Here is a 115,343-nt window from a genome sequence, read left to right as displayed (position 1 = left end):
CAGCCAGAAGTGCCAGCCCACCATGCGCAGCGAGTAGAGACGTTCGCGATTCCACAGGCGCGGGGTCAGGTAATAGAGCGCGCCGAAAGTGACCATGCCGTTCCAGCCCAGCGCACCCGAGTGCACGTGACCGATCGTCCAGTCGGTATAGTGAGAGAGCGAGTTGACCGTCTTGATCGACATCATCGGGCCCTCGAACGTGCTCATGCCGTAGAACGCGAGGCTCATGACGAACATGCGCATGATCGGGTCGGTGCGCAGCTTGTCCCACGCGCCGTTGAGCGTCATCAGGCCGTTGATCATGCCACCCCAGCTCGGCATCCACAGCATGATCGAGAAGACCATGCCCAGCGTCTGCGCCCAGTCGGGCAGAGCGGTGTAGTGGAGATGGTGCGGACCTGCCCAGATGTAGAGGAAGATCAGAGCCCAGAAGTGGATGATCGACAGACGATAGGAATAGACCGGACGGTTGGCCTGCTTCGGCACGAAGTAGTACATCATGCCAAGGAAGCCTGCGGTCAGGAAGAAACCGACCGCGTTATGGCCGTACCACCACTGCACCAGCGCGCTCTGCACCCCGGCATAGACCGAGATCGACTTGCTTCCGAAGAAGCTGATCGGGATCGATGCGTTGTTGACGAGGTGGAGCATCGCCACCGTCAGGATGAACGACAGGTAGAACCAGTTCGCGACGTAGATGTGCGGTTCCGAACGCTTGAGGATCGTACCGACGAAAACTACGAGATAAGCGACCCAGACGATCGTCAGCCACAGGTCGACGTACCATTCCGGCTCGGCATATTCCTTGCCCTGGGTGATGCCCATCAGATAGCCGGTCGCGGCCAGAACGATGAACAACTGATACCCCCAGAACACGAAACGGGCGAGGCCGGGGAAGGCCAGCCTCGCCCGGCAAGTGCGCTGGACCACGTAATAGGACGTGGCGATCAGGGCATTGCCTCCGAAAGCGAAGATGACCGCCGAGGTGTGCAGCGGACGAAGACGGCCGAAATTGATGAATTCCAGACCAAGATTGAGCGCGGGAAACGCCAGTTCCAGAGCGATGTAAAGACCGGCAAGAAAACCGGCCATGCCCCAGAACACGGTGGCGATGACACCCCAGCGAATGGGTTCGTCATCGTATTTCCCCTGATCAGGCGAACGCAGAATGCCACGCGAGATGGCATCGATATCAGAGCCACGAAGCGTGGCGATCAAACCAAGACCGGCGGCCACAGCGCAAATCAGCATGTGGACACCAAATCCCCAGTCCACCGCCAATGCCCAGGCGACTACAGCTAGGACGAGCACGGCAAACCACGCGCCCGCCCGCAAAACTACCATTTCCATGGAGCCTTCCCTTCCATGCAACTTCTCACAATCAGCCCTGCGCCCAGACCGCGCGTACGACATTGACGGCGGTCAAAACGGGCAGGCGGGCTCCCCTCGCCCCATGCTAACACGATCCGGGCGATGATTGGACGCGTAATTGATATGGTTATCAAATTGAGCGAGCCGGTGTTGTCCCGCTGACGGATCACAAAACCTGACTCACGCGCGCGGGTTCTACTTATCCCGCAAACGCGATACTGACATATTTGCAACACCACCCGCCCGCGACTGCCGCATTTGTCACCCGGCCGCCAAATTTTTGCGCTTCGTCAATGCCGGCGATTCGACATTGGCCCATCAGGCTTTCCATGCCGCGGGCAGGAAAGAAGCCAGCGAGGGGCTGGCTCACCGTGGCGTGCAGGAAGTCGATTATGAAAAAGATCCTTGGCCGCGGCCGTCTGGCCCGCATCTTGGGCACCGCCGTTGCAGCCCCCGCTCTTCTCGCCGCGATGCCCGCTCATGCGGCCGATGCGCCTGAAGGCAAGTGGCAGGTCAAGCTGCTGGCAACCGGCGTTCTTGCCGACGGCAACATCGACACTGTTCGCTCGATCAATCCCGCCCTTGCATCGATGGGTGCGTTCAGCGCGCCGCAGACCACTGCCAGCAACAACGTGACCCCGACGCTGGCTCTGGAATACTTCGTCAAGCCGAACATCTCGATCGAAACGATCGCCGGTATCTCGGCTCACCACGTCACCGGCAGCGGCTCGCTTGAAGGCGCCAGCCTCGTCGATCACGTGCTGATCATTCCGGCCACGCTGACGGTCAAGTATCACCTGCCGCTCGGCCCCATCCGCCCCTATGTCGGCGCCGGTCCGGCGGTCTTCCTCGTCATGGGCGAACGCCCGGGTGCCACGGCTGCCGCTCTTGGCGTGACCCGCACCTCGCTGTCGAGCGACCTTGGCGTGGCGATCCAGTTCGGCTTCGACGTGCCGATCAAGAAGACCCCCTACAGCCTGACCTTCGACGCGAAGAAGTACTGGATGGACACCACCGCCCACTTCTACGTGGGTGACAACGAAGTGCTCCAGACCAAGCACAGCCTCGATCCGTGGCTGCTGAGCGCGGGTATCGCCTACCGCTTCTGATCACGACAGTTTTCGGGTCACACATACAGTAAGGCGCGCGCCTTGCTGGCCCGAAACCCCGGTGTCATCCCCGGGGACGGCGGGCGGAACGAGCCAGGGTCTGGGATCCCCTGGGGCTGTTCCGCCCGCCACTTTTTTGCCCTCTCCACATTCCCCTGCCCCCCACATTCCCTTGCCCCAGGTGCATCCGAACCCGCGCACACGCGAACAGAGCGCGCGCCAGCAAGGGACGCGCTACATCAACGCAAGGCATCGCCCCGAAATACGGGCAATCCCCATACAAACCGGCCATTTGGGAAAAGCGTTTTCCCGCCCCGGTCACACCGGGCGGGAATGGCGCAAAAGATCAGCCCGCAAGTGCGGAAAGCGCAGGGCGATTGAGAATTTCGACTTCGCGACGCGACGGCAGACCGATCACGCCATCCTGCTTCAGCTTGGTGAACTGACGGCTCACGGTCTCGATCGTCAAACCGAGCAGATCCGCCACCTGCTGTCGCGAAAACGGCAGAGTAAACAGCTTGGCCGGAGCACGGAACGTCGTGCACGCACTCACGTCGCCATAGCGATCCGACATGTCGAGCAGGAACGTCGCGATCTTTTCAGGCGCCGTCTTGCGACCGAGCAGCATCATCCACGACCGGGTGCGATCCAGTTCGGCAAGCGTGCGCTCAAGCAGCTTGTGCTCAAGCTCGGGATGCTCGCGCGCGAAACGGTCGAAATCGTTGCGGGCAAAAACGCAAACCCGCGCATCGGTCAAAGCCACGACCGTCGCGCGGCTGGTCTGCCCGAAAGGACGACCGATAAAGTCCGACGGATAGGCAACACCCACGATCTGCTCGCGCCCGTCCTCGGTCGAAGTGGTCAGCTTGAGCACGCCATCGATCACATTGGCGACGAGAAGAGAATCATCGTCTTCCCAGATCAACGGCTCTCCTGCAGCAACCGTCCGGCGACGCCCCATCGAACTGAGCGCCTGAATTTCGCCACCATCGAGGCTCGAGCAGATCGCCCGGTTTCGTACGGCGCATGTTTCGCAGGTCGACATGAGACCTCAATATCAAAAACATGCGTCCGCTACAATTATGCGGTTACACGAAATCCGCCCAAAAAATGAGGCGGCCGGGAACGCCGACCGCCTGAGTTGGGGAGAAATCGGCGAAAGGGAAAAAGATCGAGGGTGGTGATCGGTTCCCTTCCGTCGAAGAGACGTTTCCCAGAATCGAAGGTACGCGGCGTTGACCGAAGTCAAAAGCCCGCAGAAAAATGCAAAAATCCAAGAAAATCGCGCAAGACACCCCAAAGATCGATCTCGAATCGAAATCGATCTCCCGCAACAGCCATGCCTTCTCAATCACCCCCGGAATATCGGGGCCGGATACATCGAAGGCAGGAAGCGAATTTTGGAACTGTCGCCGATTTTAGGAAATTCCGGCATCCCGGAATTTCCGTTCGGCTGTCAGGCAGGCAGCTCTGCCAGATCGTGATACTGCCCGCGGAAGAACATCAGGGGCGTTCCCGCGTCGCGCTTACCCATCGCCTCGACCGCGCCGACCACCAGGTAGTGATCCCCGACCTCGGTCACGCGTTCGAGCGTACAATCGATCCAGGCGATGGCATTGTCGAGCAAGGGCTGCCCCGAGGGACTGTGATCGTGGGCAAGATCGGCGAACTTGTCCTCTGCACGCGCCGCGAATCGCTGGCACAAATCAAGCTGATCGGATCCCAGCACGTTGACGCAGAAGCGTCCGACCGGTGCGATCTTTGCCCACGAACTCGATCGCTTGTCCGGAAAGAAGCCGACGAGCGGCGGATCGAGCGAAATCGACGTGAACGAGCCGATGACAAGGCCATGGCGAACGCCGTCGGAACCGGCCGCGGTGATCACCACCACGCCGGTCGGATATGTGCCGAGGACACTGCGAAAGAGAGCGGGATCAATCATCGTGGCAATTCGTGTCGCGCCTGCTCGATCCGGTCAACCACTTATCTTCGCAAGCGCAGCAAGAACCGGTCCGGCATGCTCGCGACGACAGATCAGCAGATCGGGCATATAGGTATCGCGCTGGTTGTAAACGAGCGGCGAGCCGTCAGCCCGGCTGGCATGAAGCCCATGGGCAAGCGCGACCGCCGCCGGGGCGCAGCTGTCCCATTCGAACTGCCCGCCGGTGTGAAGATAGATGTCCGCCTCGCCCAGAATGACGGCCATGGCCTTGGCCCCGGCACTGCCCATCGGAACCAGTTCGGCCCCGAGCGCCTCGGCGACAGCCACGGCTTCCTTGGCCGGGCGAGTCCGGCTGACCACCATGCGCAGCCGCTCGGGCGCAGGCGGCACCACACGCGGCGCATCGCTGCGCAGGACGATCCCCCTGCCCTCGTCCGCGCCCGGCAGAGCCACAGCGCCCAGCGTCGGCACGCCATCGACGGCAAGGCCGACATGGACGGCCCAGTCGGCGCGTGCCTCGCCATATTCGCGCGTCCCGTCAACGGGATCGACGATCCATACGCGGCTGTGTTCCAGCCGTTCCGGATTGTCCTTTTCCTCTTCCGACAACAGGCCATCCCCGGCTCGCCTTTCACGCAAGGCGTGGCACAAAAAGGCATTGGCCGTGGCATCGCCTGCCTTGCCCAGGGCCTTGAGGCTGAGCACGCCGCTTTCGCGCACCGTGACGAGAAGACGCCCGGCAACTTCCGCCAGATGGGCGGCGAGTTCGGTATCGGTCGCGCTATCGGTCATGAAAGTCCCCATCAAATTACCGGCATCCAGTGCCCGAGAACGTGATCGACGATCCGCTCGGCCGCATCCTCTGCACTTTCGCGCAGAGTATCGACATGGATCTCGGCATGGTCGGGCGCTTCATAGGGGCTGTCGATCCCGGTGAAGTTCTTGAGCTTGCCTTCGCGCGCCTTGCGATAGAGCCCCTTCACGTCGCGCCGCTCGGCTTCCTCGAGCGGAGTGTCGATGAAGACCTCGACGAATTCGCCTTCAGGCAGCATCGCCCGCACCATTTCGCGCTCGGCCCGGAACGGGCTGATGAACGCGGTAATGACGATCAGGCCCGCATCGGTCATCAGCTTGGCTACTTCGCCGACGCGACGAATATTCTCGATGCGATCGGCCTCGGTAAAGCCCAGGTCCTTGTTCAACCCGTGACGGACGTTGTCACCGTCGAGCAGGAACGTGTGCTTGCCCAGGGCATGGAACTTCTTTTCGACGAGATTGGCGATCGTCGACTTGCCCGATCCGGACAGCCCCGTGAACCACAGCAGGCGCGGCTTCTGGTTCTTCATCTCCGCTCGCGCTTCACGCGTGACGTCGAGCGCCTGCCAATGCACGTTCTGGGCCCGGCGCAGCGAGAAATGCAGCATGCCGCAACCGACCGTCGCATTGGTCAGCTTGTCGATCAGGATGAACCCACCGAGCGTGCGGCTGTCCACATAAGGTTCGAACACCAGCGGACGATCGGTGGTCACTTCCGCAACACCGATGGCGTTGAGGTCGAGCGTCTTGGCCGCCATGTGTTCCATGGTGTTGACGTTGACCGTATACTTGGGCGCAGCCACCGTCGCCGAAACAGTCTGCGTCGCCAGCTTCAGCCAATAGCCGCGACCGGGGATCAGCGCCTCGTCGCTCATCCAGACCAGACTTGCCTCGAACTGATCGGCAACTTCGGCCGGAGCATCGGCGGCAACGATGACGTCACCGCGCGAACAGTCGATTTCGTCCGCGAAAGTCAGCGTGATCGACTGCCCGGCGACTGCTTCGGCGGGATCGCCTTCCAGCGTCACGATCCGCTCGACCGTGCTGGTCTTGCCCGACGGCAGAACGCGCACGGCATCGCCGGGATGGATCGAGCCGCTGGCGATCAGCCCCGCAAAGCCGCGGAAATCGAGATTGGGACGATTGACCCACTGCACCGGCATACGGAACGGGCGGGCCGCATCCCGCGCGGTATCGACCTCGACCGTTTCGAGATGCTCGATCAGCGCAGGCCCCGTATACCACGGCATCTGATCCGAGCCGGTCGTGATGTTGTCACCGCAGAAACCCGAAATCGGCATGGCGACGAAATCGGTGATCCCGATCGTCTGCGCGAAGCTCGCGTAGTCGGCAACGATCGCGTCGAAGACGCCCTTGTCATAGCCGACAAGATCCATCTTGTTCACGGCCAGCACGATATTGCGGATGCCGAGCAGGTGGCACAGGTAGGAATGGCGCCGCGTCTGCACCAGCACGCCCTTGCGCGCATCGACCAGGATGACTGCGAGGTCAGCGGTCGAGGCCCCCGTCACCATGTTGCGGGTATACTGTTCGTGACCCGGGCAGTCGGCGACGATGAACTTGCGCTTTTCCGTCGCGAAAAAGCGATAGGCGACGTCGATAGTGATGCCCTGCTCGCGCTCTGCGGCAAGACCGTCGACCAGCAGGGCAAAGTCGATCGCCTGCCCCTGCGTGCCCACTTTCTTCGAATCCTGCTCGAGCGCGGCGAGCTGATCCTCGAAGATCATCTTCGAATCATAGAGCAACCGCCCGATCAGCGTCGACTTGCCGTCGTCCACGCTGCCGCAGGTGATGAAGCGGAGCATGGTCTTGTGCTGATGCACCTTGAGATAGGCGTCGATGTCCTGCGCGATCAGATCGTCGACGACATAGACGGGCTCGTTGCCCGCAGAAGACTGGGTCGATGCCTGCTGGTTCAGGGTTTCCTGCTCGCCGCTCATCAGAAATACCCCTGCTGCTTTTTCACTTCCATGCCCGCGCCGCCCGCATCCTTGTCGATGGCGCGCCCCTGCCGCTCGCTGGTGGTAGTGAGCAGCGTTTCCTGAATGACGTCAGGCAAAGTCGCCGCCTTGCTCTCGACTGCCCCGGTAAGCGGATAGCAACCGAGTGTGCGGAAGCGGATCGAGCGCATGACCGGCGTCTCACCCGGACGAAGCGGGAAACGATCGTCATCGACCATCAGCAAGAGGCCGTCGCGCTCCACGGTCGGACGCTCGGCCGCGAAATAGAGCGGCACGATCGGCACGTTGTTGAGATGGATATATTGCCACACGTCAAGCTCGGTCCAGTTCGAGATCGGGAAGACCCGGATCGACTCGCCCTTGTTCTTGCGCGCGTTGTAGAGGTTCCACAGTTCCGGACGCTGGTTCTTGGGGTCCCAGCCGTGGCTTGCCGTGCGGAACGAGAAAATGCGTTCCTTGGCGCGGCTCTTTTCCTCGTCGCGACGCGCGCCACCGAAAGCGGCGTCGAAACCCCACTTGTCGAGAGCCTGCTTGAGCCCTTCGGTCTTCCACATGTCGGTGTGAAGCGGGCCGTGGTCGAATGGATTGATGCCGCGTTCAAGCGCTTCGGGATTCTGATAGACGAGCAGTTCCATGCCGCTTTCGCGCGCCATGCGATCGCGCAAGTCATACATCGCCTTGAATTTCCACGTCGTATCGACGTGAAGCAGCGGAAACGGCGGCGGCGCAGGATAGAACGCCTTGCGCGCAAGATGCAGCATGACCGCGCTGTCCTTGCCCACCGAATAGAGCATGACCGGGTTCTGGGCCTCGGCCACGACTTCACGCATGATATGAATCGCTTCAGCCTCGAGGCGGGCAAGGTGAGTTAGCTGTGTCGTCATGCGGCGTGCCCTAGCCTCCCTCGCGCACTTTGGGACAGCGTGAAAACATAAGTGCGACCAAAGCGCAGCTTTTTCCACTCGCCCCCGGACACCTTGCCAAACCCGCCCCACAGGATCATGGCCCGGTCATGGCAGAGCCCATGCACGACCATGATCGCCCCGAACGCACCGAGCTTGTCGACGAGGAAACCCTCGTCGAAGTGGTCGGGCGTTTCTATGCGCGCGTGCGCCGCGATCCCCTGCTCGGGCCGGTCTTCAACCATGCGATTTCCGACTGGAACCGCCATCTCCATCGGCTGGTCGCGTTCTGGTCCTCGGTCATCAACGGCAGCGGTCGTTATCGCGGCGATCCCATGGCCGCACACATCGCCCATGCCGACACGATCACGCCGGATATGTTCGAACGCTGGCTGGCCTTGTGGAAGGAAACGACCGAGGCCGTGCTGGAACCATCACTGGCAAGCCTGTTCCAGCAACGCGCCGAACGCATGGCAACCGCCATCACCCGCGCGATCCGCCCTTCCATCTAACGCTCCGTCATCCGGGGTGCCGTTTCCGGCATTCGTGCAATCACCGGCAAGGCGGCCAAGGCAACCAGCGCGATCATCGCCCCCGGCGTCCAGGCTGCGCCCGTCACGGCAACCAGCCTTTGCGCGCCCCATGGAGCTAGCCCCCCGAAAAATGCCGTTGCCGAAGTGACACCCAGCGCAAGGCCAGACAGCCGCGCCGCGCCGGTGAACTGCTCGGCCGTTGCAGCCGCAGCCACAGCACTCCATGCCCCGCCGATCATCGCCAGCACCACGGCTCCCGCCAAAGCAGGACCGCCACCCCGCGCCATCATCGGGAACAGCACCAGCGGCAGGACCGCACCCGTGAGCGCAATTCCCAGCAACATCGGGCGCCGCCCGAACCGGTCCGAGGCCAGCCCTGCCAGCGGCGTCACCACGATCACCACCAGCGCCGCCCCGGTCGACAGCCACAGGGCCGATGCCTCGCCCATCGCCCCGGTCACCACCAGAAAGGCGGGGACATAAGTGATCCCGACATAATACGTGATCGACCCCAGGGCCGAAATCGCGAAACCACGCAAGACCCCGGCCCTTTCCGCCCCGAGCGCACGCGACAAGGGATGGTCGTCGAGCCCCCCATGCACTTCGCGATCGGTAAATTCGGGCGATTCGGTCATGCCCGCCCGGCCAATCCAGATGGCCCCCGCCAGCACACCCCCGAACAGGAACGGCAAGCGCCAGCCCCATTGATCGAGCCCATCGGGAGGACAGAATGCCACGACCAGTGCGCAGACACCGGCCGCCATCAAGGCGCCGACTTCGCTCGCCGCCGAGGCAAGCGAAGCGACAAGCCCCCGGCGCATGGGAGGCGAACTTTCAACGAGATAGGCAACGACGCCGGTATATTCGCCACCCACGGCAAAGGCCATGACACAGCGCAGGACCAAGAGGAGCCATCCCGCCAGCGGTCCGGCCATGGCCCGCGTCGGCAGGCAGGCGGTTACCAGCATGGCAAGCGTCATGATCGCCATCGACGTCATCATGGCCCGGCGCCGTCCATGACGGTCGCCCAACAGCCCGAGAGCCAGCGCGCCCAGCGGACGCATCAGATAGGAAACCGCAAATCCGGCAAGCGCGGCCAGCAAGGAGCCCTGCCCCCCGCCATAAAAGACCCGGGCCAGAACCGTGACCAGATAGAGATAGAGCGTGAAATCGTACCATTCGACCACGGTCGAAACAGCGGCAATCGCCATCGAGGCGCGCGGGACCGTACTGGTGGCGATGGGCTTTCTCCCGCTGGCTTGAGGCCTCGGGAGAGAGGGTGCCCGGCTTTCCGGCAATGCGGAAGGGGGCCGGGCAATTAAGGTTGGGCGCGCACTGCCGAGCGCGGAACAACCGGAAAAGTCGGGGTTATTCCTCGCCCATCCTGAGCGCTGCAATGAAGGCTTCCTGCGGGATCTGCACGCTGCCGTATTCGCGCATCCGCTTCTTGCCTTCCTTCTGCTTTTCCAGAAGCTTCTTCTTGCGGGTGATGTCGCCGCCATAGCACTTGGCGGTAACGTCCTTGCGCAAGGCGGCGATGGTTTCGCGGGCGATCACCTTGGCACCGATCGCGGCCTGGATCGGGATCTTGAACAAGTGCCGGGGGATCAGGTCCTTAAGCCGCTCGCACAGCGCGCGCCCGCGCGCTTCGGCCTGGCTGCGGTGAACGATCATCGACAGCGCATCGACCGGCTCGTTGTTCACAAGGATGTTCATCTTCACCAGATCGCCTTCGCGCAGGCCGATCTGTTCATAGTCGAAGCTGGCATAGCCACGGCTGATCGACTTCAGGCGGTCATAGAAGTCGAAGACCACTTCGTTGAGCGGCAATTCGTAATTCACCTGCGCGCGGCCGCCGACATACGTAAGGCCGGTCTGGATGCCGCGGCGGTCCTGGCACAGCTTCAGGATCGAGCCGAGATATTCGTCAGGCGTGTAGATCGTCGCCTTGATCCACGGCTCTTCCATCGTCTCGATCTTCACGACATCGGGCATGTCCGCCGGATTGTGCAGTTCCTGCACCGAACCGTCGGTCATGGTCAGGCGATAGACGACCGAAGGCGCCGTGGTGATGAGGTCGAGATCGTATTCGCGGCTCAGGCGTTCCTGAATGATTTCAAGATGCAGCAGGCCGAGGAAACCGCAGCGGAAACCGAAGCCGAGTGCCGCGCTGGTTTCCATTTCGAACGAGAAGCTGGCGTCGTTGAGGCGCAGCTTGCCGATGGAATCGCGCAGCTTTTCGAAATCGGCCGCGTCCGTCGGGAACAGGCCGCAGAACACGACCGGCTGCACTTCCTTGAAGCCCGCCAGCGGTTCGACTGCACCGCCCTTGACCGTGGTGATGGTGTCGCCGACGCGCGCCTGCGCCACTTCCTTGATCTGGGCCGTGATGAAACCGACTTCGCCCGGCCCGAGTTCTGGCAACAGCTCGATCTTGGGACGCATGCAGCCAACGCGATCGATCAGGTGCTCGGTCCCGCCTGCCATGAAGCGGACCTGCTGCCCCTTGCGGATGACGCCGTCGACCACGCGGACCAGAATGACAACGCCGAGATAGGGGTCATACCAGGAATCGACGAGCATCGCCTTCAACGGCGCGTCGCGATCGCCCTGCGGCGGGGGAATGCGGGTGACAATGGCTTCGAGCACTTCCTCGATGCCGATGCCCGACTTCGCGCTGGTCATCACCGCCTCGCTGGCGTCAAGACCGATCACTTCCTCGATTTCCGCCTTCACCTTTTCCGGTTCGGCGGCGGGAAGATCGATCTTGTTGATGACCGGAACGATCTCGTGGTCGTGCTCGATCGACTGATAGACATTGGCCAGGGTCTGCGCCTCGACGCCTTGCGCCGCGTCGACCACCAGCAAGGCGCCTTCGCAGGCGGCCAAGCTGCGGCTGACTTCATAGGCGAAGTCGACGTGGCCGGGTGTGTCCATCAGGTTGAGTTCATAGGTCTTCCCGTCCTTGGCCGTGTAATCCAGCCGGACGGTCTGCGCCTTGATCGTGATCCCGCGCTCGCGCTCGATGTCCATGTTGTCGAGCACCTGCGCCTGCATCTCACGCTCGGCCAAGCCGCCCGTATATTGGATCAGGCGGTCGGCAAGCGTCGACTTGCCGTGGTCGATATGGGCAATGATGGAAAAATTGCGGATCAGCGCGAGGTCGGTCATGCTGGCCCGTTAGCAGCGCGCTGCGCCAGTGTCATCACGCTCTGTGGGGCGAGAAGCCCCCTTCCCGCGTGCTTTTCCCCCACTCGCGCCCTTTTTTCTATCCGGTGCGGCGCTGGGGCATGTCGACGGTGGCTCCGGCAGGGGTCGTCGGAGCCGGACGGGCGCGATTGCGCGCGGTGATTGCGGCAATCCGCCCCTCTTCGTCGAGTTCCAGCGGAATCGAGAATTCCATGCCGATCCGGTCGTCCTCGCACCACCGGGCCGTGGCATTCACGAGATGCCCGTCGGACAAGTGAACGCGAAAAATGGTCCCGGCCGGAACATTGCGCAGCCCTTCGATCAGCGCGCCGGTCCTGCTGATATTGCGCACGGTCGCTTCGTAGTTGTGCCCGCCGTGTTCGAGCACGACGCGCCGCAAAAGCGACAGGCGAACCGCGCGTGCCGCACGCGGCCCATGCGCGATCGCCACCAATCCGCTTTCCAGCCGCTTGGTCGCCGCCTCGGAGGACAGCGGACGCTCGTAGATGTACCCCTGCACATGGCTGCATCCCAGCAGGCGTACGAGATCGAGTTCGTCGTGAGTCTCGACCCCTTCGGCGGTGGTTTCCATGCCCAGCGCCTCGGCCAGACTGACGATCGAGGCGATGATGGCGCCGTTACGGCTCCCGGGCTGGGTCGCGCCGCGGACGAAGGACTGGTCGATCTTGATCTTGTCGAAGGGCGCTTTTTTCAGATAGCCGAGCGAGGAATAGCCTGTCCCGAAATCGTCAAGCGCCAGCCGCACGCCGATCGCCTTGAGCGCGCGGAACATCGCGTCGGTGCCTTCGCTGTCGTTGATGAAGACGCTTTCGGTGATTTCCAGTTCGAGCCGGTCGGCCTCGATGCCCGCGTGGGCAAGCGCGCTGGTGACGACCCCCGGCAACCCCGGATTGGCGAATTGCAGCGCCGAGACATTGACCGCGACCCGGACCGAAGCGGGCCACTGTGCCAGATCGTTGCACGCCTGACGCAAGGCCCATTCGCTGATCGGACCGATCAATCCGGTGTCTTCGGCGATCGGAATGAACTTGGCGGGCGAAATGAAGCCGTGGACCGGATGGTTCCAGCGCAGGAGCGCCTCGAACCCGGTGATCTTCTCGGTCGTGGTCTGCACCACCGGCTGATAATAGAGTTCGAGGCTGCCATGCGTCACCGCATCGCGCAGATCGTCTTCCAGACGACGGCGTTCCTCGGCATCGCTGTGCAGGTCGTGCGCATAGAAATGGTAACGCCCGCGCCCACCGTCCTTGGCCGCATAGAGCGCCAAATCGGCATTGCGGATCAGCGCCTCGCTCGTCACGCCGTCATCCGGGGCAATGGCGATCCCGATCGAGGCTCCGATCATCACGCGCCCGAGATCGAGCGTATAAGGCTGGGACAGGCTTTCGATGATATGGGCCGCAATCTGGGCCAGCATCGGCCGCTCGATCCGCCCGGCCAGAATGATCTCGAATTCATCACCGCCAAGTCGCCCGACGCGCCCGGCAGCCCCAACGCCGCGTTCAAGCCGCTGTGCCACCTGTTTCAGCAATTGGTCCCCTGCGGGATGGCCTAGCGTGTCGTTGACTTGCTTGAAGCGATCGAGGTCGATCAGGAACACCGCGCAGGCCCGTTGTTGGACTTGCGGCGCGACCAGGATCTTTTCCAGCGACTGCGACATGAAGAAACGGTTGGCGAGCCCGGTCAGCGAATCGAAATGGGCAAGCCGCGAGGCATGTTGCTGGGTCCGCCGACGTTCGGTCAGATCCGCGCCCGATCCGCGAAAGCCCTGAAAATTGTCGAACGTATCGTAGATCGGACGGCCGGTGATCGACCACCAGCGTTCTTCTTCGTTCGTGGCGGCCCGCACCACCAGATCGCTGAAGCTCGACCGGGCCGAGAGATGGAACGTCAAAGTCCGCTCGCCGTTGCCCGATTGATCGTCGAGATCGAACAGATCGATGAAACGGCGGCCAGTTACGTCCTCGACCTTGCGGCCAAGCAATTCAGCGACCGGAGCGGAAATGTAGAGCACATTGCCGCGACGGTCGGTTTCCCAGAACCAGCCTTGGCCTGTTTCCTCGAAATCGGCGAGAATCTCCTGCGCCCGGGTCTGCAGGCGGGCTTCCTCTTCGAGCCGGGAACATTCGACGAGATCGGATTCCTTTTGCCGCGCATAAGCGATGATCGCGATCGCGACGCCCATGATGGCCGACAAGATCCCCGCGATCGCCGAAACCACGCAGGTCACGCCGACCCAGATCCCGACTTGCGCTGCGAGCAATCCGGCCAGACGTCCCGACTGGATCGTGGTCGCGGCAAGCAGGATCGCTGCCAGCAGGCTTACCGCCTGCAGCCACGGCACGCTGCCGTGATGGGCCCAATGCGCGATGGCCCAACCGTATCCAAGCATCGGAGCCGCAATCGTCAGCGCCGCCATCGTCATGCGGTGCGCGGTCGCTTGCGACTGGCGCGTTGCGCGCGCCGCGAACCGCCCCGGCAATGTCAGAAGGGCCGAAAGCCCACCCACCCCCAGGGAGACGGTGTCGTCATAGGCATGGTTGACGACAGCGAGCAGTACGAGGCCAAGCCCCATCGGCACCACCATCTGCCACCATTCGCGAGCGACGAAGCTACCGTTGTGAGAGGTTCCGAACAGGAAAGCGGCACCCGCACGTCCGGAATCGCCTTCGTCCCGCGCCTGGCTTCTGCGCGTGCGGGCAAATGCCCTCATGCGCGTCCCCTGCGACAGTTCGGAATCTTGATCTCCGGATAAACCCATGCCGCCACCCATGCGCGCACCGGCTTGAAAAATCGGTTAAGCCCACCCTCGACGCGACCCGCCATTGTGTCCGCTTTGGGCGTCATTATTCGGAGTCGCGATGGGTTAATTCGTGCCGGAATGCCCGAACCGGAGCGCCACGGGCTGCGCCTGCCTCCATTCCGACACACTCGAACGGTTCTGCCCCCCGCTCCTGCCCCGCATCGGCCCTTGCGCTCTTTTGCAGTGCAGCAAAGAGTGCTACGCGCCTTCGTGTTCGCCGGTCGGTGAAATCCGCAAGGAAGCGACGGGACGCGTTTATCCCGGACCCATGATTGAGGCCCAGTACGAATGGACGTACGAATGGACGGCACGCACACGGCAAAAACCACGGCGAAGTGCGGCATGATCGGCGTCGCCGGTCGGCGCTTGCGTGTCGGGCAATGGCACGTCGGAGCGAGCGGCCGACCACTGATCATGCTCAACGGCATCGGCATGAACATCGAAATGCTCGAACCCGTCGCCCGCCGGATGAACGACCGCCGCGTGATCAGCCTCGACATGCCCGGCACCGGGCTCTCTCCCGACCCGATCTTCCCTTATACCATCCCGCAAATGGCGCTCACGCTGGCGGCCCTGCTCGACCGGCTTCATATCGATGAAGTCGATGTGCTGGGCATCAGCTGGGGCGGCGCCGTTGCCCAGCAATTCGCCTTTCAGCACCGGGCACGCACGCATCGCCTCGTCCTTGCCGCGACATCGGCGGGCAATGTCATGGTGCCGGGCAATTCCCCCGTGGTCGGCCACATGCTCGATCCCATGGAATTCTCGGTCGAAAAGGCCCTGCGCCGAAATCTGGCGATGCTTTACAACGGCGGCGGATCGGGCCGCGTCTCGCTCAATGCGGCCAAGGCACCCTCCCCGCTCGGCTGGTCCTGCCAGCTCGCCTCGTTCGCAAGCTGGACCAGCGCCGCGTTCCTGCCCTTGCTGGCAATGCCGGTCATGGTCATGGCCGACAGCGACGATCAGTTGATTCCTCCGGCCAATGCGCATTTCCTGCACAATTCCATCCCGGGCAGCCGCCTCGAAATCTTCGAAGGCGGCGGACATCTCTTCATGCTCTCGCACCCCGAGGAATTCTGTATCTCACTGCGCGCCTTTCTCGACGCCGACGCCTGAGCACCAACACTTTTCTTTTCCCCTCCACGCGCTAGCATGACGGCGAGCCTCGCCCGAGACGAGGCCGACCACCCCGATAGAGAGGGAAAGCGCGCATGCCCCACAGCCCCGCCCAAGCCAATGGCTCGAACCAGCAGACAGCCCCGGCTATCGCGATCGTCGGCTCGGGGCCTGCCGGGTATTACACGGCCGAAGCGGCGGTCAAACTCTGGGGCGATGCCGTCCGCATCGACATATTCGACCGACTGCCGGTCCCCTATGGCCTGATCCGCGCCGGGGTCGCCCCCGATCATCAGTCGATCAAGGCCGTCGCCCGCCGATACGAAACCACTGCCCTTGCCGGAAACGTCCGGTTCTGCGGCCACGTCGAAGTGGGCCGAGACGTCAGCGTCACTGAACTTTCCGATCTCTACGACGCCGTGATCCTCGCGACGGGGGCTCCCAGAGACCGCCCGCTGGACATTCCGGGCGAGCATTGCGGCAATGTCATGGGCAGCGCTGCCTTCGTCGGATGGTACAACGGCCACCCCGATTTCGCCGACCTTTCACCCGACCTTTCCGGGGGGACGGCTGTCGTCATCGGCATGGGCAATGTCGCACTCGATGTCGCGCGCATCCTGTCCAAGACCCGGGCCGAATTCGCGGGCAGCGACATTGTCGCCCATGCGCTGCGCCATCTTTCGACATCCTCGCTCGATCGCATCGTCGTGCTCGGGCGGCGCGGCCCCTTGCAGATCATGATGACGCCCAAGGAACTGGGTGAACTCGGCGACTTGTCCCGGGCCTTGCCACGCGTCGATCCGGCCGACCTCCCCTCGGTCGAAGAGGAACAGGCACTCGAACCGGGACTGCGCAAGTCGTTGGCACACTTGCGCGCCTATGCGGCCAATCACGAACGGGTCGACGAGGGAAGAGTTCCGGTCGATTTCATCTTCCACGCCGTGCCCCGCGCCTTCATTCCCGATGCAAACGGACAGGTTTGTGCGATCGAAGTCGAAGAAACCCGCGTCGAGGACGGTCGCGCGATCGGCACCGGAAACCGCTGGCAATTGCCAGCCCATCTCGTGGTGAGCTGCATCGGCTATCGCACCGCACCGATCCCGGAGGTCCCCTTCGACGAACGCGGCGGACGCTTTGCCAATACCGACGGCTTCATCCGCTCCGGCCTTTACTGCGTCGGCTGGGCGCGGAGAGGCCCCTCCGGAACCATCGGCACCAATCGTCCCGACGGTTACGCGGTGATCGACCGCATCGCCGCCGATCTGGCCGCAACAGCCCCCGCAACCGGGAAAGCGGGCCGCGACGGGTTCGATGCCTTGGCCACGGCGCGCGGGCTCGACGTCGTCAGCTTCTCCGACTGGAAACGCATCGAAGAAGCCGAAACCCGCCGCGCGCGCGACGATGCGCCGAGAGAGAAATTCGTCGCGATCACCGACATGATCGCGGTGAAGGACGAGACTGCAGGGGAACAGGCGGAATAACCACTGCCCCGTGCTCGCTGTCAGGCAACCTTGCGAACAGGAACAAGCGACATCGCCACGCGTGAGCGTTCCAGTTCGAACTGATTGACGAGACCCCGCATGTGCTCGGCCGCCGTTGCAAGATTGTGCGCGGCGGCGGACGTCTCCTCGACCAGCGCGGCATTCTGCTGCGTCATGGCATCGAGATTGCCGACCGTCTGGCGAACCGTTCCGATCTGCGCGGCCTGATCACGAGCCGATGTCGCCATCGAACTGGCAAGATCGGCAATTTCACCGACTTTCTCAACGATCCGGGCAAAGGATTCACCGGTCTGCCCGACCAGTTCGACGCCACGTTCCACCTGGACGGAACTGGCGCCGATCAGCTTCTTGATATCGCGCGCAGCATCGGCGGACCGCTGGGCGAGCCCGCGCACTTCGGTGGCGACCACCGCGAAACCGCGCCCGGCCTCTCCGGCGCGAGCCGCCTCGACACCGGCGTTGAGCGCGAGCAGATTGGTCTGAAAGGCAATGCCGTCGATGACCGAGATGATCTTGCCGATTTCCTGCGCCGAGGCATGAATGTCGTTCATCGCGACGACCGCCTCGTTCACGACGTGTCCCCCGCGCAAGGCATCGCCGTGGGCATCCTGAACCGACCGGTGCATGTGCCCGGCATCGGTTGCAGTCTGCTCGACGCTCGACGACAAGTGGCTCATCGACGAGGACGCTTCCTCGAGGCTGCTCGCCTGTTGTTCGGTCCGCTGCGCCAATTCGCTCGAAGCATCGCGGATTTCCCGCGCGCCGCCATCGACCTGATGCGCGGTCCCCGCAACCTGTCCCAAGGCCTCGCTCACCCGCGTCCGCATCGCTTCGAAATCGCGCTGCAACGCTTCGAAGCCGGAGGGAAGATCCTTGAGCGGCTCGGAAAAATCACCCCGTGTCATGGCATTGAGAGCATTACCCAGCGCATCGAGAGCCGACCGCCGACGCTCTTCCTCCACTTCGAAATAAGTCGAGAGCGCAATCTCCATGTCAAACAGCGCCATCTTCAACAGGCTGCCGAGCAAGGGCCCCACCCGCTTTCCGAACGGGCCGATCGCATCGGACACAATCGCCTGAACCACATCGTCGAGCACCGAGGCATAAGCCCCGATATACCATTTCGACGACAGGCCGATCTGTGCGTGGACATGCCCAATCTGGCGAGCGGAAGCGAGGTAGCGATCATCCGGCGCACCGGCGAACATGTGGGCCCAGTGTTCGATCTGCTTGGCACGGGCATGGTCCATGACCCGGCGCGAGGAAAACTGCCGGGCCGTTTCCGGCGTTGTGCCGATCTTGTCGTAAAGGCGGTCGAGGGCCTTTCCACCATGTTTTTGCATCATGCGCGCTATCCGGCCGAAGCGCGCAAAGTCGACCCCAGTCAGATTGAAAAACGCGAGGGTCGCGTGCCCAGACTTGTCATTCATCGAGGATGCCGTTCCACATCGAAAGGAATGGCAAAATCCTAACCAATTGGAGTGAAGACCGGATACGCGGCCACTACGCAGATACCCTGAGAAAGGTAGAACGAGGCCCACCATCGATGCAAAATGGCCTGCAACGAGCTATCTCATTGCAGGCCATCGAGAATTTTCACCACATCGGGCAACCGTCCATGAACGGCCGCCTTCCCGCGCGATCAGACGCGCATGGGCATCAGCACGTAAAGCGCGGGCGACTTGTCGTCCTTGCGGATCAGCGTCGGAGCGCTGGCATCGGCAAGATGCAGTTCGACAAGGTCGCCGTCGATCTGGCTGAGAATGTCTTTCAGGTAATTGGCGTTGAAACCGATCTCGAAACCGCTCGCCTGATAATCGGCGGGCAGTTCTTCGGCAGCGGTCCCGTTGTCCGGGCTCGTCACCGACAGTGTCACGCGATCGGTATCGAGCGCCATCTTGACCGCGCGGGTCTTTTCCGTCGCGATCGTCGCAACGCGGTCCACGCCTTCGAAGAAGGAACGCGGATCGAGGCGCAGCAGCTTGTCATTGCCGGTCGGAATGACGCGGCTGTAATCGGGGAACGTGCCGTCGATCAGCTTGCTGGTCAGCACCACGCCGAATTCGCCGCCGAGCGTGAAGCGCACCTTGCTGGCCGACAGATCGACCAGGACATTGGTGTCGAGCACGTCTTCGAGCAGCTTGCGCAGTTCGCCCACGCATTTGCGCGGGATGATCACGTCCGGCATGCCTTCGGCGCCTTCGGGGCGCGGCAGGGTGTAACGCGCAAGGCGGTGACCGTCGGTCGCCGCGGCTTTCAGCACTTCGTCCGAAACGTGGAAGAAGATCCCGTTGAGATAGTAGCGGGTTTCCTCGGTCGAGATCGCAAAGCGCGTGCGGTCGATCAGTTCGGCAAGCGTGCGCGCCGGGATCTCGAAGCTGGTCGGAAGATCGCCCTCGACGATGACCGGGAAATCGTCACGCGGCAGCGTCGGCAACTGGAACCGGCTGCGCCCGGCCTTGACGATCATGCGATTGTCGGCGGTTTCCAGGCTGACCTGCGAACCGTCGGGCAGCTTGCGCGCGATGTCGAACAGCAAGTGCGCCGACACAGTGATCGCGCCAGGCACTTCGACCGAAACGGCCGGCATCGATTCGATGATCTGGAGATCGAGGTCGGTCGCCATGAGCTTCACCGAACCGGTCGCTGCCGCGTCAATGAGGACGTTCGACAGGATCGGAATCGTGTTGCGGCGTTCAACCACCGATTGCACGTGGGACAGACAGCGCAGAAGAGTCGCGCGTTCGATGGTCGCCTTCATTCTCGTCTCGATCCCTCAATCTTTTCATCCGTTCCGGCCGACCCGGCTAGGCACCGAAAGGGACAGGCGGGACGGCGCCCCCACAGGCGGAATCGCCGGAAGGGTGCTGCGGTTTCGGACCACCTTCCATAACCGAGCGGAATGCCTTCGCAAGCCGCGAAGGCATGTCAACACGCGAAGCTGTGCATAAATTGCGCAAATTGCCGCCCTTTCGGGCCAAACGGCTCAATCGAGGTCGCGCAGGCCGTCAAACATGGTCGCGGTCGCAACAATCCACGCCGTGATCAGAGCCCATCCCCGGGGCGTCACCCGCGCCGGATCGTGCCCCGCCTTGCCCAAGGCCTCCGCGACGAGCCGCAGGTCGCCCTCGGTCACCTTCTCGGCCGGATTGTTGGCATTGCCCGGTCCGATGTCGAGCGCCTGATCGACGATCGCAGAAGGAATGCCTTCAGCAGTCAGACGCGTGTCGAGAACATCGCGCCCCATGCGGCCATAGACATAGGAAAAATAGGAATCGTGCTGATGCGGGGTCAGGAACTGATCGTCCGAACACCGATCGGTCAGGGCCCGCAAGTCGTCGAGCGCGGGTCGCCCGCGCGCGCGATCCTGGCTGAGGATCACGTCCGCGATCCGCGCGTCGAGACCGGCAGGCGCGGCCTGCAGCGCGCAGGCGAGCGCTTCAGGCGGGCGAGCCAATGCCTGCCCCCCGAAACCCGCCAGCGCGGCCGCCAAAGCGACTGGCGCCCACACGACTGCCGCCGGCAGCCTGCGTCCCATCGTCAAGTCCAGCCCCCCGATCCGCCTGTCCCGGTCCGTCAACCCCGATCGATCAGGCGAACATCGCCATGCCGCCGTTCACATGCAGAGTCTGGCCGGTGACATAGCCCGCCTCGCGGCTGGCGAGATAGGCAACCGCCGCGCCGACGTCCTCGCCCTCGCCCATGCGTCCCATCGGGATGCGGGCATTGAGCGCGTCCTTCTGCGCGTCCGGCAACACGTCGGTCATCGCCGTGCGGATGAAGCCGGGCGCAACGCAATTGACCGTGATGCCGCGGCTGGCCAGTTCCTGGGCCATCGACTTCGACATGCCGACGAGCCCGGCCTTGGCGGCGGCATAGTTCGCCTGCCCCGGATTGCCGGTCGCGCCGACAACGCTGGTGATCGAGATGATGCGACCGTGGCGCGCCTTCATCATCGGGCGGGTCGCTGCACGCATGAGGCGGAAAGCGGCTTCAAGATTGACCTTGATGACCGCATCCCATTCCTCGTCCTTCATCCGCATGGCGAGATTGTCGCGCGTGATCCCCGCGTTGTTGACGAGGATGTCGACTTTGCCGAGCGTGTCCATGGCCGCAGGCACAAGCTGCTCCACTTGCGCGGTGTCCGACAGGTTGCAGGTGATCTCGACATGGTCGTGACCATAAGTGTCGTTCAACTCGTCGCGGAACGCCCGCAGCTTGGCCGGGTTGGTCCCCGACAGTGCAAGACGGGCTCCCTGCCGCGCCAGAGCGTGACAGATCGACGAACCGATACCCCCGGCAGCCCCGGTGACGAGAGCGGTCATGCCGGTCAGATCGAAAAGACGGTGTTCCATAAATTCAGCTCCCCTCAGGCCTGCGCCGGAGTCAAAGGTCCTTCAGCAGCGCTTCGATGTCGGCCATCGTGATCACGCTGGTGATCGATACGTCGGCAACGGTGCGGGCAATCATCGGCCCCAGGACCTTGCCGCCCAGTTCGATGAATTGATCGACGCCGGCTGCCTGCATCGCGATCGCGCTTTCGCGCCAACGCACGCGGCCGGTCACCTGTTCGACCAGCAGACGGGCAACTTCGACCGGATCGGTAACGGGCGCAGCCGTCACATTGGCGAACAGCGTCACGGCAAGCTGGCGGGGCGGCGTCTTTTCGAACGCCTTTGCCATCGCCTGCGCCGCCGGTTCCATCAGCGGGCAATGGAACGGAGCCGACACCGGCAGCAGCACGCCGCGCTTGATCCCGTGATCCTTGACCATCGCCACTGCACGTTCGATCGCGCCCTTGTGGCCCGAGAGAACGACCTGCGTCGGATCATTGTCGTTGGCGACCGTGCAGACTTCCCCTTCTGCCGCAGCTTCGGCAAGAGCGGTTGCCTTGGCAATGTCGGCGCCGAGCAGAGCGGCCATCGCGCCCACGCCGACCGGCACCGCTGCCTGCATCGACTGCCCACGCAGCTTCAGAAGGCGCGCCGTATCAGCGAGGCTGAACGCTCCGGCAGCGCACAGGGCGGTATATTCGCCCAAGCTGTGCCCGGCGACGAAGTCCGCCTTGTCCGCAATCGCGATCCCGCCTTCCTTTTCGAGCACGCGCAGCACGGCAATGGCATTGGCCATGATCGCGGGCTGCGCATTCTCGGTCAGGGTCAGCTGGTCCTCGGGACCCTCGCGCATGATCAGGGACAGCTTCTGCCCCAGCGCGTCATCGACTTCCTCGAACACTTCGCGCGCGACGGCGCTGGCGGCGGCAAGATCCGCACCCATGCCGACCTTCTGGCTGCCCTGTCCGGGGAAAACGAAAGCTCGCATGTCTGTCACACTCCTGTTGCGGCGGGCCTTTCGGCCTTTTGCCGCGCCCCTATTGGCCTTGGCGCCCGGCGGCAAGCCCGAACGGCACGATCCTGTTGTCGGCATCGTGACCGATATCTGCGTATCCGAGCCAGGCGATACCCCGCCGGTCGCACCAATGGCGCGCGATTTCCTCCACTCCGAAACCGAACGGCCGATCGTTTTCGGGAATGTCGCTGACCCGGCCAAGCCGCAATCCCGCAATCCCCATCGGCGCCAGCACCGCCGTCAGATGAAAGAACAGCCGGTCGACGGCGTAGAGATGTTCCGAGACTTCCTCGACCATGACAACATGCCCGGCGAGGTCGGGCATGAGCGGCGTTCCCGCCAGCATCGCCAAGGTCATCAGGTTGAACGCGACTGCCGGCCGCGAATCGAGCCCCGGCTCTTCCCCCGACCGATCGCCGCCGAACCAGTCAAGCACGCGCCGGACGGCCGCTTCGCCGCCTTCGCGCCGGATATCGGCAGGCATCGGCGCATGGACCGGGCGTCCGATCCCGGCGCGATAAAGCGCGCCCAGCATCGTTCCCGCGTCCGAATATCCCAGCCACAGCTTGCCCCGCGCCGCCTCGCCCAGAAGGGGTAGCGCATCCTCGACAATGCGCGCGGCGCCATAGCCACCCCGGGCGAACCACACGGCATCGCAATCGGGATCGTTGGCGCACTCGACAAAGGCCGCCAATCGCAATGCATCGTTCCCGGCAAAATGCCCGGACACGGCAAAACACTGCGGATGGAAGTCGAGCGTCACGCCCGCATGCCCGACGCCGAGCGCCAGAACGCGCTCGGCGTCGGCGCGCGCAAAGGCCGCAGAAGGAGCACAAAGGCGAACACGCATCATGCCACGGGAATAAGCCTTTGCCGCCTCGCCGCAAGGGGCCGCGCGAGGTCCGGCCGATGCCGCGCAACTGGACTGCCGACCGGTTTGCTGTAGGAACGGCTGCGCCATGACCGACACTGCCGCACCCCGCAACGCCGACGCCATCGCCGCCGCTCCTTCCGACCACGCATGGTTCTTCTGCGGAATCGGCGGATCGGGCATGTTGCCGCTCGCCCTCATTCTCCGGGGCCTCGGCGCATCGGTCGCGGGCTCGGACCGCAGCCGCGATCAGGGACGCACGCCGGAAAAGTTCGCATGGCTCGAAAGCCTCGGATTTGCGCTGCACCCGCAAGACGGCAGCGGCATCACGTCGCCGACACAGGTTCTTGTCGCGTCGGCCGCCATCGAGGACACCGTTCCCGAAGTAGTGGCCGCCCGTACGCTCGGTTGCCCGCGCCTCAGCCGGGCGGACCTGCTCGCGGCCCTCTTCAATCGCGCCGCACACCCGATTGCCGTGGGCGGGACCAGCGGCAAATCGACCGTCACCGGCATGATCGGATGGATCCTGACCGTTGCAGGCCGCGATCCCACGATCATGAACGGCGCGGTGATGAAGAACTTCGTCGCTCCCGAAGCCCCGTTCGCATCCGCCCGGGTTGGTACGGGCACGGATTTCGTGGCCGAAGTCGACGAAAGCGACGGATCGATCGCGCTCTATCGCCCCGCGATTGCCGTGCTCAACAATGTCAGCCTCGATCACAAGAGTCTCGAAGAACTGCGTGTGCTTTTTGGCGATTTCCTCGCCCGGGCACAGGCGGCGGCAATCAATGCCGACGACCCGGAAAGCATGGCGCTTGCCCCCCGCGCGCGCTGCGCGCTGACCTTCGGTTTCGGAGAGACAGCCCAGATCAGCGTCGATCCGACTTCGATCCGGCAAGGCCCGACCACGATCGCCGCCACCGTGATCGATCGCCGCAGCGGAGAAACCCACGCCTTTACCCTGCCCCAACCCGGTCGCCACAACCTTGCCAATGCGCTCGCCGCGCTGGCGGCTTGCGATCTCTCGGGCGTCCCCTTGGCTCAGGCCGTCGCCGCGCTCGAAAGCTTTGCCGGTCTCGCCCGGCGTTTCGACATTGTCGGCACCACGCCGTCGGGCATCACCGTAATCGATGACTTCGGCCACAACCCGGAAAAGGTCGCCGCCACACTCACCACACTCAAGGCACATCCGGGCCGCGTGATCGCCCTGTTCCAGCCTCACGGCTATGGCCCCTTGCGCCAGATGGGCACCGAACTTGCAGAAGTCTTTGCCACCCGCCTCGACGCAGGCGACGAAACCATCCTGACCGAACCGGTCTATTTCGGCGGCACCGTCGACCGCTCTGTCGGCAGCGAACGCATCGTCGACCTCATCACAGCCGACGGCGGCAAGGCCCGCCACATCCCCACCCGCGCCCAGGCCGCCGACGCCATCCGCGCCCTGGCCCGCCCCGGCGATCGCATCGTCATCATGGGCGCCCGCGACGACACCCTCTCCACGTTCGCGCGCGAACTTCTCGCCAGCCTGCCCTGAGACAAAAAAGGCGGCCATGGCGCCTTCCCGCCATGACCGCCTTACCGGATCGTGAAAGATGCCGGCGTCCTGTTCGGCGCGTGGCCGGATCCTTAGTCGACGAAACGCTTTTCGAGCATGATGAGGTGCGGGTCGCCATCGACGCCGTGAGCATCGAAACCCTTTTCACGTTCAAGTTCGATCGCGGCGTGATTGTCGCGATCCTCGATCGAGATCACGCGCTTGAGCCCGCGACGCTTGGCTTCGCTGGCAAGAAGGTCGAGCAGGGTCCAGCCAAGACCGCGTCCGCGATAATCGCGACGGATCGAGACGGCGATTTCACCGGTATCCATGCGCGCATCGCAAGCCAGCATGGCCGACGCGACGAGTTCTCCGGTCGCCTGATCGAAAGCGACGAAGCTTTCGGTGCGCCAGTGGTCGACATGGGTGAGCGGCGTGATCTGGTCGGTGCCGACATGGCGGACTGCCGTCAGAAAGCGGAAACGGCGATCATCATCACTGACTGCATCGAAAAAGGCTTCCAAGGCCGCCGTATCTTCGGCGTAAGCAGGGCGAACCGACAGAACCACGTCGTCGCGGGTCTTCATTTCGGTTACCTGAGCGAGATCGGCAAGCGTCTTGTTGGCGGTCATGATGGGATCTCCCGTACGTTTATGCGGTGCCAGTCAATGGTACAAATTCGTCGAACGGTACAAATTCACTGATCGCGGATTAGATGCGATGTTATCCCGCAACCTTGATCCAGGACAATCGGTAAGTTGCAAAACCGGCATCGGCAAATGCACCGATTGACACGCGAGCGAGGCACAATCCCTTGCCTTTTTGTTCGCCTTGGACTAGGGGCCGGGCCGTTCCAGAGGTCTTGGCGGAATGCAAAACCGCCCATGCCCGCGGGATACCCGCCACGGCATCCGGCCTTGCGGGTGGTTCGGCCCTTTTACCCCGTGTTCACCCGCCCCTTTCACTCGATCGGAAAAAGGCAAGCGCGGACGAAAGACCGGCGGAGACAACCGCCTGGCCGGAAAAACGACCAAGACAGGACTTTTTGCAATGTCGTCCACTCCCACGCGCGACGATTTCGCCGCGCTGCTCGACGAAACGCTGGGCCAGGCCGCCAATGGCGGCTTTGAAGGCCGCGTCGTCAAGGGCACCGTCACCGCCATCGAAAACGACAAGGCCGTCATCGACGTCGGCCTGAAGAGCGAAGGCCGCGTTCCGCTGCGCGAATTCGCTCCTCCGGGTCAGCCGCACGGCCTCAAGGTCGGCGATGAAGTCGAAGTTTACGTCGACCGCGTCGAAAACGCCGACGGCGAAGCCATGCTCAGCCGCGACCGCGCCCGCCGCGAAGCCGCCTGGGACAAGCTCGAATCCGAATTCGGCGAAGGCAAGCGAGTCGAAGGCGTGATCTTCGGCCGCGTGAAGGGTGGCTTCACCGTCGACCTCGACGGCGCCGTGGCCTTCCTGCCCGGTTCGCAGGTCGACATCCGTCCGGTTCGCGACGTGCAGCCGCTGATGGACATCCCGCAGCCGTTCCAGATCCTGAAGATGGATCGTCGTCGCGGCAACATCGTCGTCTCGCGCCGCGCGGTGCTGGAAGAAACCCGCGCCGAACAGCGCTCGGGCCTCATCCAGAACCTCAAGGAAGGCCAGATCATCGACGGCGTGGTCAAGAACATCACCGACTACGGTGCGTTCGTGGACCTCGGCGGCATCGACGGCCTGCTCCATGTCACCGACATGAGCTACAAGCGCGTCAACCACCCGTCGGAAGTGATCGCCATCGGCGACACCGTGCGCGTCCAGATCATCCGCATCAACCAGGACACGCAGCGCATCAGCCTCGGCATGAAGCAGCTTGAAAGCGATCCGTGGGAAGGCGTTGCCGCCAAGTACCCGGTCGGCGCCAAGCTCACCGGCACGGTGACCAACATCACCGAATACGGTGCCTTCGTCGAACTCGAAGCCGGCATCGAAGGTCTGGTCCACGTTTCGGAAATGAGCTGGACCAAGAAGAACGTTCACCCCGGCAAGATCGTTTCGACCAGCCAGGAAGTCGAAGTCGTCGTCCTCGAAGTCGACAGCGACAAGCGCCGCATCAGCCTCGGGCTCAAGCAGGCACAGCAGAACCCCTGGGAAGCGTTCGCCGAACGTCACCCGGTCGGCTCGGTTGTCGAAGGCGAAGTCAAGAACGCGACCGAATTCGGCCTGTTCATCGGCCTCGACGGCGACGTGGACGGCATGGTTCACATGTCGGACATCGCTTGGGGCATCTCGGGCGAAGACGCGCTTGCGCTGCACCGCAAGGGCGAACACGTCCAGGCTGTCGTTCTCGACGTCGATGTCGACAAGGAACGCATCAGCCTCGGCATGAAGCAGCTTGAAAAGGGCGCCCCGGCAGCCGGCGGCACCACTTCGTCGAGCAGCCTGCGTCGTGGTGAAGTCGTCACCGTCACCGTTCTCGAAGTCCGCGACGGCGGCCTCGAAGTTCAGGCCGGCGACGATGGCGCGACCGGCTTCATCAAGCGCAGCGACCTCGGCCGCGACCGCGACGAACAGCGCCCCGACCGCTTCCAGGTCGGCCAGAAGCTCGACGCGATGGTCACCGGTTTCGACCGCTCGAAGAAGCCGACCTTCTCGGTCAAGGCTCGCCAGCTGGCCGAAGAAAAGGAAGCCGTCGAACAGTACGGTTCGTCGGATGCCGGCGCTTCGCTGGGCGACATCCTCGGCGCGGCCCTCAAGGCTCGCTCCTAATCCGGACAGACGAAGGGAAAGGCACCGGCCCGGCCGACTTTTCCCTTCGCTCCAGTCCCGAGACAAAAGCCCGTCGGACCTTGTCCGGCGGGCTTTTGCTTTGTCCGAAACACTAGGCTAGGGTCGCCGCGCTTCAACGCGGAAACCAACAATCAACCATGTCGCTCATCGTCCATCAGTTCCCCTGCCTTGCCGACAACTACGGCTATCTCGTCCATGATCCGGAAAGCGGGGAAACCGTCGCGATCGATACGCCGGACGCCGATGCCTACCTTGCCGCCGCCGAAAGCCGGGGCTGGCGCATCACCCAGATCTGGAACACGCACTGGCATCCCGATCATGCGGGCGGAAACGAAGCGATCAAGGCCCAGACCGGCTGCCTGATCACGGCACCCGAAGGCGACGCACCCCGGATCGCAGGCGTCGACCGCACGGTCGAACAGGGCGATACCGTGACGCTGGGCGCATTCGAAGCCACCGTGATCGACGTCGGCGGCCACACGCTCGGCCACGTCGCCTATCACATCCCGGACGCAGCCATGGTCTTTGTCGGCGACAGCCTGTTCGCGCTTGGCTGCGGCCGCATGTTCGAGGGAACCCCGGCGCAATTCTGGGCCAGCCTTTCCCGGCTCAAGGCCCTCCCGGGCAATACGCTGGTCTATTGCGCACACGAATATACCGCGTCCAACGCCCGCTTTGCCGTCCATGCCGATCCAGACAACGCCGCCCTTCAAAGCTATGCCGCCGAAGTCGAAGCCCGGCGCGCAAACGGCGAAGCGACCGTTCCGACCATCATGGCCCGCGAAATCGCGACCAACCCGTTCCTGCGGGCCGACGATCCCGCGATGCAGGCCCGTTGGGGCGGAGGCGACGCCGTCGCGACATTCGCCGCCCTGCGGGCTGCCAAAGACACTTATCGCTGAAACCACGGACACGAGACGACCATGCCTGACAAGCGCCCTCACCGGGTTACATCGTTCGACGTGGCAGAAGCGGCCGGCGTCAGCCAGTCGACGGTCAGTCGCGCCCTTGCCGGCGATACCTCGATCAGCGAGCCGACGCGCAAGCGCGTGATCGAAGCCGCCGCGCGATTGAACTACCAGGTCGACGAGAATGCCGCCCGCCTGCGGCGCGGCCGCACGGGCACGCTGGCGCTCGTCATGATCTGCCGCCCCGGTCAGGACCGCAAGGATCTCAACCCGTTCTATTTCGCCCTCCTGGGCAGTACCTGCGCAGCGGCGTCCGCGCGCGGCTATGAAGTGCTCGTCGCGTTCCAGGACAGCCCGGAGAACTTCTGGGGCCACTATCAGGAACGGCGCAAGGCCGACGGCATGGTCGTCATCGGCACCAGCGAGAACACCGCCGCGTGGGACTACTTCGGCAAGTTGCCAGAAGGAACCAACTGGGTCTGCTGGGGAGCGCCGAGCGAGGAATTCCCCTGGGTCCGCAGCGACAATCAGGCCGGAGCGATGCTGGCGACCCGCCACATGCTCGTGCGCGGCTATCGCTCGATCGTCTGCATCGGCTCGGAAACCTCACCCCAGCGCCAGTTCAAGGAACGGTTCGACGGCTACGCCGCCGCCATGCAGGACGCAGGTCTCGAACCCTTCCTCCAGCGCATCGAGCGGGGCCTTCCCCGTGAAGAACAGGGTCGCCGCGCCGCCGCCGCGCTGATCGAGAGCGGCCGCCCCTTCGACGGAATCTTTGGAGTGAGCGACGAGATCGCCCTGGGTGCGCTCAAGGAACTGACGAGCCGTGGGTTTCGCGTTCCCGAGGATGTCGGGGTCGTCGGCTTCGACGGCGTCCGGGCAGGCGCCTGGTCAATTCCTCCACTGACGACCGTCGAATCCGACTTCGAAGTCGCAGGATCCCTTCTCGTCGATCGGCTGATCGCGATGATCGGGGGGCAGGAGCCATCCTCACGCCGCGTTCCGGTCCGCCTTGTCGTGCGAGGCTCGACCCGCGCCTGACCGGGACCACGCCTTTTCGACTCTCTGCCCTGAAAGACGGGAAGATTTCATGACGCTTGGCATCCGCAAGGCCGTTGCCGCAGACGAGGAAGCGATCTGGGCGATCCTGGAACCGGTGATCCGTGCCGGAGAGACCTACGCCCTGGACCCAGCCATGAGCCGCGAGGATACCCTTTCCTACTGGCTGGGAGCGGACCGATCGACCTGGGTCGCCTGCACCGCCGAGGGCGAGATCGTCGGCACCTATTACCTGCGTGCAAATCAGGCTGGTGGTGGCGCCCACGTCGCTAATTGCGGCTACATGGTCGCCTCAGGCACCCACGGCAAAGGCGTCGGCCGCACCATGGCCCGCCATTCCCTCGACGAGGCCCGCCATGCCGGATTTTCGGCCATGCAATTCAATTTCGTGATTGCCAGCAACACCCGCGCCATCGCGCTGTGGGAGGAGCTCGGCTTCGCCACCCTCGCCCGCGTACCGGATGCCTTCATCCATCCCCACAAGGGCCCTGTGGACGCTCTGGTCATGCACCGCCGCCTCTGAGAACCTCGAGGCTCCTTTGGACACATAAAAAAGGCCCCACCGTTTCCGGCAGGGCCTTTTTTATGTGCGTTCCCGAAGGAACATCCAGCCCGAAGGCCAAGCCGGTCAGTTGACCAGGTTGGCAATCGTACCGTTGATCATGGCGCGATCGGCATCGAGACCGTGACGCGCTGCAATCAGCTGACCGGCAGCAGCAGCAGCCGCCGAAACCGCACGCTTCCGAAGATCCTCGACCGCCGCGTGTTCGGCGGCAGCGATCTTTTCGCCTGCCATCTTTTCGCGACGAGCGATCACTTCTGCCGTTTCGCTGGTGGCACGGCTGATGATCAGTTCCGCTTCGCGACGTGCGTGAGCAAGCATCGCTTCAGCGTCCTTTTCCGCGTTCGAGATGCGCGCGGCATAGTCGGCACGCATCTTTTCCGCTTCGGCGCGAAGTGCCTTGGCTTCGTCAAGCTGTTCGCGGATCGCCACGATCTGCTTGTCGAGCCCGCCGGTGATCAGCGACGGCACTTTCTTCCAAATCATGATGGCGATCAGCACGAGCATCGACGCACTGACGATCGCCATGGGCGGGACCGCCCCGAACAGCAGCGGTTCGGCGGCTTCGGGCAGCTCAGCCATGGACAAAGGTTCCCTTCACGGCGCCACGGGCATCGTCGGCGCTGATCGTCAGGCCGGCGACGCGAAGCGCGATTTCCTGCGCGGCATCGGCGGCAACCAACTCGATTTCGCCGAGCGCGGCAGCGCGTGCTTCGGCAATGCGGGCTTCGGCTGCGGACACGTCCGCATCGATGCGCGCAGTCGCGATGGCGAGGCTGTCATGCGTCGCCTGTGCGGCCTGGTGCTTGGCAGCGGCGATCAGTTCATGCGCACTGGCACGCTGCTTCGCCTCGGTTTCAAGCCACGCGGCTTCCTCGGCCTCTGCGGCGGCGCGAGCGGCCTCGGCAGCACCGAGGTCATCGCCAATCCGCTTGTTGCGGTCGGCCATCGTCGCCATGACCTTGGGCACCATACCCCGGCCGACGATGAAGAAAGTCAGGCCGAAAAACACCAGCATCCAGAAGATCTGGCTGAAATAGGTGTCGGCTAACTGGCTGATCTGAGGCATTTTGCGCGCCCTTCGTCGCGTATTTCTGACAAATCTTCGTTTGCCCCCGGAACACCCCGGCGATGGAGTGAGTCAGGTTAGCTCCGGGTCTGGGGCGCCTGTGCGGCGGGAGTTCGCCGTACGGGGTGCGCCCCTTCCCGAAATCGCGGCAAACTTACTTGAAGATCAGCAGCGCAGCGATAACGAACGAAAGCAGACCGAGAAGTTCCGCACCGGCGAAGCCGATGAAGAGGCGGCCCTGCTGGCCGTCGGCAGCACCCGGGTTGCGCAGCGCGCCTTCAAGGAACTTGGCGAAGACGTTGCCCACGCCGATCGAGGCGAGACCCGCACCGATAGCAGCGAGGCCAGCACCGAGCAGCTTTGCAGCTTCTGCGTCCATTTCAAAAACTCCCTTTGGTAAACTGGATGAGAACAATCAGTGAAGGTTTTCCGCGTCGTTCAGATAGACGCAGGTCAACAGCGCGAAGACGTAAGCCTGAATGCCGCAGACGAGCATTTCGAGCGCACAGATCCCGACCATCAGCACGAAGCTGGGCAGACCGGCGACGGCGAACAGGATCGGACCGGCATTGCCGCCGCTGATGACGAAGCTCGAAAGCACTTCAAGAAGAACGTGGCCGGCCATCATCGCGACGAACAGTCGCAGACCAAGCGAGAACGGACGCACCAGGAACGAGATCAGCTCTACCACGAAAATCGCGGGAGCCATCGCCGCGGGCGTACCGTGCGGCACGAACAGCGAGAAGAAGTGCAGCTTGTGCTTGGCGAAGCCGACGATCAGCACGATCGAAAACGACAACACCGAAAGAACGCCAGTGGCTGAGAAGTGGCTGGTAAACGTGAAGGGATGAACCCCAAAAACGCCCAGCGGCATCAGGCCGAGGAAATTGGCGAACAGAATGAACATGAACAGCGAGAAGATGTACGGAACATACTTCTTGCCTGCCGGACCGACGTTGGTGGCCAGCATGTTGTCGATAAAGCCAGTGAAGCTTTCCACCGCCATCTGCCAGCGACCGGGAACGGTTTCCCGCTTCAAACCGCCGCCGACGAAAACGACCAGCGCGAGAGTGGCAATCGCCATCCACAGCGCACTGTTGGTGAAAGCAACGTTATGCCCGGCAATCGCCCAGTTACCCGAACCGAACAGCGGTTCGATGGCGAACTGGTGCATCGGATCGACCTTCGCTTCGGCTGCCACGCTGATGTCCCTGCTTGCTGTCTTTAAAGAAATCGGTTGAAGCCCGCACCCCGAGCCATGACACGCGCGATCGCCTGGCGATCAGCCCCCGCCCTGACCCGAATTACGAACGATGTTCCTGAAAGCGACGAAAATCCCGAAGAACAACATCACTAACAGTCCCCACGGCCGCGTCCCGGCAAACTGGTCAATGACCCAGCCGAGAAACAGCCCCCCGGCTATGCCACCCAGAAGGTCGGCAAGCACCCGGTTGCCTGCGCGATAGTTCGCGTCGACACCGCCGCCTGCAACCTTTGACGAGAACAGTTTCTCCTCGCGCTCGCGGGCTGCCTTCAGCCGCGCCTCGAGCGATAGGGAACCTGCATCCTCGCCACCGGGTGCCAAGTCGGACTTGTCTTCGTTCATGCCTTGCCTCCCCAATTCGCCTGACCCGAGCCGGTCCAGACCCCCTTGCGGAGCAATGCACGACCGACACATGTCCGCCGAGAGCGCCTGCCCCTTAAGCGGGGGTAACTTTTGAGTCAACCGCTACGGATGTCGGCGCCCCCGCATTTGTGACAGGCGCTGTCCCAAGGCCGGGACTGGCGGAATTGCGTTGGCGATTCGTATGCACCGGATATGCGCAAAAAGGGCCCCGAAGGGCCCTTGCTCGAGTATCGGAAATGCTCCTGATCAGGGGCAGCGGGGGTCCCGCATCGGGGGATTTGCCCCCCGCGTCTGCCACGATCCGTCCGGGGCCTGATATTTTTCCCCCGCGCTGGTATGACTGATGAGCAGGCACCCCGAGGTCAGCGCGTATTCCTCGATCGTCGCGTTGTTGGCCTTGGCCTTGTCGGCATAGACCGCACGACGCTTGATGTTGATGTCCTCGATCACCTTGCGCAGTTCGGGCGCAGGCGGCGTGACGAAACCGAGGTATCCGTTGACCTGTTCACCCACTTCGCCCTTTGCACGGGCGGCCGAGTAAAGCGGATCGCGCGCCTGCGCAGAGGCGGGAACGGGAGCCAGCAGGGCCGGAGCCAGGACAGCGGCCGCAGCGGCGAGATGAAGAACGGCGATCTTGCGCAGCATGGTCAGAAAATCTCCGCGTTCTTGTCGATCGTCTGGGCAGCGTCGCCAGCCAGGCGGTAGACCACTTCCTGTTTGATATTGATATTGAGCTCAATCACGATCGGCTTTTCCGGCGCCTTGACCGAAATGCACCCCGACAGCCCGACCGACAGGGAAAGCCCGGCCACAAGGGCCACTTTCCGCCGGAGCGAACGGCCTGTTCGACCATACGCCCCTGCCTCGACCATCCTTGTCCCGACCACACCGGTCACCGCATCCATCATGCCGCCTCCCTTTCGCACCGACATCGTTACCGCAGCGGGAGAAAGGGTCAATTCGCGGGAAGGCAATTCCCGGGGGGTCAAGTCCCGCATGTTCATGGCATGGTTCCGCTTGCTTGGGTCTGAATGGCGCCTTCATCGGAGGTTGTCGTCCGGGAAAGCGAAGCCGGCTGGACCGGGCGGGTCGATGCCGCCGCCCGGCGTTGAATGACGTGGCCCGTCTGATCGACCAGCCCCAGTTCACGCGGATCGCGCACCATGGTCGGGTCATAGAGCGAGCGCAGCGAATTGATGAGCTGATAGAACTGGGCGCGGATATTGACGTCGAAACGGATCGGCAGGGCGCCAAGCTGGCGCGTCAGGAAATTGCGCTCCGCCTTTGCCCCCTGCTTGACGCCGCTGAACGAGACGCGCGTGACGACCTCGCCCGAGAGGTCGCCCTGCATCCCGATGTTCATGGCTGTATAATCGATCGAGCGAAGCATGCGGAACGCATAATTCGCCATCGTCGTCAGATCCTTGTACGTTAAAGCCCCCACATACGAAACATTGCCGCCCGGGGGCCGCGAGACGAGCGTGCCACCGGTGATCCGGCCCCCGTTGGCGTCGAAAACCAGCGGCAGGCGTCCGTCGAACGTGCCCGTCGCCGAAATGTTCGACATGTTCATGTGCTGAAGAAACCGGCCGGCGTCGAGCGCGGTGATCACCAGATTGTAGTGACGCGGTTCGGCGACGGCCATGTTGAGATCGACCGGCTCGAGTTTCAGAGTGCCGCCCTCGAACGGCCATTGCGCCCCGTTGAGCCGTACGACCTGCCCCGCGAGCAATTGCAGGTCGACGGTGCCGTTATCGACCTCGATACCCGGATTGACGCTCGCCACCTTGAACACCTGATGGGGCGCGGTCACGAGATGGACCAGATCGGTGAACACCATCGTGCCCGACAGCCCCTTCACCGGACCGAATGCCGCCGCGAAATCGAGATCGTCGCTGCCGAACGCGCCGGTGGCGGTGACGCCCTTGGCTGTCCAGTCGATCCGGCCATTGCCCTTGATCGTACCGTCCGCATTGGCGATCACGCCCTTGGCCATGTCGCTGAGGTCGCTGGGCTGCAAGGTCGGCCCCTTGGCGTCCTTGCCCCCGTCGACGAAGGTCAGCCCCGGCACCGTGAAATCGGCATGGCCGACAGCCGAGGCGAGATCGTGGCGCAAGACCACCCGCCCGACTTCCGCGCCGTTTTTCGGCGCGATCAGATGCGCATCGGCATGAACCGCCCCGTCGGCAAGCATGAGCGAGCCATCGCGCCCGGCAAGCGGGGCATATCGCGCCGGGGACTGCCGGTCGGACAGCTTGAAAGCGACAGACGAGAGGGCCAGCTTGCCGTCCGCAAAATGCCAGCCACCGGCCATTTCACTCATCGTCATCGGCACCACGGCAAGACGCGCGTCGGCCCCGGCGAAACTGCCTTCGAAACCGCCGCCCTGCCCCGCGCTCGTCGCAGTCAAAGTGCCAAGACGCAGGCGATTGGCATCCTCTCCACGTCCCAGTGCGAGATCGAGACCAGCAAGCGTGCTGGTGCCAGGCCAGGCGATTCGCCCTGCCCCCGCATGAAGTTCGAACGGCGCCCCGCCGTTGCGTCCGGCAAGATCGAGCCGGGGCAGCGTCGCGGCAATCGTCGGCGCGGCCCCGCCCCCGGCCCGCACCACTGCCCCATTCGTCGGACACAAGGTGATCGTCGAGCGGCCCAAATCGAGCGTTCCGACCTGCATGCGGTCGAAGCGGGGCATGACGCAGCGGCGGAGCAAGGCGAGATGGCCGTCGCCATCCAGCCCCCCTTCGACCGGAAGGACCAGATTTTCGACTCGTCCGCCAGAAATCGGCCCGCTCATGGCGACCGTACCGGCAAAGCCCAGCGATCCGTCGCCCGCCTGCGCCACCGAAAGGCCGGGCAGCGCGAGACGGGCCCCGCCTGCTGCATAATCGGCCATGGTCAGCCGGAACCGCGCGCCGCCGTCCTTGCCCGACGCCAGCGAACCCGAGGCCATCGTCCCGGTGATTCGCGGCAAGTCCTGCCCACCGGTCATGAAATTGCCGACCATGTGCGGGATGTGGCCGTCCTGCCCATCGACGGCGAGGCGCGAGACGACCGCGAGCGACTGCCCGCTGTGCCCGCCGCGCAGTTCGAGCGAAGGCACAACCACCCGCCACCCGGCGGCATCCTGCCGGACGCTCACACTGCCGGTCAGGCGACTGCCTTTTTCCTCAAGGGCAAGGGCACTGCCGAACCGGGCGACCAGCGGTCCGACCGGCGTCCCTTCGGTCGAGAGACGCGCCTTTTCGAGGGCGGCGGCGACTGTGGCGCCATGCACGAGCCCGCGTCCGTCGAGATCGCCCCGGAAATCGAGCGAGGAATACCCGTTGCGGGCATGAACCAACCCGTCGAGGCGGAGACTGTCCATTCGGAACGAAGGGGCGGCCACTCCACGCGCGGCAAGCGTCACGCGCCCGGCAAGCTCGTTCCGGCCCTTGCTCCAGCGCAAGCCGATGTCGCCACCGAGCCCGGCAAGCGCGAACGCGTCCCCGTTTGCAATCCGACCCGCACCGAGTTTGCCGCCAAAGGACCAGTCGGAAAACGTGCGGTCGCTGCTGGCCGTGAAATCGACTTTGCCCGCAGCGAACGTGGTGTCGCCGCAATGCCCTGCCCCGAATCGCAACGGCCCTTGAACAAGGGGGTGTCCGCCATGGACGGCGACGGCGGCATAAAGCGTGGTGCGGGCAAGCGTACAGCGTCCCGCATTGACGGATGGAACCACCGCGCCGAGCGTCCCCGAAAAGCCGTCGGACAAGCGACCGGCCCCATCAGCAGAAAACGCCAGCGGGCCCCAGGGGCTGTCGATACGGCCACGCCCATCGACGAGCGTCACCGACCAGTCGGGCAAAGTCGCGGGCTTCCCCGACGAGGGCGCATAGATCACCCGGTCGAGCGAGCCGAAACCCAGGTGACCGTCGCGCAAGGCACCGAACAGACGCGGCCGCACCAGCGTGATCCGGTCGATCCGGGGGCCGGAGAACCCATAGCGCAAGGCGACTTCCGCCCGTTCGATGGTGAGGTCTGGGTGTCGGGGATCCCCGATCGAGATACCCGACAGGACTTCACGCCCCAGTTCGATCGATTCGACATGATAGCGGGCCGGAAGGCCGAGCGAGGCCAGTTCGCGGTCGATAAGGCTATCGGCGATTCGCTCGCGCAAGGCCCAGCCCGTCCCCAGCGCGACAGCCAGGATTCCCGCACTTGCGAGCGCGGCGCGCACAACCGTGCGACGGCGCGAAGTGCGCGTTTTCGTCTCGGCCTCGGGTTCGGCCTCCGCCAAATCGGAACTGTCCGCCATTGTCCCCCTTCTTGCGCAGCGATCCGGCTTAGGCAATGCAGGAACGGCACTTTGCCTTGCGCAGCACCATGGGGCCTTGCGCAGCACCATGGGGCCTTGCGCAGCACCATGGGGCCTTGCGCAACACCATGGAGCCTCGCGCAACACCAAGGAATGCAATGAACGAAGAACCCCATCTGTTTGCTGAACAATCTTCATCAAGCGAAGTTCCCTCTCGCAAGGGACGCGGCACGAAAAAAAAGACCGATGCCAATCGCGTGCGCGAGACCGGGAACGATCCGTCGGGTCATCGCGGCCGCTTGCGGCAACGCCTGCTCGAAGGAGGCGACGACGCGCTCGCCGATCACGAAATCGTCGAATACCTGTTGATGACGGCGATCCCACAAAAGGACGTCAAGCCGCTCGCACGCGTGCTGATGCAGCGATTCGGATCGTTGGCGGGAGTATTCAACGCCGACCCACGAGCCCTGACGGGGATTTCCGGGATCAAGGAAACCGCCGCCGCGTCCTTGAAAATCGTCGGCGTGGCCGCTCGCCGCCTCGCGCTGGCAACCGTGCGCGAGGAACCCATTCTCTCAAGCTGGCAGGCGCTGATCGATTATCTGCACATCGACATGGCGCACCTGACGCACGAACGCGTGCGCGTGCTCTATCTCAATGTGCAGAACCGTCTGCTGCTCGATCAGGTGGTCAGCGACGGCACACTCGATGAATCCGCGATCTACACGCGCGAAATCATCGGCAAGGCCATGGCGATCGGAGCGGCCTCCCTGATCCTCGTCCACAACCACCCCTCGGGTTCCCCCCAACCGAGCCGCGCCGACATTCAGGTCACGCAGAAAGTGATCGAGGCCGGACGCCACCTCAACATCGTGGTCCACGACCATGTCATCATCGGGCGCGAAGGGCACGTCTCGCTCAAGGCCAAGGGCCTGATCTAGGCCGCGAACGCGCGCCCACTCGCCTTTGCGCGTCACTCGCGGGCGCGGAAGGTCACGCCGATGACACGGGGGTCGCTCGGCGTTCCCAGAATGAGGCCCGAGTTGCCCGCCTGGACGGTCAGGTTCTGGATATAGTTGGAATTGAACAGGTTCCGCGCAAAAACCGCGATTTCCCAGCCTTTGCTCGACCGCCAACCGATGCTGGCATTGGTAAGATTGTATCCGTCGATCCAGGTATATTGCGACAGCGACGGATCGCCGTTGTAGCTGGTCCGCCAATTGGTATCGGCGTGCAGCGCGATCGCCCCGCTCCTGGTCGCCCCGATCTTGATCGGAAGCGCCCAGTCGAGGCCCAGCGTTTCGGACCATTTCGGCAATCCGACCAGAGGCTTGCCCGTCAGATTGCAAGCCGTGGTTGAACTCGTCTGCACTTCGAGCGGGCACGGTCCGGCCGGATAGCTGGTATAGACACCGTGGTCATAGGACAGAGCACCGGTCAGCGTGAACTGCCCGAGATGGAAAGCGGCATCAGCCTCGACCCCGCGCACGGTCACTTCGGGAATATTGGCGAGATAGCCGCGCAGGGCGACGGTCTGGCTCGAATCGACAATCGTCGACTGGAAGTTGTGCACCTTGGTCTGGAACACGTCGGCATTGAGCATGAGGTGTTCGGCAAAAAGGCGCGTCTTGACGCCCGCTTCCCAGCTGTCGTGCCGTTCGGGACGGATCACCGCCGTCGACAGAACCGGATTGTTGGACGAATCGAGCGGCAGGCCGGACATGTTGATCCCGCCCGACTTGTAGCCGCGTGCCCAGCTGACATAGGCCATGATCCGCTGCGTAATCTGCCAGGCAAGGTTGGCGCGCCCCGATACGCTGCCGTTGTTGTCGTGGGCGGTATAGCTTTGCGGACGCAGGACCGACAGCTTGGCCGCGATCAGGGCCGCATTGGTCGTGGCAAGCCCGCCGAACACGGTCGTCGAATAGTCGCCGTCCTTGACTTCCTTGGTATATCGCACGCCGCCGGTCGCCACGAGACCGGGCACGATCCGCCAGTTCACTTCGGCAAAGGCGGCATAGCTGTCGGTGACGAAACGCGTGTCCCCGCTCTGGCCATATCCGTCGAGCAAGTTGGACGGGACCGGGGTCGCACTGGCCCCCGTGGTCGCGCCGAGCAGCCACGGCGCGCCATAGGAACCGTAGATCGAGATCGGATGCCCGGTCAGCTTCTGGCGGAAATAATAGAGACCCGCGACATAGCCGATCCGATGCTCCCCGTTTGACGCCACGCGCAGTTCCTGGCTGAACTGGTCCTGCCGCGAGGGAATGTGCTGGGTCGTCTGGATCTGGAGCCCGGTGTAGTCGCGGTCGTTCGACGCGTCCCAGTTCCAGAACCGCCACGCGCTGATCGAGGTCAGAGTCGCCGGACCGAAATTCCAGTCGGTATTGATCGAAACCCCGCCCTCGTTGGTCTTGGCGCCGACGGAGGCGTCGATGTCGGTCAGGCGATCATAGGGATTGGTGCTGGGCGGCGAATAATGCGCGGCGGCAGCAAGAGCGGCATATTGCTTGGATGCCGCACGCAGGCTGGTTCCCACCCGCAGATAGACCTGCGCACAGCAATTGGCGTCGAAATTGGTAAAGTCGGCAATCACGCGGATGCGCAGCGTCGCGTCGGGCTGGATCAGCAGCTGTCCGCGCACGGCCTGCGTATTGATGCCGTTGAGATCCTGCGCCGTGCGCACATTGTGGATCACGCCGTCACGCCGGGTGATCTGACCCGAGAGGCGCCACGCAACCGTGTCCCCGATCAGAGGCGCGGTGGCCGTGGCCTTGACCTGCAGGAAGTTCTTTTCGCCATAGCTCAGTTCCTGCGTCGCCGACGGTTTGAATTCGGGCAGGCGCGAGACGATGTTGATGGCGCCTGCCGTGGTGTTCTTCCCGAACAGGGTTCCCTGCGGACCGCGCAGCACTTCGATGCGATCGATATCGGTGAAATCGAACGCCGCCGTTGCCGGACGCGCGTGATAGACCCCGTCGACATAGAAACCGACGCCGTTTTCGAGCCCGTCATTGGCCTGGCTGACCGCGACCACGCTCGACCCGAGGCCCCGAATGGTAAAGGCGGTATTGCGCGGATTGGCCGAACTGTAATTCAGCGAGGGCACCAGCGTCGTCAATTGCTGGATATTGACAGTGTACGAACGCTGAAGGCTGAGCGCATTCACGACCGACAGCGAGGTCGGCACCGTCTGCGCGTCCTCGACCCGCTGGCGTGCGGTAACCAGAATCGGCTCGGCGTCGCCGCTTGCGGCCCCAGTCGCATCTGGCGCAGACGCCTCGTCGGCCAGCGCGGGCGCGGCCATGATGATCCCCGTCCCGGCCAAAAGACCGGAAAGCAATTTGCGCATCGGACAATTTCCCTCACCGAACGCGCCTCCTCCCTGAGCGAACGGCGATGGTTCGATCAGCGATGGCGGACGTTTCCCTGAACCGCCCGGACCTCCCCGCCCGAGCATCTATATCTGTCCGTATATATATAGCTGCGCGCAAACAACCGCTTTCCTGATCATCCCCGTCGACGCCTGCCCCTTGCGTTTCCGCGCCCCAGCCCCTAGCGCCCGACCCACATTTTTCGCCGCATCAGCCATCCGGAGAGAGCCATGGTCCCCCGTTATGCCCGCCCGCAGATGACCGCGATCTGGGAGCCGGAAGCACGCTATCGCATCTGGTTCGAGATCGAGGCCCACGCGACCGACAAGCTCGCCGACCTCGGCGTCGTGCCCGAAAGCGCGGCCAAGGCGCTGTGGGACTGGTGGGCGACCAACCCCGCCATCGATGTCGCCGCGATCGACGCGATCGAACAGGTGACCAAGCATGACGTGATCGCCTTCCTCGACTGGGTGGCACAGCAGGTCGGCCCCGAAGCCCGCTTCATGCATCAGGGCATGACCAGCTCGGACGTTCTCGACACGACGCTCGCGGTGCAGCTTGCCCGCGCGTCCGACATCCTGATCGCCGACATCGACGCCCTGCTCGCCGCGATCAAGCGCCGGGCGATGGAGCACAAGTACACGCCGACCATCGGCCGCAGCCACGGCATCCACGCCGAACCGACCACGTTCGGCAAAAAGCTCGCCGAAGCTTTTGCCGAATTCACCCGTTGCCGCACCCGTCTGGTCGCCGCCCGCGCCGAAATCGCGACTTGCGCCATTTCGGGCGCCGTCGGGACCTTCGCCAACATCGATCCGGCGGTCGAGGAACATGTCGCGGACAAGCTCGGCCTCGCCGTCGAACCGGTCTCGACGCAGGTCATCCCGCGCGACCGCCACGCGATGTTCTTTGCGACGCTGGGCGTCATCGCCAGCTCGATCGAACGCCTCGCGATCGAAGTGCGCCACTTGCAGCGCACCGAAGTGCTTGAAGCGGAAGAATACTTCTCGCCGGGCCAGAAGGGCTCGTCGGCCATGCCGCACAAGCGCAACCCGGTTCTGACCGAAAACCTGACCGGCCTTGCCCGCGTCGTGCGTTCGGCCGTGACGCCCGCACTCGAAAACGTCGCGCTCTGGCACGAACGCGACATTTCGCACTCGTCGGTCGAACGCTTCATCGGCCCCGACGCAACGATCACGCTCGACTTCGCGCTCGCGCGCCTGACTTCGGTCGTCGACAAGCTGGTCGTCTATCCCGAGCGGATGCAGAAGAATCTCGACCGCATGGGTGGCCTTGTCCACTCGCAGCGCGTCCTGCTCGCTCTCACCCAGGCCGGGCTGACCCGCGACGAATCCTATCGCCTCGTCCAGCGCAACGCGATGAAGGTGTGGGAATCCGACGGCCAGCTCTCGCTGCTCGACCTGCTGCTTGCCGATCCCGAAGTGATGGCGGCTCTTGGCGAAACCAACATCCGCGAGAAGTTCAACCTCGACTACCACTTCAAGGCGGTCGACACGACTTTTGCCCGCGTCTTCGGCGACGACGCCTGAGATTGCATTAAGTCGGTCCCGGGAATTGGCGCAAAGGTCGATTCCCGGGGGCCGCACACTCTACCGTCCGGAAACCGGGAAAAAACCGGTTTGCAGCCCGCAACAGCAGTTCTAGGGTCCGCGGCGGAAAATGCCCGCGAGAAGGATCGTCATGAAAGTGCTGATTACGGGTTTCTGGCTGCTGGCGGGGGCCGCGCTGATCGCGTTCACCGTTGCGAACTGGGGACCGGTCGATATCCGTATCTGGCCCGGGCTGATCTGGGAAACCAAGCTGCCTGCGCTCGTCATCGGCGCGCTGCTGATCGGTTTCCTGCCGACCTGGCTTGTGCATCGCACCACTCGCTGGCGCCTTTCGCGCCGGATCACCACGCTCGAAAGCACGCTCGCCGCCCAGGCGCAGGCCGCCACGGCCGCGATTTCGAGCCATTCGCCCACCCCGCCGGAGGATCAGGCCGCTTCGTGACCGCTTGGGTCATGCCTTGCAGCCTTTTGATGAGGACAAAGAAAACACCGTGAGCAACCCGATCTATCTCGCTCTCGATCTGCCCCGGCTCGACAACGCGGTGGCGCTTGCCCAGAAAGTCCGCCAGCATGTCGGCGGACTGAAGCTCGGCCTCGAATTCTTCTGCGCCCATGGCCACCATGGCGTGCACGAGATCGCCAAGATCGGCCTGCCGATCTTCCTCGACCTCAAGCTGCACGACATCCCCAATACGGTCGCCGCCGCGATGCAGGCGATCCATGTGCTGCAGCCCTCGATCGTCACGGTCCACGCCTCGGGCGGCCGCGCCATGCTCGAAGATGCCAAGGCCGCTGCGGGCGAACATACCAAGGTCGTGGCCGTCACCGTGCTGACCAGCCTCGACGACGGCGATCTTTCGCGCATGGGCGTTGCCGGATCGGCCCACGATCAGGCCCTGCGCCTTGCCGACCTCGCCCAGGAAGCCGGGCTCGACGGGATCGTCTGCTCGGGCCACGAAGTCGGCGCCATCCACAAGCGCTGGAAGAACGGCTACCTTGTCGTTCCCGGCCTGCGCCCGGCCATCCCCGGCGTCTCGCACGGAGACCAGAAGCGAACCGTTACCCCCAGCGAAGCGCGCAATGCAGGCGCCAGCGTGCTCGTCATCGGCCGCCCGATCAGCCGTGCCGAAGATCCTGCCGCCGCCGCGCGCGCGATCGAAGCAACGCTCTGACGGGGAACACAGCGTGAGCGCGGCATCCTTCCGACCGGCGACACCCGCCGACGTTCCCGCGCTGCGCGTTCTGGTCGAACGCGCCTATCGCGGGGACAGTGCGCGGGGCGGCTGGACTCACGAGGCCGACCTGCTCGATGACGAGCGGACCTCGGACACCACGCTCGAACAGACGATCGTCGATCCGGCCACGCGCGTGGTGCTGGCCGAACGCGATGGCGCGCTGCTCGGAACGGTGACGGTGCAGGATCTGGGCGACGGACGAGCCTATCTCGGCATGTTGTGCGTCGATCCCGCGCTTCAGGCGGGCGGGATCGGCCGCGCGCTCATCGAAGCCGCCGAACAGGCCGCCCGTCGTGAATTCGGCGCATCGATCATGGAAATGACCGTGATCGACCGCCGCACCGAACTGCTCGCCTGGTACGAGCGGCGCGGTTATGTGCGCACCGGTGAGACCCGGCCCTTTCCCGTGCCGGGCGATTTCCCTTTCGCCATGATCGTTCTGGAACGCGCCATCGCCTGATCGACGGGGCGCGTTCCCATGGTTCATGGGACGCTCAGGCGGGCAGCGGCAAATCGCCCCCCATGGAATTCATGGGAGACCGTCCGATGCCGCCTCGTCCGTCCCTTTTGCTGCTGAGCGCCGCGCTCGGCGCCGCCACCGCCCTTCCGGTTCACGCCCAGACACCGACGCCCCCGGCCATCGCTGCGGGTGACAGCGTCCTGACCCTTACTGCCGAGGGTCATTCGACGCGGGTGCCCGATATTGCCCGTTTCACCGCCGGCGTTACCACGCGCGGACGCAATGCCGCCGCCGCACTCGCCGCCAATGCGCAAAAGATGAATGCGGTGATCGCGGCGCTACGCGCAGCAGGCATTGCCGACCGCGACATCCAGACCAGCAACCTCTCGCTCAATCCGCAATATGGCGAAGCCCGCGACAATGCCCCTGCCCCGGTGGTCGGATATGAGGCCAGCAACAGCCTGACTATCAAGGAGCGCAAGGTCGCCGAATACGGCCAGGTCGTCGACGCACTAGTTGCGGCGGGCGCCAATCAGGTCGACGGGCCCAGCTTTGAAATCGAGGACGCGGATGCAGCCGGAGACGAAGCCCGCATCGACGCGATCAAGCGCGCCCGTACACGCGCCGATCTCTATGCCCGCGCCGCCGGACTGCATGTCGTGCGCATCCTGACGATCACCGATGGTGGCGCCGGAACCGTCCGTCCGCCCATGCCGATGATGGTCCGCGCCATGGCCGCCTCGCCCAAGACACCGGTTGCCGCAGGCGAAGTCGAAACCGGTGCCAGCGTCACGATCGCGTTCGAACTCGCGCCCTGATCCCCTCCCTCCCCGATCCATTTGACACAGGTGCCGCCCCTCGCTTACCCGGCGGGCATGGCGGCACCTCTGGTCAAGATTTGCGGGATCAACGACTCCGACGCACTCGATGCGACGATCCGCGCACGGGCGGATTTCATCGGCCTCGTCTTCTTTGCGAAAAGCCCCCGCCATGTCGAACCCGACAAGGCGGCCATGCTCGCCGCGCGCTCGGCCGGACGAACCACGATCGTCGGGCTCTTCGTCGATCCGGAACCCGATTATCTCGCCCGCGTCATGGCCTCGGTCCCGCTCGACCGCATTCAGCTCCACGGCAAGGAAACCCCGGCGCAGGCTGCCGCGATCGCCGCGCGCCATGGCGTCCCGGTGTGGAAGGCCCTTGGCGTCAAGAAACGCGAGGACCTGCTGGCCGCAGATGCCTATGCAGGTGCTGTCGAACGCGTGCTGTTCGATGCCAAGCCTCCAGAAGGCGCGGACCTCCCGGGCGGAACCGGCCTGCGGATCGACTGGGCCATCCTCAAAGGCGCACGCCCGGCCGTGCCGTGGATGCTCGCCGGTGGTCTCGATCCGCTCAATGTCGCGGAAGCCTTGTCGGTGACCGGCGCGCCGGCCGTCGATGTCTCCTCGGGAGTCGAGCAGGCACCCGGGGTCAAGGACGCGGCCCGGATCGCCGCTTTCTGCGCAGCTGCGCGCGGCGCCTGATCGGGCACCGCGCACAGCCCTTCGGGCCTTACTCCGTTCAGACGTTAAAACGTCGCGCCAAACCCGACGGTCATCGCATTGCGAACCGGGGTGATCCCGTTCGCCGACTCCGTGTAATGGCGATATTCGAGCTTGGCGTAAGTCTTCGCCCCCAGCGGATGCTGAACCCCGAAACCATAGTTCCAGTCGGGCGAACCGCCGTGGAACGGCTTGGTCGCATAACCGCCCAGCGCATAGATTTTGCCCAGCGTCGGCACGGCAATCCCGCCGCGCGCGGTCAGGCCGAACACGGCAACCGCGTTCGATGCCAGCAACTTGTCGAGCGAACCTTCGACGCCAAGGAAAGTTCCCGGTGCAAGGGTGAAATCGCGGCCACCGGCGATCCCGATCGTCCCTTTCGTGTTGCCCTGGCTCCAATCGAGCCCGGTATGCACTTCGACACGCGTTTCGTCAGCCATGGCCGGGGTAGCCAAAGCCAGCGCGGTCATGGTTCCGGCAAAGGCGGAACCCCAAAGAACTAAGCGCATCATTCACTCCCTCTCGATTTGATGCACCGGAAACGCGTGACAGATGAACGGGTTCCCGGTGACTGGCGGTGCCCCCCGCCTGTGACGCGGGCCATCAGGACCACGTCGGTCCGGCAACGGCGAATATCTCGCCCCCCTTTGTTGCCGGTGCGGCACCGGACAATCCGACAGGGTTGTCCCTTGCAGAAAACGGCGCCGCGCAATGGCTTCGTGCCGGCTGGGCATCGACCATCGCGGCGCAGGCTATGGTTCCCGGCCTTGCCCCCGGATGAACGGCACCGCCCCGCCCACGCGGCCATCTGGACAATTCGCCCCGCCGCTCTAAAGGGTCATCCCCATGACTGCGCCAAATCCCAACAGTTTCCGCAACCAGCCCGACGAACGTGGCCATTTCGGCGCGTTTGGCGGTCGCTATGTCGCAGAAACGCTGATGCCGCTGATCCTCGATCTCGATGCCGAATACCGCAAGGCCAAGGCCGACCCGGCATTCCAGGCCGAATTCGACGATCTGCTCGAACATTACGTCGGTCGCCCGAGCCCGCTCTATTTCGCGCCCCGGCTGACCGAAGAGCTGGGCGGCGCCCAGGTCTGGTTCAAGCGCGACGAACTGAACCACACCGGCGCACACAAGATCAACAACTGCATCGGGCAGATCCTGCTCGCGATCCGCATGGGCAAGACGCGGATCATCGCCGAAACCGGCGCGGGACAGCATGGCGTTGCCACCGCCACCGTCTGCGCGCGCTTCGGCCTCCCTTGCGTCATCTACATGGGTGCAACCGACGTCGAGCGGCAGCAGCCCAACGTGTTCCGCATGAAGCTGCTCGGCGCCGAGGTCGTGCCGGTTCAGGCCGGGGCCAAGACGCTCAAGGACGCGATGAACGAGGCGCTGCGCGACTGGGTCGCCAATGTCCACGACACGTTCTACATCATCGGTACGGCTGCCGGTCCGCACCCCTATCCCGAACTCGTTCGCGACTTCCAGAGCGTGATCGGGCGCGAGGCTCGGGCGCAGATGCTGGCACGGACCGGCCGACTGCCCGACTTGCTGGTCGCCGCGATCGGCGGCGGATCGAACGCCATCGGCCTGTTCCACCCCTTCCTCGACGATACCTCGGTGCGGATGCTGGGCGTGGAAGCGGCCGGTTACGGCCTCGACAAGGACCACGCCGCCAGCCTTGCCGGCGGACGTCCGGGCATCCTTCACGGCAACAAGACCTATCTGTTGCAGGACGAGGACGGCCAGATTCTCGAAGGGCACTCGATCAGTGCGGGTCTCGACTATCCCGGCATCGGCCCCGAACATTCCTGGCTCCGGGATGTGGGCCGTGTCGATTACACCTCGGTCACAGATGACGAGGCGCTCGACGGGTTCCAGCTGCTGTGCCGGACCGAGGGGATCATTCCCGCTCTCGAACCCAGCCATGCCATCGCCGCGGTCAAGAAAGTCGCGCCGACGATGCCCAAGGATTCGATCATCCTCGCCAATCTCTGCGGCCGCGGCGACAAGGACATCTTCACTGTCGCCAAGCATCTGGGGGTGAGCCTGTGAGCGCGCGTCTTTCCGCTGCCTTTGCCAAGGGTCATCCCGCACTCGTCTGCTTCGTCACGGCGGGTGATCCCACGCCGGACGCCACTCCTGCCCTGCTCGACGCGATCGTTGCGGGCGGCGCGGACGTGATCGAACTCGGCATGCCCTTCACCGATCCCATGGCTGACGGCCCGGCGATCCAGGCCGCCAACCTGCGCGCGCTGGGTGCCGGGACCAAGACCGCCGACATCCTCAGGATCGCGACCGATTTCCGTGCACGCCATCCCCAGGTGCCGCTGGTGCTCATGGGCTATGCCAACCCGATGACGATTCGCGGTTCGGAATGGTTCGCGGATGCTGCGTCCGCAGCCGGTGTCGACGGCGTCATCTGCGTCGACATTCCGCCTGAAGAAGATCCCGAACTCGGGCCCGCCCTGCGCGCCAAGGGGATCGATCTCATCCGCCTGGCAACGCCCACCACCGATTCGGCGCGTCTTCCGACCGTGCTCGATGGCTCGTCAGGCTTCCTCTACTACGTCTCGGTTGCCGGGATCACCGGCAAGCAGGCCGCCGCGATCAGTTCGATCAAGGATGCGATGGACCGCCTGAAGGCTGCGACCGACATTCCCGTCGCGGTCGGCTTTGGCGTGCGCACGCCCGAACAGGCAGGCCCCATCGCTCGCGTCGCCGATGGCGTCGTCGTCGGCTCCGCCATTGTCGATCTGGTCGGCCAGCATGGCGCCGATGCCGTCGAGCCCGTGCGCGCGCTTGTCGCAAGCCTTGCCGCCGCTGTTCATTCTGCCCGGGAGCACGCCGCATGAGCTGGCTCAACAAAGTTCGCAATTCGATCTCGTTCATCCAGAAGCGGGACACGCCTGACCACCTGTGGATCAAGTGCCCCGGGTGCAGCGAGATGCTGTTCGTCAAGGAATACGAGGACAATCTCTCGGTCTGCCCGCGCTGTGAACACCACGGCCGAATCGGCGCCGATGCCCGCCTCAACATGTTGATGGATCCCGGCTACGTCCTTCTTCCCGCACCCGTCGTGCGCGAGGACCCGCTCAAGTTCCGCGACAGCAAGAAGTACACCGACCGGATGAAGTCGGCCCGCGCGGCCAACCCGCACCCGGACGCCTATACCAATGCCGTCGGCACCATCGAAGGCAAGAAGGCGGTTCTGGGCGTGCAGGACTTCGGCTTCATGGGCGGATCGATGGGCATGGCCGTGGGCAATGCCTTCGTCGCCGGGATCGAGCGCGCAGTTCGCGAACGCTGTGCCTATGTCGCCGTGACGGCGGCGGGCGGCGCGCGCATGCAGGAAGGCATCCTCTCGCTGATGCAGATGCCGCGCACGACGGTCGCGATCCAGCGCCTCCACGCGGTCGGCCTGCCCTATATCGTCGTGCTGACCGATCCCACCACCGGCGGGGTCACGGCAAGCTACGCGATGCTGGGCGACGTGCAGATTGCCGAGCCCAATGCCCTGATCGGTTTTGCCGGGCAGCGCGTCATTCAGGACACCATTCGCGAACAGCTTCCCGAAGGGTTCCAGCGCGCCGAATACCTCTATCAGCACGGCATGCTCGACATGGTGGTGCACCGTCGCGACCTCAAGGCGCGCCTCGCCACCGTGATCGACTACCTGACGGCTGCCCGCGTGGCCTGACCGCCGGATGGCAAGACACGCGAGCAGGCACCCGTGAAAGACTTCGCGATTTCCGACAGTCCTGCGGTGCAGGCCCAACTCGACCGCCTCGGGCACCTTTCGGTGCCGCAGGGGCGGCTCGGGCTCGATACCATTCACGCCCTGCTCGCACGTCTCGGCAATCCCGAACGCCATCTGCCGCCTGTGTTCCATGTCGCGGGAACCAACGGCAAGGGTTCGACCTGCACCTACTTGCGCTATATGCTCGAGGCACAAGGTCTGGTCGTTCACACCGCGACCAAGCCGCATCTCGTCCGCTACAACGAACGGATCCGGCTGGGCGGGCACCTGATCGCCGACGACATGCTCGCGGCCCTGCTGGCCGAGGCGCTCGACGCGGGCGAGGATCTTTCGCCCAGCTTCTTCGAAGTGACGACCGCTGCGCTGTTCCTCGCGTTCAGCCGGATTCCTGCCGACGCCTGCGTCATCGAGACCGGGCTCGGTGGTCGCCTCGATGCCACCAATGTCATCGAGGCCCCTGCCGTCACGGGCCTCGCAACGCTCGGGCTCGACCACGAAGCGTTCCTGCTTGCCCCCGAAGAGGGCATGCCGAGCGATCCCCTGGCCCGCATCGCCTTTGAAAAGGCCTCGATCGCAAAGCCCGACGTGCCGCTGGTGACGATGGCCTATCCCGAAATCGCCGCACAGGCGGTTGCGCGGACTGCTGCGGCCCTCGGCGCCCCCGTGCTCACGCGGGGAGATGCATGGGACGCCACGAACGGCCCCGACGGAATTGCCTATCGCGACGAAGCCGGATCGCTCAACCTGCCCCTCCCCAGCCTGCCCGGCATGCATCAGGCCGACAACGCGGCCCTTGCCGTCGCGATGCTGCGCCATCAGCAGGCCGTTACCGTCACGCCCGAAGCGATGGCACGCGGCCTTGTCGCGGCGCGCTGGCCCGCGCGACTGCAAAAGCTGAACGCCGGACCGCTGACTGCGCTCGCGGGAAACCGCACCGTCTGGCTCGATGGCGGCCACAATCCCGATGCCGGCCTTGCGATTGCCCGCCATCTGTCCGGTCGGCCGCCGGTCCACGTCGTAATCGGCATGCTCGCCAACAAGGACCCGGGCGCCATTCTAAGCCCGCTGGGCGAACGCGTGCTGTCGGTGACGATCGTTCCCGCCCCCGGCCATGACGCGCACAGCCCCGAGGACTTCGCTCCGTTCAGCGCGGTTCCGGTCACCAGCAGCAGCAATGTCGCCGCTGCCCTCGCCGCGCTTCCGCCCGAAGGCGACGTGCTCATTACCGGCTCGCTCTATCTTGCCGGTGACGTCCTGCGTCGTAACGACGAAATCCCGGACTGATCGCGCCAGCCTGATCAGGTGCCTGATCAGGCGGCATCCGTATCGGCCGCCGCTTCGCGCGGCGCCGTTACCCAGTCGAGCAGGACGAAGGCCACCGCGATCAATCCGGCCGCCGCAGTCCAGCGGAACATCGCGCCATAGCCGAGCCGATCGATCGTCTCTCCGGCGATCCCGCGCCCAAGCGATCCGATCAGGAACGTCATCGATGACAGCAGCGCATATTGCACGGCCGTGTGGCTGCGGCTGACTTGCCCCGAAAGATAGGCGACGAATGCCGCCCCGGCGATCCCGGTAGCCACGTTCTCGACGCTGATCGCCATGAGCAGGCGCAGGAGGCGGGCGTCGACCCCGACCAGTCCAAACAGCGCCGAAAGACCGCTGGCGCGCGCAAAGGCGTCGATATGTACCGCCCCTTCGGCAAGGTCGGCATAGATGAAGTTGCCGAGCGCGGGCAGCACTGCCCCGACCAGAATCGTCGGCATGCGCCCCAGCCGCGCGAACAGCGCCCCGCCGATGGCAATGCCCGCCATCGTCATCAGGATACCGAACACCTTGGACGCGAAAGCGACCTCGTCCTTCGAATAGTGCAGTTGATCGAGATAGAACGGCAGCGCGAAGCTGCCCCAGACGTTGTAGCACAAGGTATAGGTCAGGATCGTACCGACCAGCACCAGCACACGCCAGCCCAACCGCCCGGTCAGTTCGCGCAAGGGCGCCACCAGCGCCAGCCAGAGATGATCGGCAGGACCGCCCCGTGACGCCCGGCCGCTCGGCGCCATGCGATTGGTCAGCGCAGCAACCAGCAAGGGCAGACCGACCGTCGCCAGCACGATCAGCGGTGCGTGACCGCGTGTGAACTCCGCGACCGAGGGATGCGGCGCGCCCGGAACCGCAGGGGCCAGCATCGAGACCATGAATACGGCAATGCTGCCGATGGCCCAGACCCAGCCGAGCCCCACGAGGACAAGTGCGGCAACGCGCAAGGCCGGAGCCGGTTCAGCCGCCATGGCCGCGCCCGCGTCGCTGGGCGGACGCGCTGTGTCGGGCGCCCCCAGCGTGATGAGAGCAACCAGTCCGACCAGCCCCGCCATCAGCCCGAAAACCACCGGCCAGGCCATCCGCGCGGCCAGGAACAGCGCAAAGGCTCCACCGACCAGCGCCGCCATGCGGTATCCGAACTGATACAGCGACGACAGCAATTCGACCGGGGTCTCTTCGTCGGCGACATCGATCCGCCAGGCATCGATCGCAACGTCCTGCGTCGCAGAAGCCAGCGCAGCGACGAAAGCAATCAGGGCAAAACGCCCGAGCCCACCGACCGGGTCGGTCACCGCAAGACCCGCCAGAGCCGCGACAAGCACGATCTGGCACCCCAGGATCCAGCCCTTGCGACGCCCAAGCACACCGATGCCCGGCAAGGACAGCCGATCGACCAGCGGCGACCACAGGAACTTGAACGAATAGGCAAGACCGATCCACGACAGCACACCGATCGTCGCCAGATTGACATGGGCTTCACCCAGCCACGCCGTGACCGTCCCGATCAACAGGGTGTAAGGCAGACCCGAGGAAAACCCGAGCGCCAGCATGGTGCCCGCCTTCCGGCTCGACAGAGCATGACGCAGCAGTCGCCATCCCCGCAGCCTTTGCGGTTTGCTCCCTGCCTGCCCATCGTTTACCTGCCCGGCCCCTGCGGTCATGCGAAACCCTTTCCTCCGAACCGTTTGCGCGACCCTAGGCGGCAAATGCGGGAATTGCACCATGGCACCCATGCGAATTTGTTCGCATGCAGCCTGTCCGGGGTGACGCGGAAGCCTCTTCCTAGTATGCAGGGGCCATGTCTCAACCTCCGAAATCCGGAAGCGGCCGTCCGCGACGGCCCGCCGCTTCCCCGACCTCCCGCCGTTCAGGCCCTCCGGGCAAGACCGGCTTCAACAAGTCCGGCCCGAATGCCGGCGGGTTCTCGCAGAACGGCCCGAAAAAGGCCTATCCTCCCAAGAAGCCGGCTCCGCCGCGCGCACCTGCCGCTCCGGCCTCGGCGTCCGACACCCCGCGCGAAGGCGAACGGATTGCCAAGCTGCTGGCGCGTGCCGGGATTGCCAGCCGCCGCGATGTCGAACGGATGATCGGTGAAGGCCGGATCAAGCTCAACGACGAACTGGTGACTACTCCGGCAACGTTGCTGCTCAACCTCAAGGGCGTGACCGTCGACGACAAGCCTGTCGCGGCCCCTGCCCCGGCGCGCCTGTTCCGCTTTCACAAGCCCGAAGGCCTGATCACCGCCGAGCGCGATCCCGCCGGACGCCCGACGATCTACAACGCGTTGCGCAATGCGCTGCCCGCCGGGACGCCGCGCGTGATGCCGGTCGGACGGCTCGACCTCAATACCGAGGGCCTGCTGCTGCTGACCAACGACGGCGAATTGAAGCGGGCGATGGAATTACCCGCCAGCGGCATTCCCCGCACCTATCGCGCCCGCACGTTCGGCGACATCAGCCAGGATCAACTCGAAGCCCTGATCGAAGGGGTCGAGATCGAGGGCATTCGCTATGGCTCGATCGACGCCAACATGGAGCGCCGCACCGGGCGCAACCAGTGGATCGAAATGACCCTGACCGAAGGCAAGAACCGCGAAGTGCGCCGGGTTCTCGAACATCTGGGCCTTCAGGTTTCGCGCCTGATCCGCACTGCGTACGGGCCGTTCATGCTGCTCGACCTTCCGCGCGGCGCAGCTGACGAAGTGCGTCAGGTCGATGTCGAGAAATTCCGCAAGAGCCTGAAAATATGAGGATCGTTGCCGGAGAATGGCGCGGGCGCAAATTGACGGCGCCTGCGGGCGACACCACGCGCCCGACCGCCGATCGCACACGCGAGACGCTGTTTTCGATGCTGGTCAGCCGCCTGGGTGATTTCGACGACCTCAAGGTCGGCGACTTCTTTGCCGGATCGGGTGCGCTCGGTCTCGAAGCCCTGTCGCGCGGGGCGGCCCATGTCCTGCTCGTCGAACAGGATGCCAAGGCGGTCGATGCCATCCGCGCCAATATCCGTGCGCTCGACGCCGGGGCCAGGACGACGGTCCGCGCCTCGTCGGTCATGACGCTCGGCCCGGCCAAGGAACCGCTCGACCTCATTTTCCTCGACCCGCCCTATCACACCGGAGCCGGGGCGGTCGCCATCGACAAGCTGGCGCGGCTCGGCTGGATCGGTCCGGCGACGTGGGTCAGCCTTGAAACGGCGGCCAATGAGAAAGCGGACGTGCGCGGCTTTACCGTCGATGCTGACCGCAAGGTCGGCAAGGCCCGGATCACCCTGCTCCGTCTGTCCGCATAGGCCGCGAGAGATTCAGGCGTGCTGCCTGGGAGCCAGCAGCACGCCGCAAAGGGTCAGGGCGCCCGCGACGGTCAGGAAAAGACCGACAAAGGCGACCCCACCCACCAGCGCCAGCCAACTGGCGGCAAAGGGGGCAAGCGCCCCGCCGATGATCCCACCCATGTTGAAGGCGATCGAAATCCCGGTGTAGCGCACGCCGACCGGATAGAGCGTGGGCAGCCACGCCCCGAGCGGCCCATAGGCCAGCCCCATGACCAAGAGCGACACCGCCAGCGTCAACAGCACGACGAGCAACGAGCCCGAAGCAAGGCCGCTGCCGAAAACCAGCCCCACCAGAATGGTCAGCGCCGCGCCGGTCGCCAGAACCCGCGAGGGATTGCGTCGGTCGGCCCAATATCCGGCAAGCGCGATTCCCACCGCCAGCGCGAAATTGGCAACCAGCTGCACGCCCAGGAATGCCTGCATCGAATAGCCGAGCTTGGTCGTCGCAAACGACAGCGCGAACGTCGTCGCCAGATAGAAAATGGCAAAACAGGCAACCACGCCCGCCGTCCCGGCGACAACCGCGCCCGGATAACGGGTCAGCAGTTCGCCGACCGGCACCCGCGGCGGCGGCGCCTTGTCGAGCGCGGCGCGGAAGGCTGCCGTCTCACCGATTTTCAGCCGCACCCAAAGGCCCAGCCCGACCAGAAGCGAACTGGCGAGGAAGGGAATACGCCAGCCCCATGCGGCAAAAGCCGGAGCAGGCAGGACAAGCGTCAGGATCAGGAACAATCCATTGGCGGCAAGGAAGCCAAGTGGCGCCCCCAATTGCGGCGCCGCGCCAAAGCGGGCTTCCCACCCGCGCGGCGCGTTTTCGACGGCCAGAAGGCTCGCCCCGCCCCATTCGCCGCCCAGTCCGAAACCCTGTCCGAAGCGAAGGAGGCACAAGAGCGCGGGAGCGAGAGGACCGGCCATCGCATAAGTCGGCAGGAACGCGATCAGCAGCGTCGATCCGCCCATCAGCATCAGCGAGGCGACCAGAGTCGATTTGCGCCCCACCTTGTCGCCGAAATGGCCGAACGCGATCGCGCCGACCGGCCGCGCCACGAAAGCCAGCCCGAAAGTCATGAACGCCAGAAGAGTGCGCGCGGCAGGAGACTGCGCGGGAAAGAACAGCGGCCCGATCACGAGAGCCGACGCCGTCGCGTAGATATAGAAATCATAGAATTCGACCGCCGTGCCGACCAGACTGGCGGCAAGGATCCGCGCGTGTTGGCGCAACGGATGGTTGCGATGGCTGACCAATGATCTCTCCCGTCATCCGCTGCCTCGCAAAACCACCGAGGCTTAAACTGTCGCCGCTACGCGATCAGGAAAATTCCGCAAGGGGACCTTCAGCCTTTCCCAAAATCGCGAGGCGTATGCCGTGCACTCGCACGGGGTCCGCACGCGGTCGATCCGATCCGGGCACCCATTTTAGCCGGAATAGCAACATGCTGCAGTGGTTCGAACAAAGCGCACCGATCAGGAAGAAATTTTCCTTTCTTTTCATGGTCCATGGCCTGTGGGCAGCGCTTGCGCTGACTGCCACGGTCTGGGCCGGAATGGGCGGCGGGACGATCCTGCCCGGCATCCTTGCCCTCGCGGCCCTGATCTCTACCCTTTTGACAGTGAAAATCAGCGGCAAGCTGATCTGCGACCCCTATGTCACCACGGTCGAACGCATGGAAACCCTGGCTGCGGGTGATCTCGACAGCACGATCCGTTACACCCAGCATACCGATTGCGTGGGCCGCATGACCCGCGCCATGGATGTCTTCCGCGCCAACGCGGTCGAGATCAGGCGCGCCGGTGAAGATCAGCACCGGATCGTCACCGCGCTCGGCACCGGCCTTGCCAAGCTCGCCAACGCCGATCTCACCTGCCGCCTTGCCGAACCCCTGCCCGCGCACGGGGAAGCCTTGCGCCAGCAGTTCAACCAGGCCGTCTCGGCGCTCGAAGAAACGCTGGGCGTCGTCTCGCAGTCGTCGAGCACGATTGCCGGCGCTTCGAACGAAATCCGCGCGGCATCGAGCGACCTTGCCAGCCGCACCGAACAACAGGCCGCCGCCATTCAGGAAGCAAGCCGGTCGATGAGCGACGTGACCAAGCTTGTCGAACACAACACGTCGAACGTGATCGAGGTCAACCAGTCGATTGCCGAAGCCCATCGGGAAGCGACCGAAGGCGGGCGCATCGTCGATGACGCAGTCGCGGCCATGACCAACATCCAGAACTCGTCGCAGGAAATCACCCAGATCATCAACGTGATCGACGGGATCGCGTTCCAGACCAACCTGCTCGCGCTCAACGCCGGGGTCGAGGCGGCCCGCGCCGGTGACGCAGGCAAGGGCTTTGCCGTCGTCGCGACCGAAGTTCGCGCCCTTGCCCAGCGCACTGCGGACGCGGCTCGCGAGATCAAGGAACTCATCAACACCAGCGGCCATCACGTCGATCAGGGGGTCGACCTCGTCGGCGCGACCGGCAAGGCCCTGGGCCAGATCGTGACCCGCGTCGGCGAGATCTCCTCGATCGTCCATTCGATCGCCGACTCTGCGCGACAACAGGTCGACATGCTTTCTGGCGTCACCCGCACCGTCGAGCAGATGGACACGACGACCCAGCAGAATGCGGCCATGGTCGAGGAAAGCAACGCTGCCGCACGCAGCCTGGCCGACGAAGCCGAACGGCTTGCAGGCAATGTCAGCCGGTTCCGCTTCAGCACGCTCGGACGAAGCTCGTTCCGCGCGCCTGTCGCTGCCCGCAGCCTGCCCGCCCCATCCGCAATCGCGGCTCCCGGCTCACCCCCGCCTCCGGCGCCGACATTCACCCCGGCTCCGAGCCGTGCGGCTCCTGCCCCGACCGCAGGCAATCTGGCGATCAAGGCCGATGCCGACGACGATTGGAGCGAATTCTGATCCGGAACGGGCGGGGTCATCCCGCCCATTCCATCGAACCGGTTGCCTGATCTTCCCAAGTTCCCTACTTGTTCCGGGTGAACACCCAGCTCGCCCCCGACTCCACCGATCTTCCCGAATGGCTTTCCCGGCTCAACGAGCCGCAGCGCGAGGCCGTTCTTTCCACCGACGGCCCGGTGCTGATGCTTGCCGGTGCCGGTACCGGCAAGACGGCGGCCTTGACCGCGCGCCTTGCCTGGCTGCTGCGCCAGCGGCTCGCGTGGCCGAGCGAAATCCTCTGCGTCACGTTCACCAACAAGGCCGCGCGGGAAATGCGCGAGCGCGTCGGCCACCTCATCGGCCCTGCGGTCGAAGGGATGCCTTGGCTCGGCACGTTCCATGCCATCGCGGCCAAGATGCTGCGCCGCCATGCCGAGCTTGTCGGCCTGACCAGCAATTTCACCATTCTCGATACCGACGACCAACTGCGCCTGCTCAAGCAGCTCATTCAGGCCGAAGGGGTGGACGACAAACGCTGGCCCGCGCGCCAGCTTGCCGGTCTCATCGACCGCTGGAAGAACCGCGGCCTCAACCCCGCCGATCTCGATGCGCTGGAAAACGAAGCCTATGCCAACGGGCGCGGGCAGCGGTTCTATGCGCTCTATCAGGACCGCCTGCGCAGTATCAACGCCTGCGATTTCGGCGACCTGCTGCTCCACATGCTCAACATCTTCCGCCGTGAGCGCGATGTGCTGGAACAGTACCAGCAACGGTTCCGCTATGTCATGGTGGACGAATATCAGGACACCAATGCGGTCCAGTACCTGTGGTTGCGCCTCTTGGCCCAAGGTCGCCGCAACATCTGTGTCGTGGGCGACGACGATCAGTCGATCTATTCCTGGCGCGGTGCGGAAGTCGCCAACATCCTGCGCTTCGAAAAGGATTTTCCCGGCGCAAAGGTCATTCGCCTCGAACAGAACTATCGCTCGACGCCCCATATCCTGGGTGCAGCCTCGGGCCTGATCGAGGAAAACTCCGAACGTCTGGGCAAGACGCTGTGGACCGAGCTCGACGGCGGCGACAAAGTCCGTATCGTCGGCGTCTGGGACGCCCCCGAGGAAGCCCGGCGCGTGGGCGAAGAGATCGAGCGCCTCGAACGCGAAGGCTGTCCGCTCGATGCCATCGCCATTCTGGTTCGCGCGCAGTTCCAGACTCGCGAATTCGAGGACCGCTTCCTGCAGATCGGCCTTGCCTATCGCATCGTCGGCGGTTTCCGCTTTTACGAACGCGCGGAAATCCGCGACGCGCTCGCCTATCTGCGCCTGATCGCCTCACCTTCGGACGATCTCGCGTTCGAGCGGATCTGGAACACGCCCAAGCGCGGCCTTGGCGACAAGACGCTGGAAAAGCTGCATCGCTATGCCCGCGCCCAGTCGATCCCGCTCTTGCGTGCGGCGATCGAGATTGCCGATACCGACGAACTTCCCGCTCGTGCGCGCGGCACGCTCGTCGCACTGGCGCGCGATTTCGCCCGCTGGCGCGACGAATCGGCACGCCTCACCCCGGCAGAACTCGCCCGCACGGTCCTTGACGAAAGCGGCTATACCGCCGCCCTTCAGGCCGAGCGCAGCACCGACGCAAACGGGCGGCTGGAAAACCTGTCCGAACTCGCCCGCGCGATGGAAGAGTACGAGACGCTGTCCGACTTCCTCGAACACGTCAGCCTGGTCATGGACAACGACAACTCCGCCGACGAAGCCAAAGTCACGGTGATGACCATGCACGGGGCCAAAGGGCTGGAATTCGATCAGGTCTTCCTGCCCGGCTGGGAAGAAGGCGTTTTCCCCTCGCAACGCTCGCTCGACGAAGGCGGGCTTGCCAGCCTCGAGGAAGAGCGGCGCCTCGCCTATGTGGCGATCACGCGCGCGCGCAAGCGCTGCACCATTCTCCACGCGGCCAACCGTCGCATCTATGGGCAATGGACCAGTTCCATTCCCTCGCGCTTCATTGCCGAACTGCCCGAAGTGCATGTCGTCGAGGAAAGCTCGATGTCCGGCGGCGCCTCGCTCTGGCGCGCGCAGTGGTCGGAACAGTCCGATCCCTTTGCCCACGTCGCCCGGAACCAACCCGGGAAAGTTGCCAGTCGCGGTCCGGGCTGGCAACGCGCCGCCGCACAGCCGCTCAATACGGCACCCCGGCGCATTGCCGAAACCGGGCGCAGTGCGGCCAGTATGGCGGGCAAGGCACGTCCGGAATTCGCCCGAGGCACCCGCGTGTTCCACGAAAAGTTCGGCTACGGAACCGTCGTCGAGCAGGAAGGCAACAAGCTGGAGATCGAGTTCGAGAACGGCGGCCACAAGCGCGTGCTCGACAGCTTCGTGAAAGTGGCCTGACACCCTTTCGCGACGACCGTGACACAAAAAAGCCTGCCCGAGCGTCCATGGCTCCGGCAGGCTTTTTGCATGATATCAGACGCCGGGCGTCAGTATTTGCCGCTCTGAGCCTTGCCCATGTCGGTCGAGACCAAGCTGAACGTGTTGGACAGGGAATTGCCCAGCGATCCCATCGCGACGATCGCCCCCGTTGCGATCAAGGCCGCGATCAGCCCATATTCGATTGCCGTGGCCCCGCTCTCGTCATTGCCGATCCGAGCCAGCAGATCCCCCAGAAAACGCATCGTCATTGCCCCCATGTGCGCCCGGACTCCGGCCGGTCGCACATGATTGCCACGATTTTTCCCAAGATTGGGTTAAGTGCAGTCGAACCGACCCTCGGGGCGATCAGGCCGTCGGGGACAACGCCGAGACATGCAGGAACCCCGGAATCGGACCGTTCCATGCGCTCGGTTCGCCGACCGGCTCGAAAACCGGTTCGGGCTGACGGACTTCGCGTCGCTCGCTCTTCCTCGGAGGCTTCGCTGCGGCTCGCGACTTCGTTTCGACGTCGCCTGCAATGCGGGGAAGCACCTCGTCCGTCTTGGCGGGCTTGTCCTTGGTATGCTTGCGAGGAGCGCGGACAGGCTTTTCGTCTTCGCTTTCGTCCTTGCCCAGATCGACCGTGATGACCGGAATCGGTATCCCGGTCAGCTTCTCGACATTGGCGATCGCCTCGGCATCCTCGGCACTGACCAACGTGAAAGCACGACCACTCGCCCCACCGCGACCGGTACGGCCGATACGGTGCACATAGTCGTCGGGATGCCAAGGCGTGTCGAAATTGAACACGTGGCTGACGCCCTTGACGTCAAGTCCGCGCGCCGCAACGTCGGAGGCGCACAGGATGTTGATCTGTCCGTCCTTGAAACGCTGCAATTCGGCAAGACGCTGCGGCTGATCCATGTCGCCATGGATCTCCCCGGCGGCAAAACCGTGACGCTTCAGGCTCTTGGCAAGGTCGCGAACGGTCGTCTTGCGGTTGGCAAAGACAATCGCGGTCGAGACATTGTCCGTACGCAGGAGATGACGCAGAACCTTGCGCTTGTCCCGGCTGGCGCAGGCTACCTTGTGCTGGACGATATTGATGTTGGCGCTCGCGGGCCGCGCCACCTCGATATATTTCGGGTTCGACAGGAACCGATCGGCCAGCTTCTTGATCGGCGGAGGCATCGTTGCCGAAAACAGCAAGGTCTGGCGCGTCGTCGGCAGCTTGGAGCAGATTGATTCGATGTCGGGAATGAAGCCCATGTCGAGCATGCGGTCGGCTTCGTCGATGACCAGCAACTCGCACCCGGTCAGCAGGATCTTGCCCCGCTCGAACAAGTCCATCAAGCGGCCGGGCGTCGCGATCAGCACATCGACCCCGTCAGACAGCGCCTTGACCTGATCGCCCATCTGCACACCGCCGATCAGCAGCGCCATGCGCAAGTCATGGTTCTTGCCGTACTTCTCGAAATTTTCCGCGACTTGCGCTGCAAGTTCGCGCGTCGGTTCGAGAATCAGCGAACGCGGCATCAAGGCCCGGCGTCGGCCATGAGCGAGAACGTCGATCATCGGCAACACGAAACTGGCGGTTTTGCCGGTGCCGGTCTGGGCGATCCCGATCAGGTCTCGCATCATCAGAACCGACGGAATGGCCTGCGCCTGAATCGGAGTCGGTTCGTCATAGCCGGCATCGTATACCGACTTGAGAAGTTCGTCAGACAGGCCGAGATCGGCGAATTTCATGGGGTGCCGGTTTTCCAAATACAGGAGCGTGAAAGTCAGGAAACGAAGGTATCTGTGCAACATCGGCCAGCGATGGTCGGGATCGCCCCCTTGCCCCGGTCCGGACGGACAACGTCCGGCTGATGCCGTTCGCGCGGGTCCATGACGATCCGGAAACAAGATCGATATCGCAAGCCGGAGGTGGCGCGACTGACGCCCCACCCAGACTTGCGCCGCGCTAAGACGATAATGGCAGGAAAGTCAAGAAAAGCCGCATGTCGCGACCACTGCGGATCAGTTTTCCGGCACCAGTTCGCGCATCCGCGTAATCGTGCAGCTCGTCCCCGCACGCGAATGGATGGTGTCGCGCTCCACGCAGAGCTGCCCGTCGTTGTTCGAGGTAAGATAGAATCCCATGTAGAAATCCCGGCCGCTGCAATTGCGGGCCAGATCCGCCGCGATCAATCGCCGGTCACGCATCATCAGCATGATCCGCCCTTCGCCCAGCGGACGGACCCCGGCGATCGCACCGACCGGCATGCATGAAGCGGTCTTGCGTTCGCGCAGGCGCACCGGCTCGGGCGGCGGCGGCGGGGGAGCATTGGGATCGGGCCCGGCCATGCGCGGCGTGATACGGATGATCAGGTGCTGTTCGATGCGCACCTGGTTCCAGTTGCCTTCGCCGAGCGCCTCGCCCAGATCCAGCGCCGACATCCCCGCGCCGGTTTCGCCCACTCCGGCTTCGTCCCCTTTCGTTTCGAAAGATGGCACATGCGCAAGGCCTGCACGCTCGCGCCCATGCGAGGCAGCCCTGGCATCCGCACCCAGCCCGGGAACGAACAGGGCATCGATCGCCATGGCCCCACACGGGGCAAGCATGGCGCAAAGCCCGACCGTCACGACAAGGGGCGCGATCCGCATCATTGCGGCGCGTCTCCGGCGACGGAAACCGATTCCCGCATCGGACGAATGCCCGGGACATGGCATGAAGGGATATCCCCGCAACGCCGGGGTACGACGACAAATCTCATCACTGCACGGTCTTGCGTCCCTCAACGACCGGTACGCCCCCGCGCGCACTCACCCCGGTCCTGTTGCCTTGCTTTGTTGATACCTTGTTACCTTCTGGCAATCTCTTTTCGCCAGCACATTTGAACCCTCGCTTAACCCGGATGCCGTCGCGCCCCCGGGGCGCACTCCTTCCACTCCCGATTTTCCGCCCCGAAAGATGCCCCCGCTCGGAAAGACATTGCCCCGCCATGGCACGCTCGGTAGCGAAAGCGGCATGACTGCTGAAACGACCCTGCCCCAAACAGCCCTGCCCCAGACCGCAGCGCCCGCCGAATTCCTTGATGCCGCAGCGACCCTGCTCGGCCCCAAGGGCTTCACCACCGACGCCGACGTCATGGCGCCGTGGCTGACCGACTGGCGCGGACGCTATACCGGGCGTGCCCTCGGCCTCGCCACCCCGGCCACTACCGGCGAAGTGGCAGAGCTCGTCCGACTGTGCGGCAAGCATGGCGTGCCGATCGTGCCCCAGGGCGGAAACAGCGGCATGTCGGGCGGCGCGACGCCCGATACCACCGGCCAGGCCATCCTGCTCAATCTGCGGCGGATGGACGCGATCCGGCGAATCGATACGACCGGCCAGCTCGCCGAATGTGAAGCGGGCGTGATCCTGCAAACGCTTCACGAAGCAGCCGAACGCGTGAACCTGCGCTTCCCGCTTTCGCTGGGCGGCAAGGGCTCGGCCACCGTCGGCGGCCTCATCTCGACCAACGCGGGCGGCACCCAGGTGCTGCGCCACGGATCGATGCGGGCGCAGGTTCTGGGACTCGAAGCGGTACTCGCCGACGGATCGGTCCTGAACCAGCTGATCCCGCTCAAGAAGGACAACCGCGGCTTCGACCTGAAGCAATTGCTGATCGGTTCGGAAGGAACGCTCGGCATCGTCACCGCCGCCACGCTCAAGCTCGAACCGGCGGTTGCCGCCCGCGCGGTGCTCTGGGCCGGTGTCCCCTCGATCCAGGACGCGCGCAAGCTGCTGCTCCACGCGCAGGCCAAGGCTGCCAAAGCCCTCGAAGGGTTCGAAGTCCTTCCCCGCCACAGCCTCGAAGCCGTGCTCGACTATCTGCCGCAGGCGCGCTCCCCGCTCGAAGGGGCGCACGAGTGGCATGTCCTGATCGAACTGGTCGCCGATGCAAGCGACGCTGAACGCCTGCCGGAGCTTGCCGAAACCCTGCTCGTCAGTGCCTTTGAGGAAGGCCTCGTCGAAGACGCGACGATCGCAGCCAACGAGACCCAGGCCGAGGCGTTCTGGCTCCTGCGTGAATCGATCTCTCCGGCCGAACGCGCGATCGGCCCGGCGATGCAGCACGACATCAGCGTGCCGGTCGAACGCATGGCCGATTTCATGGATTTCGCCGTTCCCTTTTTCGAAAGCGAATTCCCCGGCACGACGGCAGTCGGCTTTGGCCATCTGGGCGACGGCAACATTCATTTCCACGTGCTTGCCCCGGCAGGATCGGACGGCCCGAGCTGGGAAGCGGGCGACGGCAAGGCGATCAGCCGCAAGGTCCACGATCTCGTCACCCAATGGGGCGGATCGATTTCCGCCGAACACGGCATCGGCCAGATGAAGCGCGACGAACTTGCGCGTCTGGGCGACCCGGCCGCGCTCCACGTCCTGCGCGCGGTCAAGGCGGCGCTCGACCCGCAAGGCCTGCTCAATCCCGGCAAGCTGATCTGATCGCCAAAAAAGGCGCGCCCGACTGTGACAACCGTGTTGCAGTCGGCCTTGCGCGCCCTCTTCGCCTCTCCTAAACCCTCGGCTCTGCCGGGGGGCTCAGGCTGCTTCCGGCATCTGTTCTACGGAGAGTGACCGATGGCCAGCGCGCCAGCCAACCTGCCCCTTTTTTACAATGACCTGATCCCGCTCAACACGCGCGATCACCAGACCTGGCGCGCGCGTGGCGTCGACAAGGCCCCCTGGCTTTCCAACCAGCATGCCGTGCCGCTGACCGTCGAGGAATTCCCGCAGGCTGCCCGCCACTATCCGATCGTCTTTGCCAGCGGCGAAAACACCGTTCCGCTCGCGCTGATGGGCCTTAACGAAGGCACCAACGTGTTCGTGAGCGAAGACGGCACCGTGGCCCCCAACCTTTACCTGCCCGCTTATGCGCGCCGCTATCCGTTCATGCTGGCCAAGCTCCAGCCCGAATCGGAAGAGCTGTCGCTGTGCTTCGACCCGACCGCAGGACTGATCGGCGAATTCACCGACGGCGAAGCACTGTTCAACGGTGACGAAGCCTCGCAGACGACCAAGAACGCGCTCCAGTTCTGCGAACAGTTCGAACAGGCTGGCCAGCGCACGCAGGCCTTCATCGACGAGCTCAAGAAGCACGACCTCCTGATGGAAGGCGAAGTATCGATCCAGCGTCAGGAAGGCGGCCAGCCCTTCGTCTATCGCGGCTTCCAGATGGTTGATCAGGAAAAGCTGCGCAACATGCGCGGCGACATCCTGCGCGGGTGGGTCCAGAGCGGGCTGCTGCCCCTGCTCTACGCCCACATCTTCTCGCTCGACCTCATGAGCCAGATCTTCAGCCTGCAGGTTCAGCAGGGCAAGGGTCCGGGCGTTCTGGCCGAGCCTGCTCCCGCCTTCTGAGTCGATCCGGCCTGACCGGAGCCCGGGCGGGGCGAGACGCAGTCCCCTGCGCCTCGCCCCGCCTTTTTTGTGCTCGCGCGATGGCGCGCTCAGCGCCGGGCAAGCGACACCTGCGTCCCGTTACCCCCGCAGAATCCTGTGAAAAGCGCGCCTACGCGACAAATAGAGACAAAGCTTTCGTGCAGATGAACGCAAGGTTTTGGCACGTTCACGCAAAATTTCTTGCGCTGCGAGAGCACCTTGCCTATCGTTTCCTTGTTGCACCGGCGCTCCCCTCATGGCCCGGTCCAACCGGTGCGCTTTCGAGCGCACCTCCTCCCTGAACCTTGGCCACCTGGAGCATGTCTCCAGGTGGTTTTTTTAATGGCACCTGATGCCTTGTGAGCCCTGCAACGGGCTGCTCGACGGCGTTGCCTGAGGGATTACTCGGCAGCCGTACGCCAGAGCAGACGCTCGCGCCCGATCGCGGCGACATCGTCGGCCAGTCGCTGAACAAGGCCCGTCAGCAACGCGACCATGCCGTCAAACCCCGCCCCCTCCCGATCGAACGCGGGGTCGAGATAGGCCGTCCTGTCGATCTCGATCTGGACTGCGTGGATGCCCTCGGCGCGGCGCGCATGGCGGTCGAGCACATAGCCACCGGCATAAGGCCGGTTGTGGGACGCCAACTGTTGCGCGGCGCCGAGATAGGCAAAGATCGACGCCACCAGAGCCCCGTCACAGGCGGTGCCGAACCGGTCGCCGATGACGAACCGCGCAGCCACGCCATCGACCGGCGGCAAGGGCGGCATCGAATGGAGGTCGATCAGGAGCACCGCGCCCCATTGCGCCCTCACCCCTTCCACCATCGCCTCGAGCGTGGCGTGATAGGGCCGGTGGATCTGCGCAATGCGTGCGACCAATTCGTCGTAAGGCAGTCGCCCCTTCCACAGTTCTCCGGCCCCTGGCAGGCGCCGAGGCACCAGCCCAAGTCCGCTTCGCGCGCGAAAGCCGGTCTGAGACCCGCGCGGCAGCGATGGAGCGGGCGCGCCCGCCACCATGTCCCAATCGACGTCGTCGACCGAACGGTTGAGATCGATCATCGCCCGGGGCGCCTCTGCGATCAGGACCGGAGCCCCCGTGCGCAACGCCACGGCATCGGCCAAGCGATCAACCAGCCGGTCTTCCAGCCGCCGGGTGACACACTCGGAAAACCGAAAGTCATCGACCAGATCGGCGGGATAGCATCGTCCGCCATGGGGCGCGGCGATGACCACCGGAATGGATGCCTGCTCACCCAATCGGCCATGAAACGCGCGGGCACCGGGCAAGCCGGGAATCGCGCCACCTTCAAAGGGTTCGATGCCTTTGTCAGAATCACCAGAAAGAAATCCGGAAACCGCCATGTCCCTACGCTGCAACCGATTCTCGTCGCTGTCAAAGTGACGCTCCGCCATTTCAGCCGCACATTTTTAACCCCCCCGCCGTTATAAGACGGCAAGAGCCGGATCACCGACACGCCATGCCCCGGTAAAGCGTGTCGGAGGCGCCAGCCGTGGAGTAGAATGCCCCTCGCCCGGACGCCACCGACTCACGGAAAAACGTTCGAAAAGAAGGTGATCATGATTCGTATCCTGCTGGCCGAAGACGATGAAGCGATGCGCACGTACCTTTCGCGCGCGCTCGAGACCGCAGGCTTCTCGGTCAGCGCCGTCGATCGCGGTACGACGGCCCTGCCTCTGCTCGAACGCGAACACTTTGACCTGCTGCTCTCGGACATCGTCATGCCCGAAATGGACGGGATCGAGCTGGCCCAACGGTGCGCCGATATCAGCCCCGGCACCAAAGTCATGTTCATCACCGGCTTTGCCGCCGTCACGCTCAAGGCGAATCGCGAAGCCCCCCAGGCCCGCGTGCTGTCCAAGCCGTTTCACCTTCGCGACCTCGTCCTCGAGGTCGAGCGCCTCTTTGCCGACAATCCGCTGGCCGGAAACGGCGGGCCGCGCCACTGAACCGAAATTCCGCAGAAAACCGGGATTTTTTGGGCACTTGCGGAAAAAAATGAATTTTTTGGCCATATCCCTCTTGCCAGCCCCCCATCCTCTGGGTAGAGGGGCGCTCCCGACGCCGAGAGGCTGACGGAACAAAATGATGGTGCGGGCGTATAGCTCAGTGGTAGAGCACTATGTTGACATCGTAGGGGTCGCAAGTTCAATCCTTGCTACGCCCACCATCATCAAAAAGGCCCGCCGACCGAATGGTCAGGCGGGCTTTTTCGTTATGAGATCTGGACGATTACACGCCGATTCACGGCGCCCTGCGCGTTATACGGACCTGCGATGAGATAAACTCATCGCAGGTCGTGTCGCTCAAATGGCGCGCGGCCTTATACAACCCACGGATGAGGCAAGCTCACGGCTGGTCGGCATTATGCGCTCAAACGCTGCGGCTCGACCTCCCCTTCGCCACTCTTCGCGTCCGAAGACCCCTTGCCCGCCCAATCACCTTCGCCGCGACGCTTGTCACGGCGCTCCAGCCGGAAACGGGCCACCAGAGTCGAGAGGCGCGTTGCCTGATCACTCAGCCCGCGGGCAGCCGCATTGGTTTCCTCCGCCATCGCCGCGTTCTGCTGGGTATCGGTGTCCATGTCGGCGATTTCCTTGCTGACACGGCGCAGACTCTCGGTCTGCTCTGCGGCATTGGCCGCAATTTCGCGCGTCTGCGTCGTCGCCGTCTCGACCCGCTCGATGATCGTTTCGAGCGCGGCGCCGCTCTTGGCGACCAGTTCGACCCCCTCGCCGACGTCTTGGCTCGACTTGCTGATGAGGTCCTTGATCGACTTGGCCGATTCAGCCGTTCGATGCGCAAGGGCGCGAACTTCACTGGCAACGACTGCAAAGCCCTTGCCCGCGTCCCCCGCCCGTGCCGCTTCGACCCCGGCATTGAGCGCGAGCAGGTTGGTCTGAAACGCGATCCCCTCGATCACTTCGATGATCTTGGCGATTTCCTCGGACGAAGCCTTGATCTTGTCCATCGCCACCATGGCATCGCGCACGATCGCCCCGCCTTCACGGGCACGCTCGTCGACATCGGACACGGTCTGATCGACCGTCTGCGCGCTCTGGGCGGTGGTTTCGACCGCTTGCGCCACATTCTTCATGACGTCCGCCGTCCGCGCCAGAGACGCCGCCTGCCGCTCGGTCCGCTCAGCCTGATCATGCGCAGCCGCGCTGATCTCGTGTGCGCCCAGATCGATGCTTTCGGCCGCCTCGGTCATGTGCACGATGATCCGGCTGATGTCCCGGCGCATCGCGTGGAAATCCTCGGTGATCTGGTTGTAGGCGGCGGGCATCCCTGCAAGATCGGCCTGGAAATTGCCGACCGCCATCGCCGACAGAGCCGCCCCCAGACGCTGGATGGCCTGACTGCGTTCCTTTTCCTCGGCATGGAAATAGGCGCCGAGTGCCGCCTCCATGTCGAGCAAGGCCGTCTTGACCAGCGTCGCGATCACCCCACGCAACCCCGGCGCCGCCATCTGCGCCACCCGATGCGCGGCAAAGGCGCTGCCGATCAGTTCTTCGAGGGTAAGGGCATAACCGCCGACATAGAAATTCGGAGTAAGACCGACGCGGGCATGGACTTCACCGATATGGGCCGACCGCTTGATCGCGGCGGCATCAAACCGTCCGGAAAAGAGCGTTTCCCAATGCGCCAGCTGCGCCCGGGAGGCACGCTCGCGACTTTCCGCCGTCGGCAACAGGGCCCGGGTCACCGGATGCTCGGAAATCCTCACGTACAGGCGATCAAGAGCCTTGCCGCCCGAACGCCGCACCAGCCTCACGATGCCGGGAAACGAGCGGTAATTGCCTTCGTCAAGGGTCACGAAAGGTTCGTTAGAAGTCATTTCCAGAGATCCGGCACTCGATAGGGAAGTACGATCGGATACCCCGGAACGCGGTTAGCACGGGTATACATCCCCCTAGGGGAAGATGCGGGGGCACTGTGCCGAATCCTGTTGAGACATAAGGGCAACACCCCCGGCAATTCGATCACAGATTGTCACCGATCCGAAACAGCCTCGCTCAAGCTGTAACACGGACCTGTGATTGGCCCGCTCACTTGGGTGCTTTTGCAATGCAGCGAAAGCACAGGCGCACCGCGCCGAGTTGAGGGGAGCTGAACTGATGACTTCGTATTCGAAGGCCCGTTGGGGCGTGAGCCTGCTCGCCATGGGGATGGCCATCACCGGAACCCAGGCTTTCGCGCAATCGACCGGCACGCTCGATTTCGACAAGGAAATCGTCGTCACCGGAACGCACGACAATGCCAGGCGCGGCATCGACGGCCTTGTCATTCCCGACACGTCGAAAGCCAAACTCGAACTCAATCAGGCCTTCATCGAACATCAGGTTCCGGGCCAGTCGATCAACGACATCATCAACTACCTGCCAGGCGTCAGCTTTCAGAACAACGACCCCTACGGCGGTGCGGGCGGCACGCTCACCATTCGCGGGTTTGACGCCACGCGCATTTCCGAAACCTTTGACGGCGTCACGTTGAACGATGACGGCAACTATGCGCTCTATGCGCAGGAACTGCTCGACACCGAAGTGATCGACAAAGTGACGGTCAATCTCGGCACGACCGACGTCGACAGCCCGACGTCCTCGGCCTCGGGCTCGACGGTCAACTTCATCTCGCACATGCCGACCGACAAGACCCACGCCAAGCTGGTCGCATCGGGCGGCACTGACCACTACTATCGCGTGTTCGGCATGATCGACACCGGCACGTTCGGTCCGTGGGGGACCAAGGCGTGGTTCTCGGCCAGCAAGACGCAGAACGATTCCCCGTTCAACAACTATGGCCACATCCGCAAACACGAGTTCAACGGCCGCATCTATCAGCCGCTGTCAAAGCCGGGCGACTTCATCTCACTTGCCGGTTTCTATGTCGTCCTGCGCAACAATTTCTCGGGCTCGGTGCCGCTGTCGAACACCGCGCTCGCCGCTGACTCGGGTTCGGGCCTCACCTCTTTCCCCGCGACGACGGGGCCGGGCAGCTATTACAACTACAGCGGCTGCACCACGGCGACCGGGACCAAGGGCGTCGCCGACAGCGCCAATTCCTGCGGCAGCGCGTTCGACTACCGCTACAATCCAGCCAACCTGCTCAACCTGCGCGCGGCGATGAAGCTGACGCTGACCGACAAGCTGACGTTCACCTTCGACCCTTCGTACCAGTTCACCAAGGCGAACGGTGGCGGCACGGCCAACGCCTATGAGTCGGGCTGCTATCTGGTTTCGGGCAAGTGCACGACGGCCTCGGCCACTTCGATCCCGAGCGGAACGCCCCTCTACGGCTACGTCAACGGCAGCTATTACCTTGGCAAGGATCTCAACGGCGACGGCGACAGCATCGACTCTGTCCGCATGCTCGTCCCCAGCCAGACCAAGACCCACCGTGTCGCGCTCACCACCTCGCTCCGCTACGACGCAGCCCCCAGCCAGACTCTGCGCGTCGCATATGCCTTTGCCCGCTCGGACATCACGCAGTCGGGTGAAATGACCCCGATCGGCAGCGACGGCGGCGCGCTCAACGTCTGGGCCGTAAACAACCCGATCTCGGACACGGGCGGCAGCCTGATCCAGAAGCGCGACACCGACTCGATCGCGACGATGCACCAGGTCTCGGGCGAGTATCGCGGCAAGTTCCTCGACAATCGCCTGACCGTCACCGCAGGCCTGCGCGTTCCTTTCCTTCAGCGCCAGCTGACCAACTACTGCTTCACCCGCAACGCAGGCGGCGGCGTCAGCTGCGCCTTCGGGGATTCAGCGGCAGCCTATCAGGCAGCCTTCCCCTACAGCATCGGATCGAGCGGATCGCCGAGCGGCTCCGCCCTGCCCCAGACGCGCAAGTATTCCTATAGCGCGGTCCTGCCCAATGCAGGCCTGACGTTCGTCCTGCCGGTCGGCGAAACCTTCTTCAACTACTCGAAGGGGTATTCCGCGCCGCAGACCACCGCGCTCTACCAGTCGTTCTATTTCCAGCAGGGTACACCCGGCGTCGAAGCCCAGCCTGAAAAGACCGACAATTTCGACCTTGGCTGGCGCATCAACGACCGCAAGGTCACGGCGCAGGTGGATCTCTGGTACACCCACTTCAGCAATCGTCTCGGCACCGCCTACAACCCGACCGAAGGCACCTCGATCTATTCGAACCTCGGCTCGGTAAAGCGCTACGGCATCGATGCCAACCTTGCCTACAACGTCAACGAACACGTGACCGCGATGGTCTTCGGCTCGTGGCTGCACTCCGAAATCCAGAGCAATGTCACCGCCGGTTCGTGCTCGACGACGATGGTTGCCATCGGCGTCAACGGCTGCACCACCGTCAACCAGCTCGCCTATTACCAGACGGCGGGCAAGTTCGAATCGGGCATTCCGCAGTACACCGTCGGCGGCCGTCTCCAGGGCAATTACGGCCCGCTGCTGTTCGGGGTGCAGCTCAAGCACACCGGCGCCCGTTATGTGAACGACCAGAACACGCCGTTCCTGTCCTCGGGCAATACCGGTGTGACCGACGGCGCGGTCGTCTATCCGGCCAAGACTCCCGAATATACGCTGGTCGACATCGACGTCCGCATGAAGCTGGCGGCGCTCGGGCTCCACAACGACAGCTCCTATGTCCAGCTCAACGTGTCGAACCTGTTCAACCAGCACTATGTCGGCGGCTTCAGCGCCACGACCTCGCCCACCCAGACCTTCACCGGCACCCTCACCAATGCACAGATCGGTGCGCCGCGCGCGGTGATCGGGACACTCGTCCTGGGCTTCTGATCCAACGGGCGCGTGCCTGATCCCAAAAAGGGCGGTGATGCACCTGCATCGCCGCCCTTCCTTTTTTCAGGCATGGCGCCGGGGCGGTCCTCCCCGGCCGGGGATCACTTTCCCTGCCAGTTGGGCTTGCGCTTCTCGGCAAAGGCCGCCGCCCCCTCGCGCGCGTCCTGCGAAGTGAACACCGGGTCGATATAGGCCTGCTGCCGCCCCCACATGTCCGCTTCGGTCCATTCGTGCGAGTCGCGCACGATGGCCTTCGACGCGATCAGCGCGAGCGGTCCGTTCTCGGCAATGCGGGCGGCGAGCACGCGGGCTGCCTCGATCGCGGGCCCCTCGGTGATCTGATTGATGAAGCCAAGCTCATAGGCGCGCTGGGCCGTGATGAAATCCCCGGTCAGGGCAAGCTCCATTGCGATGCGCGGCGGGATCTGGCGCGGAAGCCGGATCAGCCCGCCTGCCGCTGCGGCAAGACCGCGCTTCACTTCGGGAATGCCGAACTTCGCCCCGCCATGGGCCACGATCAGGTCACATGCGAGCGCCAGTTCCATGCCCCCTGCCAGCGCATACCCGTCGACTGCGGCGATAATCGGCTTTTTCGGCGTCCATTGCGACAGCGCCCCGAACCCGCGCCCGGGCACGGAAGGCGACTCGCCACGCAGAAACCCCTTGAGATCCATGCCCGAACAGAACGTTCCCCCTGCCCCGGTCAGAATGGCGCAACGCAAGGCACCATCCGCATCAAGCCGGTCCATCGCCGCGGCGATCCCTTCGGCCGCCGCCTTGTTCATAGCATTCTTTGCCTCGGGCCGATTGAGCGTGACGATCAGGACATTGCCGCTGATCTCGGTCAGAACTTCGGCTTCCTGCGCAAGGGTCTGGGTCATGAATAGCTCTCCCAACAACTTAATTGATCGATTAAGTTCTAGGCCGCATTCCCCCTCCCTGTCCAGTACCGAACAGGATCGATGTCCGGTTCGAAACTCCGACGGGCCGGCGCGGGTGCCGCACCCCGGGTGTCGGCCCAGGCTCTCATCCCCAGACTCTCATCCCCAGACTCTCATCCTACGACGAATGCGCCGAAAGTCGGGGGAGGTCATGGGGGGCGGCGCTGCTTGCACCGTTTGTCGCACCTGCTAAGGGAACCGGCATGAGAGTCTGGTTCGAAACTCACCCCAGGGCGCGTTTGGTGTCAGACCCTGCGACCTCTCTCCCACCCAGGAAGGCGTGATATCGACATGGCCAAGATCAAGGTGAAAAACCCGATCGTCGAACTCGACGGCGACGAAATGACCCGCATCATCTGGGAATGGATCCGCGAACGACTGATCCTTCCCTATCTGGATATCGACCTCAAGTACTACGACCTGTCGGTCCAGAACCGCGATGCCACCGCCGACCAGATCACCATCGATTCCGCCAATGCGATCAAGGAATACGGTGTCGGCGTCAAGTGCGCGACCATTACCCCCGACGAAGCGCGCGTCACCGAATTCAACCTGCACAAGATGTGGAAGTCGCCCAACGGCACCATCCGCAACATTCTTGGCGGCGTTGTCTTCCGCGAACCGATCGTGATCCAGAACGTTCCCCGGCTGGTTCCGGGCTGGACCGACCCCATCGTCGTCGGCCGTCACGCTTTTGGTGACCAGTACAAGGCCACCGACACCCGCATCCCGGGTCCGGGCAAGCTGCGTCTCGTCTGGGACGGCGAAAACGGCGAAAAGATCGACCTCGACGTGTTCGATTTCCCGAGCGCTGGCGTCGCCATGGCGATGTACAACCTCGACGACTCGATCCGCGACTTCGCTCGCGCGAGCTTCAACTACGGCCTCTCGCTGGGCTGGCCGGTCTACCTTTCGACCAAGAACACCATCCTCAAGGCCTATGACGGCCGCTTCAAGGATCTGTTCGCCGAAGTGTTCGAAACCGAAGGCTTCAAGGAAAAGTTCGCTGCTGCCGGCATCGAATACCAGCACCGCCTGATCGACGACATGGTCGCCTCGGCGCTCAAGTGGTCGGGCAAGTTCGTCTGGGCTTGCAAGAACTACGACGGCGACGTGCAGTCGGACACCGTCGCGCAGGGCTTCGGTTCGCTGGGCCTGATGACCTCGGTTCTGATGTCGCCCGACGGCAAGACCATCGAAGCCGAAGCTGCTCACGGTACCGTGACCCGTCACTACCGCCAGCACCAGCAGGGCAAGCAGACCTCGACCAACCCGATTGCGTCGATCTTTGCCTGGACCCGTGGCCTGATCTATCGCGGCCGCTTCGACGAAACCCCCGAAGTGGTGCAGTTCGCCGAAACGCTCGAAAAGGTCTGCATCGAAACCGTCGAAAGCGGCAAGATGACCAAGGACCTCGCCATCCTGATCGGGCCCGACCAGCCCTGGATGACCACCGAGCAGTTCTTCGAAGCGATCGTGAAGAACCTCGAAACCAAGATGGCCAGCTGGTCCTGAGGATTTCCCTTCGCATGGGCTCGCTCCGGCGAGCCATGCGAAGGCCCCTCTCCCGACCGGTCTATGGACCACGAAAAAAGGCCCCGGCGTAATGCCGGGGCCTTTTTTGTGAGCTGTCGAGGCTTGAACGAAGGCTTATTCGGCCATGTCGAGGACCACGCGGCCTTCGATCTGGCCCTTGTGCATGCGATCGAAGATGGCGTTGATGTCGTCGAGCTTGGCGGTCTCGATCGTCGCGCGGACTTTGCCCGCTGCCGCAAAATCGAGCGATTCCTGAAGATCGAGGCGGGTCCCGACAATCGAGCCGCGCACGGTGATGCCTTCGAGCACGACGTCGAAAATGGGTAGGCCGAATTCGCCCGGCGGAAGACCATTGAGCGCGATCGTTCCACCACGGTCGACCATGTCGATTGCCTGACGGAATGCGCTGGTACCGACTGCCGTGACCAGCACACCCTGCGCACCGCTGCCGGTGGCCTTGCGGATCGCTTCACCGGGATTTTCATGGAGAGCGTTGATCGTCGCGATCGCGCCCAGCTTGCGCGCGAGTTCGAGCTTCGCATCGTCGATGTCCACCGCAACGACATTGAGCCCCATCGCGACCGCATATTGCACTGCCATGTGGCCAAGCCCGCCGATCCCGGAAATGACCACCAGATCACCGGACTTGGTATCGGTGACCTTGAGCCCCTTGTAGACCGTCACCCCGGCGCAGAGCACCGGCGCGATCTGCTGGAACGAGATATTGGCAGGCAGGTGGCCGACGAAATTGGGATCGGCGATCACGTAATCGGCAAAACCGCCGTTGATCGAATAGCCGGTGTTGAGCTGTTCGGCGCACAGGGTTTCCCAGCCACCGAGGCAGTGACGGCAATGGCCGCATGCCGTGTAGAGCCAGGGAACGCCGACGCGGTCGCCTTCCTTCACATGGGTGACGCCTGCGCCGACGGCAGAGACATATCCCACACCTTCATGACCGGGAATGAAAGGCGGCTGGGGCTTCACCGGCCAGTCGCCGCAAGCGGCGTGAAGGTCGGTGTGGCACACGCCCGACGCCTGAATGGCGACCTGAATCTGACCCGGGCCTGGTTCCGGCACGGCCACTTCCTCGATCACCAGCGGTTTGCCGAATTCGCGAACTACGGCAGCCTTCATCGTCCGGGCCATCAAACATCTCCTGAAACTGTGCGTCGGAAGGATCCGCGCACCTTCACCGCGTTTTCCTGCCCAAGCGAGCGGCAGGGGGCATTGCGCTTTATCAACCCGGCTGAACACGCTTCAGCCGCACGTGATAAGGCCCGCACATTCAAGCACATGGCTTGCAAGGGCGTCGACCCAAAGGCGACAGGACGGGGGCCTTCCCGGCACATCGCCCGCCTTGCCTGTCTCAGTTCTGCGTCACAGACAGAGAGCATGCCCCATTTCTACCGAAAACATACCCCCATTGCCCGCCAACAAAAAGGCCGCCCCGGCAAAGCTGCTGAAGCAACCCTGCCGAAGACGGCCTTTCATCTGAAAACGGAAGAAAGTTTGGTTGGGATCAGCCCGCCAGGACAGCCTTGGCCGCAGCGATCGCCTCGGCGGCCTTGCTGCCGTCGGGACCACCGCCCTGCGCCATGTCCGGACGACCGCCGCCGCCCTTCCCACCAAGCGCTGCAACGCCCGCGCGCACCAGATCGACGGCACTGACCTTGCCGACAAGATCGTCGGTCACGGCAGCCGCGATGCTGGCCTTGCCTTCGTTGACGGCGACCACGGCAGCGACACCCGAGCCCAGACGCTGCTTGGCCTGATCGAGCAAGCCGCGCAGTTCCTTGGGATCAAGGCCTTCGAGCACCTGGCCCGAGAACTTGATGCCGCCGATTTCCTCGTCGGCGTCAGCCGGGCTTGCTCCGCCGCCGCCCAGCGCAAGCGCCTTTTTCGCTTCTGCGAGTTCGCGTTCCAACTTGCGCCGTTCCTCGATCAGCGCGGCGACGCGCGTTTCGACTTCCTCGGGCGTCGTGCGCAGCAGTCCTGCGGTATGCTTGAGCGCGTCTTCGCGTCCGACCAGCCACTGGCGCGCGGCTTCCCCGGTCAGTGCCTCGATACGGCGCACACCCGACGACACGGCACTTTCCGAAACGATACGGAACACGCCGATGTCGCCCAATGCGCGGACGTGGGTGCCGCCGCACAGTTCGACCGAATAGGTCGCATCGGACGAGCCCCCCATCGACAGCACGCGGACTTCATCGCCGTACTTTTCGCCGAACAGCGCCATGGCGCCAGCTTCGATCGCGTCGTCGGGAGTCATCAGGCGGGTGACGACCGGGCTGTTGCCGCGAATCTGCGCGTTCACTTCGGCTTCGATGACTGCAATGTCCTCGGCGGAAAGCGCCGTGGGCTGCGAGAAGTCGAAGCGCAGGCGTTCACCCGCGACCAGCGAGCCCTTCTGCATGACATGCTGACCCAGGCGGTTGCGCAGCGCCTGATGCAGCAGGTGCGTCGCCGAGTGATTGGCACGCAACGCGTCGCGGCGAGCCGTGTCGATGGCCAGACGAACCAGATCGCCGACGCGAATCGTGCCGGTTTCGACCGTGCCCTGATGCGCGTGCAGCTTGCCGAGCGGCTTTTGCGTGTCTCCGACTGCAAGCACGAGGCCGGGGCCGGTGATCGTGCCGGTGTCACCTTGCTGGCCGCCGGATTCGCCGTAGAACGGGGTCTGGTTGGTGATGACGGTGACCGCGTCCCCGGCATTCGCCTCGGTCACTTCCTTGCCGTCCTTGACCAGTGCAACGACTTGCGCCTCGCCGGTGGTGGCGGTGTAGCCGGTGAATTCGGTCGCGCCCACGCGTTCGGCGATGTCGAACCACACTTCGCTGTCGGCAGTCTGGCCCGAACCCTTCCAGGCGGCGCGAGCAGCAGCCTTCTGCTGCGCCATGGCGGCGTCGAAGCCGTCGCGATCGACCGAAATGCCGCGAGCGCGCAGCGCGTCTTCGGTCAGGTCGTAAGGGAAGCCATACGTGTCATAGAGGCGGAACGCGGTTTCACCGGGCAGCTTGGCGCCTTCATCCATGCCGTCGGTCGCTTCGTCGAGAAGCTTGAGGCCGTTGGCGAGGGTCTGGCGGAAACGGGTTTCCTCGCGCTCGAGCACTTCCTCGATCAGCGCGCGGGCGCGACCGAGTTCGGGATAGGCCGCGCCCATCTCCGTGATCAGCGAGGGAACGAGGCGATGCATCAAGGGCTCCTTGGCCCCCAGGAGATGCGCATGGCGCATGGCGCGGCGCATGATGCGGCGCAGGACATAACCGCGCCCTTCGTTCGAAGGCAGCACGCCGTCGGCCAGGAGGAAGCTCGACGAGCGCAAGTGGTCGGCGATCACGCGATGGCTGGCGCGGTGCGCGTCGTCCGCCTTGACCCCGGTCAGGTTCTCGCTCGCCGCGATCAGCGCGCGGAACGTGTCGATGTCATAGTTGTCGTGTTCGCCCTGAAGCACGGCCGCAATGCGTTCGAGACCCATACCGGTGTCGATGCTGGGCTTGGGCAGGTTGCCGGTGATTTCCCCGGCGGTCTGCTCGAACTGCATGAACACGAGATTCCAGATCTCGATGAAGCGGTCGCCATCTTCGTCGGCCGATCCCGGAGGGCCGCCCCAGATCGACGGACCGTGGTCGTAGAAGATTTCCGAACAGGGACCGCACGGGCCATCGTCGCCCATCGCCCAGAAGTTATCCTTGGTCGCGATGCGGATGATGCGATCGTCGGAAAGTCCCGCGATCTTCTGCCACAGGCCGAATGCCTCGTCGTCGGTGTGATAGACCGTGACCAGGAGCTTGTCCTTGGGCAGGCCCCATTCGCGAGTCAGCAAGGTCCAGGCATGAGTGATCGCCTGTTCCTTGAAGTAGTCTCCGAAGGAGAAATTCCCCAGCATTTCGAAGAACGTATGATGCCGCGCGGTATACCCGACGTTATCGAGGTCGTTGTGCTTGCCCCCGGCGCGCACACACTTCTGCGAGGAAGTCGCGCGGGGCTGAGCTCGGGTCTCGAGCCCGGTGAAGACGTTCTTGAAGGGGACCATCCCCGCATTCGTGAACATCAGCGTCGGGTCGTTATAGGGAACGAGCGGCGCGGAAGGCACCACTTCGTGCCCATTGGAGCCGAAATAGTCGAGGAAGGACCGGCGGATTTCGTTCGTCGATGTCATGGGATGCCGATTAGGCGACCAAGCGCCGCCGAACAAGCGGGTTTCAGCGCGCAGACCGCTCCACTGTTGCCGATATGACCCATGCGGCAGCGGGCAATGTCACGCGACCGTCGCGATGATACCCTTCGAGGACGTCCGCCATCTGCCCCAGCACGTCTTTTCGCTCGACAGGTTCGAGAGCGGCAAGGCGAGGCGCCGCCGGACCGATCCGCGCAAAAAAGGCGAGAGCATCGGCGACCGGATCGTCCCCTGCCCCCGCGACATAGGCAAAGTCCACCGGTGTGAAAGCCACGTCGCGCCATCCGGCAAGGCAGCGCCGCACATGGTCGGGATCGGCAAAGGCAAAAGGCCCCGGGGGGAAATCCCCGACCTCGTCCGTGACGGTATCGGCCGGCGGCGGCAGAATGGCGTCGAACAGGTCGGCAAAGCGATTGCCCTCCCGATCGCGAAAGCAGCTGAACACCAGTCGCGCGTCCGGCGCGGCAATGGCGGCAAAATGGCGAAACACCGCAGGCGGGTCGGCGAAGAACATGACCCCGTGACGGCTGACCAGCAAATCAGGCGCTCCGGCCGGATCGACGAATACCCCTGCGTCCCCGCAATGGAACGTGACGGCCGTTCCGCTCGCTCGCTCCCGCGCTGCCGCGACCAGATCGGGACCGATGTCGATCCCGGCAATCCTCGCTTCGGGACGGGCCGCCGCCAATGCCAGCGACAATTCCCCCGCACCGCATCCGATGTCGAGAATATGGCTGCCCGGTTCCTTCGCGATCGCATCGAGCAACCTGGGCGTGAGGTTGGCAAAGCTGCGGTCGGTCCGCTGCCACTGTTCCGCCCAGGACCGTCCCACGCGCCCCTGCCAATCACTTCCGCTGGTCATGCCGTTCTTTCCCTGTCGATTTTTTCGATCGATTTTTCCCGTGATGGACCGAAAGGAGACAGGCGGACAAGCCCCCACACGACGGACCCGGCCACGATTTTCATACAAAAAAACGGCGCGCTTCGGTCGGGAAGCGCGCCGATCTCTGATCAGGAAGTAACCTGTGGGACACACTCATCAGGGCATGCGCCAGAGGGATTGAGACATCCCCGATCCCGAAACACAGGTTCGAGAAAACCGGGGTCACTGCCTCAAAACGATGCTTCAGGCGTCATCCTCTGCATCCGGGCCGGTCATCATGCCTTCGGCAACCTGATCGGTCCGGCTGCGGATGGCTGCCTCCAGACGATTGCAGACTTCGGGATTGTTACGCAGATAGTTCTTCGCGTTTTCGCGCCCCTGACCGATGCGGATCGAGTCATAGCTGAACCAAGCGCCCGACTTCTCGACGAGGCCGGCTTTGACCCCCAGATCGAGAATTTCGCCGATCTTGGAAATGCCTTCGCCGTACATGATGTCGAATTCGACCTGCTTGAACGGCGGGGCGACCTTGTTCTTCACCACCTTGACGCGCGTGGCGTTGCCGACGATCTCGTCGCGATCCTTGATCTGTCCGGTCCGACGGATGTCAAGACGGACCGAGGCATAGAACTTGAGCGCATTGCCGCCCGTCGTGGTTTCTGGATTGCCGTACATCACCCCGATCTTCATGCGAACCTGGTTGATGAAAATGACGAGGCAGCGCGAACGGCTGATCGAGCCGGTCAGCTTGCGCAGGGCCTGGCTCATCAGACGGGCCTGAAGACCGACGTGGCTGTCGCCCATTTCGCCTTCGATTTCGGCGCGAGGCACCAATGCTGCAACCGAGTCGACCACCAGCACGTCGATCGCGTTCGAACGAACCAGCGTATCGGTAATCTCCAGCGCTTGCTCACCGGTGTCGGGCTGCGAAACGATGAGATTGTCGATATCGACGCCCAGCTTCTTGGCATAGACCGGGTCAAGCGCATGTTCGGCGTCGACGAAAGCGGCGGTGCCACCTGCCTTCTGCGCCTCGGCAATGACGTGGAGCGCAAGCGTGGTCTTGCCCGAGCTTTCCGGCCCGTAGATTTCGACGATACGACCACGCGGCAGACCGCCGATGCCGAGCGCGATGTCGAGCCCGAGCGATCCGCTGGAGATCGCCTCGATCTGCATCGTCTCTTTCTGCCCGAGCTTCATCACCGAGCCCTTGCCGAATGCCCGATCGATCTGGGCGAGCGCCGCGTCGAGCGCCTTCTGACGGTCCATTTCCTTTTCTTTGCCTTCCTGAATGAGCTTGAGCTGCGCTGCCATGGCTTTGCACTCCCCCCTTGCTAGAGATGGCTGACAGGGACCGTCAACACCCACTTCGTACTCTATTCGTTCCAATGGAACAAGAGGGGAACATAAATTTCTCGCCAAATCGGAAGCAAAGAATAGCAACCACTTAGCACATTTGGATTTTCCCCGCCCGAACGCACAAGCACCCCCGAAGACGTGGCGGGACAAAGAGAAACCCACAGATACCCACACCCGCGAGAAAGGCGGGCGCCGATGACGGGAATGGATCGCGAAAGCTCGACTCGAGCGCGCGTTTCAGGCGCCTGCGGTTCCGCGCAGCACGTCTTCCACCGCCGAAACGATCTGTTGGACCGAGAACGGCTTGGGCAGGAAATGCATGTTGGGAATGTCGATTTCCCGCCGCAGCGTTTCCTCGGCATAGCCGGACATGAACAGGAACGGCAGTTCCGGACGATGGGCGCGAATTTCGCGGGCCATCGCCGGGCCATCCATGGTCGGCATGACCACGTCGGAAACGACGAGATCGAACCCGCCGCCTTCCTCATAGGTGCGGACGAGAGTCTCGAACCCTTCCTCGCCGTCGCTGGCCGTCGTCACTTCGTACCCCTGACGCACCAGCGCCCGTTCGGCGACGGCGCGAACGGTGTCCTCGTCCTCGACCAGCAGGACGCGCCCGCCATGGGTCCATTTCTGCCGACGCACTTCCGGTTGCCGCTCGCGTGCGGCTTCGGCCAGTTCGCCCGCATCGGGAATATGGACAGGCAGGAAGATCGAGAACCGGGTCCACTTGCCCTGTTCGCTGTCGGCGAAAATGAACCCGCCCGACTGCTTGACGATGCCGTAGACGGTCGCCAGCCCGAGGCCGGTGCCCTTCCCCCGATCCTTGGTGGTGAAGAACGGCTCGAAAATCTTGTCGAGGAGCTCAGGCGCAATGCCGTGACCGTTATCCTCGACAATCAGCGCGGTATATTCCCCGACCGGCAGGAAATCGACTTTCATCGCCCGCACCTGATCGGCCGAGATGCGCCGGGTCATGAGCTTGAGCACGCCCGGGACCTTGTTGTCCGCCATGGCGTCGCGGCCATTGACGGCAAGGTTGAGCAGAACCTGTTCAAGCTGCACCGGATCGGCGCGCACGGCACCCAGCCCCCGGTCGTGACTGACTTCCAGCGTGATCTTCTCGCCCAGCAGCCGCTTGAGCAGTGTCGAGACTTCGGCCACGACGTCGGGCAATTGCAGAACTTGCGGACGAAGCGTCTGCTGCCGCGAAAAGGCGAGCAACTGGCGGGTCAGGCTGGCCGCGCGGTTGGAATTGGCCTTGATCTGCTGAATGTCGTCGTAATCGCTGTCACCGGGCGTGTGGCGCATCAGGATCAGATCGCAATAGCCGATGATCGCGGTGAGCACGTTGTTGAAATCGTGCGCCACACCACCGGCCAGCTGCCCGACCGCCTGCATCTTCGAGGCTTGCGCGATCTCGTGCTTGAGCCGGGTTTCCTCGCTCGAATCCTTGAGGCTGAGCAGCACCGCACCTTCGCCAAGGCCGCGCACGGCGGCAAGGCTGATCAGCACCGGTTCGTCCGGCGTGTTGCGCAAGCGCACGGCAACATCGCCCGACGTCGGCGCCCCTTGCGCATGGCGGCGGACGGCATCGGCAAAGGCCCCCTTGTCCTCGCGAATGACAAGGTCGGACGGATAGGGCGGCGGTTGCTTGCCCTCATGCCCGGCCGCGCGCAGGAAGGCCGAATTGGCAAAGAGAAAGCGTCCGTCGCGGTCCACCATGCCAAGGCCAAGCGGCAGGCGTGCCAGCAGTGCCTCGATCTGTGGCAATCCGGCCCGCGCGTCACCGACGCCCGCATTGGTATCGACGATCAGGAACACCGAAGGACAGATCGACGGATCGATTTCCTCTCCATCGTCCGGATCGGAAATCGGGACATGCAGGAACCGGACGGGAAGGCCCCGTCCGCGTTCGCTGACGAAATAGATGTCCTGTTGCGCGTCGGCCTCGAAATGCGAGACGAAATCGCTGCCGACGATACCCGCTTCATCGACGCCCGCAGCACGTTCGGCAAAGCTGCGATTGGCTGCAAGAACGTGGCCGTCGGGCGCCACCACGGCAGCCTGAATGCTCTCGCGCCCGAGCGCGCGGCCGATCTTGCCCCCGATGGCGGAAATGGCCTGAGCCACCGGATCGTCGCGGACGATCGGAACCAGGCGCCAGACCAAGTGGTCCTCGCCCCGCCCGGCCCGCTCCACCGACAGGCTGAATGTCCCGGCAGCGGCCGTCACTTCCTCGACCAGCGCCGAACCGTCGCGCCATGCGATCCGCGCCGCTTCATCGGCGCGTGCAGGATCGGCCGCCGCCAGCGGCAGACGCGGCGGCGGCGAAGTGCCGAACCATTCGGTAAAGCGGCCATTGGCACAGACCAGTCGCCCGGCGCGATCGGTAATCGCGATCGCATCGGAGGGATGCTCGATCGCGGCATATGTGACCGACCAGTCGGGCGCGGCGAATTCGAGGCTTTCGGGTTGGGGCCGCAAAGCGAGCCCGCCCCGGATCGCCCCGGCGAGAATCATCGCCCCACCCGCAAACGCCAAGGGCGGCAGAACGTCGCCGGTAACAAAGCCGAGCAGCCCGGCGGTACCCGTCAGTCCGGCCGCCACGATCAGCACGTCGCGCCACGATCGCGAAGGCGCGGGAGATTCGGCAATCAATGCGTTCACGCGTCCACCTGCCCGGCCCCGACGAGCGTCGCGTCGCGACTGTCACCAAGGGCGAGGCGCCCCGGTCGACGCAACTGGCCCTGCCGCAACTGACGCCGCCGCATCACCCGCCAGCGCCATACCCGTGAAGCGATCACATGACCGAGCACGGCAGCTGCCAGCGCAAGCAGGATCAGGCCCAGCCCGATGGCCGGAGCCGCATCACTTTCCCCCCACGCGAGCCATTCGGCAGGCGTCGCGCCACGCGCGATAAAGCCCGTCACCGTCGCGAGATCGGCATGATAGCCGAATCGATTTCCGATTTCGGCCGCCGCAGGAAGAAAGACGAAGAGGACTGTCGGGGGCAGCGACACGAACGTCGTAATCGCGGCAATCGGGATGTTCGCCCGGAAAGGCAGGCACAAAAGCGCCGCGCCAACGACCTGCAATCCGGGCACCATCAGGAAAATGCCGACGAAAAGCCCGATCGCCACGCCGCGCGGGACCGTCCGACGAGTGAAGCGCCACAGTTCCGGTTTCGCCGCAAGCGGCGCGACAAAGCGATTGCGCTCGAGGCGCTCGCGCGTCGGAACCTGGGATCTGCCCCATTCGATGAGTCGGCTGAACATCACGGACACCGGTAAAGCGAAGTGTTCGGCGCCGGTATAGTCTTTCCTTCCTTGGGCAAAGATGAACCGTGCGCCACGCACGATCATGATGTCACAAAGGTTGGGCATGAAACGACGAAAGTCGAACTCCGGCCCGTTCTTGCATGACCTCGCACGGGAAAGACGCCTTCCCTCGCGATTGACCCACATCATTTTTCCGCATTGCAATGGGGCCTAGGCCACCCGGAGCACACCGATCGAATGCCGGCTTCTTCCCTGACCGGACATGCCCGGACTGGAGGCTCAATGTCGAAATTTGACGTGATCGTGGTCGGCGCGGGACCGGCAGGCCTTGCTTTTGCCCGCGCGCTTGCCGGGACCGGCCTGTCATTGGCCGTGGTCGAGCGGCAGACGCGCGAAAGCCTCGAAAACGCCGCTTTCGACGGTCGCGAAATCGCTCTGACGCATCGCTCGGTGGCGCATTTGCGCGATCTTGGCGCTTGGGACCGGATCGATCCCGCCGAAGTCGCTCCCTTGCGCGAGGCCCGCGTCTTTAACGGCCGCTCCCCGCTCGCCCTTTCCTTCGACACCGCCGGAACCGATGCCGACCGGCTCGGGACACTCATTCCCAACCACTGCATCCGCCGCGCCCTCTTTGCCGCGACGAAGGATCAGCCCGGCTTCACCCTCGTCGACGGGGCCACTGTCAAGGCAGCCGGAACCGACCGCAAGGGGGCCTGGGTCGAACTGAGCGATGGAAGCCGCCTCGAAGGCCGTCTGCTAATCGCAGCGGATTCGCGCTTTTCGGCCATTCGCGATCAACTCGGCATCGGCGCCCGGATCAACCGGCTCGGAAAATCGATGATGGTCTGTCGTGTGACGCATGAAGGCGATCACGAAGGCGTAGCGACCGAATGGTTCGACCATGGTCAGACCTTTGCCATGCTGCCTCTCAACGGTCACATGTCCTCGGCGGTGCTCACTCTGCCCTCGCACGAGATCGACCGGATCGCCGCCCTTCCCCGCGATGCTCTGGGTCAGGAACTGACGCGCCGGTACCATCGTCGGCTCGGCGCGATGCAGGTCGTTGCCGACCCTCAGGTCTATCCGCTCGCCGTCACATGGTCCCGTCATTTCGCCGCCACGCGCGCGGCGCTGATCGGCGATGCCGCCGTGGGCATGCACCCGGTTACCGCGCACGGCTTCAATCTCGGCCTTGCGGGGGCCGTTCGCCTTGCCGCGCTCATCCGCCAAGCCGCGGCGCGGGGACGCGACATCGGCTCCTCGCTACTGTTGCGTCGTTACGAAGCCGGGCATAGACTTGCGAGCAGACCGGTCTATGACGCGACCGCGATGATCGTCGGGCTCTATACCGCCGAAGACCCGGCAGCACGCCTTGCCCGCCACGTGACATTGAAGGCCGCCGCCCGGCTGCCTTACATTCGCCATGGTGTCAGGCAATTACTGTTGCAGCACTGACTGGAGAGTTTCATGCAGCACGTCCTTGGGAAGTCGGACGCCCCCGCGCCGTCGCATCCCGAAGATAATCAGCCCGCCGTCCGTACCGGGACCGGCGCCCGCATCCAGCTCACCGGCATCGCCGATGATCGAGCGATGTTGCGCGCTGCGGCGGAACTGACCCGCGACCTGCAGCGCCCCAATCCCTGGATCTACTGGCCCGATTTCCTCGGCTCGACTGCTGTCGGCTATGCCGCGCTCGCCGGGGTGATCTGGGCACCGACTCCGCTCGCAACCGTGGCTTTCTGGGTTATCGCGGTGATCGCGCTCTATCGCGCGACGCTGTTCATCCACGAAATCACCCATCTCAATCACGCCTTGCTGCCCGGTTTCCGCTTCGTGTGGAACCTGGTGCTGGGCGTGCCGACCATGCTGCCCTCGTTCATGTACGAAGGCATTCACATCATCCACCACACCCGTACCCGCTATGGCACGGTGGAAGATCCCGAATACCTGCCGCTGGCCCTGATGAAGCCATGGTCGCTGCCGCTGTTCCTGCTGATCTCGGTGCTGATGCCGGTCGGCCTGCTGCTGCGCTTCGGCGTGCTCGGCCCGCTGTCGATGGTCATTCCGCCGCTGCGCCGCGTGGTCGTCGCCCGTTTTTCCGGGTTGCAGATCAATCCCAAGTACGAACGTCGCAGCCCTGAAGGCGCTTTTGCTCGCCAGTGGTTCTGGGAAGAACTGGGCGCCAGCGTGGTCGCCGTCTCGATCCTCGCCACCACGGCCCTGGGCATTCTGCCCCTGCGCGTTCTGCTGGGCTACATGGTCGTCATCTCGGGCGTTGCCGTGCTCAACCAGATCCGCACGCTGGTCGCCCATCGCTGGGAAAACGAAGGCGATCCGCTGACCGTGACGGCACAGTATCTCGACAGCACCAACGTCCCTGACGGCGTTCTGCCGTGGATCTGGGCGCCAGTCGGCCTGCGGTTCCACGCCCTGCACCACCTGCTGCCGAGCCTTCCCTATCACTCGTTGGCCGAAGCGCATCGCCGCCTCGCCGGCGCCCTGGGCAAGGATTCGACCTACGAACAGGCCAATTATCCCACTCTGCGCGGGCTGCTCGGACGTCTTTTCGCCAGCACGCTCAAGCAGCGCGCGGCTCACTGAGCCCAACCCCAAGCGAAACCATGACCTTGCAGATCACTGTACCTGCGGCACCCACGGATGCCGACCGCGAAGCCGTGCTCGCGCCCCTGCGCGCGTTCAACATCAGTCAGGCGGGTGACCCGCGCATCCGTCCGGTCGCCGTGCTGTTGAAGGACGACAACGGCGTGACCGTCGGGGGCCTCTGGGGCCGGATCGGCTATGACTGGCTCTTTGTCGAACTGCTCGCCGTTCCCGAGGAAGCACGTGGCGGGGGCCACGGCCGAGCGCTGATGGCCGAGGCCGAACGAATCGCCCGCGAAGTTGGGTGCGTCGGCATCTGGCTCGACACCTACGAATTCCAAGCACGCGGCTTTTACGAAAAGCTGGGCTTTACACTGTTCGGCACGATCGGGGATTACCCGGTCGGCCACAGCCGTTTCTTCCTGCAAAAGCGGTTCTGAGGCGCAGCCTGACCCACGGATAAACTGCAGTTTATCCGTGGTCGCGCATGATCCGCGCCTTGTCGCGCTTCCAGTCGCGTTCCTTGATCGACGCACGCTTGTCCGCAGCGTTCTTGCCGCGCGCGAGCGCGAGTTCGACCTTGGCGCGACCGCGACCGTTGAAATAGACCGACAGCGGCACCAGCGTCATTCCCTTGCGCTCGACCGCACCGTGAAACCGGTCGATCTCGCGCTCTTTGAGCAAGAGCTTGCGCGGGCGCTTGGGCTCGTGATTGAAGCGGTTGCCGTGGCTGAATTCCGGGACGTTGGAATTGATCAGCCAGACTTCGCCGTTTTTCACTTCGGCATAGCTTTCCGCGATGGAGCCTTCGCCAAAGCGCAGCGATTTGACCTCCGTCCCGGTCAGCACGATCCCGGCCTCGTACACGTCCTCGATATAATAATCGAAACGCGCACGGCGGTTTTCGGCGACGATTTTCTTCTTGTCGAATGCAGGGGGAGTGGGACGGGCCATGATCGACGATCATCTAGGGTGCCCGGCCCCGAATTGCAAAGGGATCAAGCACGAAGATCGCGCGAAGGCCGGGAAAGAGCCAACATCATCCTGAATTTTCCGGGAACTCCGGTTTGACTTGCACGTTTCATAAAGCGCGGCGCATGCTGTGCGCGCAAGAAAGCGAGAGGCGCGCCAATGGCAAGAGCCGAGCAGGCTGAACGATGTGTTCTGGTGCTTCAGGGAGGAGGCGCGCTCGGCGCCTATCAGGGCGGTGTCTATGAGGCACTCGCAGCTTCCGACTATATCCCCGAATGGGTGGCGGGCATTTCGATCGGGGCGGTCAATGCCGCGCTGATCGCGGGAAATCCTCCGGACAAGCGCGTCTCGGCCTTGCGGGCTTTCTGGACCAGAGCGTCGAGCCGGGTCCCCTTCCCTTCCCCTTATGAAGACGGCTGGGGGCGCAAGCTCTTCAACGAAGGCGCGGCAGCAACGATCGCGATGACCGGGATACCCGGATTTTTCACGCCGCGATGGTCGACACCCTGGACCGCCCTGCCCGGATCGCCCGAAGCGATCAGCCTCTATGATACCGCGCCCTTGCGCGAGACCTTGCTGGAACTCGTCGATTTCGACCTGCTCAATGACGGGCCGCTGCGGTTCAGTGTTGGTGCGGTCAATGTCCTGACCGGCAATTTCGTCTATTTCGACAATCGCGAACGGCGGATCGGGCCGGAGCACATCATGGCCAGCGGCGCCCTGCCGCCCGGTTTCCCGCCGATGATGATCGATGGAGAGCCGTTCTGGGACGGCGGCATCGTTTCCAATACACCGCTCGAATTCGTGCTGGACGAACGCCGCGCCGATCCCCTGCTGGTGTTTCAGGTCGATCTGTTCAGCGCGCGGGGTATGATGCCGCGCACTCTGGCCGAAGCCGCGCAGCGCGAGAAGGACATCCGCTTTTCGAGCCGCACTCGGCTCAACACCGACATCCACAAGCGGATCGCGCAATTGCAGGCCGCTGCCGCGCGGCTGATCGACAAATTGCCCGAACACCTGCGCGACGATCCCGATGTCGCCACACTGACCCAGCATCACACTTGCGGCGCGGTCACGATCATGCATCTCATCAATCGGGCCGAAGGCTATGAATCCGAAGCCAAGGACTATGAATTCTCGCGCATGACTGTCGACGGGCACTGGCAATCGGGCATGGACGACGTCGCCCGCTCGCTGGCCAGTCCCCGCTGGCGTCACCGCCATCCCCCAAGCCAGGGCATCGTCACGCTCGACCTTGGCTGAACACCCCCAAAAACCGTTTCCGGAGAGATGGAGACCCTCATGAATCTCGACACCAAGATTGCGATCGTCACCGGCGCAGCCAGCGGCATCGGCCTTGCCATTGCCAAGCGCTATGCCGACGCGGGCGCCAAAGTCGCCATCGCCGACCTCAAGCTCGAAGCCGCGCAGGCGGCAGCAGACGCCATCAATGCGAACCATCCCGGCGCGGCGATGGCCGTGGCGATGGACGTGACCGACGAAAGCCAGGTCAACGCCGGTGTTGAAGCGGTCGTCGCCCGATGGGGCGGCGTCGACGTGCTGGTCTCCAATGCCGGGATCCAGATCGTCAATCCGGTCGAGGCCTTTGCCTTTTCCGACTGGAAGAAGATGCTGGCGATCCACCTCGACGGCGCTTTTCTCACCAGCAAGGCGGTCCTGCCCCACATGTATGCAAAAGGTTCGGGCGCGATCCTGTTCATGGGGTCGGTCCATTCCAAGGAAGCCTCCCCGCTCAAGAGCGCCTATGTCACGGCCAAGCACGGCCTGCTCGGCCTTGCCCGCGTCATCGCCAAGGAAGGCGGCCCCAAGGGCGTGCGCACCAACGTGATCTGCCCCGGCTTCGTCCGTACCCCGCTGGTCGACAAGCAGATCCCCGAGCAATCGAAGGAACTCGGGATCAGCGAGGAAGAGGTGGTGAAGAAAGTCATGCTCGGCCAGACGGTCGACGGCGAATTCACGACCGTTGATGACATTGCCGAAGTCGCGCTGTTCTTTGCCGCGTTCAAGTCCAACGCGCTCACCGGTCAATCGCTGACCGCCAGCCACGGCTGGTCGATGACCTAATTCATCGACCGATGAATTTCCGATGCGGCGTGGGGAGCCCCGCTCCTCACGCCGCCCGCGAATAAAAAGGGAGGCAGACTGATCAGGTCTGGCGCCGGATGCTTACGGGGGGACATCCGGAACCCGCAATCCGCCACAGCAGACACCCGAAAAGAGCGTCCCGCGACAAATCGCCACCTCCATATCCCCGGCCAGAGGCGGGCAGGGAAATCGAGCGCCTGTACCAAGACCAAGACAGCCTTCAGCACGGCAATAACGAATAAAATTCAAAATGAAGTCACGACAGACGCATAGTGTCACGCATCAGTCAGCAGAAACTCTCCAGCGGCCACACGACTCCAAGCGGCCTTTCAATTTATAGTAATGCTAACATCATCAGCTCAAATTGCAATTGTGCAGATGCAATATAATACCCCTTGCAATCAGGGCATTAGCCGACAGCCCTGCCCCATGCCACCATCGACAGATGCCGAATTGGTGGCAATTCCTTCATCGCAGGGCAAATTCTTGCAAAAACGGTGCAAGTGCAGCGAAAAACCGCATAATACGGGATTGCGGTAAATCGAACCGATCCGGAGGATTTTACGCGCGCCCCGATTTCAGGCCAGCACGTGACGGGCCATGCGCGACTTTCGCCCTGCCCGGACAGGACCCCCGCGAGGACCAATGACGCCTCGAGCGGGAAGTGCGACCAAGTCGAAAAGAGGAAAACGCCCCCGGATGACAGTGTCGCCGGGGGCGCAAAAGGATCAGAGGATACCGGCGTGGACGAGCGCGGCATCGACCGCCTCGCGAGCCGCGTCGCTGCAGGGAACCAGCGGCAGGCGCAACTCGTCGGTCATCCATTCATGGACGCGGGTCAGAGCATACTTGACCGGCCCCGGCGAAGCATCCTCGAACATCGCGTAGTGGAGCGGATAGAGTCGATCGTTCAGCTCGCGCGCCTTGACGATGTCGTTGTCGGCGCAGGCCTTCTGGAAATCGGCGCAGAGACGCGGCGCGACATTGGCCGTGACCGAGATGCAACCAACCGCACCGGCGGCATTGGCCGGAAGCGCGAGTTCGTCATCACCCGACAGCTGGCAGAAATGCTTTCCGATACCCATGCGATGATCGGTCACGCGCGACAGGTCGCCGCTCGCATCCTTGATCCCGACGATACGATCGGGAAAACGCCGGGCCAGTTCGCACACGGTTTCGGGCAGGATGTCCGTCACCGTGCGACCGGGCACATTGTAAAGGATGATCGGCAGCTCGTTGTGTTCGGCCAGATAGCTGAAATGCGCGATCAGCCCGGCCTGGCTCGGCCGGTTGTAATAAGGCGCGACCAGCAAGGCGGCAGCCGCGCCGCACTTCTTGGAAAAGTTCATGTGCAGCAGCGCGTTCATGGTGTCGTTGCTGCCGCAACCGGCGATCACCGGCACGCGTCCTGCAGCCTGCTCGACGCAGACCTCGATCACGCGGTGATGTTCGGCATTCGATAGAGTCGAGTTTTCGCCGGTGGTGCCGCAGGGGACAAGCGCGGTCGAGCCGCTCTCTATCTGCCAGTCGACCAGCTTGCGAAAGGCTTTCTCATCAAACGCTCCGTCGCGAAAAGGAGTGACGAGAGCCGGAATGGAGCCGGAAAACATGGACTTTGTTCCTCAACTTGCGGCATTATGGACTCGAAACAGCCCGGCAACGCGCCGAACCGGCTCGATTAGCGACTTGCGCCTGATAAGGAGACGCCCCCCCGGATGTCCAGCACGGACATGATATTTGCGCCCGCTTTCGAACGCCTTCGTAAGACGATGGCGCTCGACAAGCCGCATGGCCTGCGCCGGATGATGACCAAGGCGCTGGTGCTCGCCCCCGCGATCGCGGGATCGGTCGCGTGCCATGCGAGCGAGGGTGGAACCGACGGGTCTGCCTGGGACCGGGCGCGTGCGGCGCTGATCTCGCAGGGTCAGGGGCCGATGGCGCAGGCAATCGACCGGTGGAAACTGCTGACGACGACGACCCGGCTCGGTTTTTCCGACTATGCCGGTTTCGTGCAGTCCTATCCGGGCTTTCCCGACGAAGACCGGCTGCGCCGCTCGGCCGAAAGCGCGCTCGAACATGACGTGCCCCCGCCCGCAACGCTGATCGCCTATTTCGACCGCAATCCCCCGCTGACCAATCCCGGCCGGGCGCAATATGCACTTGCGCTCCATGCTCTCGGACGGCCCGAAGCGGCCGCCATGGCACGCGCGGCATGGCGTGGCGGCGTGATGGGCGATGCAGCGGAAACCGCGATCCTTACCAATTGGGGCACTGCGCTCACCACGCAGGACCATGACGCGCGGATCGACGCCCTGCTCTGGACCGGCGCGGTTCCCGCTGCGCAACGCCTGTTGCCGTGGACGTCCCCGACCGTGCGCGCCATCGCGCAGGGCCGCATTGCCGCACTGTCGGGTGGCGATCCCTATGTCGCGGCCGGATTGCCGCCCGCGACGCTCGACGCCGACCCCGGCTTCGTCTTTCAACGCGCGAGGCAATTGCGCATGAGTGGTCGCGTCGGCGCCGAGGCCGGTTACCTTGCCGGTCGCCCACTGCTGGCCACCCAACCGTTCGACCGCCCTCACTGGATCGGCGAACTGCTCGCCGCCGCGCGTGGCGGTGCCGCGTTCGGCGACAGCGCCAGCACAGTGCGGATCGCGGCCGGAGCCATCGACGCGTTCGCACCGAACGAGGACATCAGCCAGATGTCCTTTGGACTGCGCGACGATTACACCTCGCTGATGTGGCTGGGGGGAACCACGGCGCTCTGGCGGCAGGGCGACGGCGTCACCGCCGCGAACCTGTTCCGCCGCTATGCCGATGCCGCCCGCACCCCCGGCACCAAGTCGCGCGGGCTTTACTGGGCCGGTCTTGCCCTTACCCGCGCTGGTCGGGCGACCGAGGCGCAAGCGGCCTTTGCCGATGCCGCCCGCTATAATGATCAGTTCTACGGCCTGCTCGCGCTCGAACGGCTCGGGCAACCGGTTCCCAATTTTGCCGCGACGCCGCTGCCCCAGCCGACGCCGGACGAACGGGCCCGCTTTGCCGCGCTGCCCCTCACCTCTGCCGTGCGCGAAGTTGCGCGCGAAGGCGATTGGCGCACGACCATCCGCTTTTTCAAGGAAATCGCCGAGCAGCAGCAGACTCCCGGCCAGCACGAACTGGTCGCGGAACTGGCCGAGAATATCGGCCGCCGCGATCTGGGCGTGATCGTGGGGCAGGCCGCCGAAACGCGCGGCTATCTCGCGTTCCAGCATATTGCCTTTCCCCTGATCCCCGTCCCGCCGGGGCAGACCGGATCGTGGACGATGATCCATGCGATCATCCGTCAGGAAAGCCAGTTCGCGCAGAACGCGATCAGCCATGCGGGTGCACGCGGGCTGATGCAGATGATGCCCCGCACTGCCGATGAACAGGCGGGCAAGCTCGGCCTGTCGTTCTCGTCCGACGCGCTGATTGCCGATCCGCAATTCAACATGTCGGTCGGCAGTGCCTATTTCGACCGGCTGCGCTCCTATTTCGGGGGCAGCTATCCGCTGGCCGTCGCCGCCTACAACGCGGGCGCGGGCAATGTGAACAAATGGCTGCGCGCCAATGGCGACCCACGCACCGGCCAGGTCGAATGGGTCGACTGGATCGAACTCATCCCGATTGCCGAAACGCGCGGCTATGTGCAGCACGTCCTGGAAAACGCAGTCGTCTACGAGGCGATGAACCCCGACAAGGCGACCTATGGCGGCCCCAACCCGCTCAGCCATTTCCTCGGCAAAGCCAATCCGGGGTGATTGCGCTCTTCCCCTTGCGCGACATCACCGGCTAAAGCCCATCCAATCATGAAACCTGATGGCAATCCGATCACACCCGCCGGGATGGCAGCCCTGCGCGCCCGTTACGACCACCTGCTCGGCACCGAACGCCCGCAGATCGTGGAAATCGTGAGCTGGGCAGCCGGGAACGGCGACCGTTCGGAAAACGGTGACTACCTCTACGGCCGCAAGCGCATGCGGGAAATCGACCGCGAACTGTCGCATCTTGCTCGCCGAATGAAAGCCGCGCGCGTGATCGACCCGGTGCAGCAGCAGGAACGCGAGCGCGTCCTGTTCGGCGCGACGGTCGAGATTGCCGACGAGGATGACAACCGCCGCACACTCACGCTGGTGGGCGACGACGAACAGGATGCCGGAAAGGGCCTGATCGGATGGGGAGCGCCGATCGCGCGGGCCCTGCGCGGCGCGCGCGTCGGTGACTTGCGCCGCGTGCGCCTGCCCGGCGGTGAAAAGGAATGGGAAATCATGACGATTTCCTATCCCGCAGCATGAGCCTGTCGGCTTGGGTCCGGGCGGCGTAAACAGGAAAGCGACAATGGCCAGCAAACGCTATTTCATCATGCGCCACGGCGAAACCGTCTACAATCTCACGCGCCGTCTGCAATCCAACACCATCCACACGCCGCTGACCGCGCTGGGTTGCACACAGGCGACGCGCATGGGTGAAGCGCTGCGCGAAACGCTGGGCCACGCTCCTGCCGCCCATGTGCACGTCTCGGACACCGGTCGCGCGTTGCAAACGCTCTCGCTGATTGCCGAACAGCTCGGGATCGACTGGTTTTCCGCCCATCGCACGATGGACCTCAAGGAAATCGACATGGGCAGCTGGTGCCTGCGCTCCTATGCCGAGATCGAAGCCGAGGTCGGCTCGATCCGCACGCCCGACCATCTGCTGCTGCCGGCGCCCGATGGCGAGGACTATCCCGCGATCGCCGCGCGCCTGTCCCGCTGGCTGTCGGGCCCCGGTTCGGCCCCGGGCGACCACATCGTCGTCATGCACGGCATTTCCAGCCGGGTTCTGCGTGGGATGCTCGGCGGTTTCCCGGTCCACCCGCAGTTTGGAACCGCCATTGCCCCGTCGCTGGTGCAAGGCTCGATCGCGCTGATCGAAGACGGCGCAGAGCGCGTGCTTTACGGCAGCAAGCAAGGCACGGAACACGCCTGATGGCCGAGATCGTCAACTTGCGCATGGCCCGGAAAGCGCGCGATCGTCGAACCGCCGAACAGGCCGCGGCGCAGAACCGTACCCGGTTCGGCGAAACCCGCGCGGCCCGCGAAATCCGCAAGGCCGAAACCACGCGCACCGAACGCGACCTTGCCGGGAAAAAGCGCGACGATAGCGACGGGACAGACTGATGCGCACCACCTATGAAGATGCGACCGTGCGCCTCTATTACCTGAGCGATGGGCCCGAAGGCGGTGTCGCCCAGACTTTGATGTACGGCCCCTTGTCCGACGCCATGGCGCTTGCCGCGCAACAGGAACCCGCCGTGCAGGACGGCCTGTGGATCGCGACCTCGAACGATGTCGTCGCCTGGCGCGATCTGGCCGAGGGCTGATGAGCCCTCGTTCGACTCCCCGGCGGATTGCCCGGCGGATTGCTCTTTCTGCCTGTGCCTGCGCGCTCGTCGGCGGCGCGGCGCAGGCCCGCGACATGCTGGGCGTGTGGAACGACTGGGGCGCCTTTCGCGATCCCGCGGTTCCCCGCTGCTACGCCATTGCCATGGCCCTGCCCCAACCCGGCAGCCATCGTCCGAGCCAGCCCTATACAACCGTCGCCACCTGGCCCAAACGCGGTATTCGGGGCGAATTGCATATCCATCTGTCGCGCCCGCTTGCCGCCGGAAGCCCGGTCGCCCTGATCATCGGATCGGCAAAATTCGCGCTCAAGCCGGGCGGCATCGACGCCTGGGCGATGGACGGACGCATGGACGCGGCGATCATTGCCGCCATGCGTTCGGGCAGCGAGATGACCGTCCTTGCCAAAGGCAGCGACGGCCACACCATGCGCGACGCCTATCGCCTCGCCGGTGCGGCCTCTGCCATGGACGCAGCGAGCCTGGGCTGCGCCAACGCCTGATTTCGATCAGAACTTGAAGCCGATGCTCGCCATCAACTGGTGACGGTCATTCTTCAGCGCGAAGTAGCTGGCATCAGGCGTCGTGCCCTTGTAGTTGAACTGACCGCTGCCATAGTGCGAATAATCGTACTCGATCTTGGCATAAGTCTTCTTCGTCAGGCGATGCTGCACGCCGAAACCAAAGCGCAGGCCGCTTGAGTTGGAATCATAGTGAAGCGTTTCACCGGTGTTCTCTCCGGTGATGCTGAACTGCGTATTGGCAAAGCCTGCTTTCACATAGAACAGGTTCTTGGGATTGAGCAGGAACCCGAAACGCCCACCAAGGAAGATGTCACGCCCCACGCGCATCCGCGTCATGTTGAACGTGCTCGATACGTTGGGGTTTTTCCAGTCGGCGGTGCTGCCGGTCACGTCGAATTCGGCGCCCAGAACCATGGTGGGATTGAGCGTGTAGTCGTAACCGATACCGCCGCCGTACGCGACGCCGTTGGCCGAATTGAAGAAATTCGCCGTGGAATCGATATCTTTCAGGCTGTGCCCGGTCATGTGGTCGAACCCGACGATCGCCTCGATATGTCCGCCGCCAAAGCCCAGCGCCGGCCAGGTCTTCTCGTCGATCTGCTCTTCGTCGTCCTCGAAATAGTACCCGCTCTGGGCGAAGGCCGGGGTCGCAATGGCCAGCATTCCCCCGCAAACCATCGCGGCCTGAAACTTCTTCATCGACTTCTCCATCGCCTCGCGTGCCCCTGTCGGACAGGACAACGAATGTGCGAGGCGCTCCCTTCCGCCGGGACAGGGGGGAAAGCCGATTTGAGACAATGTATTACAAACGCCCCAAATTCGGGGGCCGGATGACCTCGCCCCCGGTCGCATCTTGCGGATTTGCGAATATGGACGGCAGGCCTTATATACGGGCAATGCCGACACCGTTGATGCCGATCCCGGGCCATGTGGACCCGGTGCCCGTTCCCCGTGATGTAACCCCGCGCGAAGATGGGCGGATCGACCTTGTCGGCTTGCCGCGCAAGGCGATCACCGAGCTTTTCGCCACTGCCGGACTCGACGCCCGCGCCGCCAAACTGCGCGCGAAACAGGTGTTCCACTGGATCTACCATCGCGGCGTCACCGATTTCGACGCGATGACCGACATCGCCAAGACGATGCGCCCGTGGCTGAGCGAACGCTTCGTCATCGACCGTCCTTCGATCGTGACCGCACAGGCGTCGAGCGACGGCACCCGCAAGTGGCTTTTGCGCACGGCGGACAACCACGATTTCGAAATGGTGTTCATTCCCGACGCGGACCGGGGCACGCTGTGCGTGTCGAGCCAGGTCGGCTGCACGCTCAATTGCCGTTTCTGCCACACCGGGACGATGCGTCTGGTCCGCAATCTGACGCCGGGCGAAATCGTCGGGCAGGTCATGCTGGCGCGTGACGCTCTGGGCGAATGGCCCAAGGGCGGCGGGACGATGGCCGGGCTCGACGAAGACCCCGAGGACGATCCCGAAGGCGCACAGGCCTATACCGCCGACGGACGTCTGCTCACCAATATCGTCATGATGGGCATGGGCGAGCCGCTTTATAACTTCGACAATGTGCGCGACGCGCTCAAGATCGTGATGGACGGCGACGGCCTTGCCCTGTCGAAGCGCCGCATCACCCTTTCGACCAGCGGCGTCGTGCCGATGATGGATCGTTGTGGCGACGAGATCGGCGTCAATCTCGCCGTGTCGCTCCATGCGGTGACCAAGGAAGTGCGCGACGAGATCGTGCCGATCAACCGCAAGTACGGGCTCGAAGAACTGCTGTCGGCTTGCGCAGCCTATCCGGGCGCTTCCAACGCCCGTCGCATCACGTTCGAATACGTCATGCTGAAGGACAAGAACGACAGCGACGAGGACGCGCGCGAACTGGTCCGCCTGATCCGCAAGTACAAGCTTCCGGCAAAGGTCAACCTGATCCCGTTCAATCCCTGGCCCGGCGCGCCTTACGAATGTTCGACGCCCGAACGGATCAAGCGGTTTTCCGACATCGTGTTCGAAGCAGGCATCTCGGCACCCGTGCGCACTCCGCGCGGCCGTGACATCGATGCCGCCTGCGGTCAGCTCAAGACTGCGGCCGAGCGCAAGACCCGCGCCGAACTCGACCGCCTCGCCGAAGAAAAGCAGGCGGCGCTGGGATAAATCCCAAAAGAGTCTGATACAAAATTCGCTGCCGGGCGAATTTTGAAGACGGCACCGGCCCTCTCCCCCACCCGACCACCCAACGATAATACCCTATGGGTGGTCGGGTGGGGGAGAGGGCCGGTGCCGCTCATTGGAATTCCGGCAACGCCGGAATTCCAATCAAACACCAAGCGACGGACCGCACCGCTTCCACGACGAGGCGGTCACGGTCCGTCGCATCGGATTTGCGGCCTCTTCCATCCCGTTGATAAACGGGAATGCCATACAGGAAGGACCGTAGACCGACATGAGGATCGCCACGCTGCTTTGCGCAGCCATCATGACTGCTGCCGTGCCCACGATTGCCATGGCAGACGACCCGCACGACCCGACCATGCGCAGCGCCCGGGCCCGCGCCCGCGACCACGAGATCATCCGGCGCCTCAATCTGCGCGAGAGCGCCCACGTTCGCGAACGCGATGCCCGCTATGCCGCACAAAACGACGCCTATGTCCGCAGCCGCCAGCAATACGAACACGACATGGCCAATTGGCGGCGCGCCGTCTCGGCCTGCCAGTCGGGCGACTATTCGGCCTGCGGCAACTGACCGGCGGCCAGCGCGTAGATACTGGCCCAGACCAAACCCTGCTCGGTCAGGACCTGCACCGGCACGCGACGATATCCTTCGCCTTCGAAGGCATCGAGCCGGGGCCAATGCGCCGGAAGCTCGGATGAGTAAAACAGATGGACGGCGATTTCTTCGCCGTCCTCGTCCGGCACCATCCCCGGAAAGCCAAGATCGGCGCCCCAGCCTTGCGCAATCAGGCGTCCACGAACGACCCCGGTGGCCCAAGTCCCGCCAAGATCGGCAAGCTGATGCGCATTGGGCCGCCCGGGCGCGAGCGTGCCATAAGTGGCAAGACGCAAGTCGGCATCGTTCAATTCGGTCATCGATTTATCGCTCCATCAAGGCTGAAGCCAATGACGCAACAGCGCAGTGGTCTCATCCGGACATTCGAGCGGCGGCAAATGACCGCATCGTGCAAAGAGGTGAAAGTGCGCTCCGGCAATGCCGCGATGAAGCTCTTCCGCTTCGGATGGCGGGGTAAGCCGGTCATCGTCCCCGACACCGATCACTGTCGGCATCACGATGGAGGGCAAGATGGAACGGCTGTCGGGACGACGCAGGATGGCCTGCTGCTGTCGCAAAAATGCCTCGGCACCGACGCGAGCGGCCATCGCCTGCACCACTTCGCCGACCGCCCCGTGGACATGCCCGGCATGGACAAGCTGCGGCAGCATCCGCCCCGTAACTCCCTTGAAGCGGCCCATTTCCAAAGTCGCCATGGCGCTGCGCCTTTGCCGTGCACGCTCGTCACTGTCGGGTGCGGCGCAGGTCGCCAGCAAGGCAAGCCGCTCCACCCGTTCCGGCGCCCGGCGCAGAATTTCGAAGGCGACATAGCCCCCCATCGACAACGCCGCGAGCGCGAAACGGGCAGGCGCATGAGCCAGCACCCGTTCGGCCATCGCCCCGATGGTGTCGTCACGCGTGAGATCGGCTACCTGACACGATGCGACACTGCCAAGCGCGGCAGTCTGGGCCCGCCACAATTCCCGATCGCACAACAGGCCCGGCAAGAGCACCAACGACGGCTTAGCCACGGGCCGCACCTCCGAGCGAGAGAGCAAGACCCACGGCAAGAGCGGCCAGCACGCTGGTCAGGCCAACGACTCCGGCCCAGCCATGAGCCTGCCAGAACCAGCCGCCTGCCGAGCCGACGAAACTCGACCCCATGTAATAGGACAGGAGGTACAGCGACGAGGCGTGGCCCTTGGCATCTCCGGCAAGACGACCGACCCAGCCGCTGGCGACGGCATGGGCCCCGAAAAAGCCGATGGTGACCAGGAGGATGCCGATCGCAACGACAGGCAACGACACCGACAGGGTGATCAGCGATCCCGTCACCATCAGCGCCAGCGATCCGGTCAGCGGCCGACGACGCCCGAACCGGTCAGCGAGTTGCCCGGCCCAGGGAGAGGCAAACATGCCCGAAATATAGCTCAGGAAAATGAGGCTGATCGCGGTCGGCCCCAGCCGGAACGGCGGCGCCGACAGGCGAAAGCCCGCATAGTTGAACAGGGTCACGAAAACGCTGGTGAGCAGGAAACCGATCGCAAACAGGCGCGGCAGGTCGCGGTGGCGCAAGTGCGACGACCAGACCCGAACGTGGTGCCCGAGGCCCAGTGCCGACGCCGCCACAAAGCGCCGCGAGGGCGGCAAGAGCACGGCAAACCCCAGCGCGGAGGCGAGCCCGAGCGCCCCGAGCGTCGCCATCGCCAGACGCCAGCTTTCCCATTCGACCAGCAGCCCCATGCCGACCCGGCCCATCATCCCGCCAAAAGCCGTGCCCGCGACATAGAGCCCCATCGCCTTGCCCAGATCGCGGGGATGGATTTCCTCTGCCAGCCAGGCCATCGCCACGGCCGGAACACCGCCGAGCACGAGCCCTTCGCAAAACCGCGCGGCAAGCAACAGCGACCAGTTCGGGGCAAGGGCCGCCAGAAGATTGCACAGCCCCGCGAGCAACATCGAGGCGAACATCAGCCCACGTCGGGGCAACCCTTGCGACACGGCCCCGCTGACAAGGATCGATACAGCGAGCGCGCCGGTCGTCAGGGACAGCGCCATCGAGCTGGCCGTCGGAGAAATCCGATAGTCGCGGGCAAATTCGGGCAAGAGCGGCTGCACGCAATAGAGCAGCGAAAACGTCGCGAAACCGGCAAGGAACAGCGCAAGGCTGGCCCGGCGATAGGCCGGACTGCCCCGTTCGATTCCGGCGAACACGGCTGCGGGTGCTGAAGAAGAAGGGCGCGGGACCATGTGTGCAGATGTGGACATCCGCCCCCTGCAAGTCCAATATATGAAAGCCACGTTTGCAATTGCTTTTGGATATACCGTGGAACTGCGCCACATCCGCTATTTCCTCGCCGTCGCCGACGAGCGCAATTTCACGCGGGCTGCCGCGCGCGTCGGCATCGGCCAACCCCCTCTCAGCCAGCAGATCCGCGATCTTGAAACCGAGGTCGGCATGCCGCTGTTCCGCCGCGTCCCTCATGGCGCCGAACTGACCGAAGCAGGCACAGCCTTTCGCGCCGCGATCGAAGCCATCCCCGGCCAGGTCGCCCATGCCGTCGCCGCCGCCCAGCGCGCGGGACGCGGGGAAACCGGCGTTCTGCGCGTGGGCTTTACCGGATCCCTCGCCATGAACCCGCTGGTGCCGATGGCCTTTCGCGCCTTTCGCCGCCGTTATCCCGATGTCGAGCTGACTTTGACCGAAGGAAACAGCACCACGCTCGGCAATGGCCTGCGCGACGGAAGCATCGACGTGGCCTTCATGCGTCCGGGGGTGATCGACGTTGCCGACATGAAGCTGGCGCCGCTTCCCGACGAACCCATGGTGCTGGCCCTGCCCTCTGCCCATCGCCTGCTCGCACATGGTGATGAGAGCACCGTGCGCCTCGCCGACTTGGCCGAGGACATGTTCATCCTGACGCCCCGCGTGGTCGGCCCGACCCTGTTCGACGAAGCCATCAACGCCTGTCGCAGCGTGGGGTTCGAGCCGCGCCTCGGACAAACGGCACCGCAGATCGCCTCGGTCCTGTCGCTGGTCGCTGCTGAACAGGGTGTCTCGATCGTCCCGCTGTCCATGCGCCAGCTCGCTCTGGCGGGCGTCGTCTATCGGACGATCGCCGACGCTGCTCCCACGGCACGACTGGCACTCGCGCATTTGCGGTCGAACCATGCTGTCATGATCCGCAATTTCCTGACCACGGTAGAGGGGCGCGAAATCTGGGCGGGCAACCTCTCCTAAATCGCCCGTCCCTAAATAGTAAGCGTCGCATTGCGGGCCACGATCCTCACCCGGCCTCCGACCCAGATCCCGCTGTCGTCGATGGCAAGATCAATGTGACCGTCGGCACCGATGCTGCGTCCCTGCCCCGCTCGATAGCCCGGCGCCGCCGTCAATCCGGCGCCCAGCAGATATTGCGCCACCGAGGCATTGAGACTGCCTGTGACGGGGTCCTCGACCAACCGTCCGTTGGCATCGGCAAAGAACGCGCGGACTTCGAACTGGCGCTCATGCCCTTCGCCCCAAGGTCCGACGAGACCGACATCGGTTCCGATCGGCGCCGTCGGCACCGGACGCGCCGCGAGAACCGCTTGGGCGGACACGAGATGGAGGAGATGCCAGTCCGGGCCATTGTTCGCATGAACGGCGGCCACGACATCGGCTTCCGCGACACCGGCGATGCGGATCGCTTCGGCCCGGTCGGCCGGATCGAGCGGCCCCGAACGCACCAGCGGCGGCGCGCGAAAGGCAAGGGTTTCCCCCTCCTGCCGCACCTCGACAAGGCCGACCCCGCATTCCTGCACGATCACTCCATCCCGAGCCGGCTTGCCGCCCGCCGCCAGCCAGGCTGCTGCCGTTCCCAGTGTCGGATGCCCGGCAAAGGGCAATTCCCCCGCCGGATAGAAGATGCGCACCCTGTAATCCGCGCCATCCATGGTCGGCGGCAACACAAACGTGGTTTCCGAAAAGCCCAGCCAGCGTGTCAGAGCCAGCATCTGCGCACTGTCGAGCGCGTCGCCGCCTCGCACGACCGCAAGAGGATTGCCGGTCAACGAGCCGGAAGCGAAAACATCGAGAAGGTCGAACTGCATGACGCCAAGGTAGCCGCAACGCTCGCCACCACAAGCCGTCAAATCCGCTCGCCGCGACATTGCCACATCCCAACGGCCCGTTCAGCCCCCGTTGTCAGCCCGGCGGCAAAGGCGAGTGCATTGTCGCACGACGAAAAAAAGAGGACCAGACAATGCGCAATTCCAAGTGGCTGACTCGACTGGCCCCGGCCCTGTTGCTGCCCGCGATGCTGGCGACGGCGCCCGGCGTGGCCCTTGCCCATCCACACGACCACTATGGTCGCGATTACCACGAAGACCGTCCGGTCGGTCCCCGCGACCGTATCTGGCGCGGGGACGACGGACGCTATCACTGCCGCCGCAGCAACGGCACGACCGGCCTTCTGATCGGTGCGGGCGTCGGCGCCCTGGTGGGCCGTTCACTCGATTCCGGCGGTGACCATGCAACCGGGACGATCCTGGGTGCAGCCGGTGGCGCGCTGCTCGGGCGGTCGATCGACCGCAACAACGTACGTTGCCGCTAACCGATTGAGAGACCGAATCAAAATTCACCCTCGGTGAGTTTCCGGTTCGCTCATCCATCAGCTCCATGACCCGGGCGAACGACATCGTTCGCCCGGGTTTCGGCACTTTCATGCTGCGATGCACCGAGAATTTTGATCGGTTTCGGGGATATTATTACTTAAGTAATAACCAATATTTTATGGTTATTTTTCAATATCTTAAAAACGGATTCACCAGATTCCGAAGCCACCTCCCCACAGAGTCCATCCGATCTCCATTGGTCTGGAGATGCCCTTAGGCAAAGTCCCTGTTTCACTGTCTCTCGCCACCAATCGAAGGACCAGCGCAAGGCCGGTCCGAAACGGCGGAAGGACGAACGTGCGACAAGCGGATTGGCCATAGCTCCGGAGGGTTGCCAAGGGCTCGGGGGGTCCTGGCTTCTGCTATCCGTCGGAAATGCGGCGACGCATCCCGACCCGCTCACCCAGAATGTACCGGGCCGATACGCAAATACGGCCTGATGCAGTCGTGATGAACGTCATGCTGTCCTGTTTCGGAACCGCAGACCAATCGGTTTGCGGGCCGGCACCAAGGCGATGAGAAAACTATTTCGGGACGCACCCTGTCCGGCGTACGCGGCGCCGGACAGGGACACCGGCGGCAGCGCCATGCCTGGGCGGGGATCATCCCGGCCCGGAACAACCCCGGCCCGGAACAATTGTTGTCTTCTCCGCCCCCCTTGCCAGAGCGTCCGCTTGAGGCGATGCCCCCTCCATGACCGACGGCCTTGCATCCCAAGCCCCATCGACCGAGGCAACCATTCCACCGGGGCACCCGGACCATGGCCATCACGCCGAGCGCCCGCTGACACGCGGCGCGGTTCTTGCGCAGACCTGGCCGATCATGCTCGGGCAGGCCTCCGTCCCACTGGTGGGAATTGTCGACACCGCCATCATCGGGCGCACCGGCGATGCCGCGGCCCTTGCGGGCGTGGCGCTCGGCTCGGCGATCATCAATCTCGTGTTCTGGACTTTCGGTTTCCTGCGCATGGGCATGTCGGGACTGGTCGCACAGGCCCGGGGCGCTGCCGACGTGCGGGAAAGCGATGCCCTGCTGATCCGTGGCGTGACGATCGGGGGCGTGATCGGACTGGCCCTGCTGGCGCTGGCGGGACCGATCATGGGCCTCGCATTCTTTGCCCTGCCGCCCGGTGGAGGCGTCGCCGCGCCCGCCCATGCCTTCGTTGCCGCGCGTTTTCTCGGCGCGCCTGCCGCACTCGCCGGATTTGCGATCAACGGCTGGCTGGTCGGGTGTCGGCGGACCCGTCTCGCGCTCGTCCTCCAACTCGTGATGAATGCCGTCAACGTCGCGCTCGACACGCTGCTCGTCTGGCATTTCGGTCTTGGCGCGCAGGGCGCGGGCCTCGGGACGGCGGCGGCCGAATGGACTGCGCTCGTGCTCGGACTTGCCCTTGCCCTCGGGCCGGGCGGCGCACGCCCGCTCGCGCTCTTTTCCAAGGCGGGGTTCCGTGTCCTTGTCGCACGCGACCGGCTGGTCCGGTTGTTCGCGGTCAATCGCGACCTCATGATCCGCACGATCGCCCTGCTCGTGCTGTTCACCTGGTTCGCCAATGCCGGGGCACGCCTCGGGGCAATCACTCTGGCCGCGAACCACGTGCTGATGCAATTCATCGAACTGGCCGCCTATGTCCTCGATGCCTTTGCCATGACGGCCGAGGAACGCGTAGGACACGCGCTCGGCGCCAAATCGCGGGCATCATTCGATCGCGCCACCCGCCTGTCGGGAGAATTCGCCCTTGGCGGCGGGGCCTTGCTCGCGGTGCTGTTCCTTGTCGGTGGTCGATGGGGCATTGCCACGATCGCGACCGATCCGGGCGTGCGCCAAACCGCTCTGGCGCTCCTGCCCATGGCGGCCCTCGCCCCGCTGATCGGCGCGCCGAGCTGGCTGCTGGACGGCGTCTTCATCGGCGCGACCCAGGGACGCGCGCTGCGCAATGCGGCGGTGGTCTCGACTGCGGCTTACCTTGCCTGCGACCTTGCTTTTCGACCGTTCGGCGACACCGGGATCTGGGCCGCATTGCTGCTGAGTTACGTGTTTCGGGCCGCCACGCTTGGCCTTGCGCTGCCCGCATTGCGGCTCGGGGTGGGGAAAGAGTGACGGCAAGCCACGCCGCAGCGGTTGCACAAGCCCCGCGCCCCTGATACGCGCGCGCCCACTTATCCTTGCCCTACGTGCCAGCAGGAGTCGTACATGTCCGAAATCAAGCGGGTCGTCCTTGCCTATTCCGGCGGGCTTGACACCTCCGTCATCCTGAAGTGGCTGCAAGTCACCTATAACTGCGAAGTGGTGACCTTTACCGCCGACCTCGGCCAGGGCGAGGAACTCGAGCCCGCACGCGCCAAGGCCGAACTTCTCGGGATCAAGCCCGAGCACATCTATATCGACGACCTGCGCGAGGAATTCGTGCGCGATTTCGTCTTCCCGATGATGCGCGCCAATGCCCGCTATGAAGGCGACTATCTGCTCGGCACGTCGATCGCGCGCCCGCTGATCTCCAAGCGCCTGATCGAAATCGCCAAGGAAACCGGCGCCGACGCCGTCTCTCACGGCGCCACGGGCAAGGGCAACGACCAGGTTCGTTTCGAACTGTCCGCCTATGCGCTCGATCCCAGCATCAAGGTGATCGCGCCGTGGCGGGAATGGGATCTCGCCAGCCGTACCGCGCTGATCGCCTGGGCCGAAGCCCATCAGGTCCCGGTGCCCAAGGACAAGCGCGGGGAAAGCCCGTTCTCGACCGACGCCAACCTTCTCCACACCTCGTCGGAAGGCAAGGTTCTGGAAGATCCCTGGGCCGAAGTTCCCGACTACGTCTATTCGCGCACGGTCAATCCCGAAGACGCGCCGGATGAGCCGGAATACATCACCATCGATTTCGACAAGGGCGACGGCACCGCGATCAACGGCGTCGCGATGAGCCCCGCGACCCTGCTGACCACGCTCAACGAATATGGGCGCAAGCACGGCATCGGCCGCCTCGACCTCGTCGAGAACCGCTTCGTCGGCATGAAGAGCCGCGGCATGTACGAAACCCCGGGCGGCACGATCTATGCGGTCGCGCATCGCGGGATTGAATCGATCACGCTCGACCGTGGTGCCGCGCACCTCAAGGACGAGCTGATGCCCAAGTATGCAGAGTTGATCTACAACGGCTTCTGGTTCTCGCCCGAACGCGAAATGCTGCAGGCTGCGATCGATCACTCGCAGGCACGCGTCAACGGCACCGTCCGCCTCAAGCTCTACAAGGGCCAGGCGCTGGTGGTCGGCCGCAAGTCGCCCGACAGCCTCTATTCCGAACGCCACGTGACGTTCGAGGACGACGCGGGCGCCTATGACCAGAAGGACGCAGCCGGCTTCATCAAGCTCAACGCGCTTCGCCTTCGTCTTCTGGCCCAGCGCGACCGCTGATCCACCGGAGAGACCGGAACACGAAATCGGGAAAAGGGGTCGGGCAACCGACCCCTTTTTCTTTTTTCAGGCCTCGCTCAATCACTTGTCCGGCGATGTCCGGGACCTTGCAATTTGTGCTTGAACGACTCGCCAGAGAGGCGCAGCTTTCGTGGACAGGGACGGGAAATCACCCTGAAACGACCAATCATCTGATTGATCGCAATGGGAATTTTCGCCCCTTACGCCGGTACCTGACGCGTGTCGGAACATCATTGCCAAGGTGAGTGCCTCTACGGTCGCACTCTTGGCCAGATGACCAGCGGCGCGAAGTCCGGAATGGACATCGAACGAATGCAGGCCTTCGGGATCGACCTATCGTGCCCTTTGCAAAGAGGGGGATGTATCGATCTGGACTGCTTCCCCGAACGATGGCCAAACCCCTTCCCCCGATCCGCGGGGGTCCGTCCGCCCTTGGGCCTGCCGCTCTCGCATCGGCCGGCCATAGAGATCGGGAGCGGTGTCGCGGTCGACAGGCGAAAGGACCGACGTCCGCCTTTGTGGAGAAACAGAACTTTTGCGCGCATGCATGTTCTGTCGAATCCTGAGGCGACTGGTGCAACGGCTCTTCACGGATGGCCCCTCCCCGCGGGGTTTGCCCATCCTGATGGCCAAGACGGGATGTCGCCCTGCCTCTCGACAGGGACACCATCGGCAGACCCCCGCTTGGCGCGGTTCGGCACCGGGCCCATTGGTGGACGACAGTGGGGGCCGGCAGCGATGCCGGCCCTCATTCTGTGGCGCCCGCGCCCCAAAGAAAAGTTGCAAAAGCGATACGCAATCATATCTCTTGCCCCGCGTACCGCGTCGGCACGCAGCCGACTTACCATTGGGGCCCCGGAGAATTCATGGATATTGTCGAAGCCGTCGCATCGCGCCGTTCCGTGCGCGCCTTTCTCGATCGCCCAGTTGCGTTCGAAACCATTCGCCGCGTACTCGAACAGGCCCGCATGGCGCCGTCCGGCTGCAACTACCAGCCGTGGGAAGCCATTGTCCTGACCGGTGAGCCGCTCAAGGCCTTGCAGGACCGCTTGCTCGCCAGCGAACCGGACGATCCGCAGGAATACGACTGGTCCGCGCCCGGCAGCGTCGACAAATACCAGGACCGCCTGCGCGCGACCGGCGCTGCCCTCTACGAGGCGATGGACATTCCCCGCGATGCAACCGAACGCCGCAATGCCGTGGTCCGGGGCAACCTGATCTCGTTCGGCGCACCAGTCCTGCTGCTGTGCCATTTCCCCAAGTTCATGAAGGAGCCGCAGTGGTCGGATGTCGGCATGTGGCTGCAGACGATCATGCTGCTGCTGCGCGGCGAAGGGCTCGACACATGCGCGCAAGAATACATGGGCACCTATGGCCGCACCATCAAGGCACATCTGGGACTGTCGGACGACACCCTGCTGTTCTGCGGGCTCGCCATCGGCTGGCGAGATCCCGATGCTGCGGCCAACAATTTTGAGCGCCAGCGCGTCCCGCTCGACGAGCAGGTCCGCTTTTTCGGATTTGAATGAAGACAGGCTGGGGGAGACGCCACCATGGCGTCGCCCCCCTTGCATCACCCCATGATGTTCACACCGGCATCGACATAATGCGTGTCGCCGGTCACCGCTGCGGCCCGTTCGCTCACGAGAAAGGCCGCCATCCAGCCCACATCCTCGATCCCGACATCGCGCTTGAGCGGCGACCGATCGTGCGCATAGGCGACCATCGCATCGAAATGTTGGAGCCCGCCTGCCGCGCGCGTGACGATCGGCCCCGGCGACACTGCATTGACGCGAATGCCCTGCCCGCCGAGTTCAGAGGCAAGCACACGCACGACGCTTTCGAGCGCAGCCTTGACGCAGCCCATGACCGCATAACCGTCGATCACCCGTTCGCCACCAAGATAGCTCATGGCGAGCAAGCTTCCGCCCTCGGACATCAGCGACCGGGCCGCCCGGGCGGTGCGCACGAAGCTGTGGCACGACAAATCCATCGCCTGCGCAAAGCTGTCAGCAGGACATTCGATCAGCCCGTTCGCCAAAGCATCATGCGGGGCATAGGCCGCCGAGTGAATGACGAAGTCGACGGCGCCCCACCTGACAGCAAGATCGGCCATGACCTTTTCGAGATCGCCTTCCTGCCGGAAATCGAGCACGACGAGTTCCGCACCGAGGCTGTCGGCAAGCGGCTGCACCGCCACGCGCGCCTTTTCGCTGACACAGGTCAGGACGAACTCGGCACCGCATTCGTGCAGAACCTGAGCACATCCCCAGGCAATACTGCGCGCATCGGCAAGACCGATGATCAGACCCTTTTTGCCCGCAAGGGCCAATCCGTTGGAAATCATGTCGTTGCGGCCTCCATGGCGTATGGCAGCACTGGGATAGACGCCCGATTGCATAGCAGATTGCAATGTTGCGCCGCAACGAAAAATGATAAAATAACAGAATAGATCTATATATTACAGCATGTTACAATAATATTTCAACGCACAAGACTTACACGGACCTGCAATGAGATGAACTCATTGCAGCTCGTTTCACTCAGACGGCGCGCGGCCTTATACCAACCGCACCACAGGTTTCAGGCGAGTTCCTCCGGCACTTGGGGATAGGCTGTTTCGACCGAACCCAGAGCATCGCGCAAGGGAGCAAGCCAGGGTTCGAACTGCTTCCAGTGATCGACGCCATCGGTGAAGATCGGCTGGCGCACCTGCTCGGAACTGGCCGTGCGCACGGCGCGACGATTGCGCCAGAATGCAAGGCACTCTTCCTCGAACGGCACACCGACATGATCGAGCAGGGACCGGACTTCGGCCTCGGTATCGGCGACCATGCGTTCATAGATGACGCGATGGACCGCTCCCGGCGCCTCGCGATCGAACGCTGCCATCTGCCCGACATAGTCGCGATAATAGCGCCCGATTTCCGTAAGGTCGTATGTGAACAACTGCCCCCGCGCGAAGAACTGCTTCCATCCCGAAAAACAGCATCCCATCGGATGGCGCCGCGCGTCGATGATCGTCGCGCGGGGCAGGATCAGCCGGATGAGCCCGACATGCATCCAGTTGTTCGGCATCTTGTCGATGAAGCGCCGCTTGCCTTCCTTGCGATGAACCCGCGTGCGTTCGAGGTACTCCTCGCCCAGCCGGGTCAGCGCCGCCGCATCGAGAGAGCGGACGACATCACCATAGCTTGCAAATTCGCCGTCCTCGACGCGCGAATGAAGCCGGTCGGCAATCATCATCAGGTCGGGCAATTCCATCGTGCCTTCGATCTTCGAATGGCTCGACAGGATCTGCTCGACCAGCGTCGAACCTGCGCGGGGCAGACCGACGATGAAAATGGGATCGTCCGCCTGGCACCCCTGCCCTTCACGGCTGGAAAGAAACGGCGCGGTGAAGATTTCCGCATGTTCGCGCGCATCGCCCGAAATCCGTTCGGGATCATATTCGATCCCCTTGCGCCGCAGGGCATTGCCGCGTGCGTAATGCTCGAAGCTCTTTTCCGCCTCGCCTGCATCCTCATAGGCCTTGCCGAGCGCAAAATGAAGCTGGCTGGCCTGCTCATCGTCCTCGATCCCTTCCTGCGCGGCGAGCATTGCGGCAATGTCCTCGCCGGTCAGCTTGACCGTCTTGAGGTTGGCAAGGCTCCACCAGCCTTCGCCCAGCGCCGGATCGAGCGCAATCGAGCGCCGATAGGCGGCAATCGCATCGGCCTGGTTGCCCAGTGTCTTTTCAACGTGGCCGAGATTGAGCCAGACGCGCGGCTGATCGACGCCCCGCGCAACAAGGCCGCGATAGATCGTCCCGGCAGCCTCCTGCTCGCCCAACCGCACCTGCAACGAGGCCTTGAGCAAGGCATGGCCGACACTGTCCGGTTCGTCCTCGAGCAGGATCGAAGCATGGACCAGCGCATCGGCCACGTCCGGCCCCATCTGCATGATCCGCACCAGCAGCTCGCGCGCGGCCCCGAACCCCGGCGCCACCTCCAGCGTGCGCTTGAGCCGCGCGATCGCCTGATCGAGCTGCCCCTGCCGCCACGCGACTTCGCCATAGAGCCGCAATGCCGCAGCATCGCGCGGCAACATGCGAATGCGCTCCTCCAGCATGGCCTCGACCGTCTGGAAATTCTGCTGGTGCATGGCGATCGCCGCCTTGACCAGAACGGGATCACGCGTCGCCGCCTCGACCGCCTTGGCATCGGCGATCCGGGCATCGGCTTCCCGCCCGGTCTCACGCAGGGCTCCGGCAAGGGCATGCCAGGCGGGGAGGAAATCGGGCTTGAGCCCCAGCGCCCGTTCCAGCGCAACAACGGCCTGTCGTGGCTCGCCCATCTGGCCGTGGACCAGCGCGAGTTCGAACAGGGTCAGGGCCGAACGCGGCTGATCGGCTGCCAGCCGGGCCAGGACCGCGCGCGCCGCAGCCAGATCGCCGAGCAGGCGCAAGGCCTGCCCCTCGATCAGCATGGCTTGCGGATGGCCGGGCACGACCCGCAGGATTTCCCGTGCCTGTCCCAGTGCCATTGCCGGATCGCGCCCCAACAGCGCCGACGCATGACCGAGCGCGGCATCGAGTGTCAGGGTTTTCTCAGGCGCGCCGGGTCCGGCCATGACGTCTTCAACTCCATGCAACAATGGCGGATTGGCCTGCACAGCCCACCCCGCCTGTGATCACCCGAGTCCTGCGCCAGACGACGGGACTTGTCGAGTCTGCCTTAGCCGGACACCAGCGGCCTCGCACCTGCAACCACCCTTTTTGATGCAGGTGCGAGCAAGGCAATTGACAGTCATTTTTCCACTGGCACACTCGATTTCGGACAAGCGTACTAGAACCTGCGCCTTGTCCGAGGGGGACTTCGTCAAATTCTTCGCCGTCTGTCCGAACAGGGCGGACGCACGCCGGATTGTACCGGCGGACGATCTTGCACACCCCTTCGAGGCGGGGCCGCAAGAGCGCGGGCGGCAGGAACCATGGCGAAGCGCAAGTCCCCCGATCACAGGGAATGCCCGAAAGACGGCAGTCCGACGGGCCATTTGAGGGGGTCATGTCATGAAACTTGCTTCGGCGCGGGAAAGCCGTTCAGAACGCAGAACACCATTACGTCGCACTTTGCGCAAAGGGCTCGCCTCCACCATCCTGTCGGGCGCATCCTTGGCAGTCTTCATCCCGGCGCTTGCCCATGCCGCCGACGCACCGCCCGCCGCCGATACGCCGCAAGCCACGACCGGGACCGGCATGGCCAACGGCATGAGCGAAATCGTCGTCACCGCGACCCACCATTCCGAAAGCCTGCAAAAAGTCGCGATCAGCCTTCAGGCGCTCGACGCCGGGAAGCTGGAACAAAACCACGTCGCCAGCTTCACCGACTATGCCACGCTGCTGCCTTCGGTCTCGTTCGAAACGCTCGGCCCCGGCCGCAGCCAGCCGTACTTCCGCGGAATTTCAGTCAGCGGGGGACAGGCCTCGACCGTGGGCATGTACCTCGACGACATTCCGATCACGTCGCCCGGTTCGAACCCGGAAGTCCACGTCTATGACATCGAGCGCGTCGAGGCTCTGTCCGGGCCGCAAGGCACGCTGTTCGGCGCCAGTTCGCTTGCCGGGACGATCCGCATCATCACCAACAAGCCCAAGTTCGACAAGTTCGAATTCGGGATGGACATGGAAATCAACAAGTGGGGCAAAGGCGATCCCGGGGGATCGCTCGAAGCCTACATGAACATCCCGCTGACATCGAACCTTGCCGTACGCCTGATGGGCTTCGTCGATCGCACCGGCGGCTACATCAACAATACTCACGGCATCTACAACTACCAGTCGGTTCCGATCACGCTCGACAACGCCTCTCTGGTCAAGAACGCCTACAATGCGACCGAGGAGCACGGCGGCCGCGCGGCGATCAGCTGGGAACCGGCGCCCGACTGGGTCATCACCCCGCAAGTCACCTATCAGTATCTCAATTCGCAGGGCGGCTATAACTATGACCCGCGCGTCGGCGACCTCGCCGTTCACGACTACAGCCCGACCTGGCTCAAGGACCACTGGACCCAGGCCGAACTGGCGATCAAGGGGCATATCGGCGATTTCGAACTGGTTTCGGCAACCGGCCTGTTCTCCCGCACTTATGCCAATGCGAACGATTACACCTATTATTCGGTCACTTATGACCAGCTCGTCGCCGGAGGCAGCGTCGGCAGCTACTATACCAATTTCACCGACAAGAACGGGAAATACATCAACCCGACACAACAATATTACGGCCACGAGCACGACAAGAAATTTACCCAGGAAGTCCGCCTGAGCACACCGAAATCATGGCCATTCCAGATGACTCTCGGTGGATTTTACCAATACCAGCGCTACAGCTATGATGACAATTATTACATTCCGGGGCTATCGAGCGCTCTGAACTCCGGTGTCCCCGACGCCTTCCCCCCATTCTCCCCTGCCGTCGGTGGGGTTTACACCCCCGACTCCTATTACCTTGTCGAGCAGGACCGGCACTTCAAGGACGGAGCCTTCTTCGCCGAAGGCAATTACAACGTGACGCCCACGGTCAAGCTGACCGGCGGGGTCCGCTACTTCATTTCGGACAACGGCACCTATGGCTTTGCCGGAACATGGGGCAGCGCCGACAGTTCAAGGGCCCATCAGGCGAATGGGACCCAAGGGTGCTGGAACGAGGACAACAGCGTCCTTTACGGCAAGTTCATCCACCCCTCGCGCCTAAGCTGTATCAACGTCAACACCGGCTATCACGAGACCGGAGAGACTCACAAAGCCAGTGTCAGTTGGCAGTTCACGCCGTCGAAAATGGTCTATTTCACCTATTCGACCGGCTTCCGTCCCGGTGGCGGCAACCGACTGGCCAATGCGTCGCCCTACAAGTCCGACACGCTGACCAATTTCGAAATCGGCTGGAAAACGACCTGGGGCCGCCACTTCCGCTGGAACGCCGCCCTCTATTATGAAAAGTGGAACGGCATTCAGTATGTGGTGATCCCGCCCGGCTATCAGGGCGCGGGCGTGACCGTGAACGCGGGCAATGCGCGCGTCTACGGGATCGAAAGCGACGTCGAATGGAGACCGATCACCGGCCTTACCCTGTCGGCCAACGGCGCCTATAACGACGCCGCGCTGTCGAGCAATTTCTGCAATCTCCAGTCCCGTACGGACCTGACCATCCGCTCGACCTGCTCGACTTATGGCGACGACATGGCCGCCGCCAAGGGCACGCGCCTCCCCCGCCAGCCTCGGTTCAAGGGGTCCGCAACGGTTCGCTACGAATTCGCCCTCGCGGGAACCAATGCCTTCCTCCAGGGGCAAGTCCTGCACCAGTCCGGCAGCACCTCCGACCTCGACGTGTCCAACGACGCCCTGCTCGGCGATACGGCAGGCTTCACCACGTTCAATTTCTCAGGGGGGACCAAGCTCGGCAAGTTCTCGGTCGAAGCCTATATCGAAAACGCTTTCGACAATCGCGGCATCCTGTCGAAGAACACCTTCTGCTCGATCCAGTACTGCTCGGGCTCGTCACGCAGCTATCCGACCAAGCCGCAATTCTTCGGCCTGCGCGTCGGCTATAAATACTGATCGAATCGCAAAAGCGGGAAGCGGGCGGCAGCGACAAGCTGACCGCCCGTTCTCCTTAAAGACGCCCGGAAGCGACCAGTCCGGCAACTTGTGCGGTGGCAAAGCTGATCCCGTGAAGGTTGCGCCGCTGCGGTACACCCGGGATCGGGCGGGGATAGCCCGAGGCATAGAGAACCCCGTCCTTTTGCCGCACCTGGCCTCTGGGCACCTCCCAATCGAGACCAACCGCAAGAACGCCGCTACATTGCCCAGGCCAGCACGGCATGTCCTCTGCCGCCATCAACGGCGCCACGACACGCGCGGGGCAGATCTCCACGGCGTGGTCGAACAAGGCCGCATGGGCGGGATTGGCTGTCCCCAGGCTGCAATTGACCAGATCAGCGCCATGCCGCCCTGCCCAATCGATCGCAGTGACCAGAGCCCGCGCACTGGCCCGCAAGCCCTCGCGAAAGACACGGATCGGCAGGATGTCAGCCTCAGGCGCCAGTTCCTGTATCGCTGCCGTGACTGCGGTTCCGTGGCCCAGCCTGTCGCGACAGGCATCATGCTCATCAACGATAGTGCCATCGGACAGGATCATCACGCCCGGCAGGATCCGGTCGGCCAGAATATGGGGGTGATCAAGGTGAACCCCGCTGTCGATCACCACGATCCGAACGCGTTCACCCATCCGCACGCCTCTCGACCAGCGCGCGCCCGGCCTGCAAGGTGACGACCATGTCCGCCATCGCCGCGAGCGCAGGTTTGTGCGTTATCACGATCAGGGTAGCCTCGGGCATGGCCGCCCGCACCCCTTCGGCAACGCGCCGCTCGGTTTCCGCGTCAAGGGCGGCGCTGGGTTCGTCGAGCACGAGCACGCCAGGCTTGCGCAGCATCGCCCGAGCAAGGGCGATCCGTTGCCGCTCCCCAGCCGACAGGGCAAGGCCGCGTTCCCCGACCGGCGTGGACAGCCCTTGCGGCAGACGCGCGAGCAAAGGCCCAAGGCCCGCCGCTTGCGCAGCGGCGGCAATCTCGCCCTCCCCCGCATCGGCACAGGCAAACCCGATGTTTTCCGCAACCGTCGCATTGAACAGGAACGGCGTCTGGTCGATCAGGACCACGCCACGCCGCAAATCACCCAGCGCCAGGTCACGCACATCGATCCCGCCGATCAGCACCCGCCCCGCATCAGGATCGCGAAAACGCACGATCAAATCGGCGAGTGTCGACTTGCCCGCCCCGCTCTCACCAAGAATGGCGACCGTTGCCCCTGCAGGAACGGCAAAATCCACGCCTGCCAGAACTGCATCGCGATCATGCCGGAAATGCACGCCTTCGAAAGTCAGCGACAAAGGCCCCTGCGGCAAGACAAGCGGATCTTCTGCCTCCACGACATCGGGCGGCGTATCGAACAACTCGAAAATCCGCGCCAGTGCCACCCGCGTCGATGCAAGGCCTGCCGACAATCCCAGCAAGGCCTGAACCGGAGCGAACAGACGGGCGTGATAGGCCATGAAGGCCACCAGCGTCCCGATCGTCATCTCGCCCGACAGGATGCGCCACCCGCCATAGAGCGTGACCGCCGCACTCGTCGCTGCGAGCAGGGCTCCGGGCAGGGCCCCGGCCAGGAACGAGCCCAATTGCATCCGCAGCATGGCGGCAACGAAGGCGCGATTGCGGGCGGCAAAGCGGTCG

General features: G+C 63.9%; 99 protein-coding genes and 1 tRNA gene (2 of these 100 only partly in view). 49 read left to right on the top strand and 51 right to left on the bottom strand.

Annotated features, from left to right (window positions below; all coding sequences use genetic code 11):
* On the bottom strand, positions 1 to 1,350 hold the 5' portion of the coding sequence (gene ccoN, locus Y88_RS01450; protein ID WP_026166779.1) for a cytochrome-c oxidase, cbb3-type subunit I. It extends 309 nt beyond the left edge of the window; 1,350 of the gene's 1,659 nt are visible here — the first part of the coding sequence; it begins with the start codon at positions 1,348 to 1,350; the stop codon falls past the left edge of the window.
* Between the two features lie 413 nt (positions 1,351 to 1,763).
* On the opposite strand from ccoN, the gene Y88_RS01445 reads away from it, so the two are divergent.
* Positions 1,764 to 2,480, top strand: a complete 717-nt coding sequence (locus Y88_RS01445) for an OmpW/AlkL family protein (protein ID WP_008065514.1) — start codon at positions 1,764 to 1,766, stop codon at positions 2,478 to 2,480.
* A 346-nt stretch (positions 2,481 to 2,826) separates the two neighbouring features.
* Here the strand turns inward: Y88_RS01445 and Y88_RS01440 are convergent, their stop codons facing one another.
* From Y88_RS01440 to cysD, 5 genes are all read right to left on the bottom strand, one after another.
* Positions 2,827 to 3,525: a Crp/Fnr family transcriptional regulator gene (locus Y88_RS01440; RefSeq protein ID WP_008065513.1), complete on the bottom strand. Its 699-nt coding sequence runs from the start codon at positions 3,523 to 3,525 to the stop codon at positions 2,827 to 2,829.
* A 411-nt stretch (positions 3,526 to 3,936) separates the two neighbouring features.
* Positions 3,937 to 4,422, bottom strand: a complete 486-nt coding sequence (locus Y88_RS01430; protein ID WP_008065512.1) for a flavin reductase family protein — start codon at positions 4,420 to 4,422, stop codon at positions 3,937 to 3,939.
* 33 nt (positions 4,423 to 4,455) lie between these two features.
* Positions 4,456 to 5,214 carry a 3'(2'),5'-bisphosphate nucleotidase CysQ gene (locus tag Y88_RS01425; protein ID WP_026166781.1) on the bottom strand — a complete coding sequence of 253 codons (759 nt, stop codon included), beginning with the start codon at positions 5,212 to 5,214 and terminating at the stop codon, positions 4,456 to 4,458.
* Between the two features lie 11 nt (positions 5,215 to 5,225).
* The gene (cysN, locus tag Y88_RS01420; protein WP_008065510.1) at positions 5,226 to 7,199 is read right to left on the bottom strand and encodes a sulfate adenylyltransferase subunit CysN; all 1,974 of its coding nucleotides are present in this window, start codon (positions 7,197 to 7,199) and stop codon (positions 5,226 to 5,228) included.
* Positions 7,199 to 8,182: a sulfate adenylyltransferase subunit CysD gene (cysD, locus tag Y88_RS01415; RefSeq protein ID WP_269724239.1), complete on the bottom strand. Its 984-nt coding sequence runs from the start codon at positions 8,180 to 8,182 to the stop codon at positions 7,199 to 7,201. The genes cysN and cysD overlap by 1 nt, the downstream gene beginning before the upstream one ends.
* 50 nt (positions 8,183 to 8,232) lie before the next feature.
* On the opposite strand from cysD, the gene Y88_RS01410 reads away from it, so the two are divergent.
* A complete protein-coding gene (locus tag Y88_RS01410; RefSeq protein ID WP_232280875.1) occupies positions 8,233 to 8,634 on the top strand; it encodes a group III truncated hemoglobin in 402 nt (133 codons plus the stop codon).
* Here Y88_RS01410 and Y88_RS01405 read toward each other — a convergent pair.
* From Y88_RS01405 to Y88_RS01395, 3 genes are all read right to left on the bottom strand, one after another.
* Positions 8,631 to 9,866, bottom strand: coding sequence for an MFS transporter (locus Y88_RS01405; protein ID WP_008065507.1), 1,236 nt, complete (start codon positions 9,864 to 9,866; stop codon positions 8,631 to 8,633). The two genes, Y88_RS01410 and Y88_RS01405, sit on opposite strands and share 4 nt — an antisense overlap.
* Positions 9,867 to 10,023: 157 nt before the next feature.
* Positions 10,024 to 11,826, bottom strand: a complete 1,803-nt coding sequence (lepA, locus tag Y88_RS01400; protein WP_008065506.1) for a translation elongation factor 4 — start codon at positions 11,824 to 11,826, stop codon at positions 10,024 to 10,026.
* A 97-nt stretch (positions 11,827 to 11,923) separates the two neighbouring features.
* A complete protein-coding gene (locus Y88_RS01395) occupies positions 11,924 to 14,578 on the bottom strand; it encodes an EAL domain-containing protein (RefSeq protein WP_018075274.1) in 2,655 nt (884 codons plus the stop codon).
* Between the two features lie 390 nt (positions 14,579 to 14,968).
* Between Y88_RS01395 and Y88_RS01390 the strand changes: the two genes are divergently transcribed.
* Together Y88_RS01390 and Y88_RS01385 are read left to right on the top strand one after the other, a co-directional pair.
* On the top strand, positions 14,969 to 15,784 hold the full coding sequence (locus Y88_RS01390; RefSeq protein ID WP_008065499.1) for an alpha/beta fold hydrolase: 816 nt from the start codon (positions 14,969 to 14,971) through the stop codon (positions 15,782 to 15,784).
* A 95-nt stretch (positions 15,785 to 15,879) separates the two neighbouring features.
* Positions 15,880 to 17,265, top strand: coding sequence for an FAD-dependent oxidoreductase (locus Y88_RS01385; RefSeq protein ID WP_008065498.1), 1,386 nt, complete (start codon positions 15,880 to 15,882; stop codon positions 17,263 to 17,265).
* Between the two features lie 20 nt (positions 17,266 to 17,285).
* Here the strand turns inward: Y88_RS01385 and Y88_RS01380 are convergent, their stop codons facing one another.
* From Y88_RS01380 to Y88_RS01355, 6 genes are all read right to left on the bottom strand, one after another.
* Positions 17,286 to 18,716, bottom strand: a complete 1,431-nt coding sequence (locus Y88_RS01380; protein ID WP_018075275.1) for a globin-coupled sensor protein — start codon at positions 18,714 to 18,716, stop codon at positions 17,286 to 17,288.
* 212 nt (positions 18,717 to 18,928) lie between these two features.
* Positions 18,929 to 20,047 carry a DNA polymerase III subunit beta gene (gene dnaN / locus Y88_RS01375; protein WP_018075276.1) on the bottom strand — a complete coding sequence of 373 codons (1,119 nt, stop codon included), beginning with the start codon at positions 20,045 to 20,047 and terminating at the stop codon, positions 18,929 to 18,931.
* A gap of 225 nt (positions 20,048 to 20,272) precedes the next feature.
* The gene (locus Y88_RS01370; protein ID WP_018075277.1) at positions 20,273 to 20,824 is read right to left on the bottom strand and encodes a hypothetical protein; all 552 of its coding nucleotides are present in this window, start codon (positions 20,822 to 20,824) and stop codon (positions 20,273 to 20,275) included.
* A 52-nt stretch (positions 20,825 to 20,876) separates the two neighbouring features.
* Entirely contained in the window at positions 20,877 to 21,641 is a 765-nt protein-coding gene (fabG, locus tag Y88_RS01365) for a 3-oxoacyl-[acyl-carrier-protein] reductase (protein WP_008065488.1), read from the bottom strand.
* 31 nt (positions 21,642 to 21,672) lie between these two features.
* Positions 21,673 to 22,608: an ACP S-malonyltransferase gene (fabD, locus tag Y88_RS01360; protein ID WP_008065487.1), complete on the bottom strand. Its 936-nt coding sequence runs from the start codon at positions 22,606 to 22,608 to the stop codon at positions 21,673 to 21,675.
* Positions 22,609 to 22,657: 49 nt separating this feature from the next.
* Positions 22,658 to 23,488 carry an LD-carboxypeptidase gene (locus Y88_RS01355; RefSeq protein WP_008065486.1) on the bottom strand — a complete coding sequence of 277 codons (831 nt, stop codon included), beginning with the start codon at positions 23,486 to 23,488 and terminating at the stop codon, positions 22,658 to 22,660.
* A gap of 106 nt (positions 23,489 to 23,594) precedes the next feature.
* Between Y88_RS01355 and Y88_RS01350 the strand changes: the two genes are divergently transcribed.
* Positions 23,595 to 25,040, top strand: a complete 1,446-nt coding sequence (locus tag Y88_RS01350) for a glutamate ligase domain-containing protein (RefSeq protein ID WP_008065485.1) — start codon at positions 23,595 to 23,597, stop codon at positions 25,038 to 25,040.
* Positions 25,041 to 25,132: 92 nt separating this feature from the next.
* Here Y88_RS01350 and Y88_RS01345 read toward each other — a convergent pair whose 3' ends face one another.
* Complete coding sequence (locus Y88_RS01345; RefSeq protein WP_008065483.1) at positions 25,133 to 25,672, bottom strand: GNAT family N-acetyltransferase; 540 nt, start codon at positions 25,670 to 25,672, stop codon at positions 25,133 to 25,135.
* Between the two features lie 418 nt (positions 25,673 to 26,090).
* Here Y88_RS01345 and rpsA point away from each other — a divergent pair, with 418 nt between their 5' ends.
* From rpsA to Y88_RS01325, 4 genes are all read left to right on the top strand, one after another.
* Complete coding sequence (rpsA, locus tag Y88_RS01340; RefSeq protein ID WP_008065481.1) at positions 26,091 to 27,791, top strand: 30S ribosomal protein S1; 1,701 nt, start codon at positions 26,091 to 26,093, stop codon at positions 27,789 to 27,791.
* A gap of 158 nt (positions 27,792 to 27,949) precedes the next feature.
* A complete protein-coding gene (gene gloB / locus Y88_RS01335; protein ID WP_008065479.1) occupies positions 27,950 to 28,714 on the top strand; it encodes a hydroxyacylglutathione hydrolase in 765 nt (254 codons plus the stop codon).
* A 21-nt stretch (positions 28,715 to 28,735) separates the two neighbouring features.
* Positions 28,736 to 29,761 (top strand): LacI family DNA-binding transcriptional regulator, encoded by a 1,026-nt coding sequence (locus tag Y88_RS01330; protein ID WP_232280873.1) that lies wholly within the window; start codon positions 28,736 to 28,738, stop codon positions 29,759 to 29,761.
* Positions 29,762 to 29,810: 49 nt separating this feature from the next.
* Positions 29,811 to 30,302, top strand: coding sequence for a GNAT family N-acetyltransferase (locus Y88_RS01325; RefSeq protein ID WP_008065474.1), 492 nt, complete (start codon positions 29,811 to 29,813; stop codon positions 30,300 to 30,302).
* A gap of 105 nt (positions 30,303 to 30,407) precedes the next feature.
* Here Y88_RS01325 and Y88_RS01320 read toward each other — a convergent pair whose 3' ends face one another.
* From Y88_RS01320 to Y88_RS01285, 8 genes are all read right to left on the bottom strand, one after another.
* Complete coding sequence (locus tag Y88_RS01320; RefSeq protein WP_008065472.1) at positions 30,408 to 30,923, bottom strand: F0F1 ATP synthase subunit B family protein; 516 nt, start codon at positions 30,921 to 30,923, stop codon at positions 30,408 to 30,410.
* Positions 30,916 to 31,410 (bottom strand): F0F1 ATP synthase subunit B family protein, encoded by a 495-nt coding sequence (locus Y88_RS01315; RefSeq protein WP_008065471.1) that lies wholly within the window; start codon positions 31,408 to 31,410, stop codon positions 30,916 to 30,918. The genes Y88_RS01320 and Y88_RS01315 overlap by 8 nt, the downstream gene beginning before the upstream one ends.
* 154 nt (positions 31,411 to 31,564) lie before the next feature.
* Entirely contained in the window at positions 31,565 to 31,789 is a 225-nt protein-coding gene (locus Y88_RS01310) for a F0F1 ATP synthase subunit C (protein WP_008065464.1), read from the bottom strand.
* Positions 31,790 to 31,825: 36 nt separating this feature from the next.
* Positions 31,826 to 32,611, bottom strand: coding sequence for a F0F1 ATP synthase subunit A (locus tag Y88_RS01305; RefSeq protein ID WP_008065462.1), 786 nt, complete (start codon positions 32,609 to 32,611; stop codon positions 31,826 to 31,828).
* An 81-nt stretch (positions 32,612 to 32,692) separates the two neighbouring features.
* Positions 32,693 to 33,016: an AtpZ/AtpI family protein gene (locus Y88_RS01300; protein ID WP_008065460.1), complete on the bottom strand. Its 324-nt coding sequence runs from the start codon at positions 33,014 to 33,016 to the stop codon at positions 32,693 to 32,695.
* Positions 33,017 to 33,283: 267 nt separating this feature from the next.
* On the bottom strand, positions 33,284 to 33,682 hold the full coding sequence (locus Y88_RS01295) for a YdbL family protein (RefSeq protein WP_008065458.1): 399 nt from the start codon (positions 33,680 to 33,682) through the stop codon (positions 33,284 to 33,286).
* 2 nt (positions 33,683 to 33,684) lie between these two features.
* Positions 33,685 to 34,041 carry a YnbE family lipoprotein gene (locus Y88_RS01290; RefSeq protein WP_018075279.1) on the bottom strand — a complete coding sequence of 119 codons (357 nt, stop codon included), beginning with the start codon at positions 34,039 to 34,041 and terminating at the stop codon, positions 33,685 to 33,687.
* Complete coding sequence (locus tag Y88_RS01285; protein ID WP_008065455.1) at positions 34,038 to 37,331, bottom strand: YdbH domain-containing protein; 3,294 nt, start codon at positions 37,329 to 37,331, stop codon at positions 34,038 to 34,040. The genes Y88_RS01290 and Y88_RS01285 overlap by 4 nt, the downstream gene beginning before the upstream one ends.
* 158 nt (positions 37,332 to 37,489) lie before the next feature.
* On the opposite strand from Y88_RS01285, the gene radC reads away from it, so the two are divergent.
* A complete protein-coding gene (gene radC / locus Y88_RS01280; RefSeq protein ID WP_018075280.1) occupies positions 37,490 to 38,272 on the top strand; it encodes a RadC family protein in 783 nt (260 codons plus the stop codon).
* A gap of 32 nt (positions 38,273 to 38,304) precedes the next feature.
* Here radC and Y88_RS01275 read toward each other — a convergent pair whose 3' ends face one another.
* Positions 38,305 to 40,683, bottom strand: a complete 2,379-nt coding sequence (locus Y88_RS01275) for a TonB-dependent receptor (protein WP_008065453.1) — start codon at positions 40,681 to 40,683, stop codon at positions 38,305 to 38,307.
* A gap of 252 nt (positions 40,684 to 40,935) precedes the next feature.
* Here Y88_RS01275 and purB point away from each other — a divergent pair, with 252 nt between their 5' ends.
* From purB to Y88_RS01245, 6 genes are all read left to right on the top strand, one after another.
* On the top strand, positions 40,936 to 42,255 hold the full coding sequence (gene purB / locus Y88_RS01270) for an adenylosuccinate lyase (protein ID WP_008065451.1): 1,320 nt from the start codon (positions 40,936 to 40,938) through the stop codon (positions 42,253 to 42,255).
* A 151-nt stretch (positions 42,256 to 42,406) separates the two neighbouring features.
* Entirely contained in the window at positions 42,407 to 42,718 is a 312-nt protein-coding gene (locus Y88_RS01265) for a LapA family protein (RefSeq protein WP_008065450.1), read from the top strand.
* A gap of 49 nt (positions 42,719 to 42,767) precedes the next feature.
* Positions 42,768 to 43,448, top strand: a complete 681-nt coding sequence (pyrF, locus tag Y88_RS01260; RefSeq protein ID WP_026166782.1) for an orotidine-5'-phosphate decarboxylase — start codon at positions 42,768 to 42,770, stop codon at positions 43,446 to 43,448.
* A gap of 13 nt (positions 43,449 to 43,461) precedes the next feature.
* On the top strand, positions 43,462 to 43,971 hold the full coding sequence (locus tag Y88_RS01255; RefSeq protein ID WP_008065448.1) for a GNAT family N-acetyltransferase: 510 nt from the start codon (positions 43,462 to 43,464) through the stop codon (positions 43,969 to 43,971).
* A gap of 62 nt (positions 43,972 to 44,033) precedes the next feature.
* Positions 44,034 to 44,789, top strand: coding sequence for an SIMPL domain-containing protein (locus Y88_RS01250; RefSeq protein ID WP_008065447.1), 756 nt, complete (start codon positions 44,034 to 44,036; stop codon positions 44,787 to 44,789).
* A 57-nt stretch (positions 44,790 to 44,846) separates the two neighbouring features.
* Positions 44,847 to 45,491, top strand: a complete 645-nt coding sequence (locus Y88_RS01245) for a phosphoribosylanthranilate isomerase (protein ID WP_008065446.1) — start codon at positions 44,847 to 44,849, stop codon at positions 45,489 to 45,491.
* Positions 45,492 to 45,535: 44 nt separating this feature from the next.
* Here Y88_RS01245 and Y88_RS01240 read toward each other — a convergent pair whose 3' ends face one another.
* Positions 45,536 to 46,021 (bottom strand): outer membrane beta-barrel protein, encoded by a 486-nt coding sequence (locus Y88_RS01240; RefSeq protein ID WP_008065444.1) that lies wholly within the window; start codon positions 46,019 to 46,021, stop codon positions 45,536 to 45,538.
* A 334-nt stretch (positions 46,022 to 46,355) separates the two neighbouring features.
* Here Y88_RS01240 and trpB point away from each other — a divergent pair, with 334 nt between their 5' ends.
* Genes trpB through Y88_RS01220 form a run of 4 tightly spaced genes read left to right on the top strand, consistent with a single transcriptional unit; the run spans position 46,356 to position 50,559 of the window.
* Positions 46,356 to 47,570: a tryptophan synthase subunit beta gene (gene trpB, locus Y88_RS01235; RefSeq protein ID WP_008065439.1), complete on the top strand. Its 1,215-nt coding sequence runs from the start codon at positions 46,356 to 46,358 to the stop codon at positions 47,568 to 47,570.
* Positions 47,567 to 48,370, top strand: coding sequence for a tryptophan synthase subunit alpha (gene trpA / locus Y88_RS01230; protein ID WP_008065438.1), 804 nt, complete (start codon positions 47,567 to 47,569; stop codon positions 48,368 to 48,370). Before trpB ends, trpA begins: the two co-directional genes overlap by 4 nt.
* Complete coding sequence (gene accD / locus Y88_RS01225) at positions 48,367 to 49,215, top strand: acetyl-CoA carboxylase, carboxyltransferase subunit beta (RefSeq protein ID WP_008065437.1); 849 nt, start codon at positions 48,367 to 48,369, stop codon at positions 49,213 to 49,215. The genes trpA and accD overlap by 4 nt, the downstream gene beginning before the upstream one ends.
* Positions 49,216 to 49,248: 33 nt before the next feature.
* Positions 49,249 to 50,559, top strand: coding sequence for a bifunctional folylpolyglutamate synthase/dihydrofolate synthase (locus Y88_RS01220; protein WP_008065436.1), 1,311 nt, complete (start codon positions 49,249 to 49,251; stop codon positions 50,557 to 50,559).
* 26 nt (positions 50,560 to 50,585) lie between these two features.
* Here the strand turns inward: Y88_RS01220 and Y88_RS01215 are convergent, their stop codons facing one another.
* Positions 50,586 to 52,259 (bottom strand): AmpG family muropeptide MFS transporter, encoded by a 1,674-nt coding sequence (locus tag Y88_RS01215; RefSeq protein ID WP_008065435.1) that lies wholly within the window; start codon positions 52,257 to 52,259, stop codon positions 50,586 to 50,588.
* Positions 52,260 to 52,396: 137 nt separating this feature from the next.
* Here Y88_RS01215 and Y88_RS01210 point away from each other — a divergent pair, with 137 nt between their 5' ends.
* The gene (locus Y88_RS01210) at positions 52,397 to 53,347 is read left to right on the top strand and encodes a pseudouridine synthase (protein ID WP_008065434.1); all 951 of its coding nucleotides are present in this window, start codon (positions 52,397 to 52,399) and stop codon (positions 53,345 to 53,347) included.
* Positions 53,344 to 53,889 (top strand): 16S rRNA (guanine(966)-N(2))-methyltransferase RsmD, encoded by a 546-nt coding sequence (gene rsmD, locus Y88_RS01205; protein ID WP_008065433.1) that lies wholly within the window; start codon positions 53,344 to 53,346, stop codon positions 53,887 to 53,889. Before Y88_RS01210 ends, rsmD begins: the two co-directional genes overlap by 4 nt.
* Positions 53,890 to 53,901: 12 nt before the next feature.
* Here the strand turns inward: rsmD and Y88_RS01200 are convergent, their stop codons facing one another.
* On the bottom strand, positions 53,902 to 55,176 hold the full coding sequence (locus Y88_RS01200; protein ID WP_008065432.1) for an MFS transporter: 1,275 nt from the start codon (positions 55,174 to 55,176) through the stop codon (positions 53,902 to 53,904).
* Positions 55,177 to 55,421: 245 nt separating this feature from the next.
* Between Y88_RS01200 and Y88_RS01195 the strand changes: the two genes are divergently transcribed.
* On the top strand, positions 55,422 to 56,828 hold the full coding sequence (locus Y88_RS01195; RefSeq protein ID WP_008065426.1) for a methyl-accepting chemotaxis protein: 1,407 nt from the start codon (positions 55,422 to 55,424) through the stop codon (positions 56,826 to 56,828).
* A 77-nt stretch (positions 56,829 to 56,905) separates the two neighbouring features.
* A complete protein-coding gene (locus Y88_RS01190) occupies positions 56,906 to 59,200 on the top strand; it encodes an ATP-dependent helicase (protein WP_008065423.1) in 2,295 nt (764 codons plus the stop codon).
* 89 nt (positions 59,201 to 59,289) lie between these two features.
* On the opposite strand, the gene Y88_RS01185 is transcribed toward Y88_RS01190, so the two are convergent.
* The 3 genes from Y88_RS01185 to Y88_RS01175 all read right to left on the bottom strand — a co-directional run bounded on the left by Y88_RS01185 (position 59,290) and on the right by Y88_RS01175 (position 61,873).
* Positions 59,290 to 59,490, bottom strand: coding sequence for a Flp family type IVb pilin (locus tag Y88_RS01185; RefSeq protein ID WP_018075285.1), 201 nt, complete (start codon positions 59,488 to 59,490; stop codon positions 59,290 to 59,292).
* A gap of 97 nt (positions 59,491 to 59,587) precedes the next feature.
* The gene (locus Y88_RS01180; protein WP_018075286.1) at positions 59,588 to 60,970 is read right to left on the bottom strand and encodes a DEAD/DEAH box helicase; all 1,383 of its coding nucleotides are present in this window, start codon (positions 60,968 to 60,970) and stop codon (positions 59,588 to 59,590) included.
* 273 nt (positions 60,971 to 61,243) lie between these two features.
* Complete coding sequence (locus tag Y88_RS01175) at positions 61,244 to 61,873, bottom strand: hypothetical protein (RefSeq protein WP_008065417.1); 630 nt, start codon at positions 61,871 to 61,873, stop codon at positions 61,244 to 61,246.
* Positions 61,874 to 62,234: 361 nt separating this feature from the next.
* Here Y88_RS01175 and Y88_RS01170 point away from each other — a divergent pair, with 361 nt between their 5' ends.
* Positions 62,235 to 63,698 carry an FAD-binding oxidoreductase gene (locus tag Y88_RS01170; RefSeq protein ID WP_018075287.1) on the top strand — a complete coding sequence of 488 codons (1,464 nt, stop codon included), beginning with the start codon at positions 62,235 to 62,237 and terminating at the stop codon, positions 63,696 to 63,698.
* A gap of 135 nt (positions 63,699 to 63,833) precedes the next feature.
* Positions 63,834 to 64,613 (top strand): SapC family protein, encoded by a 780-nt coding sequence (locus Y88_RS01165; RefSeq protein WP_008065409.1) that lies wholly within the window; start codon positions 63,834 to 63,836, stop codon positions 64,611 to 64,613.
* A gap of 422 nt (positions 64,614 to 65,035) precedes the next feature.
* On the opposite strand, the gene Y88_RS01160 is transcribed toward Y88_RS01165, so the two are convergent.
* Complete coding sequence (locus Y88_RS01160) at positions 65,036 to 65,998, bottom strand: N-formylglutamate amidohydrolase (RefSeq protein ID WP_008065407.1); 963 nt, start codon at positions 65,996 to 65,998, stop codon at positions 65,036 to 65,038.
* 216 nt (positions 65,999 to 66,214) lie between these two features.
* Between Y88_RS01160 and cpdR the strand changes: the two genes are divergently transcribed.
* On the top strand, positions 66,215 to 66,604 hold the full coding sequence (gene cpdR, locus Y88_RS01155; RefSeq protein WP_008065405.1) for a cell cycle two-component system response regulator CpdR: 390 nt from the start codon (positions 66,215 to 66,217) through the stop codon (positions 66,602 to 66,604).
* Positions 66,605 to 66,750: 146 nt separating this feature from the next.
* Positions 66,751 to 66,825, top strand: a tRNA-Val gene (locus tag Y88_RS01150).
* A 195-nt stretch (positions 66,826 to 67,020) separates the two neighbouring features.
* Here the strand turns inward: Y88_RS01150 and Y88_RS01145 are convergent.
* Positions 67,021 to 68,475 (bottom strand): globin-coupled sensor protein, encoded by a 1,455-nt coding sequence (locus tag Y88_RS01145; RefSeq protein ID WP_008065404.1) that lies wholly within the window; start codon positions 68,473 to 68,475, stop codon positions 67,021 to 67,023.
* A 301-nt stretch (positions 68,476 to 68,776) separates the two neighbouring features.
* On the opposite strand from Y88_RS01145, the gene Y88_RS01140 reads away from it, so the two are divergent.
* Positions 68,777 to 71,431: a TonB-dependent receptor gene (locus tag Y88_RS01140; RefSeq protein ID WP_018075290.1), complete on the top strand. Its 2,655-nt coding sequence runs from the start codon at positions 68,777 to 68,779 to the stop codon at positions 71,429 to 71,431.
* Between the two features lie 104 nt (positions 71,432 to 71,535).
* On the opposite strand, the gene Y88_RS01135 is transcribed toward Y88_RS01140, so the two are convergent.
* On the bottom strand, positions 71,536 to 72,315 hold the full coding sequence (locus Y88_RS01135; protein ID WP_008065402.1) for a crotonase/enoyl-CoA hydratase family protein: 780 nt from the start codon (positions 72,313 to 72,315) through the stop codon (positions 71,536 to 71,538).
* Between the two features lie 351 nt (positions 72,316 to 72,666).
* On the opposite strand from Y88_RS01135, the gene Y88_RS01130 reads away from it, so the two are divergent.
* On the top strand, positions 72,667 to 73,890 hold the full coding sequence (locus Y88_RS01130) for an NADP-dependent isocitrate dehydrogenase (protein ID WP_008065401.1): 1,224 nt from the start codon (positions 72,667 to 72,669) through the stop codon (positions 73,888 to 73,890).
* Between the two features lie 135 nt (positions 73,891 to 74,025).
* Here Y88_RS01130 and Y88_RS01125 read toward each other — a convergent pair whose 3' ends face one another.
* The 6 genes from Y88_RS01125 to Y88_RS01100 all read right to left on the bottom strand — a co-directional run bounded on the left by Y88_RS01125 (position 74,026) and on the right by Y88_RS01100 (position 83,719).
* Positions 74,026 to 75,057 (bottom strand): zinc-dependent alcohol dehydrogenase, encoded by a 1,032-nt coding sequence (locus Y88_RS01125; RefSeq protein ID WP_008065400.1) that lies wholly within the window; start codon positions 75,055 to 75,057, stop codon positions 74,026 to 74,028.
* 373 nt (positions 75,058 to 75,430) lie between these two features.
* A complete protein-coding gene (gene alaS, locus Y88_RS01120; RefSeq protein ID WP_008065399.1) occupies positions 75,431 to 78,073 on the bottom strand; it encodes an alanine--tRNA ligase in 2,643 nt (880 codons plus the stop codon).
* Positions 78,074 to 78,116: 43 nt separating this feature from the next.
* Entirely contained in the window at positions 78,117 to 78,953 is an 837-nt protein-coding gene (locus Y88_RS01115) for a class I SAM-dependent methyltransferase (RefSeq protein WP_008065398.1), read from the bottom strand.
* A 264-nt stretch (positions 78,954 to 79,217) separates the two neighbouring features.
* Positions 79,218 to 80,288, bottom strand: coding sequence for a recombinase RecA (gene recA / locus Y88_RS01110; RefSeq protein ID WP_008065391.1), 1,071 nt, complete (start codon positions 80,286 to 80,288; stop codon positions 79,218 to 79,220).
* A 282-nt stretch (positions 80,289 to 80,570) separates the two neighbouring features.
* Positions 80,571 to 83,003, bottom strand: a complete 2,433-nt coding sequence (locus tag Y88_RS01105) for a hybrid sensor histidine kinase/response regulator (RefSeq protein ID WP_008065382.1) — start codon at positions 83,001 to 83,003, stop codon at positions 80,571 to 80,573.
* A complete protein-coding gene (locus tag Y88_RS01100; protein WP_018075293.1) occupies positions 83,000 to 83,719 on the bottom strand; it encodes a DUF2062 domain-containing protein in 720 nt (239 codons plus the stop codon). The genes Y88_RS01105 and Y88_RS01100 overlap by 4 nt, the downstream gene beginning before the upstream one ends.
* Positions 83,720 to 83,896: 177 nt before the next feature.
* On the opposite strand from Y88_RS01100, the gene ubiM reads away from it, so the two are divergent.
* Genes ubiM through Y88_RS01085 form a run of 3 tightly spaced genes read left to right on the top strand, consistent with a single transcriptional unit; the run spans position 83,897 to position 86,655 of the window.
* Positions 83,897 to 85,069, top strand: coding sequence for a 5-demethoxyubiquinol-8 5-hydroxylase UbiM (gene ubiM / locus Y88_RS01095; protein WP_008065378.1), 1,173 nt, complete (start codon positions 83,897 to 83,899; stop codon positions 85,067 to 85,069).
* A gap of 12 nt (positions 85,070 to 85,081) precedes the next feature.
* A complete protein-coding gene (locus tag Y88_RS01090) occupies positions 85,082 to 86,215 on the top strand; it encodes a fatty acid desaturase family protein (RefSeq protein ID WP_008065376.1) in 1,134 nt (377 codons plus the stop codon).
* A 20-nt stretch (positions 86,216 to 86,235) separates the two neighbouring features.
* Entirely contained in the window at positions 86,236 to 86,655 is a 420-nt protein-coding gene (locus Y88_RS01085) for a GNAT family N-acetyltransferase (protein ID WP_008065371.1), read from the top strand.
* 31 nt (positions 86,656 to 86,686) lie between these two features.
* Here Y88_RS01085 and smpB read toward each other — a convergent pair whose 3' ends face one another.
* Entirely contained in the window at positions 86,687 to 87,169 is a 483-nt protein-coding gene (gene smpB, locus Y88_RS01080; RefSeq protein WP_008065369.1) for an SsrA-binding protein SmpB, read from the bottom strand.
* A 177-nt stretch (positions 87,170 to 87,346) separates the two neighbouring features.
* Between smpB and Y88_RS01075 the strand changes: the two genes are divergently transcribed.
* Positions 87,347 to 88,450 (top strand): DUF3734 domain-containing protein, encoded by a 1,104-nt coding sequence (locus tag Y88_RS01075; protein ID WP_008065367.1) that lies wholly within the window; start codon positions 87,347 to 87,349, stop codon positions 88,448 to 88,450.
* Positions 88,451 to 88,489: 39 nt separating this feature from the next.
* Positions 88,490 to 89,272 carry a 3-hydroxybutyrate dehydrogenase gene (locus Y88_RS01070; RefSeq protein ID WP_008065366.1) on the top strand — a complete coding sequence of 261 codons (783 nt, stop codon included), beginning with the start codon at positions 88,490 to 88,492 and terminating at the stop codon, positions 89,270 to 89,272.
* Positions 89,273 to 90,021: 749 nt separating this feature from the next.
* Here Y88_RS01070 and dapA read toward each other — a convergent pair.
* Positions 90,022 to 90,903 (bottom strand): 4-hydroxy-tetrahydrodipicolinate synthase, encoded by an 882-nt coding sequence (gene dapA / locus Y88_RS01065; RefSeq protein ID WP_008065364.1) that lies wholly within the window; start codon positions 90,901 to 90,903, stop codon positions 90,022 to 90,024.
* Positions 90,904 to 91,008: 105 nt separating this feature from the next.
* Between dapA and Y88_RS01060 the strand changes: the two genes are divergently transcribed.
* From Y88_RS01060 to Y88_RS01035, 6 genes are read left to right on the top strand one after another with little or no spacing between them, the layout of a single operon-like run.
* The gene (locus tag Y88_RS01060; RefSeq protein WP_018075297.1) at positions 91,009 to 93,075 is read left to right on the top strand and encodes a lytic transglycosylase domain-containing protein; all 2,067 of its coding nucleotides are present in this window, start codon (positions 91,009 to 91,011) and stop codon (positions 93,073 to 93,075) included.
* A 48-nt stretch (positions 93,076 to 93,123) separates the two neighbouring features.
* Positions 93,124 to 93,609, top strand: coding sequence for a GreA/GreB family elongation factor (locus Y88_RS01055; RefSeq protein WP_008065360.1), 486 nt, complete (start codon positions 93,124 to 93,126; stop codon positions 93,607 to 93,609).
* Positions 93,610 to 93,652: 43 nt separating this feature from the next.
* A complete protein-coding gene (locus Y88_RS01050; RefSeq protein ID WP_008065358.1) occupies positions 93,653 to 94,282 on the top strand; it encodes a histidine phosphatase family protein in 630 nt (209 codons plus the stop codon).
* A complete protein-coding gene (locus tag Y88_RS01045; protein WP_008065356.1) occupies positions 94,282 to 94,473 on the top strand; it encodes a DUF4169 family protein in 192 nt (63 codons plus the stop codon). Before Y88_RS01050 ends, Y88_RS01045 begins: the two co-directional genes overlap by 1 nt.
* Positions 94,473 to 94,676, top strand: coding sequence for a hypothetical protein (locus tag Y88_RS01040; RefSeq protein WP_008065355.1), 204 nt, complete (start codon positions 94,473 to 94,475; stop codon positions 94,674 to 94,676). The genes Y88_RS01045 and Y88_RS01040 overlap by 1 nt, the downstream gene beginning before the upstream one ends.
* A complete protein-coding gene (locus tag Y88_RS01035) occupies positions 94,676 to 95,197 on the top strand; it encodes a hypothetical protein (protein WP_008065354.1) in 522 nt (173 codons plus the stop codon). Before Y88_RS01040 ends, Y88_RS01035 begins: the two co-directional genes overlap by 1 nt.
* A gap of 6 nt (positions 95,198 to 95,203) precedes the next feature.
* On the opposite strand, the gene Y88_RS01030 is transcribed toward Y88_RS01035, so the two are convergent.
* A complete protein-coding gene (locus tag Y88_RS01030; RefSeq protein ID WP_232280872.1) occupies positions 95,204 to 95,917 on the bottom strand; it encodes an outer membrane protein in 714 nt (237 codons plus the stop codon).
* 197 nt (positions 95,918 to 96,114) lie between these two features.
* Between Y88_RS01030 and rlmN the strand changes: the two genes are divergently transcribed.
* Both rlmN and Y88_RS01020 read left to right on the top strand, forming a co-directional pair.
* The gene (gene rlmN / locus Y88_RS01025; protein ID WP_008065351.1) at positions 96,115 to 97,380 is read left to right on the top strand and encodes a 23S rRNA (adenine(2503)-C(2))-methyltransferase RlmN; all 1,266 of its coding nucleotides are present in this window, start codon (positions 96,115 to 96,117) and stop codon (positions 97,378 to 97,380) included.
* Between the two features lie 289 nt (positions 97,381 to 97,669).
* A complete protein-coding gene (locus tag Y88_RS01020; RefSeq protein ID WP_008065350.1) occupies positions 97,670 to 97,969 on the top strand; it encodes a hypothetical protein in 300 nt (99 codons plus the stop codon).
* Here Y88_RS01020 and Y88_RS01015 read toward each other — a convergent pair.
* The 3 genes from Y88_RS01015 to Y88_RS01005 are packed head-to-tail and all read right to left on the bottom strand — an operon-like array spanning position 97,948 to position 100,261.
* Positions 97,948 to 98,313, bottom strand: coding sequence for a gamma-glutamylcyclotransferase family protein (locus Y88_RS01015; RefSeq protein WP_008065349.1), 366 nt, complete (start codon positions 98,311 to 98,313; stop codon positions 97,948 to 97,950). The two genes, Y88_RS01020 and Y88_RS01015, sit on opposite strands and share 22 nt — an antisense overlap.
* 15 nt (positions 98,314 to 98,328) lie before the next feature.
* Positions 98,329 to 99,024, bottom strand: a complete 696-nt coding sequence (locus Y88_RS01010; protein WP_157132563.1) for an alpha/beta fold hydrolase — start codon at positions 99,022 to 99,024, stop codon at positions 98,329 to 98,331.
* On the bottom strand, positions 99,017 to 100,261 hold the full coding sequence (locus Y88_RS01005; RefSeq protein WP_232280871.1) for an MFS transporter: 1,245 nt from the start codon (positions 100,259 to 100,261) through the stop codon (positions 99,017 to 99,019). Before Y88_RS01005 ends, Y88_RS01010 begins: the two co-directional genes overlap by 8 nt.
* A gap of 58 nt (positions 100,262 to 100,319) precedes the next feature.
* Here Y88_RS01005 and Y88_RS01000 point away from each other — a divergent pair, with 58 nt between their 5' ends.
* Entirely contained in the window at positions 100,320 to 101,234 is a 915-nt protein-coding gene (locus Y88_RS01000; protein ID WP_026166787.1) for a LysR family transcriptional regulator, read from the top strand.
* Between the two features lie 11 nt (positions 101,235 to 101,245).
* On the opposite strand, the gene Y88_RS00995 is transcribed toward Y88_RS01000, so the two are convergent.
* The gene (locus Y88_RS00995) at positions 101,246 to 102,085 is read right to left on the bottom strand and encodes a PhzF family phenazine biosynthesis protein (protein WP_008065338.1); all 840 of its coding nucleotides are present in this window, start codon (positions 102,083 to 102,085) and stop codon (positions 101,246 to 101,248) included.
* Between the two features lie 152 nt (positions 102,086 to 102,237).
* Between Y88_RS00995 and Y88_RS00990 the strand changes: the two genes are divergently transcribed.
* From Y88_RS00990 to Y88_RS00975, 4 genes are all read left to right on the top strand, one after another.
* Positions 102,238 to 102,588, top strand: a complete 351-nt coding sequence (locus Y88_RS00990; RefSeq protein ID WP_008065337.1) for a glycine zipper 2TM domain-containing protein — start codon at positions 102,238 to 102,240, stop codon at positions 102,586 to 102,588.
* 754 nt (positions 102,589 to 103,342) lie between these two features.
* A complete protein-coding gene (locus Y88_RS00985) occupies positions 103,343 to 104,746 on the top strand; it encodes an MATE family efflux transporter (protein WP_008065335.1) in 1,404 nt (467 codons plus the stop codon).
* A 93-nt stretch (positions 104,747 to 104,839) separates the two neighbouring features.
* Positions 104,840 to 106,054: an argininosuccinate synthase gene (locus Y88_RS00980; RefSeq protein ID WP_008065334.1), complete on the top strand. Its 1,215-nt coding sequence runs from the start codon at positions 104,840 to 104,842 to the stop codon at positions 106,052 to 106,054.
* Between the two features lie 887 nt (positions 106,055 to 106,941).
* On the top strand, positions 106,942 to 107,604 hold the full coding sequence (locus Y88_RS00975; protein ID WP_008065325.1) for a nitroreductase: 663 nt from the start codon (positions 106,942 to 106,944) through the stop codon (positions 107,602 to 107,604).
* Positions 107,605 to 107,648: 44 nt separating this feature from the next.
* On the opposite strand, the gene fabI is transcribed toward Y88_RS00975, so the two are convergent.
* Together fabI and Y88_RS00965 are read right to left on the bottom strand one after the other, a co-directional pair.
* Positions 107,649 to 108,476 (bottom strand): enoyl-ACP reductase FabI, encoded by an 828-nt coding sequence (gene fabI, locus Y88_RS00970; protein ID WP_008065323.1) that lies wholly within the window; start codon positions 108,474 to 108,476, stop codon positions 107,649 to 107,651.
* A 182-nt stretch (positions 108,477 to 108,658) separates the two neighbouring features.
* Entirely contained in the window at positions 108,659 to 110,686 is a 2,028-nt protein-coding gene (locus tag Y88_RS00965) for a tetratricopeptide repeat-containing sulfotransferase family protein (protein ID WP_018075300.1), read from the bottom strand.
* Between the two features lie 439 nt (positions 110,687 to 111,125).
* Between Y88_RS00965 and Y88_RS00960 the strand changes: the two genes are divergently transcribed.
* Entirely contained in the window at positions 111,126 to 113,669 is a 2,544-nt protein-coding gene (locus Y88_RS00960) for a TonB-dependent receptor (RefSeq protein ID WP_008065319.1), read from the top strand.
* Between the two features lie 55 nt (positions 113,670 to 113,724).
* Here Y88_RS00960 and Y88_RS00955 read toward each other — a convergent pair whose 3' ends face one another.
* Entirely contained in the window at positions 113,725 to 114,339 is a 615-nt protein-coding gene (locus Y88_RS00955) for a S8 family serine peptidase (protein ID WP_008065317.1), read from the bottom strand.
* Positions 114,332 to 115,343: the 3' portion of an ABC transporter ATP-binding protein gene (locus tag Y88_RS00950; RefSeq protein ID WP_018075302.1), read on the bottom strand. 692 nt of this gene lie beyond the right edge of the window; 1,012 of the gene's 1,704 nt are visible here — the last part of the coding sequence; its start codon lies beyond the right edge, outside the window; the stop codon is at positions 114,332 to 114,334. The genes Y88_RS00955 and Y88_RS00950 overlap by 8 nt, the downstream gene beginning before the upstream one ends.

It is taken from the genome of Novosphingobium nitrogenifigens DSM 19370, assembly GCF_000192575.1.
GTDB lineage: Bacteria > Pseudomonadota > Alphaproteobacteria > Sphingomonadales > Sphingomonadaceae > Novosphingobium > Novosphingobium nitrogenifigens.
This window is presented reverse-complemented; position numbering and strand designations above follow the sequence as displayed.

Excerpts from the sequence above, each read along its gene's own strand:
- Y88_RS01395 (WP_018075274.1), bottom strand. The coding sequence starts at position 14,578 with ATGAGGGCATTTGCCCGCACGCGCAGAAGCCAGGCGCGGGACGAAGGC.
- rsmD (WP_008065433.1), top strand. The coding sequence starts at position 53,344 with ATGAGGATCGTTGCCGGAGAATGGCGCGGGCGCAAATTGACGGCGCCT.
- radC (WP_018075280.1), top strand. The coding sequence starts at position 37,490 with ATGAACGAAGAACCCCATCTGTTTGCTGAACAATCTTCATCAAGCGAA.
- Y88_RS01040 (WP_008065355.1), top strand. The coding sequence starts at position 94,473 with ATGCGCACCACCTATGAAGATGCGACCGTGCGCCTCTATTACCTGAGC.
- Y88_RS01135 (WP_008065402.1), bottom strand. The coding sequence starts at position 72,315 with ATGACCCAGACCCTTGCGCAGGAAGCCGAAGTTCTGACCGAGATCAGC.
- Y88_RS01085 (WP_008065371.1), top strand. The coding sequence starts at position 86,236 with ATGACCTTGCAGATCACTGTACCTGCGGCACCCACGGATGCCGACCGC.
- Y88_RS01290 (WP_018075279.1), bottom strand. The coding sequence starts at position 34,041 with ATGAACATGCGGGACTTGACCCCCCGGGAATTGCCTTCCCGCGAATTG.
- Y88_RS01385 (WP_008065498.1), top strand. The coding sequence starts at position 15,880 with ATGCCCCACAGCCCCGCCCAAGCCAATGGCTCGAACCAGCAGACAGCC.
- alaS (WP_008065399.1), bottom strand. The coding sequence starts at position 78,073 with ATGACATCGACGAACGAAATCCGCCGGTCCTTCCTCGACTATTTCGGC.
- rlmN (WP_008065351.1), top strand. The coding sequence starts at position 96,115 with ATGCCGACACCGTTGATGCCGATCCCGGGCCATGTGGACCCGGTGCCC.
- Y88_RS00980 (WP_008065334.1), top strand. The coding sequence starts at position 104,840 with ATGTCCGAAATCAAGCGGGTCGTCCTTGCCTATTCCGGCGGGCTTGAC.
- Y88_RS00960 (WP_008065319.1), top strand. The coding sequence starts at position 111,126 with ATGAAACTTGCTTCGGCGCGGGAAAGCCGTTCAGAACGCAGAACACCA.
- Y88_RS01265 (WP_008065450.1), top strand. The coding sequence starts at position 42,407 with ATGAAAGTGCTGATTACGGGTTTCTGGCTGCTGGCGGGGGCCGCGCTG.
- Y88_RS01180 (WP_018075286.1), bottom strand. The coding sequence starts at position 60,970 with ATGAAATTCGCCGATCTCGGCCTGTCTGACGAACTTCTCAAGTCGGTA.
- fabI (WP_008065323.1), bottom strand. The coding sequence starts at position 108,476 with ATGCAATCGGGCGTCTATCCCAGTGCTGCCATACGCCATGGAGGCCGC.
- Y88_RS01115 (WP_008065398.1), bottom strand. The coding sequence starts at position 78,953 with ATGACCAGCGGAAGTGATTGGCAGGGGCGCGTGGGACGGTCCTGGGCG.
- Y88_RS01430 (WP_008065512.1), bottom strand. The coding sequence starts at position 4,422 with ATGATTGATCCCGCTCTCTTTCGCAGTGTCCTCGGCACATATCCGACC.
- Y88_RS01035 (WP_008065354.1), top strand. The coding sequence starts at position 94,676 with ATGAGCCCTCGTTCGACTCCCCGGCGGATTGCCCGGCGGATTGCTCTT.
- Y88_RS00955 (WP_008065317.1), bottom strand. The coding sequence starts at position 114,339 with ATGGGTGAACGCGTTCGGATCGTGGTGATCGACAGCGGGGTTCACCTT.
- Y88_RS01390 (WP_008065499.1), top strand. The coding sequence starts at position 14,969 with ATGGACGGCACGCACACGGCAAAAACCACGGCGAAGTGCGGCATGATC.
- smpB (WP_008065369.1), bottom strand. The coding sequence starts at position 87,169 with ATGGCCCGTCCCACTCCCCCTGCATTCGACAAGAAGAAAATCGTCGCC.
- Y88_RS01055 (WP_008065360.1), top strand. The coding sequence starts at position 93,124 with ATGAAACCTGATGGCAATCCGATCACACCCGCCGGGATGGCAGCCCTG.
- Y88_RS01295 (WP_008065458.1), bottom strand. The coding sequence starts at position 33,682 with ATGCTGCGCAAGATCGCCGTTCTTCATCTCGCCGCTGCGGCCGCTGTC.
- Y88_RS01090 (WP_008065376.1), top strand. The coding sequence starts at position 85,082 with ATGCAGCACGTCCTTGGGAAGTCGGACGCCCCCGCGCCGTCGCATCCC.
- Y88_RS01130 (WP_008065401.1), top strand. The coding sequence starts at position 72,667 with ATGGCCAAGATCAAGGTGAAAAACCCGATCGTCGAACTCGACGGCGAC.
- Y88_RS01320 (WP_008065472.1), bottom strand. The coding sequence starts at position 30,923 with ATGGCTGAGCTGCCCGAAGCCGCCGAACCGCTGCTGTTCGGGGCGGTC.
- Y88_RS01050 (WP_008065358.1), top strand. The coding sequence starts at position 93,653 with ATGGCCAGCAAACGCTATTTCATCATGCGCCACGGCGAAACCGTCTAC.
- Y88_RS01165 (WP_008065409.1), top strand. The coding sequence starts at position 63,834 with ATGGCCAGCGCGCCAGCCAACCTGCCCCTTTTTTACAATGACCTGATC.
- Y88_RS01125 (WP_008065400.1), bottom strand. The coding sequence starts at position 75,057 with ATGGCCCGGACGATGAAGGCTGCCGTAGTTCGCGAATTCGGCAAACCG.
- Y88_RS01410 (WP_232280875.1), top strand. The coding sequence starts at position 8,233 with ATGGCAGAGCCCATGCACGACCATGATCGCCCCGAACGCACCGAGCTT.
- Y88_RS00975 (WP_008065325.1), top strand. The coding sequence starts at position 106,942 with ATGGATATTGTCGAAGCCGTCGCATCGCGCCGTTCCGTGCGCGCCTTT.
- Y88_RS01310 (WP_008065464.1), bottom strand. The coding sequence starts at position 31,789 with ATGGACGCAGAAGCTGCAAAGCTGCTCGGTGCTGGCCTCGCTGCTATC.
- Y88_RS00965 (WP_018075300.1), bottom strand. The coding sequence starts at position 110,686 with ATGGCCGGACCCGGCGCGCCTGAGAAAACCCTGACACTCGATGCCGCG.
- Y88_RS01185 (WP_018075285.1), bottom strand. The coding sequence starts at position 59,490 with ATGACGATGCGTTTTCTGGGGGATCTGCTGGCTCGGATCGGCAATGAC.
- Y88_RS01440 (WP_008065513.1), bottom strand. The coding sequence starts at position 3,525 with ATGTCGACCTGCGAAACATGCGCCGTACGAAACCGGGCGATCTGCTCG.
- Y88_RS01170 (WP_018075287.1), top strand. The coding sequence starts at position 62,235 with ATGACTGCTGAAACGACCCTGCCCCAAACAGCCCTGCCCCAGACCGCA.
- fabD (WP_008065487.1), bottom strand. The coding sequence starts at position 22,608 with ATGCGAGCTTTCGTTTTCCCCGGACAGGGCAGCCAGAAGGTCGGCATG.
- dnaN (WP_018075276.1), bottom strand. The coding sequence starts at position 20,047 with ATGAAGGCGACCATCGAACGCGCGACTCTTCTGCGCTGTCTGTCCCAC.
- Y88_RS01350 (WP_008065485.1), top strand. The coding sequence starts at position 23,595 with ATGACCGACACTGCCGCACCCCGCAACGCCGACGCCATCGCCGCCGCT.
- rpsA (WP_008065481.1), top strand. The coding sequence starts at position 26,091 with ATGTCGTCCACTCCCACGCGCGACGATTTCGCCGCGCTGCTCGACGAA.
- Y88_RS01380 (WP_018075275.1), bottom strand. The coding sequence starts at position 18,716 with ATGAATGACAAGTCTGGGCACGCGACCCTCGCGTTTTTCAATCTGACT.
- Y88_RS01100 (WP_018075293.1), bottom strand. The coding sequence starts at position 83,719 with ATGCCCAACCTTTGTGACATCATGATCGTGCGTGGCGCACGGTTCATC.
- trpB (WP_008065439.1), top strand. The coding sequence starts at position 46,356 with ATGACTGCGCCAAATCCCAACAGTTTCCGCAACCAGCCCGACGAACGT.
- fabG (WP_008065488.1), bottom strand. The coding sequence starts at position 21,641 with ATGGAACACCGTCTTTTCGATCTGACCGGCATGACCGCTCTCGTCACC.
- gloB (WP_008065479.1), top strand. The coding sequence starts at position 27,950 with ATGTCGCTCATCGTCCATCAGTTCCCCTGCCTTGCCGACAACTACGGC.
- Y88_RS01140 (WP_018075290.1), top strand. The coding sequence starts at position 68,777 with ATGACTTCGTATTCGAAGGCCCGTTGGGGCGTGAGCCTGCTCGCCATG.
- Y88_RS01020 (WP_008065350.1), top strand. The coding sequence starts at position 97,670 with ATGAGGATCGCCACGCTGCTTTGCGCAGCCATCATGACTGCTGCCGTG.
- Y88_RS01250 (WP_008065447.1), top strand. The coding sequence starts at position 44,034 with ATGGAATTCATGGGAGACCGTCCGATGCCGCCTCGTCCGTCCCTTTTG.
- Y88_RS01315 (WP_008065471.1), bottom strand. The coding sequence starts at position 31,410 with ATGCCTCAGATCAGCCAGTTAGCCGACACCTATTTCAGCCAGATCTTC.
- Y88_RS01195 (WP_008065426.1), top strand. The coding sequence starts at position 55,422 with ATGGTCCATGGCCTGTGGGCAGCGCTTGCGCTGACTGCCACGGTCTGG.
- Y88_RS01045 (WP_008065356.1), top strand. The coding sequence starts at position 94,282 with ATGGCCGAGATCGTCAACTTGCGCATGGCCCGGAAAGCGCGCGATCGT.
- Y88_RS01240 (WP_008065444.1), bottom strand. The coding sequence starts at position 46,021 with ATGATGCGCTTAGTTCTTTGGGGTTCCGCCTTTGCCGGAACCATGACC.
- Y88_RS01355 (WP_008065486.1), bottom strand. The coding sequence starts at position 23,488 with ATGATGCGTGTTCGCCTTTGTGCTCCTTCTGCGGCCTTTGCGCGCGCC.
- purB (WP_008065451.1), top strand. The coding sequence starts at position 40,936 with ATGGTCCCCCGTTATGCCCGCCCGCAGATGACCGCGATCTGGGAGCCG.
- Y88_RS01275 (WP_008065453.1), bottom strand. The coding sequence starts at position 40,683 with ATGCGCAAATTGCTTTCCGGTCTTTTGGCCGGGACGGGGATCATCATG.
- Y88_RS00990 (WP_008065337.1), top strand. The coding sequence starts at position 102,238 with ATGCGCAATTCCAAGTGGCTGACTCGACTGGCCCCGGCCCTGTTGCTG.
- Y88_RS01445 (WP_008065514.1), top strand. The coding sequence starts at position 1,764 with ATGAAAAAGATCCTTGGCCGCGGCCGTCTGGCCCGCATCTTGGGCACC.
- Y88_RS00985 (WP_008065335.1), top strand. The coding sequence starts at position 103,343 with ATGACCGACGGCCTTGCATCCCAAGCCCCATCGACCGAGGCAACCATT.
- recA (WP_008065391.1), bottom strand. The coding sequence starts at position 80,288 with ATGGCAGCGCAGCTCAAGCTCATTCAGGAAGGCAAAGAAAAGGAAATG.
- Y88_RS01005 (WP_232280871.1), bottom strand. The coding sequence starts at position 100,261 with ATGTCCACATCTGCACACATGGTCCCGCGCCCTTCTTCTTCAGCACCC.
- Y88_RS01030 (WP_232280872.1), bottom strand. The coding sequence starts at position 95,917 with ATGAAGAAGTTTCAGGCCGCGATGGTTTGCGGGGGAATGCTGGCCATT.
- Y88_RS01285 (WP_008065455.1), bottom strand. The coding sequence starts at position 37,331 with ATGGCGGACAGTTCCGATTTGGCGGAGGCCGAACCCGAGGCCGAGACG.
- accD (WP_008065437.1), top strand. The coding sequence starts at position 48,367 with ATGAGCTGGCTCAACAAAGTTCGCAATTCGATCTCGTTCATCCAGAAG.
- Y88_RS01325 (WP_008065474.1), top strand. The coding sequence starts at position 29,811 with ATGACGCTTGGCATCCGCAAGGCCGTTGCCGCAGACGAGGAAGCGATC.
- Y88_RS01175 (WP_008065417.1), bottom strand. The coding sequence starts at position 61,873 with ATGATGCGGATCGCGCCCCTTGTCGTGACGGTCGGGCTTTGCGCCATG.
- Y88_RS01405 (WP_008065507.1), bottom strand. The coding sequence starts at position 9,866 with ATGGCGATTGCCGCTGTTTCGACCGTGGTCGAATGGTACGATTTCACG.
- Y88_RS01370 (WP_018075277.1), bottom strand. The coding sequence starts at position 20,824 with ATGGGACGCAGGCTGCCGGCGGCAGTCGTGTGGGCGCCAGTCGCTTTG.
- Y88_RS00995 (WP_008065338.1), bottom strand. The coding sequence starts at position 102,085 with ATGCAGTTCGACCTTCTCGATGTTTTCGCTTCCGGCTCGTTGACCGGC.
- cpdR (WP_008065405.1), top strand. The coding sequence starts at position 66,215 with ATGATTCGTATCCTGCTGGCCGAAGACGATGAAGCGATGCGCACGTAC.
- Y88_RS01210 (WP_008065434.1), top strand. The coding sequence starts at position 52,397 with ATGTCTCAACCTCCGAAATCCGGAAGCGGCCGTCCGCGACGGCCCGCC.
- Y88_RS01015 (WP_008065349.1), bottom strand. The coding sequence starts at position 98,313 with ATGACCGAATTGAACGATGCCGACTTGCGTCTTGCCACTTATGGCACG.
- Y88_RS01245 (WP_008065446.1), top strand. The coding sequence starts at position 44,847 with ATGGCGGCACCTCTGGTCAAGATTTGCGGGATCAACGACTCCGACGCA.
- Y88_RS01160 (WP_008065407.1), bottom strand. The coding sequence starts at position 65,998 with ATGGCGGTTTCCGGATTTCTTTCTGGTGATTCTGACAAAGGCATCGAA.
- lepA (WP_008065506.1), bottom strand. The coding sequence starts at position 11,826 with ATGACCGACCTCGCGCTGATCCGCAATTTTTCCATCATTGCCCATATC.
- Y88_RS01330 (WP_232280873.1), top strand. The coding sequence starts at position 28,736 with ATGCCTGACAAGCGCCCTCACCGGGTTACATCGTTCGACGTGGCAGAA.
- Y88_RS01060 (WP_018075297.1), top strand. The coding sequence starts at position 91,009 with ATGTCCAGCACGGACATGATATTTGCGCCCGCTTTCGAACGCCTTCGT.
- Y88_RS01070 (WP_008065366.1), top strand. The coding sequence starts at position 88,490 with ATGAATCTCGACACCAAGATTGCGATCGTCACCGGCGCAGCCAGCGGC.
- Y88_RS01215 (WP_008065435.1), bottom strand. The coding sequence starts at position 52,259 with ATGACCGCAGGGGCCGGGCAGGTAAACGATGGGCAGGCAGGGAGCAAA.
- Y88_RS01300 (WP_008065460.1), bottom strand. The coding sequence starts at position 33,016 with ATGAACGAAGACAAGTCCGACTTGGCACCCGGTGGCGAGGATGCAGGT.
- dapA (WP_008065364.1), bottom strand. The coding sequence starts at position 90,903 with ATGTTTTCCGGCTCCATTCCGGCTCTCGTCACTCCTTTTCGCGACGGA.
- Y88_RS01075 (WP_008065367.1), top strand. The coding sequence starts at position 87,347 with ATGGCAAGAGCCGAGCAGGCTGAACGATGTGTTCTGGTGCTTCAGGGA.
- Y88_RS01345 (WP_008065483.1), bottom strand. The coding sequence starts at position 25,672 with ATGACCGCCAACAAGACGCTTGCCGATCTCGCTCAGGTAACCGAAATG.
- ubiM (WP_008065378.1), top strand. The coding sequence starts at position 83,897 with ATGTCGAAATTTGACGTGATCGTGGTCGGCGCGGGACCGGCAGGCCTT.
- cysN (WP_008065510.1), bottom strand. The coding sequence starts at position 7,199 with ATGAGCGGCGAGCAGGAAACCCTGAACCAGCAGGCATCGACCCAGTCT.
- Y88_RS01425 (WP_026166781.1), bottom strand. The coding sequence starts at position 5,214 with ATGACCGATAGCGCGACCGATACCGAACTCGCCGCCCATCTGGCGGAA.